Raw genomic sequence first — 115,343 nt, 5'->3', positions numbered from 1 at the left:
TATCATGTGCTAACAAATTCAGAATATGTTGCTGTTTCTGTGGATGAAGCTAAAACAACTGCTGCAAAAAATGAAGAACAACCAGAAACAAAAGCTAAATCTACAGAAGAAGATTCCAAAAATAAGGAAGAAAATGACAAACCGAAAAGTGACCAAGATTCAAAAAAAGATGAAGGTCAAAATGAAGAAAAGGATAAGCAAAAGAAAGATGAAAAGAAAGAAAAGGATAAGAAAACATACACATTAAAAATTGAAGAGGGAAAACCCTCTTCCGATATAAGTGAAAAACTAGAAAAGAATGGAATTATCGATGAAGCATCGAAATTCAATGACTATCTAGAAGATAATGATTACAGTAAAAAGGTACAACTTGGAGAATTTAAAGTATCTAGCGATATGAGTCTGTACGAAATCGCTGAAGCCATTACAAGATAAACGAAGGAGCAGGTAAATCTGCTTCTTCGTTTTTTCTTCTTGTACAGGAAAATATTCATGATGTTCTTGTGGGGAACGAAATAATCAAATAATGGTCCAGTTCTTCGCTCACTTTATCTCCATTCATTCATCCCATTCTCCATGTCGCTAAACCGATCTTACGCATTTGTTCAAACATACTTATTAGTTTAAGTTATAATTTTCCCCTTTAATCAAATATAAAATACTTTCGCCGATATTGGTTATATGATCACCAAATCGCTCTAAATATCTGGAGCATAGAGATATTTGCATAATGTATTGGATCTTATCTGGGTTTGTTGCCGTCTCGCCTAATAATTCACTTAAAATAAGCTTATTTTCTTTATCTACAGCGTCATCCATTTCTGCTAATTGTCCAGCGAGTTTACCATCTTCTTCTGTAAAAGCTGTTATGGCTGTGTGTAGCATGTTCACTAATGTATCTTGCATCGCTTTTAAACGGGTTGGAATAGGTACTTCCCTACTTTCTCCTAACCTAATTGTAGACCTCGCAATATTTCTTGCATTATCTGCCATCCGCTCTAAATCAGCGACAATTTTAATGGCTGTTATTAAACGACGCAAATCTGTTGCAACGGGGTTTTGTTTAGCTATTAACAGCACTACTTTATCATTAATTTCTAAGTCTTTTTTATCAATTACTTTATCGCCTTCAATAACTTGTTCAGCCAAGCCAATATCTTGATTGAATAACGCCCTAACAGCATTATCCAATGCTTTCTCGGTTAAATTAGCTAATTCAACAATTTCTTGATCTATTTCTCTCAGTTCTTTGTCAAACTGCCCTCTCGTCTGCATACAATACCTCCTTTTTATTCACGTGCTACCATCATAGCAAAACAGTATGTACTTAATATTGACGCACCGTTAATTTTTTGTAAATTTTAAGTTAATACGTTCCCTTCACCAATCGTTCCATATAAAATGAATTTATAATTGGCGGGCGTATTCTTCATCCCCCCTGATTGTTAGTAGCCCAAGGGTAATAACTAGGGTCCTCTGAACGAATTGGGATTTAAGTGCTGTTATCTTCCAAATTGTTCAGACCACATCTCTTATTCATAAAATGGAAGAATCTAACAGAACTTTATATTCGAGATAAAATACCTTTGCACAAGTAGATAACGCCAGTCTACTAAATACGAGCCTTTTTTAGCTCACAAAAAAACGTACAGAAATATATCTGTACGTTTTTTTCTATTCATCTTCTTGTTCTTTGTCATCATTGTTGTTACCTTTTTGCGCATTAAAATATGCATCCATTATTTTAAAGCCAATTTCATAGTTAATTCGATAATCGTTTCCTAGTCCTACATTCGGAACCATTACCGCAAAAGCAATTTCTGGATCATCATAAGGTGCATAACCTATTAAGGAAAGGTTCTCTGTTTCAGCAACCAACTCACCATCTTCATAGATCTCATTTTGTGCTGTACCTGATTTCCCTGCCGGTTTATAATCCTTGGTCCCCCCCATCGCCACCGTTCCACCACCTTGGAAAGCTTGACGAAATCCTTCTTGTACACGTTCAATGTAGGACTGTTTCATTTCAATTTGGTTTAATACTTTTGTATTTTCGCTACGATATACGCTGCCTAATTGCTTACCTGATCTACTCGGCTCACGTATTTCCTTTAAGAAATGTGGTTTGGTCCGGTAGCCGTTATTAGCAATTGTGGAGACATATTGCGCTAGCTGCATCGTTGTATACGTATCATACTGCCCAATAGCCTGGTCCATTAAAAGACCTGCACTAGATATTCCAGGGCCCTCATATCCGATACTTTCATACGGGAAATCAATACCCGTGCTGACCCCTAGTCCAAACTGTTGAAAGTAATTGCGCATTTCTTGCCAAGCTGCTGGGTCAAACGAAGCCTTTGAATTGTTAGGGAATGGGTATCGATTTTCGCCTCCCATTTTTAACGCAATGTAAAACATATACACGTTGGATGATTTTTTCAACGCATCGATATCATTAACTGAACCTAACCTTTTATAAGACCCCTTTTGTGGTGTCCCTTTAATTTTTAACGGTGAATCATTAAAACGCTGTCCTGGAGATATGACACCTGACTCTAAACCAGCTAGTACTGTCGCTCCTTTTACAACTGATCCTGGACGGTGTGCATCATAAAGTGTTTTAATCGTTGCATCCTTATAGTCATTACCATCTCTTGTTTGACCGCTTATAGCCAATATTTCCCCCGTTTTAGGGTTCATCGCTACTGCTAGCGCATCTTTTAAATACCTGTTCTCATAAGGATGTTTTTGAACTGCAGTTTTCAACTCTTCTCGTACAATTTTATCGACTTTTTCTTGAAAATCGATATCCATAGTTAACACTAGATCTTTTCCACGTCTACCTTCCACTACGGTATTGCTATCCACTACATCCCCAGACTTTGTGGTTGTATATTGAATTTGTTCTTTACGACCACGAAGTACATCTTCATAATATTCTTCTAAACCGCTTTTACCTACACGATCATTCCTGCTGTATCCTTTCGTTAGAAAGTTCTCTTTTTTATCCGCAGGTATCCCTTGTTCTTGCGATGTTATCGATCCAAGCAAACTTCTCATTGTATCATTAAATGGGTAGTCTCTATTCCAATCTGTAGTCGCATTAATACCAGGAAGTTCCGCTAAATGCTCAGAAACTTGAGCATATTCTTCCGCAGTGACATCTTCGTTTTTTACAATTTGCGGCGTTAGTGAATAAGCTTTATCTAACTCCGTTTTAATTGCAATTACTTCTAATTCTTGTTTAGAAAAACCGGATATTTCCTCTTCTGTAATTCTGTCTAAAATAGTGTTGTATTGTTCCGCGTTGTCTAATTCAGCAGCTTCTTCTTTTTTTAAACGTTTATCTGCCGCTTTTTTATTTTTTAAGTACCAGTATTCCTTTTTATTGCGCTCTGTTACACCATCACTATCCATAGAAATGTACTTAGCAAGATCTTCTGCTACTTCTAAGCGATCTTCCGCTTGTACACCTTTGGGCGGGGTGTACGTAATGGAATAGAGTGGTTTATTATCGACAATGACTTGATGGTTGCTATCATAAATCTTTCCCCTAGGGACAGGAACCTTCGTTGTATCTTTTACCGTACGCTCAATTTCTTCTTGAAATTCCTCTCCGTTTAATATTTGCACAACTCCCAACTGCAATATTAGCCCTGCAAACATTAGAAAGACGATAAAAAACAATAAGTTTATACGAAAGGGAAGTTGCGCTTTTTTCTTCTTTTTGTTCATTGTTTCTCCCCCAAAATGTACGTGTTTATTAAGCAATATTCATTATATCATTTTCATGCCATATATTTCACCTATTTTTTAATTTTTAAAGTCACTCATTCAATATTAGAAAACTTGCCTTATTCAGCAAACGTGGTGACAGTGAGAAAAATACTTTTTCAGTACAATTCAATTCACTAACGATTTTTTTCATTTGTAAACTGATCTTTTATAAAAACTTGTTTTTCCATATTACTTTCCAAGTAAATTTTTTTCACAAACAAATAAATAAAAATATGCCCAGCACCAAAAAGAGCCAATAAATATGGAATAATTATTTCAGCTTTTAAAAGGGTTATCGCTAGTAAAAAAACAGAAATGGATGTCACCCGACCAATATTCACGAATAACTCACGTACAACAATGTATTCTACACGATATTCCTTCGCCTTCCAAGCTTTCCCAATAACATCATATGTTAAGGAAACATATGGAATCATAATAATAGGATAGGCAATCCCGATAAATACAGCATAAATTAATAATTGTGCGTAGCTAATGTCAAAAATAATTAAAGCGATGGCAAAGTATAAGATTAGACTGCCAAGTAAGATTGATTTTTTACGCATAGAGGGCTTAATAAATTTTGTTCCAATAAAATAAAATACGAGTGAAAGACCAGAGAAAACTAAATTAAACATCCCTAATGCAAACTCACTTTGGGTAATTAAAAACACCCAAATCGCAATAATAAACGCAAATATTCCTTCGCGAAGCCCTTGAAAGATGTGGGCATTTTGAATTCTTTTCCAGTTTTTGTTATGATAACGCTCGCTTAAGACACGGCGAAAATAAAAATCGCCTTCTGCTTTTCGCGGCTTTAAAAAAAAACTAATGACTACAGCGCAAATGAACATGATAAAAGACATAGTAAATATAATGGTATAGCCAATATTTGCTTCCATTCTAGCGATAATAAAACCTGCTAACAAAGGACCTACCATACCACTAAATGATTGTAATACTCCTAAAAAACCATTAAAAAAATCTCTTGTATCTGGTTCAGTAATTTCAAAAGTCAATACATTAAATGCTAACCAATAGAACCCATACCCTATACCGAGTAAACCACCTAAAAGAAAGTTAAAATAGGAAGCTTTATCACCTATCAAAAGAACATTTAAAAAGAATAAAGATAAAAAAATCACTCCTAGCCGTAACACAATTACTCTGTCTACTTTTTTAGCCAATCTCCCCGCAATAATAAAAGTAATTGGTTGAAAAATGTAAATAGCTAAATTATATACAGCGATTGTTACATAATCTCCCGACTGCTTCCATAGGTAAATGTTTACAAACGTATTGGACAAAAATAGCCCTAATGAATATAAACCGCCAATAACAAGCAAAAAGATAAAATCTTTATTCATATTTGTATTACCAGGATAAAAGAAGCGGCTTTTCTGCATGTCTGATTCCCCTTTTTATTCTTACTACTAGTTTGAGCAAATAAGGGACAGATATACAAATACCCATGGATTACAAAAATAGCAGCCTAACAAGCAAAATAGAAGTATTATTCCAATGGAAAGATTTCGTTGACGTAAACGTGGTTCATTATAATGTGATTTTACTACGGTCGTTAACGGTGGTTATAAGGTCTCCTCCCCCATTTTTTAAATAGCTCATGCCATAGGCTAAATGTCTGTAAGTGCAATTAGAAAAATGTGGCTTTCGTCAAGTCTTATGACGAAAGCTGCTATAGACCTTTAAACTCTTATGCTTTCCTATAGCGATACAAAAGCTAGTTTCCCATTTGGCAACGTAGCGAATGGAACGAGGTAACGGAGATAAAGGAATTACGACGAGGTGACAACATGACCGATGATAACTTATCGCTGGGCTGACAATTCGGTTATTGCGTTTCTACTAGAAACTCATCATGAAAAAAAGCATGTGAATTCACACATGCTTTTTTTACCTATTTTTACTTTGCTTCGTTATAGTTTTTAGCTACTTCATCCCAATTAACAACATTCCAAATGGATGAAAGATATTCAGGGCGTCTGTTTTGATATTTTAGGTAATATGCATGTTCCCAAACATCTACACCAAAAATTGGCATTTTACCTTCCATTAATGGAGAGTCTTGGTTCGGAGTACTCATAATTTCAAGGTTTCCGTTATGGAGGACTAACCAAGCCCAGCCTGATCCAAAGCGGCCAGCTGCCGCGCTCTCAAATTGCTCTTTGAACTTGTCAAAGCTACCAAACGTTTCATCTATTTTTGTAGCAAGTTCACCAGTCGGTTCGCCGCCACCGTTTGGTGAAAGAACCTTCCAGAAAAGACTGTGGTTAGCATGTCCACCACCATTATTTCTAACTGCTGTACGAATACTTTCTGGTACAGCATCTAAATCGCTAATCAAAACTTGTAATGATTTGTTTTGAAGCTCAGCATGTCCTTCCAAAGCACTATTTAATTTAGTAACATACGTGTTATGGTGCTTCGTATGGTGAATGTTCATAGTCTCCTTGTCAATTGTAGGCTCGAGTGCGTCATAAGCATATGGTAGTTCAGGTAATTCAAATGTAGCCATTAATACTTCCTCCTCATATCCATTTTGTTTTAAAAGGATCGAATATTCACCCTTTAATTCAAAGGGTATCAAAGCTTTCAAGTAGTTGCAAATTATATGCATTTATTTACCATATGTACATTATAAGAAAAACTTGATATGCCTATATTAATAAAAAAATCTTTTCTATCGTAAAAAAATAAAACAAAAAAACAAGCCAGTGCTTGTTCAAAGATGGTGGCTCGGGACGGAATCGAACCGCCGACACAGGGATTTTCAGTCCCTTGCTCTACCGACTGAGCTACCGAGCCAACATATTAAATTGTTTTGCTTGCCTATTGGTTATGTATGGAGGAGGTAGAGGGATTCGAACCCCCGCGGGCTGTTACACCCCTGTCGGTTTTCAAGACCGATCCCTTCAGCCAGACTTGGGTATACCTCCAAACCAGTAAATAATGGTGGACCCTGCAGGACTCGAACCTGCGACCGATCGGTTATGAGCCGATAGCTCTAACCAACTGAGCTAAGGGTCCTTTTCTTTCATTATGGGGCGACCGGTGGGGATCGAACCCACGTATGCCGGAGCCACAATCCGGTGCGTTTACCACTTCGCCACGACCGCCGTACGTATTTAAATAAAAGTGGCGGCGGAGGGGATCGAACCCCCGACCTCACGGGTATGAACCGTACGCTCTCGCCAGCTGAGCTACACCGCCAAATTGGCTCCACAGGTAGGATTCGAACCTACGACCGATCGGTTAACAGCCGATTGCTCTACCACTGAGCTACTGTGGAACAGAAAGGCTATAACGTTGTTACTTATTATAGCGACAAGATATAATTTACCACTTTCGACAAGTTTTGTCAATCTTTTTTTTAAGTTTTTTTTATTTCTTTTAAAAACGATGTATATGTAATAATCACATCTCTTAAAACGACAATATTAACTATAGCATTATTTGGATATAAATGCAATACTAAAACCAAAGTTCAAATATTCTATTTTTATGTGTTGAAGTATATACCCTATGGATGAATATACGACATAAAAAGCACTGCCCCCCCTCACTTCAGAAAGTTCGGTGCCTCTGTTTTTGACCAAATGCCAGACAATAAGTATTCATCATTTAAAAATCTTTAAATCACAACATCAGCAATATTAAAACCATGGATGCACATAAGCCTCGATCTTAACTAAGATCAAGGCTGTTTAAAAAAGCTATTCTCCTAAAACGTCTTCTGCGATATTAACTGCATGATCCCCAATTCGTTCTAAATTACTAAGGATATCTACAAACACAATACCACCAGAACCGCTACAGGTACCTTCATTCATACGTATAATATGGCGTTTGCGGAAATTCCTTTCCATCTTATCTATTTGATCTTCTTTTTGTATTACAGAAAGGGCTTCTTCTCGATTCATATTTTCCAACGATTCAACCGCCTGTTTTACGGTAGATATAGTTAATTCAAACATTTCATTTAAATCTTCTTTTGCACCATCTGTTAGGTGTACTTTATTGGAAATTTTATAGTCAATAAGTTCAACAATGTTTTCAAAATGATCGCCAATTCGTTCCACATCTCGTACGGAATCCAATAATGTTGAATGTTTAGCACTTTCCAACTCTGAGAGCGATTCTTTCGACAAACTTATCAAATAATTTGTTATTTTTCGATCTAAATTATTAAGGGCGCCTTCAATTTGCATCGCCATTTCAGCATGTTTTATTAAATGTGTATTTAAATATTTATTGGTTTCTTCCAAACCTTTATAAGCATACTCCCCCATGCGCACAAGCTCTGATTTTGCTTGATCTAATGCTAATGAAGAAGATTGCTGTATAAAAATGGGATCCAAATGTTGCGGTTTATATTCAATAATCGAGTCTTCTCCTGGAACGATTTTTGTCACTAACCAAGCCAAAGCACCAATAAATGGAAATTGAATGATGGTATTCGTTATATTAAAACTTCCATGGGCAAACGCTATGGTCATTTCTGGACTTAGTGCAAATTGATCCTGTAAAAAACTAGCAAAGACTGTAAATAAATCAAGAATGATTAGAAATACGGACGCTCCAATAAGGTTAAAAATAACATGCGTTAACGCAGCACGCTTTGCTGCAACTGTTGCTCCTAGTGAAGCTAAGATAGCAGTAATTGTTGTGCCTAAATTATCTCCAAACAATACAGGAATCGCAGCTTTTAAATCCATAGCTCCTTCAGAAAATAATCCTTGTAATATTCCAATTGTTGCACTAGAGCTTTGGACAATTAAAGTAAATACAGTACCAATAACAACTCCTAGAATCGGGGTATCACTCATGCTTAATGTTAATTCTTGAAAAGCTTCTAAGCTACGTAAAGGTTTCATTCCATTACTCATTAACTCTAAACCAAAGAACAAAGCACCAAAGCCGAACACAGCTTGTCCAACCGCATTTGTTTTTTGGTTTTTAAAGAAAAATATCAGGAAACAACCCACAGCAATAATTGGTAAAGCATAGGCTCCTATGTCAATTCCAATAATGAAGGCCGTCACCGTAGTACCAATATTGGCACCCATTATGACGCCAATAGCTTGTCTTAACGTCATAAAGCCAGCATTTACAAGACCTACCGTTAAGACGGTTGTGCCCGAGCTACTCTGTATTAAAATAGTAACGATAATTCCAGCGAGTACACCCATAAACGGATTGCTAGTGAATTTATCTAAAATATCTCGCAATCGATCACCAGCTGATTTTTGAAGCCCTTCTCCCATATATTTAATACCTAAAAGGAAAATACCTAGCCCACCGATAAATTCAAATATAAGTTTTTGAATATCAATTTCCAAAATCTATACCTACCCTTCCATCTTGTTGAATCTTGTCGCACCATAACAATATTAATTATATATAAAGCTTTTGTAAAGGTGTTATAAGTATTCTTAACAGTAAATTTACAATTAGGGCTAACCACTGCTTTTTCAACATGTATATTAGATAAATTAGCATACTTAAAAACTTGGGTTTAATGGGAAAATTTGTAGAAATATAACGAGCTTTGGTTATTGAAGATATCATATTCAATGGACTTAAATGTTAAATGATATAGATGGAAAAATATATGGTTGAAGTTAACGGTTATTTTAATTATTAATGGAGATCCAGCGCCCTTAGGCACTATAGGTAGGTATAAGATATTTGGATTTATAGTGTAAGAAAAACAATGGATGTCGCCAAAAGACTTGGCGACAAGCCAAGTCTTTCTAATACAAAAGTACTATGAATTAATTTATTTTTTCTACTAGTATACGGGTACCATCAACTTGAACAACTTTAATAGCTGTGTCTTTTTCGATCCATTGCCCGTTTGATATCGCACTGTAATCTTTACGATGAATTCGAATTGTACCAACAGGACGTAAATCAGTAAGTGTAATGCCTTCTTCACCTACCAATCGCTCGTATGTTTCATTCATGGAATTATAGCCGGCTTCCTTTGTTAATTGGTCTTTTAACGTGATTTTGTTCCACATTTCTCTACGTTTAAAAACTTTTAAGAATAAAAGCGACGACCCACCACCTAGCAATACTCCTAATACAGCATATAACCCTGATGTTAAACTTGGTGCAGGAAGCGCAACAGCTGTAAGCATACTCGCTAAACCAATTGTTGCAAGTGTCCCATCATTTAATAGTTTCCCATCGATAATAATAAGTAATAATCCAACAAAGTAAATAATAAGCATAATAATAATCGAACTTGTTTCAACATATGCTCCAAAATATACAGTAATAAACCCTATCCCTAATAGGCCGAACAGTCCTCGCATATTAACTAACACTTCACCAATAAGGAATAAAGTAGCAAAACCAGTAATGAGAATTCCAATCCATTCCATCTCGAATACAGTCAAAAACGTATCCTCCTCTCCAGTACTCATATAAGTATACGTTTGGGAGTAAATAATGGTTTCATGATAAGGAGTTCATACGATGGATTTTTCCAAAAAACTATTTTCCTTATTTATTTGTATAATGGCTGTATACATTATATATCAGGATATCACACAAGAAAGCCCCCATTCTAGAAAAGAGCTTGATGAAAAGCATAGTGATATGATTTCTACAACGATGTTTCATGTCGTCCCAGTTAAGGTGCAAGCAAATGATACGGTGCTTTCTATTGTCGAACAAATCAATCCTTATTCACAAAATGAGTTGAATGTTAAGCGTATTTTAAACGATTTTAAATTAAGTAATCCTAACACGGACCCTTTTTCCCTTACCCCAGGTAAAATATATTATTTCCCAAAATATAGTGAAACATTATTAGATAATGGTTAATCAGTACTTTACATAGATGAAAGGAAGGGGAGCACCCTTCCTTTTAAACAAATGGCAAAATGAATAAAGTGATAAGAATGGAAACTGCGCCAGCTGCAATAGCAATATTTCCTAATGCGTCAGCTCCTCTACTTCTTGACATGAATCCAAGAACAATGCCAGCTACACCAAAGATAATTGGCCAGATAAAGAAAGAAATAATGGATAAAGCAATACCTACCCATCCAAAGGTAGTATTTTCATCCATATCTCCAGTTATTTCTGTATCAGCATCATCTACAGTCATCTCAGCAGCAAATTCCTCATCTCTTGAGCTATCTGGTTCTATACCAACAAAATCTTGGTTTTTACGCTGCTCACCATAATTTGGGGGTTCTTCAACATCCTTCATTCCTCGATTCGGATATTGATCCATTGCATCAGACCTCCTTTTTGTACATTTGAGGTACACGCTTAGCTTATGATTTTTCAGTAATTTTACAGATGTTATTAACTGGAAACATGTGACGAAAAAAATTTGCATGGACGAGTTGAATTTGAAAGAGGTAAAACATATAGTACGGTAGGACATATTGAAAAGGGAGATAGTAGAATGGCAAATTTTATTAAAGATATGGTTCAAAAAAAATTAAAACAATTATCTACTCAAGAATTAATTCATTATGGAAAACAATACGGATTTACACTAAAGCAACAAGAAGCCGAACAGATAACGGCATACTTAAAGCAACATCCTGTAGATCCATTTGATGCAGAAGGACGAAAACAAATGTTTCAACAACTAGCACGCATCACTGACCCCGCAACAGCAAAAAAAGCACAAAAATTATTCAATGAATTAATTCACTCTTATGGATTAGGTTACTTGTTTGAATAGCATCGAAGTTTTGGTTGAAAGTGACAAGGATATAAAAGCAACGTACAAATTCCCTGTAACAATTCTAAAGTCCTGTAGCAAGCAAACGCTATTTCCAGCAACACAGCACATTAAAACCTTTGCTGCACAGGACTATTTGTAATAAAGTTTAGTTCCTAAGCAAGGATAAGAAAATCTAATTAAACTGCACAAATTAGGAATGAGCGCTATTCTTAGAAGCTAACTTGTTTTTCTCTTTTTTTACACTATAAAAAGGTATACCATTTTAAGCTTATCGTCTGATCAAAAGGAAGAATTTTTTTGCCATGGCGACTTGGTGATAAGCTAAGTCTTTCTAAAACTGCTAACCATCAAAGGAGGTAAAAGAGCTCCTCACTAGTACAAGATATATGTCATTGTGCGATAATTTTTTCTTTTAGTTTACTGTCAAATTGATTGGATTTGATCATTTCTATCTCCAAACGATATGGAGGCTTTTTATTTTTTTTGTCTTCTCCTACATACGGTGTCTCTAAAATTTTAGGCAAATCCATCAATTGCGGATGATGAATAATAGATGATAAAGCATCAAAACCAATATAGCCAAAACCAATATTCTCATGCCGATCTTTATGTGCTCCCACTTCATTTTTACTATCATTTATATGCATAACTTTTATACGGTTGACTCCAATTATTTTATCAAATTGATGTAATACGCCATCAAAATCATTTACGATGTCATATCCAGCATCATGTACGTGACACGTATCAAAGCAGACAGATAGTTTTTCATTATGAGTTACTCCATCGATAATTTGAGCTAATTCATCAAAACTTCTTCCTATTTCAGATCCCTTACCCGCCATTGTTTCAAGAGCTATTTGTACATTCTTATCCTTTTCTAGAACTTCATTCAATCCTTTAATTATTTGCTTAATACCTGCATCAGGACCCGCTCCAACATGGGCTCCAGGATGAAGAACAATTTGTCTTGCTCCGATTGCATCTGTTCGATCGATTTCACTTCTTAAAAAATCTACACCTAACTGAAATGTTTGTGGTTTTGTAGAATTGCCTATATTAATAATGTATGGAGCATGAACTACAATCTCTTCTATACCATGCTCTTTCATATGAGCCTTCCCAGCTTCAATATTCAATTCTTCAATTGGTTTCCTTCGCGTATTTTGCGGCGCGCCGGTATAAATCATAAATGTATTAGCCCCATAAGAAACCGCTTCTTCTGAAGAGCCTTGCAACATTTTCTTTCCGCTCATGGACACATGTGACCCTATTTTCAACATGACATTCACCTCTCCAAATGAAATCTATTTCTTTTTATACTTGGTTTTAGATAACCGTTTTTTAATCATCTCTTTTTCCCGTTTCATTTTTTTCTTATATCCAGGCTTTACTTTATGCGCTTTTTTTACCCTTTTCCACGCTTCTTTATCCATATCAGTGCCCTGTTTTGTACGAAGCACACGTTGATTCCAAGGTTTTGCAGACTGCCACTCCCCATTACGAACGTCTACATACATAAAATCTAAACCTTTTTCTTCTAGCTTTTTAATGAGCGGCAAATCATCAGATTGATAAATGCTGATTGCTGTTCCTTCCATACCTGCACGCGCAGTTCTGCCAACACGATGAATATAAAAATCCTCTTCTTTCGGTAGCTGTGCATTAATTACGTGACTAACTCCTTTAATGTCAATGCCACGGGCAGCGAGATCCGTAGCTACAATATATTGGTAGCGTAAGTTTTGAATTTCTTTTAATACACGCTTACGTTCACGAGGAGATAAACCGCCATGAATGAGCCCCACTTCCATCCCCTTCTCTTGTAGAGAGACTGCTAACTCATTCGCTTTTTCTTTTCCATTTGTAAAAATAATCGCTAAATATGGCTGAATAACCTTTGAAATCTCAGCAATAATCGATGCTTCATTTCTATGTTTTAAATAGATTAGTCGATGCTCCATCTTTTCTGGATAAATGTCATCGGAAATTTTTACATGTACTGGCTGTTGCAAATATTTCTTTAAAAAATAAGACAATGGTTGTGGGATTGTTGCGGAAAAAACCAAAATTTGAACCTTAGGATGAGAGCGAACGAGTAACTGATCCACTTCTTGAATAAAACCTAAATCCAACATTAAATCCGCTTCATCGATAACAAAACTATTCGCAGTGTAAATAGATATTGCGTTCTCCTTTATCATATCTAATATTCTTCCAGGTGTTCCAACAACAATTTTAGGAGGTCGCTTTAATTTTTCCATCATTTTCTGTTTATCAGTACCGCCAACCAATAGCTTTGCTGTCCAAATTTCGTTTTTATCCGCATAGCGAGTGATTTGCTTCACTTCATTATATAACTGTGTTGCAAGCTCCCTCGTTGGAGCTGTTATCACAACTTGTACCTGCTGTTTGTTCTCATCGATCGCATTTAGCAACGGCAATAGAAACGCATGCGTTTTGCCTGAACCTGTTTTTGATTGGCCAACTACACTCTTACCCTCTAAAACTGCTGGAATAACCTGTTTTTGAATTGCTGTTGGTTCGTGAAAATCTAAATGTTTAATTACTTGCTCCATAACGGGAGCAAAAGAAAAGTCTTGAAATGTATGATTCATGCATATACTCCTTTCCATTTCTAAATATGATATTATGCATATTGAAATGGATCTGTATTCGTTGTTGATACTATAATTTCAACATTTTCCTCATTAAGGCTAGTTGCCAAGTATTCTTGTACAGAAGCTTTCATCACGCTTTCCGCATAGTGACCGACATCAATTATTGCTAACCCCATTTCCTGAGCGTCTTGTGCTTGATGAAATGTCATGTCGCCTGTTATAAAAACGTCTGCCCCTTTTTTCTTAGCTTGATGAATAAACTTTTCCCCACTTCCGCCAAGAACGGCCACAGTTTTCACTTGCTTATCCATTTTTCCCGTAACGCGTACGCAATCCAATTCTAAATTTGTTTTTACTTGCTCACAGAAATCGGATAATTGCGTAGAATTTATTAGTTCGCCTATCCTGCCAAGACCATATATTTCCCCTTTATTTCTTAATGGATATACATCGTATGCTGGCTCTTCGTATGGATGGGATTGACGAATTGCAGTTAATGCAGAAGATAGCTTGCTTTCTTCCATAATAGATTCTAGTTTCACTTCCTCTACCTTTTCTAATTCGTTCACACTTCCAATATATGGATTTGTTCCGTCTAGCGGCTTAAATGTTCCTTGTCCTTTTGTTTGAAAAGTGCAATGACTGTAATTACCAATATGCCCTACACCAGCATCACTAATCGCATTTCTTACTTCTTCAATATGGGTTTTAGGAACATAAACAACCAGCTTGAGCAATTGTCCTGCTTCTTTCTCAACTAGAACATGTGTATTTTCTATCCCAATTATTTTACATAATACATCGTTAACGCCATTTTGTGCTATATCTAAATTAGTATGTGCTGCATATACGGTAATATCATTGGTCAATAATTTTTGTAAAATACGCCCTATTGATGTGTTTGTATTAATTTTCTGTACAGCTTTAAATAATAAAGGGTGATGAGCAACAATAACATCTACGTTTTTTTCAATTGCCTCATCAACAACTGCTTCTACCACATCTAGCGTAACCATTATTTTACTTACTGATTTGTTGTAACTTCCAACTTGCAAACCAACAGGATCCCAGTCATATGCGAACGTCTTTGGAGCCAGTTGCTCTATAACCTGAAACACATCACGAGTAGTAAGTTCCTGTTTCATTACTTAATACCTCCTTCATCCATCTCCACTCTTTTGTGAATTGCTCTTGCTTCTTTTGGTCTACTTGCTTCGCTTGTTTTAACTGCTGTAACACGTGTTCTAACTTATGAGCTTCTTCGTTCCACTTTTTATAAAATGCATGTGGTTTACTACGCAATAATATGGGACCAAACAATAAATCTTTTTCATCTAATTGTTTATTATCTAGAGTATCTAACCGCTTTGCATGAATAATCTCATAACAATGCCCATTCTCTTCTATTATATCTTCATCAGTAATCGTAAATCCATGATGAACCATCCATTTCCGAACAGCTCTTGCATCTACATTTGGTTGAGCAATAACCTGCTCTACCGAGGCGAGCTTCGTTTTTCCACTCTCCAAAATATCATGAATTAATGAACCTCCCATACCAGCAATCACCAGTTGGTTTACTTCTTCGGCTTCAATAACCTCCAACCCATTACCAAGTCGAACATCAATTTGTTGTTCTAAACCGCATGCCTTTACGGTTTCTACGGCCCTTTGAAATGGACCTACATTTACTTCTCCAGCAACAGCAATTGCTGTTGGATCTTTTTGACAAACATAGCACGGTAAATAAGCATGATCAGATCCAATATCTGCAAATTTAGCTCCTGCAGGCAGAAAAGAAGCTACTAACTTTAGTCGTTTTGAAATCTTAGCCTTCACGTTCTATCCTCCAATTTCCATGTAATACTACAGATTAGAAAACGTAGTCTTTCATATCGTTTTCTTATACTGCAACTCTTAAAACAATGATTTTCTATAACTTCTTTTAAATATAGGCAGTACATATACTTCATTTTACACAACTATAATCACTTTAAAAATAGATAAAGAAAAGCTTTCTGTTTTAAACCAGAAAGCTTTTCCCTAGCTCATTTTATCAAAGGCTATTTCTTTTCAGCTAACCACTCTGCTAACACTTTTGCTTCAGATTCTGTGGCTAAACCTGGAGGCATTTGTCCTTTTCCGTTAATAATTATATTTTGAATCTCATCTTTTGATAATTTGCTACCTACCTGGGTTAAGTCTGGCCCCATTCCCCCAGATAAGTCACCACCATGGCAATTTGCACAGTTTGCTTCGTAAATTGCTTCAGGGTCATCCGTTGTTTCCCCTTCTTGGCTTTCCTCAGCCTTTTCCCCACCGCCTTCTTCGGCTTGTTGGATATCATCTCGTTGGCCTATCCCTACAAATGATATCACAATGATTGTCAGTATCCCTATTATTGCAATTAAAGCAAAAGGGATAACAGGGTTCCTTTTCATTGCGCTTCCTCCTTATGTAATCCCCATTTGTTATTGGTTTTGCTCAAAAAAGATAATCTTTTTTGAACGAATACATAGTAACACTTAAAGACTATATTCATTTTACTTGAAAAATACATTTCTTTAAAGTGTTTCGCTAAGAAATTTTATAAAATCATATATTAATGAGTGAAAATGAGAAGAAAAGAGAAGTCATTTCTAATAAAGGATGAATAGAATCTGCTTACGCATAGAATTTTCTATAATATCTGATGATAACAACCAAAAATAATTTATAAGAAAATCTTGATAAAACAATAGTTATTAAGAAATGAACAAAGCTTTTCTTGGTTACAATTGCTAGCTAATAACTACTTTTAAAAAAGGAAACAAAAGTGCTAGTTGCAAAAATATCTGAAATTGCGTACAATAAAATACAAGAACCGAAAACGGTAACATAATACATTATTTTTACATTTGGTTCTACATTTTTAGATGGACAGCAATAATAAGAAGTCAAAATATTCAGCGGGTAGCGTAATCAGCTAATAATATAGCACGTCATTAGGCAACGAAGATCATTGCCTAATGACCATACTTTATTGGTCTAGAAAATCTTTTAATCGCTTGCTTCTGCTAGGGTGTCTTAATTTACGTAAAGCTTTTGCTTCAATTTGACGAATTCTTTCACGGGTTACCCCAAAAACTTTGCCAACTTCTTCTAAAGTTCTAGTACGACCGTCATCTAAACCGAAGCGTAACCTAAGAACATTTTCTTCTCGGTCTGTTAGTGTGTCTAGTACATCTTCAAGTTGCTCTTTGAGCAGCTCATAGGACGCATGATCAGAAGGCGAGACAGCCTCTTGATCTTCAATAAAATCACCTAAATGTGAGTCATCTTCCTCGCCAATAGGGGTTTCTAATGAGACTGGTTCCTGAGCAATTTTTAAAATATCTCGTACTTTATCTGGAGAAAGTTCCATTTCTTCTCCGATTTCTTCAGGTGTTGGCTCCCTACCTAAGTCTTGTAACAATTGTCTTTGGACGCGAATTAATTTATTAATTGTCTCAACCATATGCACTGGAATTCGAATAGTTCTAGCTTGATCAGCTATCGCTCTTGTAATTGCTTGCCTTATCCACCATGTAGCATAGGTACTAAATTTAAATCCTTTTTCGTGATCAAATTTTTCCACAGCTTTAATAAGTCCCATGTTTCCTTCTTGAATTAAGTCTAAAAACAACATACCGCGTCCTACATAACGCTTTGCGATGCTGACAACTAAACGAAGATTCGCTTCAGCAAGACGTCGCTTAGCTTCTTCGTCTCCTTGTTCTATCCTTGTTGCCAAATCAATTTCTTCAGCTGCTGACAATAAATCAACACGGCCAATTTCCTTCAAATACATACGTACAGGATCATTTATTTTAATACCTAGTGGCACACTAAGGTCGTTTAGATTGAATTCTTCTTCTTTTGCGATTTGTTGCATCGTAGGGTCTTCTTCTGATTCACCAATTACTTCAACCCCCTGATCTCCTAGGTACTCATAAAATTCATCCATATGATCAGACTCTATTGTAAAATTAGATAATTTATCGGCAATTTCTTCGTATGCAAGAACACCACGTTTTTTACCAATTTCAACCAGTTGATCCTTAGCTTGTTCTAAAGTTTGCTCAAGTTCATTTTCCTTCGTTTGCGAAGGTTTATTTTCAGCCATGAGTCCCCCTCCTTCCAGAGTTACAATAAAATCAATTTGTGTGCTTCAACTGATAATTCAATTCAATAATTTGTTTAGCAATTTGCGCTGCCTTTATTGGGTCATTCTGTTTTTCTGCTTCCTTTTGTTGCTCTCGTAATGATTGTATCGTCACTTTATCCGTTTGCTTAGCTATAATCGTACGGACGTAATCATTAAGTTGTTTGTCACTTATATTTTCTTGTAATGGTAACATTGCTATTTCTGTTATTTCCTGTTGCAAATTTGTATCTGTTATTCTTTCTAAAAACAAACTGACATTAGGGGCATTTCCTTCTTCATAAAATGCATATAAATAAGTAGCAATAATTTTATGTGCATCTATATGAAAACTTGCTCCAATTTTTTCTTGTACCTTTTCAGCTATACTTACGTCTTGTAACATATATGCAATTAGCTGTCGTTCCGCATTATGAAATGCTGGCAATAATTTCGATCTCACCTTATTCCATACTGTACTACTAGTATATCTGTTCTTTTGTTGATTATCCTTATTTCTAGCAAACATTTCTCGATATCCTGAAATTTCATCCATGAGAGCTTCCATAGATATTTCAAATTCATTACTCAACTCTTTTAAGTAATATTCCCGTTCTATAGAACTGTCAATCGTTGCAATCTGCTTTAGAACTTTCTCAACATATTGTATGCGGTCAGCTTCTAGATTTAGTTGATAATCTTTTTTTAAAAATCGCATATAAAAAGTCATAAATGTGTCGCTAGCTTTAATGACCTCATCATTAAAAGCTTGTCCTCCGTGCATGCGAATAAAACTGTCAGGATCCATATTTGCTTGTAGGTATGCAACTCTTACTTCGCATCCACATTGGCGTAATATGACAGCAGCTTTATAAGCAGCATCTAGCCCAGCCCGATCTCCATCGTAACAAATAATGACGTTGTTTACATAACGTTTTAACAGCTTAGCTTGGAATTCTGTTAAGGCTGTGCCAAGCGTAGCTACCGCATTATAAACCCCCGCTTGATAGGCAGCTATGACATCCATTTGACCTTCTAATAAAACCACTTCGTTTTCTTTACGAATGTACCTTTTTGCCAGGTCAAAATTATATAATAATTTTCCTTTGTGGAACAATTCACTTTCAGGACTATTTATATATTTAGGTTTATAATCGCCAACTGCACGTCCTCCAAAGGCAACTGTCTTTCCTAAATGATTTCGAATTGGAAAAATAATTCTACCACGAAAACGATCCGAGGTATTCCCAGCTTCATTCATCTGAAGCAAGCCTGCTTTTACAAGTAATTGTTCATGAAAACCTTTCTTTTTCAAGAACTCGACTGTTAGATGATCCGCAATCGGACTAAAGCCTAGCTGGAAAATATCTGCTGCTTTCTCATCTATCCCTCTATCTTTTAAATACGCATAACCTTCCTTTCCTTCTTTTGTAAAGCGTAATAAATGATGATATAGTTTCGTCAACCATTCATGTGCAGATAGCATATCTTGCGTTTCTTTAGATAAATTAGCATCCTTTTGGCTTTGAATACTTTGAGGCAATGAAATTCCGCTACGTTCAGCTAAAAACTGGATAGCTTCATAAAAAGAAAAGCTCTCTATCTCCATTAAAAAAGTGACTACATTGCCACCCTTACCACAGCCAAAACAGTGAAAAATTTGCTTGTCTTGCGTCACAGAAAAAGATGGTGTCTTTTCACCATGAAATGGGCATAATCCAAAATAGTTTCTTCCTTGTTTTTTTAGCTGGACATAATCGCCTATTATATCAACAATATCATTCGCCTTACGAATCTCTTCAATTAATGCTTCAGGAATTTGATTAGCCATAAAATATCACCATGCTATTACATATTCGCTTTTCATGATAAAAATCCTTTTATTTCGACATATATTTTTTTCTTTTCTCAAAAAATCACCTATACAAGCAATATTTAAAAACATATGCATACACATTTCCCATAGAAAGGTAGCAACCAGTTCTGTTATGGACAACATCTACAAAATTACAATATGCTTTTGCTCTTCATTGAAACTATTCTATATTTAAGTTATAAATTCCTGCTTTTAAGGAGATAATTTTAGTACATTCGAATCAAAATATAATTTATATCGTCATACAATATTCTCAAAATTCAACCCAACTTTGATTATCTTCATTCATTTTAAATAAAAAAAACGCTAAACATGTTATATTTTGTCGATCATCAACCTTTATGAAACACATAGGGACCAAAACTTTTTTATGTTCAAAAGTTTTCATACACTTTATGTGCAAGGAGTCCCCCCCTTTACGGAACATGCATTAGAAAGGCTTGGCTATCGCCAAGTCTTCTGGCGATAAAACGCCATTGTTTTGCTTATACAATAAAATCTAAAATTGTATACTTTCCTATAGTACAAAAAAACTGTATACCTATAACACAAATCATAATTATAATATATACCACGAATTAATGCCAGCAAAACACTTCTAAAATTTAATTCTTTCCATTCAAAGTACTTCTTAATCATATATGTCTTGATTTTGTGTTTTACACTTACAAAAGTATCCATATTTGGAACTTAATTTGTCAAACTACGATAGTCCTAACTGTAAAAATCACAATCAGTAGAAACAGAATATCCTACTGATTGGAAAGTTCTTACGGAAGAAATGCGAATTTTGCAAGTCGAAATTTTAAGCTTGTGCTTATGCTCAACTCTGCAATTTAAAAAATTCGTTGTAGTAAAATACGTAAGTGCGTTAGGTTCCCACAGAATGAAAGCTTTTAACAACAATCAGAAAATATGCTTGTTCTTAGAAGGCAATGATGGCATTCATTATGATCTGTTAGCATAAAGGGAGTATGTGCTTCCTCCGTTATTTTTTTACGATTTGTCTAATACTATTAGCCGTTTCCTCAACAGCTTTATTTGATACATCGATGACCTTACAACCAATTTTATCAACTATTGTATCAAAATACGCCAGTTCTTTATGAATACGTTCCATATTCGCATATGTTGCCTGATCTCCTAAACCTAAAGCACGAAGTCTTTCTTTACGTATTTCATACAGCTTATCAGCGCTTATACGTAACCCGATACATTTTGAAGCATCCACTTCAAACAATTCTTCTGGAGGATCTACTTCTGGTACAATTGGTACATTGGCAACTTTTAAGCGTTTATGAGCCAAATATTGTGATAGAGGTGTTTTAGATGTTCTAGATACCCCAATTAGAACAATGTCTGCTCTAGCAATCCCTCTCGAATCACGCCCATCGTCATACTTTACCGCAAATTCAATTGCCTCTACCCGCTTAAAATAGTCTTCATCAAGCTTATGGACTAGCCCTGCTTCCATTCGCGGTGCATGTTCAAAAACACGTTCCATGGATTTCAACACCGGGCCCATGATGTCAATAGCTTCAAGGTTCATTTGTTTGGCACGTTCATTTACATAGTTCCTTAGAATAGGATCAACAAGTGTAAAACCAATGAGTCCTTTACTTTCTACAGCGAGCTGTAAAGCTTCATCGATTGTTTTTTTATCTTCTACATAGGGTATGCGCTGAATTTTATATATTCCGTGATTAAACTGACTTAATCCTGCCTTAATGACTAACTCAGCTGTCTCCCCTACGGAATCGGATAAAACATATACAGGTTGTGTAAACATCAAAATACTCCTCTCTCACTCTTGTTAAATGTGATCTTCCATAACCAATTCAACAAAAGCTTTCGTAATTGTTGTTTTTGTAACTCTTCCAACAACTTCCAATCCAGACTTTGTTTTTTTCACGACAGGAATACCATCAATTTGTTTATTAATTAAGTTTTGAGCAACTTCTACCAACAAATCATCTTTTTGACATACTGTTATATTAGGCATTCTGGTCATAATGATATGTACAGGTACAGCATTTAAATCTTGTTTTCCAATGCTTGCACGAAGTAAATCTTTTCGCGATAGTACACCTGTTAAAAACGACTGATCATCAACTACGAAAAGGGTTCCTACATCTTCTAAGAACATTGTTGAGATCGCATCGTATACCGAAACGCTCTCTTTTACAACAATAGGGACATGTTGATATTCATACACTCTAATTTTTTTAATTTGCTCTGTTAATAATTCATTTCCCGTTTTACCAGTATAAAAATACCCCACACGAGGCCTTGCATCTAAAAAACCTGCCATTGTTAAAATTGCCAAGTCTGGACGTAATGTGGCCCTTGTTAAGTGAAGACGCTCAGCGATATTCTCCCCAGTTATCGGGCCGTTTTCTTTAACAATTTCAATTATTTCTTCTTGTCTACTTGATAATTCCATGACTTCACCACCTAAAGACGATGTAAACCTATGTCCATTATAGTTGAATCGATACAGAATGAGAAATTATCCGGTACTTATCAAGCGAGAGGAATTATAATACTGCGCCCAAAAACCAGAGAAGAAAATCACTGTATCCTTTTATTAAAAGCTTTGTTTCCATTCAATTTTTGTTACATCAGCATAATTATAAATAAGTTGACCGATTTGGTACAAAAGCGCTAACCGATTATTACGGGTTTTTTCTTCATCTACCATTACCATATTCTGGGCAAAAAATTGATGAATCGGATCCGTCAATTGCTCCAAGCGTTTTAATTCTTCTTCAGCATCTCCACTTGAATGTCGAGACGCTTCATGGATAAGACAATATTTATTGTATAAAGTTCTTTCAGATTCTGTGTGCAATACATCTGGATCAATTACTTTAGATGATGCTTTTTTAGCTAAATTTAATACACGAACAAAAGCTTCCTGTGTTAATTTAAATGTATCATCATTTCGTTTGACTGATAATAATTCTGCTTTTTCTAAACTGTGCGTAAAGTTGCCAATATCTTGATGTAATACAGCGTGAATAATATCTGGCTCAATTCCAGCTTCTTTAAAGATATAAGAAGCACGATGTAAAAAGAAGTCGTTAATGATAGTAGCAGCTTCATTTTGATTTTCTAGCTTTACTTTAGATGTAGCATATACTTGCAAAGTAAGTTCGATAAGCTTTTCTACGGTTATGTTCCATTTATTTGAAAGTAGCATCCGTAATACACCAATAGCTTGACGACGTAACCCATAAGGGTCATGAGATCCTGTCGGTAATAATTCTACAGAAATACAACCCGCTATCGTATCTAACTTATCTGCCATACTAACTATTGTTCCTGCGGTAGTTTCGGGCAAAACACCGTTGGCAGATTTCGGCAAGTAATGTTCTCTAATTGCTTGAGCAACAAGTGCGTCTTCGCCATAAAAAACAGCATATTTTTCGCCCATAACCCCTTGCAATTCAGTAAATTCATTTACCATACTAGTAGTTAAATCAAATTTACTTAATTCAGCAGCACGAACAGCTCGATTAATATCTGACTCAGCTAGTTCAAGATGCTGACTAATTAAACGTGTTAATATAATGACACGCTCTACTTTTTCATAAATGGTCCCTAAATCTTCTTGAAATACAACTCTCTCTAACTTTGTTAAAAAGTCGCTCAAAGAACGCTTACGATCTTCCTCGTAGAAAAAAGCAGCATCAGACAAGCGAGCATGCAATACTTTTTCATTTCCTTTAATTACTGTCTCTAATGACGTATCGTCTCCATTACGTATGCCAACGAAATAAGGTAATAACTCCCCTCCAGTATTCGTACGAACAGGGAAATAGCGTTGATGCTCTTTCATGGAAATAATTAATACTTCCTCAGGTATGGATAAAAATGTACGTTCAAATGAGCCTAAAAAAGCTTGAGGATATTCCACCAAATTACGAACTTCATGCAATAGTTCATGATCAATAGGAATATGCACCGAATGCTCTTGCTCTAATTTATGAATTCCTTGTAATACAGCTGCTTCACGTTTTTTTGCATCTGCTATTACAAATTGCTGTAGTAATTTTTCTTCATATTGCTTTGGGTTATTAATGGCTATTTTCGTTCCTAAAAAACGATGGCCATATGTCATATTACTGCTTTTCACATGAGCAACTTCAAAAGGAACCACCGTTGAACCGCATAAGCCGACCAACCAACGTATCGGCCTAGCATAACGCATTGTTTGTGCTCCCCAGCGCATATTCTTGCCAAAGTTAATAGACAAAATGATGTCTTTAAAACCTGGCAGGAGGTCGAATGTATTGTTTCCTTCAATATGCTTCTGCACAAAAATATATGTAGTGCCATTGACAGGTTTTGTATAAATATCATTCGTTGTCTTGCCTTGCCCTTTTGTAAAGCCAATCGCTGCTTTTGTCCAATTACCAGATTCATCTTTAGCAATTTTTTCTGCCGGGCCTTTCACTTCTTCTTTAATCGTTGTTTGTTGTTCACTAAGCCCTTCAATAAGAACTGCCAAACGCCTTGGTGTAGAAAAGGTTGCTAAATTTTCATAAGGAATGCGCAAGCTTTTCAGCCATGCTGCTGTTTTGTCGTTTAATTGTTTTTCCGCATCATCAATGAAGCGAGCCGGCATTTCTTCCAATCCAATTTCAAATAGAGCATCTGTTGCCATATTATTGTTCCTCCCTTTTTAACATCGGAAAGCCAAGTCGTTCTCTTTCAGCCACATACGCTTTAGCAATACCTCTTGCTAAGTTACGAATTCTTGTAATATAGCCGGTACGTTCTGTTACAGAGATGACACCTTTGGCATCCAACAAATTAAATGTATGAGAACATTTAAGAACGTAATCATAAGCAGGAAATACTAACCCTTTTTCCATTGTATCTTTAGCTTCTTGCTCATATTTGGTAAAAAGCTCAAATAACATTTCCGTATTAGATGTTTCAAATGTATACATGGAATGTTCATATTCCGGTTGATAAAAGATGTCTTTAACTGTCACGCCATTTGTCCATTCTAAATCAAATACATTATCTTTATCTTGAATATACGAAGCGAGACGCTCAATTCCATATGTTAATTCTACAGCAACAGGATTTGCCTCTAATCCTCCGATTTGCTGAAAGTACGTAAATTGTGTAATTTCCATCCCATCAAGCCAAACTTCCCAGCCAAGACCAGCTGCACCTAAGGTTGGGTTTTCCCAGTTGTCTTCTACAAATCGTATATCATGAACAAGTGGATCAATCCCTAATTTTCTTAGAGAACCTAAGTATAACTCCTGAATATTATCTGGAGAAGGTTTCATAATAACTTGAAATTGGTGATGTTGGTATAACCTGTTTGGGTTATCACCATAGCGGCCATCTGCAGGGCGTCTTGATGGTTCTACATAAGCAACGTTCCATGGTTCAGGTCCAAGACTACGCAGCAATGTCATTGGTGACATTGTACCCGCTCCCTTTTCCACGTCATATGCTTGCATAAGAATGCAATTTTGCTCTGACCAATAATTTTGCAAAGTTAAGATCATCTCTTGAATATTCATCATCTTTTCCTCCATATACAGTAGTACAATATAAAATCCCCGTCCCTATGTCTATAGTCAAGACATAGGGACGGGGTGTTAAGCCGCGGTTCCACCCTATTTGCTTATGAAAGCCACCTTTATTAGAAATACTCCGAAGTTCCTTTCCTCTTACCCCTATCGCTCAGCTTTCACCATCCTGAGCTCGCTATGGAAAGCGTGCAAAAGTACTCTTCTTCATCCTTGTATTCATTCCATATATGATCATCTATGTATGAATAATAAGCGAAACATTCTTTGCTGTCAACTCATTTCAATAGATCCATCTGTTTTAATAGCTTTCTTGATTTAAGAAGGTAACCACCATAATGGTCATAATAATGGTCTAACAAATCCCTAAGCAACTGTTTATTTTGTTCCTTTACTGAAATGGTTGATACGCGTTGCAAATCAACCGTTGCAAAGATGAATAATAATTTAACCACTCCTTTTGGTAATTCAATAGCTCGCTCATCCATACTTCTACATAATGCACACAGTAAACCAGCTTCTTGAATAGAAAACACAAACGGAGGCGTTACACTTTGACAGCTACTGCAACAATCTACCGTGGGTGCAAATCCGCCTTTTTTATATAATTTCAATTCATACATCATTAAGGGGATATCAGCCTCTTCTTTGCTATTAATCCATTCCATTGTTTGAAAAAATTGTTCATAAATAAATCCATCTGGCTGTTTATCCTCGACTAATTTATCTGTAAGTTCAGCAAGATATGCTGCGTAAGTTGTTTTTTTAATATCTTCACGTATGGGGCGAAAAGAATCAATAATTTCTGCCTGTTGTATCGTGCTTAACCCTTTATTGACATACATAAGAAATTCAGCATAGATGAACGGCTGCGTTACAGCAGCCATTCTACTTTTTGGTTTTTTTGCTCCTTTAGCAATTGCAGAGAGCTTTCCTAATTTCCTACTAAATATTGTAACGATTTTATGACTCTCTCCATAGTCACGTGTTTTCAATACGACACCTTGTATTTTTTCTAACAATTAAGCGTCACCTTTCTCTAAAGAACTGCATTCACTTATCATTTCGTTTTTATCGGAGTTTCATTTTTCTCATCTTGTTGTCCTAATTCTTGAAGGCTTTGTTCATTTTCTAACTCTTTCATGATTAAATAGGTTTCAATGTTTCCCGTTTGACTAAATAACTTCCAGGTTAGATCGATCACAAGAAACCCCACCTTTCTTTTAAATGTTGAAAATGTAACTTACTACTTAGAATGACCACAAGAGCAAAACAAATGAGTATAAATATTTACCATGTATGAGGAATTATAAATAACTCCTCATATTATTTTTTAGCAAAATTACAGCAAAAGGGTACTGAAAACGAATTTTTTAATAATCATCTCTGCTGAAACCATATTCTTGAAGTTGGCTTTGCTTGTTTCTCCAATCTTTTTTAACTTTTACCCATAGTTCTAGGTACACGCTTGTACCAAGCAGATTTTCAATATCTTTACGGGCTGCTTTCCCGATGTTCTTAAGCATCGTTCCCTGTTTCCCAATAAGAATGCCTTTTTGCGTTTTTCTTTCGGTTACAATAGTTGCTTGAATAAGAACTTTACCATGATTGCGTTGTTCCATATTCTCAATAACAACTGCTATCGAATGAGGAACTTCTTCTTTCGTAAATTGCAGTACTTTTTCACGAATTAACTCACTGATAATAAAACGTTCAGGGTGATCTGTAATTTGATCTTCTGGATAATACTGCGGGCCTTCTGCCAATTGATCTTTAAGCACTGCTAACAAATGTTTTACATTATTCCCCTGCAAAGCAGATATAGGAATAATTTCTGTAAAATTATGTTTATCTTTATATTGATCAATTAATGGGAGTAGTTTATCAGGGTGTACAAGATCAATCTTATTTACAATTAAATATACAGGCTTATCTACCTTTTGCAGTCTATCTAAAATGTATTGATCTCCTTTTCCATACCCTTCCTCTGCATTAATCATAAATAAAATGGCATCGACCTCATTTAATGTATTTATAGCGGTTTTCACCATAAAATCGCCGAGCTGATGTTTCGGTTTATGGATACCTGGTGTGTCTATAAATATCATTTGCGCGTCTGACAATGTCAGTACACCTTGGATTTTGTTTCTCGTTGTTTGGGGTTTATCACTCATAATAGCTATTTTTTGCCCGATCACCTGATTCATAAACGTTGATTTTCCAACATTTGGTCTACCGATAATAGCTATAAAACCTGATTTAAATTGTTTTTCCATCTGGTTGCCTCCGAAAAATCTTACATATTTTATTCATATCATACTATAAAACAACTTTCGTTTCATGGTATTCGACAAAAGCTTTAATATTTTTTATGTCACTTTTTTGTTTTTGACAATCTTTTTAAGACCGTTATGTGAAAGTGAAAGGATTTAGGATAAATTTCAAAACAACAAGGATATCCTTGTATACAACTACTTCATTCACTACATAGCATATCATGTAAGAAGTAAATAAATTCATTTATTAACGTATCTATAAACTGACTAAAACAAGAAAAGCCACAGCTAAACTGCGGCAATAAGCATGAACATGATATTCATTTACTATCCCGATGCGATAAAGTGTGACAATCTAAAAGCTAACGCAAACTGTTCTCCTTCGTTTTTACATAAGCCCAGCTACTTTTGGAATAAAAATAAAACAACCTATTATTACAGCAATGATGGCTGCTATAAGAACCGCGCCAGCAGCCACATCTTTTATTTGTTTTGCAGCAGGATGAACATCTGGTTTTACGTAATCAATTATTCTTTCTGCGACCGTATTTAGCATTTCTGTTATAAACACATTCCCAATCAAAAGTAAGATAATACTCCACTCGGTGATATTTATGTTTAAAATGATACCAGCCAATATGACTACAATTGCAGCACATAAGTGCACTCGAAAATTACGTTCATTTTTGACAACAAACTGTATACCTTCCCATGCAAAAGAAAAACCAACCAGTCGTTTTTTATCTTTCAATTCCAAACGCACCTAAGATTTTTTCTTGTTTCGCAAACATTACCTTTTCATCTACTTTCGCTATATGATCATATCCCAATAAGTGAAGGAAGCCATGTAACGCTAGAAAGGCTAATTCTCTTTCCAAAGAATGGTCGTACTCTTTTGCCTGTTCTTTTGCTCTATCCACAGATATCACAATGTCACCTAACAGCACGGGGAGATTTTCGTCTAATATATTTATTTCTTCTTCGCCTTCTCCAAGTTCTTGCATAGGAAACGACAGGACATCTGTAGGACTATTCTTTTGCCTATAGTTTCGATTTAGTTCTTGAATTTCTTTATTCGTAACGAAATTAATGGATACTTCACCTTGTGGCGTTACACCTTCTTCTTTAGCAGCAAATGTAATCAACCGTTGAATTAGATCAATATAATCACTTTCCACTGAATTTGTTTCATCATGAAAGTCAATATACATTTAGTTTGCCTCCTCCATGGGATATTGAATACGCGAATGAAATATCCCTTTCAATGTGCTACAAGTTATTTGTTGAATCTTATTCAACTCTTGTAAAGTAATCGGACATTCATCGAACTGCCCGTCTACTAATTTATCCTGAATAATAGATGTAACAATTTCTTCTATTTTGTGTTCTGTAGGCTCTTGTAATGAACGAACTGCGGCTTCTACTGAATCACATATACTAACAATAGCCGCCTCTTTCGTTTGTGGTTTAGGGCCAGGATAACGATACGTTGCTTCTTCCACTTCCTTATTTTGTTCTTTATCTTTGTAATAAAAATACTTCAGTAAAGAAGTGCCATGATGCTGTTTAGCAATATCAATAATTTCTTGTGGTAGCCGATGTTTTTTCAACATTTCAGCTCCATCATAGGGATGACTAATTATTATTTTAGCACTTTCATTTGGCTCAATAAAGTCATGAGGGTTTTGAATTGCCAATTGATTTTCAATAAAAAAATGAGGTTGTACCGTCTTACCTAGGTCATGATAATAAGCACCAACCCTTGCAAGTAACCCATTTGCTCCAACTGCTTCGCAAGCAGCTTCACTTAAGTTAGCCACCATCACGGAGTGGTGATATGTACCAGGAGCTTCCGTTAATAATTTCTTTAGTAATGGATGATTTGGGCTTGATAATTGTAGTAATTTAATATCTGATAAAATCCCTAAAGCAGCCTCAAAATAAGGTAACAATCCAATGGTAAGTACAGCTGACAGGAATGCAGATGCTGCTGCGAAAGATGATTGTAGTAACATATCTCCCCATGCATATTTCTCAAAAGAGAGAAATATAAATAATAATACAACCATAATATTAATAACCGCGATCCCTAATCCAGCCTTCATAACTGCAAGTCTATCTTTGACATTTCTCAGGAAGAAGACGGCTGCCAATTGGGAGAGCAAAAAGTATATACCTGCTTCCACATTTAAAGAACCAGGAATTTGATGATTGAAAATAACACTTCCTAAAATCGCAAACAGCGTACTAAAAATGATTGCAGAACGTTCATGTGTTAATTGTTTTAGTAACAAAGCCCCCATAGCTATAGGCATTACGTAAAAGAGTTGGTTTATTTGCGTTGTATAAATGCTTACTATTTTCATTAAAGCAACTGCCATGATACTAATAACAACAATTGCAGTAACTTTTGCAGTATTTAAGCGCTCTTTTCTATCAAGCCAATTCATTTCATGAGCTATTGCACTTCCTAGTAGCAAGACAAGTATAGCCAATCCAATTCCTGGAAAGAAATTCCGCTCTTTATCAAGAACTCCAACCAAGTCTAGTTTTTTATAAACTTCATTCGTAATCGTTTGTCCTTCGCGAACAATGATTTCTCCCGCTCTAATTACAACAGGCTCAACATTGCTAGCCGCTTCCTTTCGAGCAGTAGATGTTTTATCCACATCAAAGAATGAATTTTCGACCACCGCAAACTCACTTAACCGAGTCAGAACTTCTCTCATGTCAGCATCTAAATCTGAATACTTAATTTCTTGTTGCATATTTGAAATAGCGCTTTGTGTATTTTCTGTTCGCACACCATTATTCAATGTTTTAGACAAAATTTCCAAGAAAAATTTCTCACCTTTTTCCCGTTCCTCTTTAGGTACTTGAATAAGCTGAGACAGCGAGTCATCACTGACTCCTTTTTGTATTTCTTCAGACAAAATTTGCTTTAATTGTTGCACTTTTTCTTGCTCAGAAATAGGAGCCGTATCGGAGGCTTCCTTATTTTGTTGCGTGTCTTTAAGTTCTTCTTCCAAATTAGTGATTGCGTCAAAAATTTCTTTCGTATACGCCATACGCTCATCTGTAATTTCTTGATCAATATTGTATCTATCCTCTACAGCTTGGACCGTTTCTCGTATTTTACGCTCTGTTTCTTGCTCATTTTCTATCGTAACTGGAGAACGAATCGTTTCTTTAGCTCTACTAAACCTCTCTATCTCATAGGTTTCCGTCTGTATATTGTCAATCATGATTAGAAAGAAAAACACACTTAGTAAAAGAGAAGCAGCTATAATCATGCCCCATTTATTGAAACGTTTTGTAAATGAAAACCAAGTACGCGGATTGTATTTGTTCTTATCCACTGCTCTCTCTTCCTTTCTAATGGACAAAATTAAAAATGCCTATATGCTTTGCTATCTACCAAATCTGTCGTAACTATTAAAAAAAATGGCTTTTTATACGAGATAAAGTGTGCTGCAACACTCCCACTTCAAGTATGGAAGTGGGAGGTCACAGTTTTCTTAAGAGATCTTTAGATCATACTCTTGAGTTACTAAGTATGAGACAATCCCTCACTAATTGAAGGTTCACTTTATGCTTTCCTAAAGTGAAAACAAAAAGTTAGCTTTATTTTCATTTTCTTATTCACTACGATGATGGCTATTTTTATCATACGCATCAATGATCCGTTGCACAAGAGGATGTCGAACGACGTCTGTTTGCTCTAAATAAACAAAATCCATTCCTTTTATCCCATTTAATAAATGACTTGCGACCCTTAAACCTGACTGCACACCTTTTGGTAAGTCAATCTGCGTTATGTCCCCAGTAATCACCATTTTTGATCCAAAACCAAGTCTAGTTAAAAACATTTTCATTTGCTCAGGGGTCGTATTTTGTGCTTCGTCCAAAATAACAAAGGCATCATCGAGCGTTCTCCCTCGCATATAGGCCAACGGGGCTATTTCAATCGTTTCCCTTTCAATCAGCCGCATCGTATGCTCTGTCCCTAAAACATCATGCAAAGCATCATATAGCGGTCGCAAATAAGGATCTACCTTTTCTTTTAAATCACCAGGAAGAAAACCCAGACTTTCTCCTGCCTCTACAGCTGGTCTAGTTAATATAATCCTTTTCACATAGCCATTCTTAAGTGCATGAACAGCCATTACGACAGCTAGATACGTTTTTCCCGTACCAGCTGGGCCGATTCCGAAGACGAGATCATTTGCTTTAATTGCAGAGATATATTTTTTTTGCCCTAGTGTTTTAACACGAATGGATTTTCCTTTTACATTTTTGGTAATCTCATCTTCAAATAAAGTTTCGAATTGATTTATTTTTCCTTTTTTTCCAAGTTCAACCGCATAAACGACATCTCTTTCTGTAATGGTCAACCCTTTACGAATAACGGAGAGCAGTGCTTGTAAGACATCCTGAACGAGGTTAAGCGTATCTGTAACACCAGATACATGAATCTGCTCTCCTCTCGTTATAATAGAAACTTGAAGCATTTCTTCTAATTGATGCAAGTATTTATCGTTATTACCAAATAGTGCTAAAGCTTCTTTTGGACTATTTAATTGTAAGTCGACTGCTGTTAAATTTTCCGGCATATTCAATCTCCTTGACGTAAAGGTTGTGTATCAATAATATTTTCTTCTACACTCATATATAAGTTTAGTTTAACTTTACCATTCTCTGTAGATTGATGCAAAATTTTTTCAGATAAGACCTCCGCTTCTCCAAGTTCTAGTTTTAATTGTTCTTTCGCTTGTTTAATACCTACCTCAATTGCTTCTTTTTTTGTTCTCTCTACTGCTTTATACGTTTTTTCATGGATGTTAGTTTCAATTATTTTTATAGGTAATTTCCACTTTAAAAAGCGAAGGTTTGATTCTTCCTGTTCCTGTTGCGTATTTTCAAAGTCCGATGAGCCAAAGCCCCAAATTGGCAGTTTGAAATTTCCAAAACTTAGATGGTATTTATTTTCTTGTTCTCCTGTTAATTGTTCTGTATTTGCCTTTAATGGCACACTTACTTTAACTTCATACCAAGTTAACGCCGTGATTTCCCCAGCCGCTGCAACATGTTTTACTTCTTTCTTCCCTTCTTCCTTTGCTTCTTCTCCATCATCCATTTTTCCCGATACTAATAGGTCGCCTTTCTCCACATAATCATGAATATTTACTTTTGGAACTCCTTGTGAAACATACATTTTCTTAATAATTCCTTTTTTAGCAGCAATTAAGTTTCTTGGTTCTGGGTTTTCTTCTTCTTTTACGACTATTTTTTCTACACCTTCTAAGTGGAAGGTTGTCCCCTTTTGATCTATGCCAACCCATAGTAATTCAGGTACATCATGTAATAATTGTTGTTGTATACGTTTTGGGGAGTCAATAGAAAATATCCATGATCCTGGGTGGATACCATATTGTTCTAATTGTCTATCTATCTTTTCTTCAATATCTTTCGGTACACCAGTTATTTCCACATCCCATATAATATTAGATAGTGTAAAAAGAAGCAAGGTGCTTAGAATAAAAGCAAGTATTAATTCTTTTTTCCTTAAATAGCGACGAAAGAAAAATGGAAATCCTTTACGGTCAATAAATTTAATTTTATAATTCGTATTCTTCCGTAATTTTTTTATATACTTAACGTCCTTAAGGCCTATCGTTCCCTTGCATGACTGTTGATTTAATTTTACTACGTCCCATATTTGAATGCCATAACTAGCACAATGCTGAAAAAACATTTCCGGTCTATCACCTGTTACAATAATACTCACAGCACCAGCCATATGTAATTTATTCTTTTGCGTCATATCCTGTACCTCCATCTGGAATAAAGGTTATATCTCTAATCATACCTTCTAACAAAATTTCTTCGGGTAGCATTCTTTTTAAAACAAAACCTGAACCAGAAATGCGAACATATCCTTTATTCGACTTTAGTTTTAACTCTGTATCTGAATAGATTTCCAAACCCTTATGATTTTCAATATAAACATGTAATTGTCCAACTACTGTAATTCTTGGTAGTTCCAATAACACATCTGAAGGAAGTGCAAAATACTTCGTTAACCATGGTCTAAATTGTTGTTGCCATTTTTTCACAATGCAGCCCCCTCTCACCTATATATTTATGTTTCTTTCATTTGATTAAGAACATGGAAAAGAAACCTTTTTAAAACGAACCGATGATGACTTAGCGTAAGGCAATGGAGTGAAGTCGCCTAGTTGCTGGGCGCTTGCGCCGGACGTGGCTAAAAAAATTAGTTAGTTTATCCATAGCTGCAAAATTTTATAATTTCCTAGACAAAGAAAAAACCAATTGCACTTATTCAAAAGTACAATTGGCTCTTATCATTGCAAACCGTCATGTTACGTCTACATTTTTCTTTTGTTATAATGCATTTAGACTTACAGCATATATTTATCGTTTTCATTCATTTATCTGCTTCATTTTTATTTGCTCCGAAACAACACTACGATATGGTTTTTTGGCTCTAGGTTTCCCTAGTACTTCGGACATAATAATGCCATTAATCAGCCCTTCTCGTGTAAAGTTATTTGCAACTTGCCGCTTCATTTTTTGCTTCTGCAAATGCCCTTCTGTCACTTGCCTCTGGCTTTGAACAGATTGTACTTGTCGGACTAGGTCTTCTATCGGCTCTTGCAAATCAGCTCCCATTTGCTCAGCTAATTGGTCCATTTGGCGTTGTTTTTGCTCAGAAGCCGATGCTGTTGATATAGACCCTCCTTCTCGTTCAGGACGTTTAGTAGGCTGGCTGCCTACCTTTGTAGCTCCTCCACCGAAAGGAGGAACGGGCTTATTCGGTTTCGTTCTTCGTTCATTTTCCTTATCTGTATCTTTATTAAAGGAATCTTTAAAAAAACCGATGATTCCAGCGATTGCTGCCAAAATAATAAACCCATTGCTAAAAATAGCTTCGAAGAGTCCTTCCATATAGTAACTCCTCCTTTACTGCTTGCAATTAATTTTGCTCATGATCATCGTTCCCATTTTCAGATAACTTGCCAATAGAATCACGCATATCTGTGTCAGCATCAATGTTCTTATAGTTCATATAATCCATCACACCAAGGTTACCTGAACGTAAAGCTTCAGCTAAAGCAAGTGGTACATCTGCTTCTGCTTCAACTACTTTTGCACGCATCTCTTGCACTCGAGCAAGCATTTCTTGTTCTTGAGCAACTGCCATTGCTCGACGCTCTTCGGCTTTTGCTTGGGCAATGTTTTTATCCGCTTCAGCTTGATCCGTTTGTAAAATGGCACCAATGTTCTTGCCAATATCAACATCTGCAATATCAATGGATAGTATTTCAAAAGCCGTACCAGCATCTAAGCCTCGATTTAGTACATTATGTGAAATGGAATCTGGGTTTTCTAATACTTCGGTATGAGCATGTGAGCTACCAATGGTACTTACAACTCCTTCTCCCACACGAGCTATTACCGTTTCCTCACCAGCACCACCTACTAAGCGATCTATATTAGCACGAACGGTTATTCTAGCTTTTGCTTTCACTTCAATTCCATCCATAGCAATACCAGCAATAAACGGGGTTTCAATTACCTTTGGATTAACACTCATTTGAACTGCTTCTAATACATCACGTCCCGCTAAATCAATCGCTGCTCCTCGTTCAAATGGCAGTTCAATGTTCGCACGATGCGCTGCAATTAATGCATTTACCACTCTATCGACATTACCACCAGCTAAATAATGGCTCTCCAGTTGATTTGTTTTAACATTTAACCCAGCCTTATGTGCTTTAATAAGTGGATTAATCACTCGATTTGGAACTACGCGACGAAGTCTCATTCCAACTAATTGAAAGATACCTACTTTCACTCCTGCTGCTAAAGCACTAATCCATAGCATAACTGGAATAAAAGTAAATAAAATAGCTACTGCAATTAAAATAACTGCGATAATTATTAACGGCATTAAGCTCTCTAAATCCATGTATTTTCCTCCTCATTACTATAATTAAATTATATAGTTAAACTAACCATTCGCCTGAATGTTTCTTTCCACACGAATAGAAGTTAAACCTCCTTTATTTCGCGTACTACTATACGTACACCTTCTACTTTTACAACTTTAACTTTTTTATTTCCATCAATAAATCGACCTTCTGAAATTACATCCAGACGTTCTTGATCAAATACAGCTGTACCAGAAGGGCGAAGTGGAGTAACGGTAATGCCTTCTAAACCGATTAATTCTAAGCGATTTACTGAAGATACGTATCCTTGCTCCGTTGTTGTTTGATCTTTAAGTATAATATGTCTGAAAATCCCTTTATCCATACCCATTCTTCTGAAAAGAATAATAGAAACAATTAATGATAATAAGAATGCAATTCCTATACTTAACGACATATGACCTATATCATATCCTGACATAAATAACGAGCCAATAATCGCACCTGCACCAATTAAACCTAATATACCACCAGGCACAAAAAACTCTGCGATAATGAGTCCAATGCCTAATATAAGTAAGATAACTGCTTCCATACCAGCTAAACCAGCCACAATATGTCCATAGAAAAATAATACAAGCGAAATAAGTCCCATAATTCCAGCTACACCGAATCCAGGTGAATACAGTTCTACAACAAGCCCTAAACTAGCAATAGATAGTAAAATTGGAATTACTACGGGATTTGTTAAAAATCTAGCTACTTCTTCTGCTAATGTTGGCTCTTTTTCCATAACTGTTGCGTTCTCTAAACTCAATTGTTGCAATAACTCTTCCCTATTATCAACAGTACCTTCTGAATACCCTACTTCTAATGCCTGTGATGGACCTAAAGTTAGAAACTTACCCTTCCCTGCATCTAGTTCCGGAAGATCAATAGACTCATCAGCCATAGCCATCGCATATTGAGGATCCCTTCCTTTTGATTCAGCCGCACTCTTCATGGAGGCTATCCAAGCAGATTGGGCTTTTTTATTAGCTGCATTACCATCTGATGTGATGACACCACTAGCTCCCATAGTTGCTTGGGGACGCATATATATTGTATCTGTATTTAAAGCAATGTAAGAGCCCGCTGATAAAGCACGATTCACAATAAATGAAGTAGTGGGAACATCTAAGTCCTGTAAAATCGTAGCAATTTCTCCAGCCGAGTCTACTCTTCCTCCTGGTGTATTAATCTCAAAAATAATATGATCAGTGCCTTCTTCTAATGCTTCTTCGGTCGCTCTATCTAAAAATGCCTGCAGGCCTCTTTCTACTTCTTTTTCTATTGGGATAATATGGACTGTTTTATGACTGGCGGTATTAGCATCTACGCCAGCACCAACATTGAATATAGTGACTAAAAACACGCATAAAACAAAAATATATGTATACACTTTTTTAGCAGTCATGTTCGTTCACCTCCTTCAATGATGTATCATGTCTATACGGAATTTGAAGTGCAAAGGTTTCAATTCACCCAAATTTATTAAAATATATCATAAATAAACGTTCTATACTATCTATTATGTAAGTTACATTCCATTGCTATTCCAACCGAATTTCCTATAATAAGAGTATACGTGCAAGAATGGAAAAATCATATTACAAAGACATGTGGATAATAATAGGAATAAGCGTTAATTTGCACAAGTATAAAGCGGTACTTATATGATGAAAAAAAGGCTGTTTCCTAAACGATTACAAAAGAAGATGAGAGGAAGGTCATGAGCTAAAAGCACATCGTTATTTCATTACGTTCAATTAAAATAGGCTGTTTTAGTAACAAAAGACCCTAATCAATCTTTTGACTAGGGTCTTTTTTTTAGTTACTTAACTGTTTTTGTACAAGTTTGTTAATTTGTGAGCCATCTGCTCTACCTTTAACCTTTGGCATAATTGCACTCATTACTTTTCCCATATCTTTTTTGGAAGTTGCGTTCACTTCTTCAATTGTTAATTTAACTATTGCCTCCAGCTCTTCATCCGTAAGCTGTTTTGGCATATATGTTTGCAGAATATCTAATTCTAATTCAACTTGTTGAACAAGATCATCGCGACTCGCTGATTTGAATTCTTGGAGGGAATCTTTTCTTTGCTTTACTTCTCTCGACAAGATCGAAATTTCTTCGTCTTCTGATAATGAGTCTTTTCCAAGTTTAATGGTTTCATTTTGAATAGAAGCTTTTACCATGCGAATCACACTAAGGGTTTGTTTATCTTTGTTCTTCATCGCCTGCTTCATATCTTGGTTTAATGTTTCGAGTAATGTCACTGATTACACCCTCTTTAGAATTTACGCTTTCTAGCAGCTTCAGATTTCTTTTTGCGACGCACACTTGGTTTTTCGTAGTGTTCACGCTTACGATATTCTTGCAATGTACCACTTTTGGATACACTACGCTTAAAGCGACGAAGAGCATCTTCAAGAGACTCGTTTTTACGAACGCGAGTTGTATTTGACATGCTAATTTCCCTCCCTCCGAAGCACAAAACAGATTGTACTAGCATATGACTTTCAATTCACATGCTTTTTAAAGTATAATATAATACTTTATTTTGGTCAACTGATTGTTTCCAAATAACCATTAATTTATGCATATTAATATGTGCTATCTCCTTGTTCATCGTTTAAAATAGCCACACCAGCGCTTGCGCCAATTCTTGTTGCACCTGCTTCTATCATTGCTTTCGTTGTTGCTAAATCTCGAACTCCACCAGAAGCCTTTACTCCCATATCTGGCCCTACAGTTTCTCGCATTAAACGAATATCTTCCACAGTTGCTCCGCCACCAGAAAAACCTGTCGATGTTTTAACAAAATCAGCCTTTGCTTGTTTGGCTAGTTGACAAGCAATTACCTTTTCCTCATCTGTTAACAAAGATGTTTCAATAATAACCTTCGTAAGGGCTTTGCCACTTGCTGCTTGCACAACTGCTTCTATGTCATTTAGAACTGTTTGCTTATCTCCTGATTTTAAAGCACCAATATTGATAACCATGTCTACTTCTGTAGCTCCATCTTCAATCGCTTTATTTGTCTCTGCCACTTTAGAAAATGTAGTAGTTGCTCCTAACGGGAAGCCAATGACGGTGCAAACTTTAACTTGTGTTGCTTTTAACTCATTATAACAGTAAGCAACCCAATATGGATTTACACAGACAGATGCAAAATGATGCTCCTTCGCTTCTTTTACAATTTGAGCTATTTTTTCTTTTGTAGTGTCAGGCTTTAATTGCGTATGGTCAATGTATGTTGCTAAATTTTCCAATTAAAATCTTCCCTTCTTCACTTAGTTGTACGTACCTCTTCACTAATATAGCATTATTTATGCAAGAAATCTATTAATGACTTGAAACTGCTTTCTCTTTTCATATTTTTGTTATATTTAATATGTTATATACTTTATTCCTAAACATTTACTAAATAAAACAAAAACCAGCAACAAGAACAAAAACTTTCAAAGTTTTGTTCTTGTTGCTGAAATGTTGCAATTAATATGTGACTACTTTATCATATGCCGTTTCATCTAACACTTTGACAAATGTTGCTTGATTAAGCGGGTAGCCTGCTTTTATAATTTTCACACGCACAAGTTTTCCAATCATATCTGGTGTACCAGAAAAAGCGACCTTTAAATAGTTATCTGTATAGCCGATTAATTGATTAGGGTGTTCTTCATCATGTGAATGTTCTTCTGGTATTACTTCTAATACTTCATTTTCATAATTTGTCGCATATGCTTTAGCCAGCTGATTCGATAATTCGATTAATTGATGAACGCGGTTGTTTTTTACTTCATCATCAACTTGATTTTCCATTCTTGCTGCTGGTGTCCCTGTTCTTCGAGAATAAGGAAAAACATGCAATTCGGAAAAACCAATTTCTTTAATAAAATCATAAGTCTCTTGAAATTCTTCATTTGTTTCCCCTGGAAAACCGACAATAACATCCGACGTTATCGCTAAACCAGGCAGAGCCTTCTTTAAGTTCAATACTTTTTCTTTATAGTAAGAACTTGAATATTTTCTACGCATTCTTGCTAAGACAGAGTCCGAGCCTGATTGTAATGGAATATGCAAATGGCTAACGACTTTCTCAGATTTATCCAACACTTCTATCACTTCATCCGTGATTTGACTAGCTTCAATGGATGAAATACGAATTCGTTTTAATCCATCAACTTTTGTTTCTAAATCACGTAGGAGCATGGCAAAATTATAGTCTTTCATATCTTCTCCATATCCTGCCGTATGAATACCAGTTAATACAATTTCTTTATATCCTGCATTTACAAGCTTTTGCGCTTGTTCAAGTACATTTTGTGGATCCCTTGAGCGTAAGAGCCCACGTGACCACGGAATAATACAGAAAGTACAGAAATTATTACATCCTTCTTGAATTTTCAAAGAAGCCCTAGTACGATCAGAAAAGTCAGGTACATCCATTTCTTCAAAGACTCTATTCTTCATTATATTAGAAACGCCATTTACTGGTTCTTTTGATTTTTTATGCTGTTCAATATAATGGATCATATGTTTTCGATCCTGCGTACCCACAACTACATCCACCCCAGGAATTTCCATGATTTCTCCTGGAGAAGTTTGTGCATAACAACCAGTAACGCACACAACAGCGTCTGGGTTTTTTCGAATCGCTCTACGTATAACCTGTCTACTTTTCTTATCTCCTGTATTTGTAACCGTGCATGTATTAATCACATATACATCAGAATTACGATCAAAATCAACTCTCTCATAACCCTGTTCCTTAAACATGTTCCATATACCTTCTGTTTCATAATGGTTTACTTTACAACCCAATGTATGAAAAGCTACGGTTGGCATCATGAACACCTCATTTCTTCAAAGTGGTACGAAATACTTGCTAATGTATATAAAGCAGCAGTTTCTGCTCTTAAAATTCTTGGTCCAAGTCGAACTGGTTTAAATTTATTTTCTTTTAGCATGTTCGCTTCTTCATTTGAAAAACCGCCTTCAGGACCAATGCAAATAAGTATACTTTGTCTATTTTGAATTCTTTGCAACACAGACCCTAAGGATTGATAGTGGTCAGCCTTAGCCTCTTCTTCATAAGCAAATAACATGACATCAAAATTCTTTCCAACTTCAATTACTTCTTTAAGCCCCCTACAAGGTTCAACAGTAGGGATCTTGTTCCGGTGACTTTGTTCACTTGCCTCTTTAACAATTTTATGCCATCGCTTTAATTTCTTATCTTTCCGCTTCTCATCCCATTTTACAATGGAACGAGCTGCTTGAAAAGGTAAAAAACAATTTGCCCCTAGTTCCGTCCCTTTTTGCAAAACCCATTCCAGCTTATCACTTTTTGGCAATGCTTGAGCAATTGCGACATTTACTGGTAATTCCGTATGATCATTTAACCAACTGACAATGTCAGCAAAAACTACCTGATTATCTAAGATTGTAATCTTACAAATAGCCGCTTGTCCATCAGGATGATTACAAATAATTTCATCTCCTACTTGGAATCGCATAACACGCATAATATGGTGCGCATCATCTCCAGTAATCTTAATGGTTTTATCAGCCCATGTATGTGCAGGTACAAAATATCGCTGCAATAGTTTCACCTTCTTCTACTCATAACTAGGTTTACGTGCAACAAGCGAAACCCAATCTTCTAATTCATTGCTCTGAATTATTTCAAACCCTTGTTGTTCCAAATGTTGCTTGACGAATTGTTTTTTAGCCTGCGTTATACCTGAGGTAATGAAATGACCTCCAGGTTTTAGTTGGCTCCATGCTTTTTCAACAAATCGAACAATTATTTCCGCTAAAATATTAGAAACGATCAAATCTGCTTCTACTGTAACATGGTCTAATAAATTTTTTTGTTTAGCAGTAATTTTCATTTCTACATTGTTTACTTTAGCGTTTAACACCGTACTGTTTACGGCAACATCATCTAGATCGTACGCATAGACATGATTAGCACCTAGTAAAGCCGCTGTAATACTTAAAACACCTGACCCTGAACCGACATCTATTACTGTATCATTTTCCTTTAGGAACTGTTCTAACGCTTGAATACTTAGTACTGTAGTCGGATGAGTCCCTGTACCAAAAGCCATACCTGGATCCAATTCAATAATCATTTCATCTGTATCTACAGGTTGATATGCTTCCCACGTCGGTTTTATCGTAATTTTTTTTGATATTTTCACAGGCTTATAATACTTTTTCCAAGCAGTTGCCCATTCTTCTTCATGAACTTCACTTAATGTGATTTGGTTTCTGCCTAAATCAATATCGTATAACATTAAATTATTTATGGCCTGTTTAATTTCTTCTACCGTCTCACCGAGAAAACTATTCATAGGAAGATAAGCTTTTATATAAACCCCTTCGTCAGGATATTGTTCTGGATCTAATTCATATACTTCTCCAAATGTGGAGGTGTGCTCCCTTACTAAATCCATCGCATCTTCAATCACCAGACCGCTAGCTCCGTTTTCATGTAAAATGTTCGATATTGGTTCAATCGCTTCATTTGTCGTATGGATACAAAGCTCTGACCACTTCATATGGATACACCCTTTTCTTATTAGAAAAACGAAGGCATGTCATCAAGTCTTTATGACGATAAAAACCGTCGTTTTGTTTATATGATTACCTTAAAAAATTTATCCTTTTTTATAGTGTTAAAAGGAAACTCGGCTTTTGCCTCGTTTCCTATGGAAATAATGGTATTGCCTACACCTTTTGCTAACCATTTATGATAGTATTTTGCTTAATTATACATTGGACATCATTTGAACTGTTTCACTGCTACAATGTAACTTTTATATAGCTGTGTGGAAGCACACAGCTATTCACTTTTAAATGCTTTTTTAAAACGTTCAAATAAGGAACTATCTTGTTCATCTGCCGCTTCGTTACCACCAATTTGATTAAATTCACGCAATAATTCCTTTTGGCGATCTGTCAATTTCGTAGGTGTTATTACTTTCACTTTAATATGCTGATCTCCATGACCGTAACCTCTCACATTTGGTGCACCTTTGCCTTTTAAACGAAAAATTTTGCCCGATTGGGTTCCAGCAGGTATCTTAAGCTTCACTTTTCCATGCACAGTTGGTACTTCTACTTCATCACCAAGAGCAGCTTGTGCAAAAGTTAAAGGTAGCTCGCAATATATATCGTCGCCTTCTCTGCTGAAGAAATCATGTGGTTTAATTTGTACAACAACAAATAAGTCGCCTGGAGGGCCACCATTAACTCCCGCTTCTCCTTTACCTGACACGCGAATTTGTTGCCCCTCATCTATTCCAGCTGGTATCGAAATATGAATGGTACGACGTTTCTTCACTCTTCCAGTACCGCCACATGTAGTACACTTGTCTGGAATAATTTTACCTGATCCATTGCAATGATGACACACTCTGCGATTAACTACCTTACCGAACGGCGTATTCTGTTCCATATTCAATTGACCTGATCCATTACAATGTGAACAAGTTTTTGCCTTTGTTCCAGGCTTAGCTCCTGTACCTGTACAAGTATCGCATGTTTCCTCTTTTGGAATGGTGATATCTGCTTCTTTTCCAAAAATAGCTTCTTCAAAACCTAATTGCATCGTATATTGCAAATCCGCTCCTTGTTGAGGAGCATTTGGGTCTCTTCTTCGACCTCCACCTCCGAAAAACATGTCAAATATATCACCAAAACCACCACCGAAATCTTGCGCACCACCAAATCCTCCAAAACCTTGGCTTTGTGGTCCAGCATGGCCAAATTGATCATATTGAGATCTTTTTTGGTCATCACTTAATACTTCATAAGCTTCTTTTGCTTCTTTAAACTTATCAGCAGCACCTGCTTCTTTATTAACATCTGGATGGTATTTTCTTGCTAATTTACGATACGCTTTTTTTATCTCATCCTTAGACGCTCCCTTTTCAACTCCAAGGACTTCATAATAGTCTCGTTTACTCACTTGATCACTCTCCCCGTTACACACTTTTGCATAGCTTTTATCTTACCACCATCTATAAGCGTGTGCAAATATACGCATATAGATCAACGTGTAAAAAGTCAAAGCCAAGAGAATCCTGACTTTGACTTTTATAGTACCGAATAGATGTAGAGAAAACATCTACTCTTTCATTCATTTTTCCGTTCTTCGTACTTATTTTTTATCTTTGTCTTCTTTATCATCTACTTCTTGATATTCTGCATCCACAACATCATCATCGTCACTATTTGACTCTTGTGAATCTTGTTGAGCTTGTTGTTCTTGTGCCATTTGCTCATACAATTTAACAGAAAGCTGTTGCACTTGTTCTTGTAATGCTTCTTTCTTTTCTTTGATCTTATCCATATCATCTGCTTCAAGTGCAGATTTCAACTCTTCTTTAGCAGCTTCTGCTTTTTGTTTTTCTTCATCAGAGACTTTATCTCCAAGATCTTTAATTGTTTTATCCGTTGTAAAGATTAGTTGATCAGCTTCATTACGCAATTCAATTTCTTCACGACGTTTCTTATCTGCTTCTGCATTTTCTTCCGCTTCTTTTACCATTTTTTCTACTTCTTCATCAGAAAGACCAGAAGAAGATTTAATGGTAATAGACTGCTCCTTATTTGTACCTAAATCTTTAGCGCGGACGTTGACAATACCATTTGCATCAATATCAAAAGTTACTTCTATTTGTGGAACTCCACGTGGTGCTGGTGGAATGTCAGTTAATTGGAAACGACCCAATGTCTTGTTATCAGCTGCCATCTCACGTTCACCTTGCAATACATGAATATCAACGGCTGTTTGGTTATCAGCTGCTGTTGAAAAGATTTGTGAGTGACTTGTTGGAATGGTTGTATTTCGTTCAATAAGTTTGGTTGTTACACCACCCATTGTTTCAATACCTAAAGAAAGTGGCGTTACGTCTAATAATACAACATCTTTTACATCACCTTGCAGAACACCACCTTGAATAGCTGCGCCAAGCGCAACAACTTCATCTGGGTTTACCCCTTTAGATGGTTCTTTACCGATGACACGTTTAATAGCTTCTTGAACAGCTGGAATTCTTGTAGAACCGCCAACTAAAATAACTTTGTCAATATCATTAGCTGTGTAATCTGCATCTGATAATGCTTTGCGAGTAGGGACCATCGTACGCTCAACAAGATCAGAAGAGAGTTCTTCAAATTTCGCTCTTGTTAAAGTCATTTCTAAGTGTAGAGGACCCGCCTCACCCGCTGTAATAAACGGTAAAGAGATTTGTGTTTGTGATACTCCAGATAGTTCTTTTTTCGCTTTTTCAGCGGCATCTTTCAAACGTTGTGTAGCCATTTTATCCTTGGATAAATCAATGCCATTTTCTTTCTTAAATTCTTGTACCATATGGTCAATGATAACCTGGTCAAAATCGTCACCACCTAGACGATTATCTCCAGCTGTAGAAACAACTTCAAATGTACCGTCGCCAATATCTAAAATAGAAACGTCAAATGTTCCTCCACCTAGATCATATACTAAAATTGTTTGATCTTCATTTTCTTTATCGATTCCATATGCTAACGCTGCTGCTGTAGGTTCATTAATAATCCGTTCAACTTCCAAACCTGCAATCTTACCGGCATCTTTCGTAGCTTGACGTTCTGCATCATTAAAATATGCTGGAACTGTAATAACAGCCTTTTCTACTTTTTCTCCAATATAGTCTTCTGCATAAGACTTAAGGTGTTGAAGTATAATAGCTGACACTTCTTGTGGTGTATATTCTTTATCTTCAATTTTTACCTTGTAATCTGTGCCCATATGACGTTTAATAGATTGGATCGTATTTGGGTTGGTAATTGCTTGACGCTTTGCCACTTCCCCAACTTGTCTTTCCCCATTTTTAAACGCTACAACAGAAGGCGTTGTCCGGTTCCCTTCAGGGTTTGGGATAACAACAGATTCGCCACCTTCCATTACTGCGACACAAGAGTTTGTTGTACCTAAGTCAATACCAATTATTTTACTCATTGTCATTTCCTCCTTAGCTAGCAAGACGATTATTTATTTACTTTTACCATTGCTGGTCGAATAACACGATCTTTTAATTTATAGCCTTTTTGCAATTCTTCTACAACGATATTTGATGGCTTATCTTCAGCTTCTATTTGCATAACAGCATGATGTACATTTGGATCAAATTCTTCCCCAACAGCTGTAATTTCTTCAGCGCCTTGAGAAGCTAACGCATCTTTTATTTGCTTATAAACCATCGATATACCATCAATTATACTTGCAGTGGCTTCTGTTTTTTCAACTTGTAAGGCACGCTCGAAGTTATCTAAAGCAGGTAGTAATTCTTGAATTAAATCCTGTGATTGATATTTAAGAGCTGCTTCACGCTCTTTGACCGTGCGCTTTTTGAAATTATCATATTCAGCTTGAACACGAAGTAACTTTTGATAAAGTTCCTCTTTTTCTGCTTGAAGTGCTTTTATTTTTGATTGTAGTTCTGAATCTGCGTCACTGTCATTCGCTTCGTCTGTATCATCTTTATCTAATACTTCTACAGATTCCGCTGCTTCTTCCACTACTTCTTCCTGTTTATCATCATTTTCAGTAGCGGTATTTGTGTTTTTTTCCTGTTCCTCCACGCCTGACACCTCCATTTTAAACTAACCATCATACACTATAACACGTTCTAGACTGAGAACGAAACAATAGGGGCTCATTATTTTTTCTTTCCTAACGCACGTTTTATTAGTACAACGTAGCTTATTGATGACGAAGAAACTGCTACAGAGGACGCAGAGCCATCAAAGCTTCCTAACGTATAAGTTAATCTTCATCTTTATATCTCGTATATAATACGTCTGTCATTTCATTCGAAAGGATACTTAATAATGAAATTACTTTGCGATATTCCATTCTCGTGGGACCAAGTAATGCGATTGTCCCCATTTGCCCTTCTCCTAAATGATAAGCGGCAGTAATTAAACTCAAATCTTTTATCGCTGCAACATCATTTTCTTGACCGATAGATACTTTAATGCCTTCGCTAGATTGCTTTAATAAATTCACTATCTCATCTTCATTTTCAATCATGGTGTAAAATGCTCGTATCTTATCAACATCATTGAACTCTGGTTGCATTAACATATTGGATTTTCCGCCTATATATAATTTGACAGGATGATCTTGTAAGAATGCTCCTTTTAAATGTTGATAGGAGTTATTTAAATCGGAAACATACTTCTGCATCATCGCTTCAATTCCCGCATTAAATTTTTCAGCCAACTGCAAAATTGGAACACCATGCAACTGATCATTTAAAATATTTACCATTTTCTCTAGGTCTGAACTATCTATTTCTTCTGGAATAGAAAATGCACGATGTTCTACATGACCTGTATTTGTAACGAGTATCGCTACGGCAGTACTGACTGACAAAGGTATAATTTGAATTTGTTTCAGTTTTGTTTCAAAGATTTCAGGCCCCAGTATGATGGAAGTGTAGTTGGTCAACTTTGATAATACTTCTGCAGACATTTGTACAATTTGTTCAAATTCAAAAAAACCATCTTGAATCATGTGTTTAATTACATTGCCTTCTTGGTGTAGGATATTTGGTGAAATGAGGTGGTCCACATAATAACGATATCCTTTTTCAGAAGGAATGCGTCCTGATGAAGAATGAGTTTTCTCAAGAAATCCCAGGTCTTCTAAATCTGCCATTTCATTACGAATGGTAGCAGCACTATATGGAATCACTTCTTTCTTGGCAATAGCACGTGAGCCAACTGGATGTGCCGACTCGATGAAATCATCAATTATGACTTGTAGAATTAATAACTGCCTTTCTGTTAACATGATGATCACCTCTGTTAGCACTCATTGCTTTCGAGTGCTAATGCTAATAATAAATTATCAAATCCACATTTTTTTGTCAATAAAATGGCATGAAAGCAATTAGAAATCTTTTTAATGAAGCAGCCAAAAGATTATCCTATTTGTAATAAAAATTACATGTTTAGTAGGAGATTACTGTCTTTCTACTGTTCATACAAACAAACAACAGCGCCAATACACAACGCATTATTTTAGCTATAACGTATCTTCATCAATTTTACTTCAATGTCATTTTTATCATAAATAATCGGTGTATATACATCTACTACACAAGCTATTTTGTATCTATCCAAATACCAGATCGTCTAACAAAAACCTTTCAAATACTTCATTAGCTACTATTTTACCTTCTTCTGATAATGCTATTTGGTCTTCTCGCTCTAGTAACCATCCACGTTGCACAAGTTCATCTATAGATGGACGATATAATTTATCCATAGATACACCAAATTTATGTGTAAACTGACGTTTGCTTACCCCTTCCATTCTACGTAAACCGAGAAACATTTCTTCTTCTATTTGCTCTTTTTTCCCAATTGTATCTACATGTAAAACAGGTTTTCCATCTTTGTTAACTTGTTTAATATAAGCCGGTAAAGGTCGAATATTACCATATCGTTTGCCAGGTAGATAACCGTACGCTCCTGCCCCAAACCCATAATAAAAATTGTTATTCCAATATGTCAAATTATGTTTGCTTTCAAAACCTCGCTTAGCAAAATTACTAATTTCATACTGATTTAAGCCGTTTTTCGCCGCAGTTGTTTTTAAAATATCATACATTCTTACCTCATCTTCTTGAGGTGGTCGAGGGAGATTTCCTTTTTTATAACGCTGATAAAAAACGGTTTTAGGTTCAATTTGCAAAGCATATGTTGAAAGATGTGGCAAATCCAAGTTCATAGCCTTTGTTAATGAGTCTTTAAAATGAGTAACTGTTTGATTCGGAAGGGCATATATCAAGTCAGTACTGATGTTATGAATTCCATAATCTTGTAATAATGAAACGGTATCATACACATCTTTTACAGTGTGAATTCTTCCAAGTGTCTTTAACATCTCATTATCAAACACTTGTACACCAAGTGAAACTCGATTCACCCCATAGGCTCTTAGCAAAGCAACCTTCTCTTTGCTGAAATCTCCAGGGTTTGCTTCAATGGTAAATTCTTCACATTCATGAAGATCGAATATTTCTGCAATATGACGGAGAACAGCCTCTAACTGCGGAACGGTTAAAGCAGTAGGCGTTCCACCTCCGATAAAAATCGTCTTTACTTTCTTTTCCTTTTCAGGTACGTAGGTAGACATTTCTTTTTTTAACGCATCAACATAATCATTTGCCAATTGTTCATTATAAAAAAACTTCGTAAAATCACAGTAATGACATATTTGTTGGCAAAATGGGATATGAATATAGACAGAATGTATTGGTATCATAAAATGCTCCTTCTTTAAAATCAAATTAGCAATGCTTATATAAAACTTGAGCTAAATACGCGCTACTATGATTTTATTTCTAACATAGTGCAATTCTTCAATCAAACTAGCAATAAAAACGATAAAAAACGTTCTACCGCCAACACTTCACAATAATTACAATATGGCAGTAGAACGTTAAATTTATTTAATTATCATCCATTTCCAAAACAGCCATAAATGCTTCTTGAGGTACTTCAACAGAACCAACCATCTTCATCCGTCTTTTTCCTTCTTTTTGTTTCTCCAATAGTTTCCTCTTTCTTGAAATATCCCCACCATAACACTTGGATAAAACATTTTTTCGCATTGCTTTAATAGTAGATCTAGCAATGATTTTGTTACCAATTGCCGCTTGTACCGGGACTTCAAATTGCTGTCTAGGGATAAGATCTTTTAATTTGTCTACAATATGCTTACCGCGTTCATAAGCAAAGTCCCTGTGAACAATAAACGATAGTGCATCAATTGTATCCCCATTTAATAAAATATCCATTTTAACTAGCTTGGATGCCTGATAACCAATTAAGTCATAGTCAAATGAAGCATAGCCTTTCGTTTGCGACTTTAATTGGTCAAAGAAATCATACACAATCTCTGACAACGGAATATGGTAAATAACATTAACACGAATATCATCTAAATATTCCATATCCATAAATTGACCGCGCTTTTTTTGAGCAATTTCCATAACAGAACCGACATATTCGTTTGGAACCATTATCGTTGCTTTCACATAAGGCTCTCTTACTTCTTTAATCTGTTGTGGGTCCGGCATAAATGCTGGATTATCAACGTTGATTGTTGTCCCATCCGTTTGCTCTACTTCATAAATAACACTTGGAGCCGTAGTAATTAGACTAATGTTAAATTCTCTTTCAATGCGCTCTTGAATGATTTCCATATGCAATAGCCCTAAAAATCCGCAACGAAAACCAAAACCTAGCGCTTGCGATGTTTCAGCTTCATATTGTAGGGATGAGTCGTTTAATTCTAAACGTTCTAAAGCTTCTCGTAAATCATTATAGTTCTTGGAATCTACAGGATACAATCCACAAAAGACCATTGGATTTAAACGTTTATATCCAGGCAATGGTTCTTTAGCTGGGCGTTCTACTAATGTAACCGTATCACCAACTCTTGAATCCCCAACATTTTTTATGGAAGCAGTTAAGTATCCTACATCTCCAACAATCAATTCGTCTTTATTTACTGGTTTTGGTCTAAAAACACCTAATTCATTCACTTCGAATTCCTTTCCAGTGGCCATCATCTTGATTTTATCGCCAACCTTCAAAGAGCCTTCTTTAATACAAACATAAGCTATAACTCCGCGATACGGGTCGTACATAGAATCAAAAATCAATGCTTTAAGGGGTTCTTCTGAATCGCCTTCAGGTGCAGGGATCGCCTCAATAACACGTTCTAAGATTTCATCAATTCCTATATTCGCTTTCGCAGAAGCTAAAATAACATCATCTTTATCGATACCGATGACATCTTCAAGTTCCTGTTTCACCCGTTCTGGATCTGCGCTTGGTAAATCAATTTTATTAATTACGGGTATGATTTCCAAATCGTTATCCAATGCCAAATATACGTTAGCTAGTGTTTGTGCTTCAATTCCTTGTGCTGCATCCACAACTAGAATAGCACCTTCACAAGCAGCAAGACTTCTGGATACTTCATATGTAAAATCAACATGACCAGGTGTGTCAATTAAATGAAAAAGGTATTCTTCTCCAGCATTACTTTGATAATTCAGTTGTACAGCATTTAATTTAATGGTAATACCACGTTCTCTCTCTAAATCCATTGCATCTAAAAGCTGATCTTTCATTTCTCGTTGCGTAATAGCTTTTGTACGCTCTAAAATACGGTCAGCTAACGTTGACTTTCCATGGTCAATATGAGCGATAATTGAAAAATTACGCACATTTCTTTGAATTTCTGCCATTAATGATGTTCACTCCTACTTTTTCTACCAGCCTCTTTACTTGTAGAAAACCTTAATTATCGACGAGAATGACTAGGTTAGATTATAGCAATAGAAACAATGATATTCAAGAACAATGATGCGCTTAAGCTGTCAACTAATTACCATACCAAAAATCCTCTCACTTTTAGAACTCTTACATAAATCAATTATATTCTTTGGATGTAATAAAAAACATAGCTTTTTACGAGTTTAAAAAGGAACAACGTATTTCTATTTCACTTCGAGTAAAAAATTGCGAGATTTATTTCCCTTTTCCCAGTATTTGTATTCTAAACAAAGCTTATTGTCATGTATTTATGACAATAAGCTTTGTTTTGTTTTACGATAAACCGTAAATTTCTACAAAAAATGTAACAACTGAGTTATAATAGCATCATACTTTTCTAGTAGTGCTAAAAAAACAACTCTGCTATTTGATACAATATTGTTACTACTGCTTCAAAAAAGCCAGTAATACTAGCTTCTAAAACAGAAGCCGTTTTTTCAGTAGATGGCGCTGGCACATCAGGTTGGACTTGTTGCTCAGGATTCCTTTCTGCAACTGACTTTATATTTTTTTCATTATCTAGTTCATCTGAACCTATTACATCCTGCGCCTGAAAAACAGAATCTGCTTCTTCATGACCAACCCCATTATTCCCGTGAACAACACCCGCTAAAAAACAAACTGCTAATAAAAGTAGTACAATCATAGCACGAGCCATTTTTTACACCTCCTAGGATGACGTATCAACCTTCTCTGCGTCCCAAAACATTTCACTAAATACATCGGCGAGTGCATCAGCAGAACGATAAAGCTCGTCCAAGTTATTCTCAACGCCACCAAATTCAAATAATAGTGCATTATTCGATAAATCCTGATTAAAAACCCCATTTGTACCTGCGCCCTTTTTGGTATAAACTCCTCTACTTAACCCTGGGTAATGTTGTTCTAATAGGTAGTGTAACTTTGTTGCTAGCTTCTGATTTTTTTCATATTCAGCATGTTCTGCGCCAATTACTATCATAAGACGGGCAAAAGGTTTTCCATTTATTTTTGCAGTCGTTTTATCTCTACCAATGGAATCCCGATGTAAATCAAATGCATATTGCATGTCCTTATTATTTGCCATTGCTTCCTCTACAACTTGTCTAGAAGCTTGATACGATTTTCCGTAACCCCACCCTTTATCGTTTAATTCATTCATAATATCCTTGTTTTCGACTATCGTCCCAATGCCGTTTTCTTCTAGTGATTTTGCTAGGTGATCGCTCACTTTTGTTATATTTACTTCTTTATGATGTGCTTCATTCGGATCTTCTACACCAGGTAAATGCGGTAAAAACGATTCTCTGTTATGTGAATTGTATAAGTAAACCACTTGTCTATCTCCAGTAGACGGTGTAGCTTCATTACGCTCTTGATTTTTTTTCGCTTCTTTTTTTCCTTCTTCTTCACTACCCTCTATTATAGCTTGCCTTTCTTTTAAAACTTCTTTCAAAGGAGGCGATGATTCTATAGGGAAATTTGTAAAGTCAGTCCCTTGACCAGCTACAATCATTCGATTATCAAAATGAGAAAAACCCGGCACTTCATTTCTTAATAGACTTCTCGGATCATTCGGCTTTAAACTAGTAACCATTTGAAATAAGGTATTGATTACATCAGGCTCCCCTTTCTCAGCAAGAAAACCTTCATCAAATGCACGATTTTCTTTGCTCAGTAAATAATAAAAGAAAGAGCTATCTAAATCACTTGTCCATTCTGTTATCATTTCTGATGATAACCTGTATGCGGGTTTTATCGCTGTCATCGCTGCAATAAATAAAAATAAAAATATAAAGCCAATAATATACACGCTACTCTTAGGTAAAAAAACACGTACAGCCTTTGCTCTCATGCTTTCATCCTTTCTTTTACATGCTATCTATGTTAACAAGTATACGCAGCCCCTTTTAATAGATCGACCTCTTAAACTATTAACTCTTCTAAATTACTCTATGTTGGATTTTCAAAAACTAGAACCACCAATTCCACTTCTATAAAGTAAATTCTTCATAAGTTGGGATTTCCTCTCTAGCAGTTTCTAACTTAGAATTAGAAAGACTTGGCACTAATTAAAAAACAGTATGTATACTCTTTTTCTTCGTGCGAGACAGAAAATCTCAATGGGATTCTTTTACAACACAAAACAATCCGAACTTTAATCCGTACCATTAAAGTTCGGATCTACTATCTCTATGCTTATTTACATCGAATATTATTCATTAGAATTATGTCAATGTATTCGATTTATTCGCTTTTCTATCTGCTATAAGCACTAACATTATCTACGTCGATCTTCTCATGAAGTGCTGCGTTTATTCCATTAGCAAGAACAGTTGCCATATCTTTCATAAATCCATCTACTTCTTTTGGTGTAACCATTAAATTATGCCCTAAAGGAGTAAGCACTTCTGAAATAAGCTGTCTTTTTTCTTCATCTTCAAGACCACCTACTACTCCAAGAAATGTCTCACGCTTTTCTTTTTCCGGCATATCATCAGCACTTAAACTACGGTCCCCAAATGCTAGACCAGCCGGAGTTAAAGCTTTTGAAGGTGCATCTTTTTCTCGCCATTCCCTACCAAAATGTTTTAAGATAAAATCGATCGTATCACTGGCAATCGTTACTGCATCAACGACTGTAGGAACGCCGATTGCCATAACAGGTATTCCTAATGTTTCATAGCTAATTTCTTTCCGCTTATTTCCTACACCAGATCCTGGGTGTATGCCTGTATTAGACAATTGAATGGTCTCATTCACTCTTTCTATTGATCGTGAAGCAAGTGCATCCACACAAATAACAAAATCTGGTTCAAACTTTTCCACAATACCGAAAATAATATTGCTTGTTTCAATTCCTGTTACTCCCATAACCCCTGGTGTAACTGCTGCCGTTGATCGATACCCACTTGAAACTGTCTCGTGCTCTAGACGAAACAAATGACTGGTAACCAAAACTTTCTCTACTGTCATTGGACCAAGTGCATCAGGAGTTACATTCCAATTGCCTAGACCAACAATAAGTCCTTTAGCATCCGGGGGAATTCCATTTGCACTTAGAAGTTCCTCTAGTTCCTCTGCTAAAACTTGAGCTGCCAAGTGTTGCCTATCTGTATCTTGACGTTTTACCCCATCTGCATAAATTGTGATATACGTTCCAGGTTTTTTTTGCAGCATTTTAGCGCCCGTTTGATCAATATTTACATAAGAAACTTTTACACCGTCTTTCTCTTTTTCTTTAATATTCACACCTTTTAATGATTTTTCCGATTGCTCTTGCTTCTCTACATACATATCTTTCGCTTCTACTGCTAAATCAGTCCTTACTTGGTAAGGTACTATGTGCTTATTCCGTTGCCCCAAGACAATCACCCTTTTTCCATTTTGCTTTTAGTGTAAACAATAAGATAAAACTCATACATGTCGCAATATCATAATGATTTAGGTAAATTGACTTAGAAAATGAAAAAAACAGCACTTTTTAAACATTAAAATCGTACTCAAGTATAGAGGTTACTTGAAAACATGCGCTTGCTTTGGTAAAATGACTTTTGTCGATAGACAAAAACATAGAGTCACATAACGATTTGTTTTTGGATTATAACCGAGATATAATCGATGAAGGTGAAGTTTTAGGAGGTGAAGTCAATGGCAAATATTAAATCTGCAATTAAACGTGTTGATACAAATAGAAAAAAGCGTTCAAATAACAATACACAAAAATCAGCTATGCGTTCTCATATCAAACATGTTGAAAAGTTAATTGAAGCAAATGATAAAGAAAATGCAAGCATTGCTTATAACGTAGCTAAAAAAGCAATCGATAAAGCTGTACAAAAAGGCGTCGTTCATCAAAATTTCGGGAACCGTCAAAAATCACGTCTAGCTAACAAAATTAACCAGCTTGGCGCATAAGCACAAAGGCTCAGGGCGCCCGGTTAGCAACGTAGCGACTGGAACGAATCAACGAAAGTTTTAGGAATTATACTCCTGCAACAGGAGTATGCCGACGCCCCCCCGGCAAGCCCGTCTTTAGTTGGCCTTCCTAATTAGAACGAACCAATGATGACTTAGCGTAGGGTTATTTCGTGAGTCGCCTAGTTGCTGGGCGCTTGCGCCAGACGTGGCTAAATAACTTAGTTAGTTTATCCACAGCTGCAAAATTTTATAATTTTCTAGATAATAAAAAACGATCCGCTATGGATCGTTTTTAATTTACAATATAGGAAAGTTTATGGATTACAGCATCGTAATGATAGGTATATAGCTGAGAAAAATCACCAAGTCGTTAAGGAGATAGTGATAGTATTGATGTTTTAAGCACCATTTCGTTTCACTAATTGATATAAAAGCATTTCAAATGCTACATCTTTTTCCATACCACCTTGCTTCATTATACTATCTGCTTCTGCAAGCTGATTCATAAAATAGTGTAGCGCCCTCACTGTAAATTTCGCTTCACGCTCTAAAGCTAATTTAATTACATATGGATGGGCACCAAGTTGTTTGACCATCTGTCCCTGCGTATAGCCTTTCTGTTTTAAAAGCTTCACTCTTAACAAGATACGAAACTGAAATGCAAGCAAACCTACCAAAGCGATTGGTTCTTCTTTTTGTTTTTCTAAATCTTTATAAATTTCAATTGCCTGAGTTAAATCCCTTTTCATAACTGCATCCGCCAGTCGAAGCGATGAGCTTGTAGCAGTATGAGACAATAATTGATTCGCGATTTCTTTCGTTACCACACCACCTTCTCCGACATACAAAGAAAATTTATGTAATTCGCTTTCCAAAAGATGCAGATTAGTTGAAATTTCTGCTTCGAGCATATCATATACTTCATCTGTTATCTCAATTTTCAGTTGATCTGCCAGTTGTTTCATCCATTTTCGTAATTCATACTCTTTTACTTCTCTACAATGGGCAACTGTAGCCTGTTTTTTTAATGATTTTGTTATTTTTTTCCTTTCATCTAACTTCTCATATGGAGCAATAATTAGTAAAATAGAATAATCTACAGGATTTGATACGTATGTTTCCAGAATTTCCAACTGATGCTCTACTGCATTTTTTCCCTGTTTTGCTGTTAAAAATGAAGCGTTATTCGCAATAATTAGTTTACGTTCACCAAAAAATGGAAAGGTCTCCACATCAGAAATGACATCTTCAATCGGAGTTTCCTCTAAATCATACACGGTTAAATTATCTATATCATCGTTAATTGTAACTCGTTTTAATTTATTTTTTAATTGTTGTATAAAAAAGGATTCAGTTCCATAAACTAAATATAGAGGTGCTAGCTGTTTCTTATTTAATTGTTTGACTACTTCTATGTAATCCATATTTTCACTCCATTTTTTAAACCTATCTTCTTACACCATGGTAAATCGTCTGAGTGAGAATGGCAAGACTAAACATAGAAAAACGCTATTCGTGTACCACAAACTAGCATAAACTATAGCGATTTTTTTCGTTTGCATACTTTACAACAATAAGGATTCTCTTCATCTACATTCATTGCTAGCACAAGCCGTAATTACGGCAAAACTCAAATCTCATATGACTTTTCCAACTTGTAGCTTCCAATTCTTAAACGTTCGGATATCAGCTTATGTGGAGCATAAAAAACAACAGAGAGGGATGCTTACAAATAAACAAAGGCATTCCCTCCCTAATCTATATAAACGCTTAGCGAAAAGCCCTAGGAACTATTCACTAAACGATATTTGACTTATTTCTATCATGTCCTTTCTGTTATAAATTATGGATGTTAAGTCTTTCTAGTTTTGGTATGAAAACGTTTATATGTTACAATAAATGAAAACTGGATTTTTTAAATGATTTGGCTTATACTATTGGTGATATGGGAGGGGTTAACATGAACGAATTTGAAAAAGACATTCAGTCTAAAACAAATGACGTCGTTGATAACATTAAAGGCTTTACATTTTCATTTGTATTCTTTTTGTTAATTTTTGCAATCGGGGTAACCATTAGTGTGCTTGGATCTTAATGTAATAAGTAGCTTACATAAAGAGAGACTGTTTACAGTCTCTTTTTTATTGGTCTAGGAATTTATAAAATTTTGCAGCTGTGGATAAACTTACTAAGTTATTTAGCCACGTCCGGCTCCAGCGCCCAGCAACTAGGCGACTTCACTCCATTGCCTTAAGCTAAGTCATCATCGGTTCGTTCTAAATAAGAAGGCCGACTAAAGACGGGCTTGCCGGAGGGCGCCGGCATACTCCTGTTGCAGGAGCATAACTCCTAAAACTTTCGTTGATTCGTTCCAGTCGCTACGTTGCTAACCGGGCGCCCTGAGCCTTTGTTCTTTACTATAGGAGAGTGTTTTATCGTACATAAAAGCTGTAGAACGATTTTAACAATAAGCCGAGCTTTTCTCATTGCATGGTGACAATAAATGGCTTGCTTCTAATCAAACACTTTTGCTAACCTAATAAAGTATATGCTCTTGCATGTTATTTCGTTCTTCATACCTAATATTTTGATGGAAGGTAAGGGTGAATTGAAGCACGAAACTAAAAAATTTGTTTACTTCAAGATTTACGTTATTTTCTAATTATAAAATGACCTTCCTTCCCTTTGAATCGATATTGAACAGCGCCATGTAAATCTGTACGCAATATTGTTACTCCTTGTTCTTTAAGTCTTTGCATCACGTCTTGATGAGGGTGTCCGTAAAGATTGTCCCTTCCTACAGAAATCAAACCAATCTCTGGTGAAAGTTGTGAAAGAACTTGTCTATCCGTGGATGTGTCACTGCCATGATGAGCAATTTTTAAAACATCTACAGACAAATTTGGATATTGTTTCACTATCTTCTTTTCTTCTTTTTTTGAAATATCACCAGTAAATAACCATTCTTTTCCTCCCAACGTTGTATGCAATACAATGGAGTTTCCATTTGTATCATTGTTATCTTGAATTGGGGCAAGAACATTAAACCAATGACCAGCGATAGTCACTTTTGAATTCCCTTTTATGGTGGCTAGTTCCACGTCCTCTGTGAGTTGCAGCAAATACAACGCCTTGGTACTAAAAAAAGGGCTAACTACAACCGTATTTACTGCAAAATCTTCCAGTAGGTAAGATACACTTCCAATATGATCTGTATCCTCGTGGGTTAAGATGATAGCATCTAAGTGCTGAATTCCTCGAGAATATAAATATGGCTTTATAATTTGATCATGTACCCGGTCTGAAGGTGCTTGTTCTTGAAATGAAAAAGACGACCCAGCATCAATAAATATCGTTCCTTTACGATAAGGCAATTCAACAACAAATGCATCACCTTGCCCAATATCTAGCATCGTAATTGTCCCATATGGTGATAAATAAGGACGTAAACCATTTAGCGTTAATAACAAAACAAGCATGACCGCAAAACTAAAAGCTTGTTTTAATTTTGCTTTCTCCCATAATTGCATAAAACAAAATAGCAAGACGTAATAGGTAAGTACTATTATCCAAGGTAATGGACCGCTCACCATAGGGTAATGTACATATTCATCAAACCAATAAACTATTTGCATCGCTATTTTGTGAATGTTTAAAAACCAAGTATCCAACAAAGAAATCCAAGGGAAAGGTAGCAAAATAAGCATGAAAAACATGATAGGAATTACAAAAGCGGAGTAATACGGAACCATAAGCAAATTTACAAATATGGAAGCAGGCTGAAATAAAGAGAAGTAATAAAATTGAATTGGTAAAATGGCAATTTGAGCAATAAAGCTAATAGATAACACTTGAGCAAAGCGGCTCTTCGACTGTAATAATATTTGTTTGGACAATAGCAAAGCAAATGTTACTGCAAAGGATAGCTGAAAGCCAACTTGATACATCATATATTTATCTGTAACAAGCAAAAACAAAAATATCAAACTTAAAATATCTGTAACATTCCATTTCCAGCCTGTTTTATGTAGGATAATACCCACACAAGCCATTAAACTCGCCCGTAAAACGGAGGGCTCCCCACCAGCAAGAATAGCATACAAAGGCAAAGATATAAGGATAACCCACTGCGCCCACTCCTTTGTGAGTAGGTTTAATTTAATTAACAAAAAATATACTAGCCCAACTACAATCCCCACATGTAAACCAGAAATAGCAAGTAGGTGACTCAACCCCCAACGTTCAAACAATGCTACGGTGTCTTCACTTATATAGGAATCATCTCCAAACACAAGTGCTCGCATCCATCCAGCCGTTTCATTAGTTAAACGCCTATCTATATATCCGAGCACCTTATGTCTAACTCCTTTAAGAACCTGCATTAAACCTGTTTTACTTATACATTTTAATGAATCAATGTCGGTTAACTTTGCTTCATACTTTATTTTTTGTGATAATAAATACTTACGATAGTCAAATTGTCCCGGATTTGTAGCAGCGTCTGGTACGTTCCATTCTGCAGTAAATGAACATACAGAGCCATACCGTATAGCTTCGTTATAATCGATCTCCTCGTCTGAAAAATAGGCGACTGCGATTTTTTCATCTGTTTGTTTATCAAGGATCGTAAAAGTAAGGCGGGAAGAAGACTTTTCAACAGAACTTATAATCGTGCCAGATATTGTTGTTGGATCATTAGGAGGAGAGAGTGTGTTATGATTAGGGAGTTCCGGAAGATAAAAGTGGAAAAAGAGAAGAGATAGAATGGATAGCATCACAGTAAGGATGGCTATCCACTTCTTGTAGAATAAATAACATATCCATACCATAAATAGAATGAAAGCAAGACTGTGCAAATTCGTTAACTTAGCCAGCATACTTATCAAAGCAGCAGATGCAACAAAATGCCAATGCCCACTCACATTTAATCTCCTTGGACATCTAATTGAAACAGACGTATAGCATCTTCGCTTAAGTTTCTTAACTCATCCGCTTCTAGCACTCCTTCTTCCATTTTTTGAAGAAGTTGTTTTACAAATACTTGTTTTTCCATGTAATTCGTATCAACCTTAACATCATCAAGTTCTACTTTTTTTGTTTTTACGCCCGCTTCCGAAAATAGAGAAACAGCGTATGGATGATTATGATAATCCTCTGCATAAATTACTGTTTGTATACCCGATTGTATCAACTGTTTACAGCATTGTAAACACGGAAAATGAGTGACATAAATATCAGCACCATCTGTAGGAACACCAAACTTTGCACATTGTAGTAATGCATTTGCCTCAGCATGAATCGTTCTCACACAATGTCCATCAATGACGTAACAACCGTCATCAATACAATGGACACTCCCTGACACACTGCCATTATAACCACCAGCTATTATTCGTTTATCTCTTACAATAGTGGCACCGACCATCAGTCTTGTACACGTACTACGAAGAGCCAATAAATGGCTTTGTGCCATAAAATATTGATCCCATGAAATGCGTTCCATTCCTATCTCCCCCTTTAATTTCTGTTTTAAAGAATTTCTACTACATGCTAATTTAGCATAGGATTATTTTGATAGTTACTATGGTACTTGAATATCGTCTTCAAGTGACTCTAATGTTTTCTCGCCAATCCCAGAGACTTCTAATAAATCTTCAATTTGTTGGAAAGGACCATTTTCGTCTCGGTATTGCACAATTGCTTCTGCTTTTGCTGGCCCAATTCCATTTAAGGCTTCAATCTCCTCAACAGTAGCTTGATTAATTCTAATTTTAGAAATATCCGTATGTTGCCCATTCGTTAAAGCTGGTGTTCCATTGGCGCCAACGGGCAATACATCAATAACCATTTCATCATGAACTTTTTGGGCTAAATTCACGAGAGACTCATTTGCATTGTTTGTAAATCCGCCAGCAGTTTCAATCGCATCAATGACACGTTCTTCCGTATCCATCTCATACACTCCCGGGTTCTTTACTTCTCCCTTAATATCAACATATATGGAAGAAGTAACATCTTTTTCTTGCCCAGTAGATGAAGGCAGGCTAGGATCTATTGGTTGATCATTCACATCAACCTTCCTTTCCGCTTCATCCTCATCTTTTTCGCCACTCGTTATGAGGAGAACCACAATGATTGCTATAGGAATAGCAATGATAAAAAGAATACGTTTTACTTTATTTGTGTACAAGGGGAATCACTCCTTTTTCTTGCACATAAGCATAGAATCTCAGCGTTTTTTAGCATAAGCTAAACGACAGCTTTTTTCGCCATAGAGATTTGGCCATAAGCAAATTTTTATAAAAAACTAGAGCAAATAACTGCTGTATAATTTACTTCCACAGCAGTTATAAAAACTCCTCTTTGCTTAAAAAAAGCATTTTTATTCACTCTTTTCAGCAAAAAAGAAAATTCGAGCTGTGTTTTCATCAACACTATTAGCTTTTATAGAAAAATCACCATACACTTTTATATTTTGGAAGCCTTTTTGCTGTAATAATTTTTTATAAAAATCTACAGAAAAAGTGCGTTGATGATGAACTTCATCAAATCGCGAGTAAGTACCCTTTCCGTTTTTTGAAAAAAAAGTTAGCTCATGATACATCTCACCAATGTGTTCCCCCGCTAAACAAAACCAAATATAACTAGCTTCTTCAGTAACATCAGCAAACGTTTCGTTTATATAGTTTTCCATGACAAACGATAATGCGTGGACATCAAATAAAAAAACTCCTTTTTCACTAAGCGCATCATAAATGTTCTGAAACGTGCGTGCTAACTCCTGTTCAGTTGTTATATAGTTAATTACATCACAAAAACTAACAACGGCATCGAGACCAGTTATGCCGTTTAGTGACCTTACATCTTGACAAACCCATTGAATAGATGTGCCCGTATCTCTACACTTTCTTTCTGCCTTTGACAACATATCTACTGCGTAGTCCACCCCAACTACATGCGGATAAACTTGCGCAAGTCGCCGAGTAATCTCCCCTGTACCGCAACCTACATCTGCTATACATTGAACTTCTCTTCCTTTTAAGAGTTGCTCTGTCCATTGCAACCATTTATCATATGGAGCGTTTTCCATAAATAGGTCATAGCTGTCAGCCATTCTTTCATATACCATCTTTATTTATCCTGATCCATTTCAATGGAATATGTTACAGCATCGCCCCACAGGCGCTCCAAATTGTAGTAGCTTCTTTCATCTTTATGAAAAACATGACAAACTACGTCACCTACATCTACAAGAATCCACCTAGCTTGTTCAAATCCTTCCAGCCGGTGAACAGGGATATTATGTTCTTCCATTTTTTCTTTAATTCCCCTCGCAATTGCTTGCACTTGCCGTTCGTTATTGCCATGACAGATTAAAAAATAATCTGCTATTAAAGAAACACCGTTCATATCCAATGCTATAATATTTTCCGCTCGCTTATCGTCACATGCGCGCGCTGCTAATTGTACAACTCGTTCATTTTGCATTAAACAATACCTCCATAACCCAATCTCGTTAAGTAATTATACGCATAAAATGTATCTGGATATACTGTAGCTCCTTTTCCAACTAGAAAATGAATTGTATTGGATAAGGCCATCCAGCATGCTTGTTGTAGATTATTTTCTGCTACTTTCCTCACTTCATTCACTCCTGGAAAGCTTCTTCCTGGTTCTATGTAATCCGCTAAGAAAATAATCATTTCAAACTTGTTCATATTTGCCGCTCCAGTAGTATGATACCTTATAGCTCCTTGTATTACTTTATCCTTTATTCCTAGCTCTTTTTCAATTAAGAGTGCACCAACTGGTCCATGCCAAAGCTCATGATGAAATGCAAGCAAATCTTTCGGTAATGTAGATGACTTAATCCAGCGTGCTAATTCTTCTTGAGGACGATACTTTGCATAATCATGCAATACACCTGCTAACTCCAACTTACGTACATCTTCACCAGATCGATCCGCTAACATTTTAGCTGTTTCAGCAACTCGTAAAGAATGTTCATATCGTTCTTTTGTTAAGTGGGGTTTTACTTTCTCTTTCGCTAATTCAATGTCCATATAAATGATGCTCCTTTATATACTGATGAACAGAATGTGGCAACCAATATTGTACGGAAGTTCCTTCTATACACCTTTTACGTAGGACAGTTGAAGAAATTTCTATTAACGGAATATCTACGATGTAAATCGGAAACGCACTTTCCGTTGAATAATTAGAGCGTTTAACTCCAACAAAAGTTACCAGATTTTTTAATTCCTCTATTTGATACCAATTAGGTAAATATTCAACCATATCTCCACCAATAATAAAATAAAATTTCTTATCAGAGTGACGTTTTCTTAGCTCTTTTATCGTATCAATGGTATAAGATTTTCCAGTCCGTTCTAACTCAATTGTATCCACTTTAAAATAAGGATTGCCTTGTATAGCAAGTCTGATCATTTTCAGTCGATGTTCTGGCTTCGTTTTTACATTGCTTTTATGAGGTGGCGTATAAGAAGGGATAAACCAAACCTCCTCTAAATCTAAAGCGAGGCGCACCTCTTCTGCAATGATTAAATGACCCATATGAGGTGGATCAAATGTACCTCCTAATATTCCTATGCGCTTCATAATCTCATCCTTTATGGTAATACAATGTGCTTGTTTTCTGTTGACTCTTTATAAAGGACAATATTATTTCCAATAATTTGCACAACCTCAGCACCTGTTCCTTCTGCTAATTGTTCGGCAACAATTGTTTTGTCCTCTAAACAGTTTTGTAAAATACTTACTTTTAATAGTTCCCTTTTTTCTAAAGCATCTGTTATTTGTGTAACCATATTTTCATTTACGCCTGTCTTACCAACCTGAAAAATAGGTTTTATTTGATTTGCTCTTGCTCGTAAGAATCGTTTTTGTTTTCCTGTTAGCATGTTATCTTCCTTTCAAAATCTGTTTTAATTCTTCATCCATTTGCCCTATATTTGGTTTTCGACCTGTCCATAATTCAAAAGCATATTGCGCTTGGTAGAGAAGCATGGTGTGTCCATAATGAATTTGTGCGCCACTTTGTTCTGCTCTCTGTAAAAAATTCGTTCTGATCGGTTGATATACGATATCACTGTAAATGGGTACAGGCGAAAAGTTTGTATCATCTGATAAAACAGATTGATCAACTTGCGGTTTCATTCCTACAGAAGTTGTTTGAATGACAATATCATAGTCATGCAAACGCTGTTCCACATCCTTAAAGGAATATACTTGTGACTGATGTTTGTGACGCCCACAAATCATTACCGCTTTTTCTTTCGTTCGATTAGCTATATCTACTCTTTTAAAGCCCACCTCTTCAAGCGCTGCAAAAATCCCTTTAGCAGCACCACCAGCACCAAGAATAAGCGCTCGTTTAGTGGCTTTTTTCAATAAGTTAGGAAACTTGGAATTTAACGAACGAACGTATCCCTTGCCGTCCGTATTATAACCAATCCACTTACCATTCCTATTCACCACCGTATTGACTGCTCCAATTTTTAAAGCTACAGGATCAATATCATCTAAATAAGAGATAATCTTCTCCTTGTAAGGTACTGTTATATTAAAACCATCTACCCTAGACGATTTAAGCTGTCCTATAAATGCCTCAAAAGAATCTTCTGGAGTTACTTCATAGATACAGTAATCCCCTTCCATTCCCGTTGTTTTCATAAATTGCTTATGAATCCATGGCGAAAGCGAGTGTTTAATAGGATAACCAATTAACCCAAACATATATGCCACAACCTACCCCCCCTAGTTGAATGATTGCCTAATAGAAACAGCAACACCTTTTGGTCGATGCGCAGTTACTGTAGCACCATCACCTAAGATGCTGACCCAGCCTAAACCAGGAAAAACAATATCATACTTTCCCGCATCTATTCGAAATGTGTCCGAAATCATAGGTGGTATTTGATCGATGGACTCCATGGATGGAGGCGTCAATAGTTCACCGAGATGATTTTCAAATAGTTCATCTGCTTTTTCTAATTTTGTACGATGTATCGAAACTTGATTAGAAAAATAACAGACAAAGGACTGTTTGTCTCCTTTTATAAAATCTAATCGAGCTAATCCGCCAAAAAACAAAGTTTGTCCATCATTCAATTGGTAAACTCTAGGTTTTATCTCTTTGTTTGGTGTAATCAGTTTTAAGTCTTTAGCAGAAATATAATGAGCCATTTGCTCCTTATTTACAATACCTGGTGTATCGATGAGAGCTGAATGGTTATCTAAAGGAATTTCAATAAAACCCAATGTCGTTCCTGGAAAATAAGAAGTAGTAATTACATCACGATAGCCTGTCGATTCTTTAATTAATCGGTTAATAAACGTGGACTTTCCAACATTTGTTGTACCCACAATATAAACGTTATCACCATTTCTAAATTGTTCCATTGTCTCTGCAAGTTCACTTATCCCGTGCCCTTTTGTTGAGGAGATTAAACAAGCATCAGCTACATTTACCCCCACTTGTTTAGCTTGCGCGCGTAACCACTGTAGTAATTTTCTTGTATTTACTGATTTAGGAAGCAAATCGACTTTATTACCTACTAACAAAATCGATTTATTTCCAACTATTCTCGGTAAAGCTTTAATTAAACTTCCAGCTACATCAAAGATATCGACTACATGTACTACTAACCCAGATGTATCCCTAATAGAACTTACCATTTTTAAAAAATCATCATCGGTAATTGCAACATCTTGAATTTCATTATAGTGCTTTAAACGAAAGCACCTCTGACATAGAATATTTTCCTTTGTCATGGATGAGGCAGGCGTATAACCTGGTTGGTTCTTTGCAGTTGTTTGAATGCGTATACCACAACCTTGACAATATATTGTTTCCATCGTTGCTTATTCCTCCCAGCTTATTTTCCCCTTTTTTCGCATATATGCAAGAATACGGCGCTCAATTTTACGATTAAATCTTGTTATCTTCCCGTCTGATTGCACAATGGGGACGACTAGAATTGTATAAAAACCAGCCATATTTCCTCCGAGTACATCCGTTAAAATTTGATCCCCGATAACGGCAATTTCTTCTTCTTTTAAATTCATTTTTTTAGCTGTTGTTTTAAACGCCTTGCTTAACGGTTTGCGAGCACTGAATACAAAAGGGGTATCGAGCGGCTCAGAAAACACGCTTACTCGCTCTCGATTATTGTTAGAAATTATGGTTACGCTAATGTCATGTTCTTTCATTAACTTAAACCATTCTACCACTTCAGAAGTAGCTTCTTTAACGTCCCAGGCAACCAAAGTATTATCTAAATCAGTAATAATACCTTTTATCCCTTTTCCCTTCAATAATTCAGGATGAATCTCAAATATACTTTTCACATGCTCATTCGGTAAAAACTTTTTCAACACACTTTCACACCTCATTACAGTCAGTTGATCCATAGGAATACATATAAAAACAGATGAATCGTCATTTCATCATATATTCTGCAATATAATGCTTGTTTTAAAATGTTTTGCTAGTCCAACAAGCAAATTACTCATTCCTACATACATACAAGAAAACAATTATACCCTAATCCTATAACAACTCGCTACAATAATAAAGAAATTTTATTTTCCAAGCAAAAATTAATAAAAGCAAATGGATTCGTTTCAGAACGTTGTATAAAGAGATTGTTAACAAATATTTTTCTTTTCCAAGAATACCCTTATATTGTAGCCATCTCATTTATCTCTTTTTAAACTTGTATTCACAAGATCTTTGTTCTTCTTTAGTCACTTATTTTTAACAATTTTGCTTATACATTGATTTTCGACATCTCAACAAAATGTATATGAACAAATTTCAGCAAAATAGGTTTTGGTGATTAGAGACTATGCATAAATACCTACTTTATATACATAAATCGTTCGACAAATACTTTCATTTTCTGCATTGTGGATAACTTTATTAACAATTTTCGAGTTGATTTAACTGCATTTATTACACTTTTCTACCATTTATACACAAGTTATATACAGACCATTGTAGATAACTTACACCTTGTCCGGCTGCTAGGTTCATGATAAATTATTAGTAACTTTATTACAGAAGATTTCCACTTCTAAGGGGGCTGTATTTATGGAACATTTGTCGGATGAATTATTACTCGAATCATATATTACAGCAAATGAATTAAATTTAAGCCCTGATTTTCTCTTGTTAATTGAAGAAGAGATTCATAGAAGGCATTTGTCACATAAAATAAAAGATACAAAATCAGGTTAATGAATTACCCACTATATTAAATATGAAGAAACTCGAAAACCCTTGAAGAATTTGTGATTTCTAAGGGTTTTTTATTTTTATCAACCCTTTATTGTGTTAAAATATTTCTTGGATGAAGCTTGATATACAATGGTATACAAACTCGCACAAATACCATTTTGTTTGGCTAAACCATTTGTTGCACGTAAAAAGAATTTAATCCCCATTTGAAAGTTGTACCGCAATGCTCATTCGTTATAAGGAATTATCAGAGGTGGGCTTTCTTTCATCTTGGCTGTTTGTTTGCTAAACATATACCAAGCATATCGTTGCTAACCACTCTTTTTGGCATTATCGATTCTCCAACCTTTGAAGTGGGGTTCTAACAGCTCCTTATATGTGAAATAAATAAAGAGACCCATTTAGTATAAAAATAACAACAAATGATTAAATATCCGACTTTGGAGAAGGATATTTACATGTACCACTTATAGGGAATAGGTGGTTTAGCCCTTTTGTCATATCAAGTAATGAAAAACATAATAGAAAACCGTTTTAGTTGGTGAAGGAGGAATTCCGGTCAAATGATATTTGCAGTTCTTATTCCACTGCTTATTGCATGCTTTATTCCTGCATTAAGTAAATTGAAAGAAAAAATACATACAGGGATCTTCGTTTTTTTTATACCCTTTTTGATTTTCCTATACTTTGTTACTTTTATAGGCAATGACTTTACTCCAACCATGGAACAATATAACTGGATTCCATCTTTAGGCATTAACTTTGATTTATATTTAGATGGTCTAAGTTTATTATTCGTTCTATTGATTAGCGGAATTGGTTCCCTAGTCGTCCTTTACTCCATCTATTATCTTGACAAGTCTGAACGCCTTGGACATTTTTATGTGTATTTGCTCATGTTTATGAGCGCAATGCTTGGCGTAGTGCTATCGGATAATATATTTGTGCTTTATACGTTTTGGGAATTAACGTCGATATCCTCGTTCTTATTAATTGGGTACTGGCATTTTAAAGAGCGTTCTCGCTATGGTGCATTAAAATCCATGCTCATAACTGTATTTGGCGGGTTAAGTATGCTCGGCGGCTTTATTCTGCTGTACGTCGTTACAGGTACAACAAGCATACAACAAATGATTACCCAAGTGGATTTTATTTTAAATAGCAATTATTTGCCACTTATTCTAGGCTTCATACTATTAGGTGCATTTACAAAGTCTGCCCAATTTCCATTTCACATTTGGCTACCTGACGCAATGGAAGCACCAACACCTGTTAGTGCTTATTTACATTCAGCCACCATGGTAAAAGCAGGGCTTTTTCTTGTAGCTCGTTTTTCGCCGATTTTCTCAGGGTATGAAGCGTTTTTTATTATTGTAAGTGTATTTGGAATCGCAACATTGTGTTGGGGCGCTTATATGTCTGTAAGACAAACAGACTTAAAGGCTATTTTAGCTTTCTCTACCATTAGTCAGCTTGGAATGATTATGGCGATGCTAGGTTTTGGCACAAAAGCAGCCGTTTTTGCAGCTGTTTTCCATATATTAAATCATGCGACATTCAAGGGTAGTCTATTTATGGTAGCTGGGATTGTTGATCATGAAACTGGAACTCGAGATATTCGAAAACTTGGCGGACTGGCTACTTTAATGCCCATTACTGCTACATTAGCCATGTTTGGAACATTTTCTATGGCGGGAGTCCCATTACCATTTCTAAATGGTTATTATAGTAAAGAACTGTTTTTTGAAGCCTCACTAGAATTAGGTGCTGACTTTTGGAGTCAAACTATCCCATTTTTAGCAGTTCTAGGCAGTATTTTTACATTTGTCTATTCCATGTATTTGTTCTTCGGGACATTTACTGGAAAAAAACATTTGGATAAACTACCAAAGAAACCACACGAAGCACCTATCGGCATGCTTATATCACCGATCATTCTTGTAGTTGGCGTCATTACAATTGGTTTGTTTCCAAATATGGTTAACTCATCCTTTTTACAACATGCAGCGGCTGCGATCAACAGTTCTGTAACCTATAAAGACGTTACTTTTTGGCATGGATTTATTCCACCTTTTAAAATGTCGTTAGCAGTTGTTGGAATAGGTACAGTGTTATTTTTAACTCGGAAAAAATGGCAAGGAATTTATCAATTTTTGCCTGGTAAAGTAAGCTTTAATCGTATATATGACGGGATTTTAAATCAGATCGGTCAAGTTTCTAATCGCATTACGAATTACTATATGACTGGTTCATTAAGAACATATATGTCTTTAATTCTTGGCACAATGCTCATTGTTTCGTTCCTATTTATGTTTTTAACAGACGGTTTTGCATTTAGCACAAACGAGTTAGCTAATATTTCATTTATCGAGGTTGCTGTTGTAGGAATTATGATTATTGCAGCAATCGCTACTATCTATATGAATCATAATGTAGCTGCCATCTTAGTAGTCGGAGTAGTTGGTTTCGGCGTGGCTATCCTATTTGTTATTTATCGCGCACCAGATATTGCTCTAACGCAATTAGTTATTGAAACAATTACTGTGGCACTCTTTTTACTTTGCTTTTACCATTTACCGAAGTTGCGCAAATCATCTGACACACCAAGAACAAAACTGATGAATGCAATTATTTCTATCGGATTTGGAACGTTAATTACTTTAGTGGCAATATCTAGTCATAGTAGTAGGTGGTTCGAATCAATAGCAAATTACTTTGTAGAAAACTCAAAACCATTGGGCGGCGGATATAATATTGTTAACGTAATTTTGGTTGATTTTCGTGGGTTAGATACCTTATTCGAAATCGCTGTGTTAGGCATTGCTGCATTAGCTATCGTCGGCCTTATTAAATATAAAAAGAATAAGGAGGCAGAATAACCATGGAGATTATTACATCTATATTAGCCGGAGTTTTGTTTGCAACCGCCATCTATAATATGTTGCAAAAGCAATTGCTTCGCATCGTTATAGGTACAGCATTACTTTCCCACGGCGCCCATATCCTTATTTTTACAATGGGGAAATTAAAAACTGGCCAGCCCCCTATTTTCACAGATGGGATCGAAAATTATACCGATCCGCTACCTCAGGCTTTAATCCTAACGTCTATTGTGATTAGCTTTGGGGTAACCAGTTTACTTTTAGTGTTAGCTTATAGATCGACTCAAGAAAACGGTACGGACAATATGGAAGAATTAAGGGGTAACGAAAATGAGTAATTTAGTAATACTACCAATTATCATCCCAATGATAGCAGCTATCGTTCTTATCTTTTTTAATAAAAGTGTTCGCATATCCAGAGCACTAACGAAGCTGTTTTCAATCATTAGTTTAGCAACAGCTGGTTATATTACTTGGTACGTACTTGAACATGGCACAATTATATTGCAAACAGGAGATTGGATGGCTCCTTATGGAATTGTTTTAGTCATGGATGGCTTAGCTGCCATACTAGTTTTAACAACGAATGTAATTAGTACTGCCTGTGCATTCTACGCTCCCTATGCTGGTTTAGAAAAAAGAGAACGGTTTTATTTCTATCCATTTTTCTTTTTTCTTATTACTGGTGTGTCTGGCGCATTTATAACCGGTGATTTATTTAACCTATTTGTATTCTTTGAAGTGTTATTAATGGCTTCTTACGGTTTAATTGTATTAGGAGGCGGAAAAGTTCAATTAAGAGAATCGCTGAAATATCTATTAATTAACTTATTTTCATCGATGTTATTTGTTACCACTGTTGCACTTTTATATGCCGTTGTTGGAACAGTGAATATGGCACAAATTGCCGAACGCGTACAAGAAGTGGAACAACAAGGTATTATTACAACGATTGGGATATTACTGTTTTTTGTTTTTGCTACGAAAGCAGCATTATTCCCACTTTATTACTGGCTACCGAAGTCATACATTGTACCGAATCCTGTTATATCGGCTTTATTCGGCGCGTTGCTAACAAAAGTTGGGATTTACTCTATCTTACGAGTATTTACACTTATTTTTGTTTATCAAACAGATTTAACCCATGAAATGTTTATTTGGATAGCTGGTCTATCGATGATTTTTGGCATCATTGGTGCATTGTCTACTTCAAATATTAAATTGATTATCGCTTATAACATTATTCCTGCCATTGGATTTATCCTTTTAGGAATTGGGGTTCTGAACGAATCTGGAATTAGTGGCTCCATATACTATCTTATCAACGATATGATCATTAAAACTGCACTATTTTTACTAGTAGGTATCATAGCCTATGTAGCTGGAACATCCGATTTACGCAAAATGGGTGGGCTTATTCATTACTATCCTTCTTTAGGTTGGCTATTGTTTTTATCTGCTGCCGTATTAGCTGGACTCCCACCTTTTAGCGGGTTTATCGGCAAATTGTTATTACTGAAGGGTGCCTTTGAAGAGGGAGAAATCGCTATCGTTATTATCGGTTTGCTAACGAGTCTGCTCATCCTTTATTCCGTTGTAAAAATATTTATTAACGGATTTTGGGGAGATAAAGAAACAATGGGTACTATTATTAAGAAGCCTATTAACGGCTTAATGGCTCCCGTTGTCGCTTTATTAACGATATCTGTATTGCTTGGAGTTGGAGCAGAATTGTTTTATCCGAGTATTGAGTCAATAGCTGCTTATTTACTTGATCCGGAAATTTATATTGATTCTGTGCTAAAGGAGTAATGAATTATGGCTTTTCAAATTGTAATTAATTTAATTATCGCCTTTATGTGGATGTTCTTAAGTGAATCTTATTCTGTTCCAAGCTTTATTGCTGGATATCTATTAGGGATTTTACTCTTGTTTCTTTTACGTCGCTTTATACCAGACACGTTCTATTTTCGAAGAGTGGTAAAGATCGTTAGCTTGATCTTCCTGTTTATAAAAGAGTTACTCTCTTCAAACATTGAAATTGTAAAACTTGTTTATTCACCGAAACCAAATTTTGAACCAGCAATATTTGAGCTGCCAACAGAGTTGAAAAGTAATTGGGAAATTACTTTGTTGGCGAATTTAATTTCTCTCACTCCAGGTACGTTATCCGTTGCTGTATCGCGTGATAACACAAAATTGTTCATTCATGGAATGGATATTGCCGATAACAATGTGGCTATCAGTTCCATAAAGAACACATTTGAAAAAGCAATCATGGAGGTGACAAGATGACGAATATATTAACAACGACAGACAATATATTACAAGTAGCAATCGTGATCTCGTTTATTGGTATATCACTATCATTAGCTCTTCTTTTATATCGTGTTATATCTGGTCCTACACTACCTGATCGAGCGGTTGCATTAGATGCCATTGGTATTAACTTAATGGGGCTAGCAGGCTTAATGTCAATCTACTTGATAACAACAAAGTTAAATGACGTCATTTTGCTCATTGGGATCCTTGCATTCCTTTCAACACTTGCCATTGCAAAATACCTAGAAAAGGGTGTTATCATTGATAGAGACGTGGATTAATATTATTTTAAACCTTATCGTTGCTTTATTCATTTTAGCGGGCACCTTTTTTATACTATCTGCTTCAATTGGCGTCGTTCGCTTTCCTGATGTTTATACAAAATTACACGCAGCAACAAAAGCATCTACATTAGGAATCGCTTTTATTCTTATTGGAGCTTTTACGTATTTATATTTAGAGCATTCTATTGTTAGTGGTAAGTTGCTATTAGCAATCGTATTTATCATGTTAACAGCTCCCGTAGGTGCACATATGATGGGGAGAGCTGCACACTCATCAGGAGTAAAGCCATATTTAAAAAACCAAAAAGATGCATATGAAGAAGCTGTAGAAGAGTATAAAAAAAGAAATATGTATTAGAAAGCCGTCGTTTTTCTTTCAAACTATAAACCAAAAAATATTAAATTGCCTATAGTGAAAAAGCAATGGATTCCTTCATGGATTCTCATTGCTTTTTCTATGAGTAGCCTCCTTGTTTAACTGCTAATCGTTTGAAACCAGTTTAATGGTAAACCTTTGTCCTCCAGCGATCCATTTTAACAACACCCTATCTTGGGGGACTACTCTTCCAATCACATTTACTCGTCTATCTTTAGGCAAATCGCGTGTAGTTATTTGCACTTCACCCTGGTACCTTTGATAATGCTCATTATCAATTGTTATTGAACCTATACAACGTTCTACACAATTAACAGGAACAATGTTCATAGCTCCTATTGAGGCATATTGTCTCGACTCAACAGAACGAATACAGTCGCGTGCGCGATCAACGCGGTTTGTATGCGTCCCTTTTACCAAATCTACACCTAATTGAGGTATTGCTGGATTTGGTGTTACATGAAGAAGGATTTCATTTTTTTGGTAGCCAGAAAACTGTTCGAACGTACGATCACTAACACCTCTATCTCCAATCAAAATTTTATCAACCATTCCTTTATGACTAAGCTCTAAATATGCAGCAAAAGGAGACGTCGATCTGTGAGCTTCTAACGTTGGTAATGTTGCAAAAATGGGACCTCTTAACTTTTCATCTCCTGGTATAAACGCCATGATAGATAAGCCTTCTTGTTTTAACCATCTATTTTTTTTAATAAAATCATCCCAGCCAATGCCAGTTTCCGGGCGTGGATAAAAATTATGCCATGCTTCAACCATAGAAATATCTAGCCCTTTTTGTTTTAATGTTTCCAAAACATGCGGCGTTAATGTACTTGCATTAAGAGCGACCTTCATCTCTTTTGAGAGATATACAATCGTATCCTCGTCAATTCCATAATCAACGCGCAGACCAGTTAGTCCCCAATTTACTAACTCAGAAGCTGTCTCCCAGTCAAACCCTAAAGCAATAAGTGAAGTTGGAGAAATATCAACCATTAGTTCCATATTTAATTGCTTTGCTATCTTTCCTAATGCTTGTAACTGGTGTTTATACATAGCTGGATCCTCTTCTGGTATATGCAGAGAGGTAAAAATAGACGTAAACCCTTTTTCATTCATTTTCTTTATGTAAGTGGACTGTTCTTCCACACTTTGTTCACCAATATATACAGAAATGCCTAGCATGAATATCACCCTTTTTTATTATCGCTATTTACCAAGGGGCTTTAATAAACTTGCCCCTTGGTAACAGTCAAATAACTTTATATTTTATATATCTTTAGCCATATCTTCTTTAAAGCCGAACAAATAAGTGAAAATAAAACCTCCAACATATGAAATTACTAAACCTAAGAAATATAATATATACTTTCCATCATCAATAAGTGGAATCAATGACAAACCTGAAACACCGATACCTTTAGCTGCAGTTTGCATGACAGCTTGAAATCCGCCCCCAATTGCCGCTCCCATACATGCAGTTAAAAACGGCCGTCCTAAAGGCAATGTCACGCCATAAAGCAAAGGTTCGCCAATTCCTAAAAATCCTACTGGAAGACCACCTTTAATAATATTTCGTAAGCGTTTATTTTTGGTTTTCACATAAATAGCCATTGCTGCTCCCACTTGCCCTGCTCCGGCCATCGCTAAAATAGTAAGTAATGCCGTATTATCAAATGTATTAATCAGCTCTAAATGAATGGGGGTTAATCCATGGTGTAATCCAACCATTACTAACGGAAGGAAGAAACCTGCTAATACTGCACCAGCAATAAATCCCCCCATATCGATTAAGGATGTTAATCCATCTGTTATGCCATCAGATAAGACTCCGGCAACTGGCATAACTACATATAAAGAAGCAAAACCAACAATTAAAACCGTAATTAAAGGAGTGAAAATAATATCTACGGCTGCTGGAATAATTTTTCGAACTCGTTTTTCTAAAAATGTCATTAACCAAGCTGCAAAGATGACTCCGAATAAGCCCCCCCTGCCAGGAACTAACGCTTCTCCATATATGGTAATATCAGCAAGCACCGGATTAAATAAAATCATACCAGCAATGGCACCTAATACAGGTGTGCCTCCAAACTCTTTTGCGGTATTCCATCCTACTAATACAGCTAAATACGTAAAAATAGCGCCTCCAAAAACAAGCAAGATTTGCATCCATGTCGTTTCTGGATCAACACCCGCATTTTTTGCAAAGTTAGCACCGCCATTAATAATACCTGAGGCAACTAACCCAGGAATTAATGGAATAAAAATATTACCTAATCGACGTAGAAAATTTTTAAAAGGCGTTTTATTTCTTTGCTTTATTTCCTGCTTTTGTAATGCTGCTTTTTCTTCAAACGTCAAGTTTTCATCATCTGGACCTTGCTCCTCGCCAATGCCTAATTTAGTTATTTCACTAACTTTCTCCGCAACACGATTAACAGTTCCTGGTCCAATCACTATCTGTAATGTTTCGTCCACAACAACTCCCATGACACCGTTTACATTTTTTAAAGCACCGATGTCAGCTTTTCCATCATCTTTAAGCTTAAGCCTTAGTCTTGTCATACAATGGCTAACTTGTTTTATGTTTTCTTTTCCACCAATAAATTGTAAAATATCCTGCGTTAGTTTTTCTTCCTTTTTCATTATCTCTTCTCCCCTTTCATTAACGCTTTTTGTACAAAAACGCTTGGAGAACATTCTCTTTTGCTTTGTCATAGGAGCGTTGTAGTAATATCATTATGATAACAATCTTGAAATTAATTTTGGACTTACGTAAATAATCTTTTGCTTCTTTGTGATCTATTCCTATAGCATCCATCATGAGGCATATTGATCTCGCTACTAATTTCTCGTTATCAATCATTAAATCTTGATATACTCTACCAACACCTACCATTGAAGCTGTGGAGATTATATTTAACACCATCTTCTGCGGCCGTACCTACTTCTAAATGTTTTGCTCATTACCGCCCCCTTGTTACTAGAAACACGAACCTTTTTTGCGTTTATTTTCATATGCTAAAAGCCCCTATAACATAAGGCGTTCTCCCACTAACTACAACCCCTATCAACGCATCTGCCTGTGTGAGGTTTCTCCTTTGTAAATCATTTCATCTTACCCTTCGTCATCTTACTCTCCTTCCACCTTTTTGAAAAGATGTAATTACAAGCTGAACAGCTCGTTCTATTATTAAAAGTTGCGTATCTATAACATTTGCAACCTGTTTATCTTCTTTATTCATATTACTAAAAATTTTAAATGGCATCGAGCCAACGTTGTAAGTGTATTCATTTCTTATTCTATCGTTAGTTTTTCCAACATATGATTCATTCCCTTCTTTTACTATTAGTATAACATAATTTAAAAGAATAAATTAATTTATATTATTTATTTATAAAATTATATTTCATCATTTGTGTTTTTACTGTAAAAATGATTACGACCCTCTTTCTTTTTCACCTGTAACGTCTAAGTATTATATAATACAACCTCTACTATTTTTCCCGTCCATTTAAAGAATATATGTCGTAATTGCTTGGGCAAATACCTATATACATCTATGTATACATACAAGACGGTAAAACGCATTAAGAATTTACTTTAATGATGCGAACCTTCAACCATCTTCATATATTTATTGCATGAACATAGCAAAACCTATTTAGGACAGACACTTTATTCCTCCAAGCTTCATAGTATAAACATATGGGCTAATGACTACTGAGTAAGTACATCAAGGAGGAGGATATATTTGTCCGGCATTTTAAGTGCGCTCGCTTTACTTATTAAAGAAGCGATGTTCTTTGTTTCTTATGTTAAAAATCACGCTTTTCCCCAACCTCTACCACCTGACGAAGAAAAAAAATACATCCAGCGAATGCAGGACGGATGCGAAACAGCGCGAAACAAACTCATTGAACATAATCTTCGGCTCGTAGCACATATTGTAAAAAAATTTGAAAATACGGGAGAAGATGCTGAAGATCTTATCTCTATTGGAACCATTGGTTTGATTAAAGGGGTGGAAAGTTATTCGCCTGGAAAAGGTACAAAACTTGCTACTTATGCAGCCCGGTGTATTGAGAATGAAATATCAATTACAATAGGGATAGTCAAAGCATAACTACCCATTAAAATGTGTGTATATGGATGTTTTCCAAATCAATGACTTCCACTTCTTGAACAATCATCCGCAATACCCTCTGTTTTTCTTTAGTATCTAAATTTGATCCTTTCACTTGCATGTAATACTTCACTGCTTCTTCCAAAGCTAAAGTAGCTTTCTTGGAATCATCATCTGCGATTATTTGCTGCAGATCATCCAATTTTAATTGCAAAGTGTTTTCCTGTACTCGCAACTCTTTCATTTTATCCTTAATTTCTTCCAAATCCATTTCTTCATCTTCACTAATACTGATTAAATTTAATAATCGTTTCCTTCCATTTTTCTTTTTCTGAATCTGTTCCTTAATGTGGTCAATTTCCTCATGAATGTAGCTCTTTTTTTGTATGTAGGTATGTTGTTTGATTTTAGTGGGATTATTAAGGATGTCTACCACTTGAGACCAAACAAAATTATTTAACTTATTCTCACTCATCATTCGCCCACAACCTTTATTCTTTGCACCAGCATAGTTTTTTCTACATTCATAAACATAGAAATCCTTTCCATGTGATTTTCTTTTTTTACCGGTCATTGTCTGCCCACAACGTCCACACCGAACCAACCCCGAAAGTAAATAATGGTGTCTATTATATCCTGCATACCTTCTCCTAGCTTGTTTCAACAAAACTTGAGCGTATTCATACTTCTCTTTAGTTATAATTTGCGGTATCTCTGTCTTCACCCACTCCTCTTTTGGTCGGATTCTTCCAGACTTAAATTTCTCCCCTGCCTGCCTTTTTACATAATCTCCTACTGTATCATATTTATTTTGATAATAAACCCCCGTATACGATTCGTTCATTAGAATCTGTCTTACAACTTGTCGATGCCATACTTTACCTCCCTTTTTTGTAGGTATACCAAGCTCCGTTAAATGTAAAGCAATGCCATTTATGCCTTTGAATACTGTATTTGGATCTGTAAAGTAATCAAAAATCATTTGCACTACTTTCGCTTCTTGTTGATTAATGCAGTAGGTTTCGTTTTTTTTATCATAATTATAACCATACATACCAGCATCTTTTACAACGAGGCCTTTTTTAGCTTTTCGGTATCTTCCTGTCATCGTATTATGCTTGATTTTCGCTTTATCAAACTCGGAAAAAGCACCGCGTACCTGAAAATACAATTGCCCTTCTGCATCATTTTTATAATCACTTTTTACAAACTCCAAACCAACTTGATGCTTCTCCAGCTTTTCTGTAATCAAAAGTTGATTTAATAATTTACGAGAAAGACGATCTGGATCATAACAAATAACTTTTTCTATTACTCCCTTTTCCACATCATCTAGTAATTTTGTTAATTCAGGACGATTAAGTATCTCACCAGTGTAACCATCATCAATATATTTTAAAACATTTTTTGTTCGCGCGAGTTCCATGCAGTCATTCATCTGCCCTTCGACGCTGTATCCCTTTAACTGTTCTTCCGTTGACACCCTTACATACACTGCTATCATCGTTTCGATTTTTCTCCCTTCTGTATACCTCAAATAAATATTGATAACATTCCTGAATAACTTTATCATAGTGAGGTCCTTTAATAACTTTTATCTTCAAGCTGCACCACCCCTTCAACAGAAGATATGCGGCAACAGCTTGTACAAATGCTTATATGGATTATTATAAATGCAGAGGAGTGCAACGTCCAGTTTTACGCAAACATTTGTTCTTTTCAAAGAAACAATCCTTTAAAAACTTAATTTCTAAAGGTTATGTCGCAAACTCTATGCATCAAAAATTATATACTACTGGATATAAATAATTAAATTTAACCTTATTTATCACTTCAAATATATACTGAGGTATGTTTTATTCCTTTTATATATTGCAATATGTTTTTAAATATATTATAATATATATAAACAATAAATGACATGGGAGGAATTTATATGTTAGCTTTTTCGTTTGATGTGGGGAATGGTTTTGTAAAGGCAAGAAATAATAAAAGGAGTATGATTGCTCCAAGTTCTATTGCTAAAAAAGAAAGCATGGGAAGTTCAAGCATTACAGGCATGTCTTCGAGCTTTGACGCCTCATTTGGTTACCGTGAATTTGAATCTAGCTTAGATGACGGAACAATATATATTTGGGGAGAAGAAATTGCTGATGTCGTGGATCCAAGTTCATTACTTCCTACATATACACATAACCACCGTTATACGCAAAAGCGTTTCAAACTTCTGTGCTCTTTCATTCTTGCTGAGCTTGCTAGCGATTATGAAGAAGATGAACTACGTGATGTCATTGTTGTAACGGGGCTTCCGTCACAAGAAGTAGGAACAACAGAGGCCGAAGACTTTAAGCGCTTTTTACAACAAAAACACATTGTGAAGATTAATGGCAAACAGTTATTCATCCATGTTACTGATGTACGTATTATTGAGCAGCCCTTAGGCACTCTACTTCACCAATACATGAATGAATCTGGACAAGTTCATAAGGAATTTTTAAACAACACATTAACCGTCATTGACTTCGGCGCAGGCACAACCATCATGGACACCTTTAAAAATGTAAAGCGCCTAGAAGATAAATCTGAAACATATTATGAGGGTATGAACGATATTCATAAACGAATTGCTAAACGAATCGAGCGTGAACATGGCATTAAAGGTTTAGATGCAAGCTTTGTAGAAGAAGGCTTTCGCAATAACACAATCGTTGCCACCGTATCCGAGCGAAAAAAATACTCTTTTGAAGACATAGCAAAAGACATCATTACAAACTTTATCGAGAAGCTTATCTCTGATATGGACGCTGTACTAACGAATCGAGATAGTATTGATAAATTCATATTAACCGGAGGCGGTGTTCACATCGTATCCACTTATTTTCAGGACACATTTGGTGAGGATTCCGTTCTTATAGTTGAAAACTCTCAAGAAGCAAATCTAAGTGGCTTTTACAAGTTAGCTTCTACCATTAGTCGTAAAGAAAAAGCTAGTTAAAATAGGGGGGGATCTCTCCCCTATTTTGCTTTAGGATGAACTATAGTATATACTATTAAACGTATTACATATTAAAATGAAAGGGGTAAACGCATGACTACACATCGGAAATTATTCTCCTATGACAGCTTAGAAGATGCTGATATTCATGAATTCTTTCAATCTTTACCCGATCGCCAAGCTTCCAAATATATTCGCATCGCTATTAGGAAACTAATGAAGGAGATGGAGGAAAAAGGGGAAATCAGCCCCATTTCAAAATCCTCTAGCTCTTCTACAGAAAGCAAAGAAGAGAATACAAATACGAAACACCAGGAATCAAGTAATGATACCTTTATAGACAACGACGATATTCTTAATTTAGGAAAATAGGTAATAGTTATATTGTGCTACTCGTTATAAATAGCAGTAGCACAATTTACTTTTAAGCTTCCATAGAAAGAGCTGCTTCTTTTTGTTTGTTGCTTTCTTTTGTTTTCTTTTTTGCATAAGGTTGCATCCCAAACTCAGCTAATTCATCAGCTGTTAGCTTTCGCTCATAAGCTACAATACCATGCTTTCCTTCACCTTCTTTCCAATCCACAAATCCTTTGGGTTGAGAGTTGTCCCCTATCGGCCTTTCTTTCATTTCATACCAGAATAAGTTGTTCATTGTGTCCTTATTTTCTTCAAATTCATGCTGCATAGTTTTTTGCTTATTTAACCCTTCTTCCATTGCTCCAATAAATTCTGTCGCTGTTTCTCTTACTTCTTGTAAAAGTTTTTCCTTGTCGTGTAAATCCTTGCCCTGAGTCCAATTTGCTAAATAACTAAGGGAGTAGTCACTTGTATCCATACCAAAGTAACTTGCTACAGTATAAGCAGTCATTTCTGTTTGGAATTCCTTTTCAGCAGTAGAAAGCTTCTGGTGATTTTTACGATTTACGTGATGTAATTTTGCATGTGCTAATTCATGTAGCAATGTTTTAACATTCTGCAATTCACTATTCCGAGGATTTAAACCAATGTGCCCATTTTTTTTACCAGAATTGTCATAGTAAAAAGCTCCTTTTGCAGCATCTAGTTCCTCAAAAGGTTCTCCGACTGATATATTCATTTCATTGGCCATATTTTTGAGACTTTCCAGGGTAGCTTTATAGTTTTCCACCTGTCCGTCTAACCGTTTATTTGGAAAGATATGAGGTAAATCACTTGATGTAGCTTCGGTTTGACTAATATCAAATACATGTCCCACTGAAAAAGAAAGACGGCTTCTTTTCTTCTCCAATTGATTTGCTTCTAATTTTTCTCTTTCTTCATCTGTTGCATCCTCTATACGTTTCCATTTCCCATCCTCTGTTTTAAACTTGGGATCCGTTTTATTTGGCACGAGGATTTGAATTCCTTTTTCCCCTTTCTTTACCGGAAAACCATTATCCTTCCAAAACTTAGCACTGGCTACTGCTGTTGCTCCCTGAAATTGGCTGTGAATCAATGCTGTGTTTTTAAAGGAATATTGATGAAAATTTCCTATAAATGATAAATATTCTTTGAGACGTTCAGGAGTTGCAAAATAATCTTCAATATCCTGTTCTATTTCATTCGTCAAATTTTCAACTTGTTGCTTTTTATCTATTTTATTATTACGCGTATAATCATTTTCAACTCCAGTTAAAAACTCGCTCTGCTTGTAGCGAGCTTCCATCGTTCTATTATTAGTCCTTTGAGTACTTGCTTCTTTTTTGCTGTTTTTTTGCGTTTCCACTAATTCTTGGTGCATATTTCTTTCTTTTTCTAATTCTGTTTCTATCTGCTGAAGTTTTTCCCGTTGAGCTGGCGTTAAATCCATTTCTTTGATTTCATCCAATACTTCTCTCTTAAGCGCATAAACAACGTCATAACCATATTTTTGTTCGAATTCCTTCGCTTTGGCTTCATACTGCTGCTTATTAAATGGAGTCGCTTCTTTTTGCTGATTTGGTTCAGGCTCACTTAACTCTTCCAAAACTTTTTGCATAAACAGCTTTTTAAAAGCTTCTCTGTCTTTATCACTGTCTAAATCATTCTCCACATTTTGCTTGTACAAGCCAGCAAATTCTTCAAGCTCATTGATCACCTGTTTTTCCATTGCTTCTAACTGCTCTTTTGGTAACTTCGATTTAAGTACGGCATCCCAATACTGCCTTTCTATTTTCTCACGCTCTTTTACATAGCCTTTTTGTTCTGGATACCTCTGTTCGTTTTGCTTGGCAAATAAAAGATCGCTGTACTTTCTTTTTAAATCTTTTTCTGTGTTCATCTCCTTAGTCTCCCTTTCATTTGTTATATTTGTTTTAGTTTGGCCTTAAAACATAACCTCTGCATTTTGCAAAAAAAGAAAAAAGCTTTGAACAAGAAAAACTTGCTCAAAGCTTTTTTAGGGGGATAACCTATATTATTACTGTACCATGTATATCATTGATTTTCGTATAGAATTCGTATTCAAAAAGTATATCTACTTACTTATTCCTCCATAAGAAATTCTAGGTTTGATTTCTACAGATGCGTTAATTCTTTACTTACATTGTAGTACCTAGTATTTAGTTTTCTTTCATGGTAAAATTTACCTGAAAGGAGTTAATAGGATGAAAATAAAATTTGAGGAATGGCTACATAACCAAAATATAGACAATGAATCAAACGACCTGTTTAATGAGAGTGTAATTTGTTACAAGGCAGGAGCATATCGGGCTGCTCTTTTGTTCTCTTTTATTGGATTTCAAACAATATTGAAGCAAAGAATTATTTACTCCAAACCCGCAAAAAATTATGTTGAAAAAGAATGGGGACAATTAAAGAAAGAATTAATAGACGATGATAAGTGGGATAAAGTAATGATTACAAAAGTGGAACAAAAAAAGAAACCTATTTTTAACATTACAGAAGATTTAAGAGAGCAATATATGTTTTGGAAGAATCGTAGAAATGATTGCGCCCACGGTAAAGGTAACATTATTAGTTACCCCCACGTGGAAGGGTTTTGGCTTTTTATACAGTCAAATCTAGGGAAGTTTGTAGTGAATGGCGGCATGGAATCTTTATTAAACGAAATAAAAAACTATTTTAATCCATCTGTTACACCCCCAGATGCGTTGATTTCAACTATTATTGAACGAATACCTTTAACCTTAGAACAAAACGAATATCATGATTTTTTCTTAGAACTTAAATCATTTTCAACTCAGACATTCTCATCTTCACCTTTACTAACAGAAGATGAAAAAATTGGTTTACTTTGGCATAAATTATTACTCTCGTCCGAATCTATTCAAGATAAGTTAATTGACTTTCTACTTGAAGAGCAAACTTTTACTTTAGAAATTATAAAAAGAAATAACAAAATAGTGAAATTCTTAAGTCAAGATTCAACTTTTATAAGAAAATTATGGAAAGAGCATTTAACAGAAAGTAATGATTATCTGACGTTTATGGAGTTAATAAGAAATGACTTAATCCCTAAAAATCAATTAAATGAATCTTATCAAGAAATTTTAAATAAATTAAACACAGCTTTTTTTGATCCAAATAATATTTTTGAAATTCGCAATAATATAGAAGAAGTAGATAAACACATTTTAAAGTATAAAGGATTTTTTAAATTAGTTTATAATTTAGCATTTGAAGAAGAGTATATTTCATTTGATTTTAACTGGGCTAATCGAAATAAGTCACTTATTATCTATTACATTGAACATTTTGGATTAGACAAATCTATTGTCAAAGCCTTAAATAAATCATTAAATGGAACATACCCCCCTTTTAGACTAGCTGAAGAAATTAATTTTTATTATCAAAATGAAACTAAAAAACTAAAAGAACATGTAGAGATAAGTAAACAGATTGAGATGAGATTACCTAAAGTAATAGAAGATTTACAATTTAGTATAAATCCTTTTGCATCTCAACCCTAATCCAACTAAGGATAAGCCACTCGATAAAGGTAATATTCAATGTCATCTCCCATCTTAGAGCAATTATCTTAATCTATGGACTTTGCTAGAAGAAATGTGTTGATGGAAATGAAAAGATTAAAAGACAATCCTCTTTAACACCAAAAGCCTATCCCAAAAAGGAATAGGCTTTTAACTACCTTTTTTTCATTGCCCTCTTCGGGAATTCAAAGGTTATTTTCCCTTCTAAATCCAACGTTAAATACGCATCGAACTTCTTCCCTTTCTTACTTTTAAATCCCTTAATCAAATTCGTTCGCTTTCCTTTTAAAAGAGATTGAACAGCTGTTTGCGGCAACTTCTTCGTTAACATTGTTTTAGGCAGACTAAATGTACAGCCCTCTTGGTAGCCACTACATCCGTAAAATTCCCCCTTATCTTGCAGTTTACCGGTTTGACACATGGGACAATCACCAACATAGGATTGCTCTGATACCTGGTTGATTTCACTTTTTAGCGTTGCTACTTGATGAGGTGCTTGTTCCAATAAATAAGTAACGAATTTCTTTATATTAGCTACAAATTTATCTTGAGAGCCTTCCTTTCTCCCTATTTTCGCTAGATAAGTTTCCCATTTTGCTGTCATTTCTGGACTAGCTAGCAATGTCCCATCTACAGCTTGGCAAAGGATTTTCCCTTTTGATGTTACGTACACCACATTTTTCTTTATTTCAATATACTGCTGGTGTTTTAACGTTTCAATAATACTTGCCCTAGTAGCCTCTGTTCCAATGCCTTCCTTTTGTTTTAAAATATGCTTTGCTTCTTCATCCTCAACGTCCTTTCCCGCATGTTTCATCACCTGAATTAAATTACCCTCCGTATACGGTTTAGGAGGTTGCGTTTTTCCTTCTTTTATAAATACATCGACCATGCAAGCATCGCCTTGCTTCATGGCAGGAAGCTGCGCTGGTTGTTCCTTTTGCTTCTGTTGTTTTTCCTGTGCAAATAATACCTTCCATCCTCGATTCTTTTCTACTTTTCCGGTTTTATAAAAGCTCAACCCTCGCACATCAATGATTACTTTTGTTTCTTCATATTCATAATCGGGTGCAAACATGGCCAAGGTTGTTGCTAAGATTTCTCGATACACATCCCTTTCTTTTTCTGTCAAACGTTCCAGATGTGGAACTTGTTTGGTTGGAATGATGGCGTAGTGCTCTTGTACCTTCGAGCTATCCACGTACGCTTTTCTTGCTGCTGGATACTTCACAGAAAAAGAAATACCTAAAGACTCTTGATAGGCAGTCAAGTTTTGCTTCACATAAGCAAATTCATTCTCTGTAATAAAGTGACAGTCCGTTCGAGGATAAGTGACCAATTTCTTTTCATACAACCCTTGAACAATCTTCAGTACCATAGATGGACTATACTTCCGTTGTTTGTTCATCTTTGTTTGTAACGTAGATAAAGAGTGCAGCTTCGGAGCTCTCGTTTTCTTTTGTGCCTTGTCTAGTTCTTTTACTTTCCCATCCTGCTCACCTTCTTGAATACCATGGGACTGTAAAATATCCATCGCTTTTTGTTTGGTATCATAGCGCTGATTATGTTTAGCTTCAAAGCTTTGCTCATGCACCGTCACATTTCCTGCGAGCTCAAAAAATGGCTGGGACGTAAAGTTTGCAATTTCTTCTTGACGTTTATAAATCAAATAGAGCGTTGGTGTTTGTACGCGCCCAACACTAAATACCCCTTGTAACCCTTTCTTTTGTAAAAGCAACGTGTATAAACGAGAAGCATTCATGCCAACTAACCAATCACTATACTGTCTTGTTTGTGCTTCTTTATACAAAGCAATGTAGTTATTGCCATCTTGTAAGCGTTGCAATCCTTTTTCAATCTCTTCGACTTCCAAAGAATTGATCCACAATCGTTTTATCGGTTTATGGTTTGCACCAGCTTGTTGCAAAATACTTCTTGCAATATTTTCTCCTTCCCTGTCACTATCTGTAGCGATAATAATTCCTTTCACTTGGTTGCATAAACGCTTCACCACTTGAAATTGTTTCTGCTTATCTTTAGCTACTTGAAACTGAAACGTCTCAGGCATAATAGGCAACTTATTCAAATCCCATTTCTTCCAACTCTGATTATATGCTTCAGGAGGCACAAGCTCCACTAAGTGACCAAATCCCCAAGTAATATATGCTTTTTCTCCATTAAAAAAACGACTATCTTGCACTTCCAGATACCCGTCTCGTTTGCTTACATTTTGAAACACATCGCCATAAGCTTTTCCTTGACTTGGTTTTTCAGCTAAGATTAATACGCATCCCATTTAGATATTTCTCCCTCTTTCTTGCTCAAAATTCCAGCTCAAATGCCATTTGTTTACCTCTTTTTATCTTAGCCTGTTTTTGAACAAAACTGCTATAATCTTCATTTCTACATACATATTCAGGAATATATTTTGCAAATGAATAAACACTTTCTTTTCCGACAATAAAATGATCTAAAAACTGTATATTCAGTTTTTCCGATACCTCTTTCAGACCTTTGGTAATTTGTTTATCTTCAGGACTTGGTTCAGGTATGCCTGAAGGATGATTATGAAAAACAGCAACCTTTGAAACATCGTCTTTTGACAATAACGCCTTTGTAAACACCTTTCTATCTACAATACTTGCATTCGGTGACCCTTTAAAAAGTTCATTTACAAACACTACCTTATAATTGGAATCGCAAGCAATAATCCCAAAGGATTCTTGCCAATCATATTGATAACCAACTTTTAAGCTTTTCTTCACCTTTGCATTGTCTTTTAACAAGTTACATCCTACAATCTCTTGATTAGCAAAAAAAGAGCTGAATTCATCAAATCCATGGAAAGTAGTGATAGCGTTTTTCATTTCATAAGCCGTCCCCCTACCACCAGCTCTTTCGGCAACATCACTAATAGGCGGGGCATATTTACTAAGACGATACGGGATCATTTCCCTATTAGATGTAATTGTATCACTAATTTCGTTATAACTAAATCCATCAATCACATCTATACCAAACGTCTTAAAATAATTCCCCATTTCTACCTCATTATCCGTGGACATAGTATCGTTTGATAGATAAAACAGGGATACGCCACCAGCATTTAAACCTTCTTTTAACACCCTTTTTAAATCAATTTGATCGTGCTTTTGATACCGAGTTAAATATAATGGTTTATTTTTAGTTGAACAAAAAACAAGTGTTCTTTCACTCTGAGAAGGCATTTTACTCTTTGCTACAAATTCGATAAAATCCTGTGGAGAAGTGATTGCTTTTTCTTTACTATTCATTTGCCCCTTTGAGAAATCGATAAAATCTACTAAACTTCTTACAGAATCATCACCTTTTGTTACCTTTTGATAAAGTTCTTCTTTGGAAGAACAACCAAAGTACTCATACAAGTTATTCATCCGTATTACCCCCATATTGCATACGAATAAGCAGTTCCTTTAACAAAAGAACATCTTTATTTTCTGGATGCTCTTGCATAAACTCCAGTAATTCCTTATGATTTTGCACACCAAAATAATCTAAAATACTCTGTTCTTTGTTTCTCACTCCAACCATTCCTTTCCCATTTTTTTATGAAACCAATTCGAGGCATTTATATTTATCTTTTATGATTTGCTTTATTTAATAAACGCTTTTTTTCTTAGTACTTCCTTTGGAGATTGTTCAGGATTAATCTTGATAATAAACTGTTCTAGCTCGTATCTATTCAATAGTTTTACTCCACACGCTTTAGCAAGCTCTATCGCTTGCTTCGTAAAAAAGGAATTGGTTATCACCCAAGCCTCATCTGCTTGATAAAACGCTTGTGCTGCATACACTTCTCTTACAGCATCCATACTAACACGATTCTTATAGCCATATCGTTTTGCTTGAATAACAACTTTATTCTTCCCTTTCAAAATGACATCCGCCCCATAATCTCCAGATTTTTTCGTAACAACAGGACGATAACCCAGCTTTTTAAACAATATTTTGAGATACGCTTCAAATTGAAATCCATCCATACGATCAATATCTTTTATTCCTGACTGAGCCATTCGTTTCTGTGCTTTCCACTTTAAAAATTGTTTATAGAAGAATGAACTACACTTTACAGCAAGTATAGTTAAAATAAAAAAAAGAACCATCATTATAGCAAGTACTTCATTTTGCTGAAACCATTCTAACATATTCTATTCCTCCTTGTATTTTCATCACATGGTAATATGTTTATATTATTTCTTTGCCCCTTTTCACCTCCCCTAGTAGTGTCATAAAAAGAAAAAGCTTTGAACAAGAAACACCTTGCTCAAAGCTTTATCAGAAATTAGAATATGCAACTTTATGTTATAACTGTATCATGCATATTAATGATTTTCGTATAAACATCAAATTCAAAAAGTATTTATTTTCTTCTCTCCGAGCATAAAAATGCAGTATTCGCTTTTATTTAGCCGATCACCTGTTGGCTTGATTTTAATTCTCTGTATCCTCTTTCTTTAATGAGTAAGCTACATTTTTAAAAACTCAACATACAGATAACAAAAATACAAGCTCTTTTCCTGATAAAGTACAAGAAAAGAGCTTGTATTAATATTTATTTACTTATTACACTATTAATCTTTATTCTTCCACTTTTCTCTATTAAATATCCAAAGTGAGAAAAAACTTATAACCGCTGTTCCAACTGATACTATTAAACTATTATCAACTAATAAAACTAACAAGGTCATTAAAATTATAGTTAAAATAATTGATGATATTATTCTTTGAAGATTGCTCAAAACTTTTTTGACCTCCTTATCTAAATGCTACTGTTCCCTTATATCCCAAGTAAGGAATGGAGGGAGAAGTGAGATTTTAAAATAAATTGCTTTAGCTACGGAACCAGCAAAAAATTCACTAATGCTTCCCCCAACAATTGAACCTGCTATAGCATTAGCTAGTTTTCCACCAATACCGCCAAGAGCTGTTCCAAGGGCCCCAGCACCAACTTTAACTATTTTCTCGCTAGTTGATTTAGATATCCATACCTCGGCATATGTCCAATGAAATTTAATGTCATCTTTACCTTCTTTTTTAGCCAAAGGTTGAATACCATTTGAAGTTGTTGTAAATTCCACATTGACATGAACAGTGTTACCATTCACAGTTGCGTTGGACAAGTCCATGCTAGCCATTTGCTGATTAGTAAAATTAACTTGTTCTTCAACAGCTTTCATTTGCGCTTGGCCTACTTTTGCCAGTAATTCTTTTTTTTCTTTAATAACATAATGGTCATTTTGAAATTTAATGTAAGAATCAGCTATTTTTTTGGTTTGTTCTAGCATAATTTCTTGACTGTGTCCTGATTGGCTTTGTGCAGATATGCTTTGCACAGGAATAGCTATCAAACCTAGCAACAGTGTTCCGATTAAAGCTAACTTCAAAATTTTTTTCAACTAAATCACTCCATTTCTGTAAGTTAATTCCATGCTAACATGGATAAGGATTGATTTAAAGAGTATTTTTTATTTTTTGTCAAATTAACCAATCAATAAAGTGTCAATTTTCATGTGATGAAAACAGAATTAAGTCTGCGGTTATAATCCCAAAAATTCTTGCTGTAAAATTTTCACATGTTCTCTCTTCAATTGTCAGTGTGCAACAAGCAAGCCAATTCCATTAACATTAAATAAAAGAAATATTGTTTATTTACACTAAAATTCTAACAAAGATGAAGAGATTTGAGCAATTGGTGATTAAATTTTTATAATTTTTTCACTAAAAAGAATATCAAAATTAACTATAGTTACAATCAACATGTTGTTTCCCCCTTAGTTATTTTTCTTCCATCATCCGGTCAAATTCTTCAATGTTTCGTTCACGTTTATAGTCATGATAGGTTTTCCTTAGACTGTTATTTAACCTCATCAAAGAATAGTTAATATTTAACTTTCGTTCCCAAGCATACGGGATATACGTAAAATTAGAATATGGACGACCTTGCTTTTGTTGATAAAAACGCTTAGCACGATCTTCTTTTATCTGTTCTCTCATTTCTGTTAAAACAGCATTTCCCATGCGCTTTTTTAAATCGTTTAATTTTGTCTGTTTATATGCTTCATGCTTGCTATCTTCTCCGTATAGTCGTTTAGAAATTTCCACTTGCTCATCTAATAGTTGGTTCAATTCCTGCATTTCTGTTGCATGATTCGTTTCTAAATAAATGGAAACCATCTCATCAATGTATGGCCTTGCATCATTAACAGACTCATAGCCATACCTCCATTGCCGTAAATCTTTCGGCAAATGAGTCAATGCTTGCATGTACAATTTCTTTGTGCGTTTAAAGGTTGTTAGATTCATTCGCTGTTCTTTTTTGGAATGAACAGCACCACGAATTAACGCATCGATTCGATTGTATTCTTTACTTCGATCTAACATTTGGTTGGCAACCTTGGATTTCATTTTGTTTAAAGAATTTTGCTTTCTGTTGCCACGAAACTGTTCTACCCACATATCATTTTCCTCATCATAAAAGCGCACAGTTTCTCTCGTTGGCTTCGGCTCAATCATTGCAATATGCACGTGAATATTATCAGTATTATGATGAATGGCAGCTGCCCAGACAGTTGTATCATTCATCTTTTCGGCCTGGAGCATTTCCTTTACTGCACCTCTGACAATATTCTTCATACGCCGTTCATCTAACTGTTTTGTTTTTGAATTATACAAGCCTTGTTCTTCTAAAAAAGCATTATCAAACGAAAGGACATCCTGCCACATAGGAGAGCCCCTTTTCTGACCCAGTTGAAACTGTTGCTTCATTTCTTTTTTTTGTTTATCATCTAATTTATTATGATGCTGCGTAAACAGTTCTCCTTGCTTTTCTTCATCTCCCATGTATTCCATGTAGTGGTGAAATATCTGAAAGTCATCCTCATGATCACGCTTAAAGTTCAATTGCTGTTTTACTTTCGCTTCATCTCTATCAATATAATTAATATAATCTTGATACTCTTTGGAGTCAGCCATCACGAATTTACTGACTAAAACAATACCTGGTCTGGACATACAATCACCTCAAAAAAAGAGACTTCCACACATTAAGTGTAGAAACCTCTTTTTCAATTTAGCAGTTTAACCACGCTATTTAAACAGAAATATCACCTTTATTTTTTGTTGATTTTATTAATTCTATTAGCACAAGCAAAGAAATAATCCCCATAAATGTGGCGCCCACATAATCGTCAGCATTAACATTTAAAAAGGTTACAATAACAGATAGAATAAGCGATATGGTTAGTGCTACTCGTTCATCATAACACCTCTTTCATTCATAAAACAGTTCTCATATACTAGTATTATGATAACATATTAACTTATACATACAGTGAAACTTACTGTTTAGCTTGCTTTTTTTGCTCCCACTCTAGCCTCCGTTGTCTATGTTTTGATATGCGATCTTTAATTAATGTTTCAGCTTCTTTTACTTCATCCGTTTTAAACTTCTCTGTAGAAATAAAGTTCTGAAACTTATTTACGACAAAATAATGATTCCAGAATTCCAGAATCATTTTTGTGTCTCTATCAATTACATTGCCAGTCACTTGTAATCGGTGAAGACTCTCTTTTAGCTCTCCTAATTTTTCATCCATTAATTGAGATACAGCATCTAAAAGAACACTTTGCTGTTCTTCCTTTTGTTGTATATAAATATCAATAACCCTTGTGATAGCATTGACTTCTGAGCACTTATTTTCTTCAGCAATTTGCTTTATTTTATTTTTTGTATCACGAGTAAAAAGGTAATAAGATGGCACTTTTTCTGGCATCATACATGTTCCTTTCTTTGTGAGTATTTTTGAACAAAATACAAGAGGAAAGAACAGATTTTATATTCTAATAGCAGGAACAGAAGAATATAAAAAACTCCAATAAATTGACAATTGAAAGAGCATCCCTCTTGATAAATTATCTTTAAATACTTTAATATATTGTAAACACCCATACAATTTAGGCTTAAATATAAACAGTAAATGACTATTTTCGTAATACTATTATATTTTTTTTGTTTAACTAATTTGGATATTGTTATCAAAGGAAGTAACAGTAAAAAAAATAAGGAATAAATTAGAGTTTCTACTATATCTAACACTTTAAGTCACCTCAATAATTTTAGAAGGATTTGTTAAACTTGTTGAACCAATTAGCTCAAATCTCAAATTAATTATCCTATTTATTGTCATTTGGTTTATAAATTCCTCCAAAAAATACAAGCCTATTATTTCTAGCTAATAGGCTTTTATCTAACTACCGACATATCAAAACCTTCTTCGGTTACATAATCCTTAACACTCCATATGTTGATTTCTTGTTCTTTTGCCTCTTGTTCTGCTTCTCGAAATGCGTCTAGATATTTCGTATTTGGCTCATAAACATAAGCAACTCGTGCATATCCTTTTTCGATCAACAGCTGATTAAAATTCACATCATCTACCCATATGTAAGCAAGTAGACGACCATATTTATCTGTTTCAGGATCTCCCAATTCTATTTGCACAGTCTCCCCTTCTAACTGCTCTTTCACAAAATTACTTGCTTCTTTTCCGAAAGGTTGTACTGGTTTACGTGGATGCACACTCTCTGGTGTATCCAGTAACAAAAAACGAACCCTTTCTTCCTCTCCTTTGGCATTTTGAATAACAATGGTATCTCCGTCCACCACTCGTTTTACAACTACTTCTTCTGCTTGTAATTCTTGTTCCGTAAAATAATGTTTAATGTCTACAAGCAACTCATCTCCATCAAAAAAGAAAAAAGAAAAAATGAGTACCACGATTGTAGCTATAACTTTAATTAGATGTCGCATTTAATTTCTCCTTATCTTCATTCTTTTGCAAGCATATTTACTGCATTTAGAACTTCCTCCGTTTTCTTCTCTAAATTCGCAGTATGAAAATGAATATAATTTAAAGCCTCTGTTACTTTATTAAGTGCTAATTCGTAGCGTTCATATTCGTTTTTCATACCATTAAATAGCGTAATATGTTGCAACTGAATACGCAAAAATTCTTCCCTGGACAATCCCCTTTTTCTTGCTTCCTGGTCTAATTTTTTAACAGCCATGTCGTCCACATTACGAACCAATACATCCATCATTCTACCCCCTTTTTTACATTACTGTCTCCCTAAAAATGCATTGACGTCTTCCATATCCACGTTGGTTATTAAAGATAAAAGAAACAGCATCCTCTCGTGCTGCTTTTCTAATTGTTCTAGGCGATAGTAATTTGATTCCAGAACTTCCCTCACTTGGCGAAGCACTTCTTCAAACCAAACACGATCATTTTTTACTCCATTTATAATTGCAAAACTTTCGAGTTGCTGTTTTAAATACGCGTTTCTAGATAATCCTTTGTCCTTTGCATTTTGATCGATTCTTTTAACGATTGTAGGGTCTACATCTCGTATTTTAATCTCCATTCGAACAACCTCCTTCCTGTAGCATAAAGGCGCAAGCGCAGGCATCTACCCGTTATACATACGGGGAGATGTGAAGAGCATAAGGGGAAAATGCCCCCACATGAGGTGGGGGACTAGGCAGAGCCTAGTTTTCCGTTGTTATCAGATTTTCGCAAGAATATATAACTTTTATATATGTTTTTTGCATAGAAATAGTGGGTTTTATTCATCATTATTGTATATTTATACGTTTTTCGTATAAATATATTATTTTTATATATGAAAAAAGCCTAAAAAAATAGCAAGTAAAACCCTTAACAGGGTCTGTTACTCACTATTTGTTTTACGTAAACGTTTATTTTTCTTCCTTATTTTTCACTTCTTTTTTTGGTCGTTCATCCTCCTTCTGTTCGTTCTTTTTTTCATTTGAATCATCATGTTTAGCTGTCTTTTTTCCGTTTTCATCTTCCAGGCCTTTTAATTTTTTCTGTAACATGGCGTGTTTTTCGGCATGCTTTTCAGCTAATTTTTCTAACTCTTTTTTCTCCTCTCTTGTTTGTTTGATAGACGCTTCCTTCTGTTCAATAGACGTTTTTGTTGCTTCTTTTTCTTCCTCCGTTTGATATTCTAAATCAGCTTTTAAGGAGTCTATTTCCTTTTTTAATTTGGTTGCTAATTGATCTTGCAACGGAATTTGTTCTTCTAAAATATACGTTCTTTTCTTCTCTAACTGCTGCATTTCTAACTGGATATTATCCTTTTGATAATCCATGGCATCTTTCGTTTTTAATGCGTTATTAATTGTAATTTCACGGTAATCACCAACGATAATTTTTTCCGATGGTTCGGGTAATTTGACCTCATTTAATGCTTCGTTATCTACACTTTCTTGTTCTAGTAACTGATCTTTATATTCCGTTAATAACATTTCTTTGTCTCTTTTTTCTCGTACAAACAAACCAATGACTTGATAATCTTCAGGCACGTTTTTAATTTGAACGATGATATTGGAGTCATCTTTGTACACGACTTTGACAGGATATTCTTCTTTCGATTCACGCTCTTTAGCTGCAAAAGAGAACGTTGGTTTTACCACATCGGAACCAGAATGAATGGTTTCAATGTTCACTTCCATTAACTTTTTCTTCGGATTATATTCCCAATCCATGAGCTTTAAATCCGTCTGATCTAGTCCAGAAATAGTTTCATGGAAAGGGGTTTGCATAATTGGACTATCATCATACATCCACCATTTAGACGTAAAAAAAACACCAAATAGAATGGCTACTACGATTAACAAAATAATATAAAATTTGTTTTCTCTTGCTTTAGATATTTTCCCCAAAGAGCATCAGCCCTCCTTTCCATTTTTCGTTAAAAACGGTTTTAAGAATGGAAGTGGATCTACTTTTTTCCCGTTAATAATGATTTCAAAGTGTAAATGGGCAGCTGTAGAAGCTCCCGTAGAACCGACTTTTCCAATGACATCACCTGCTTTTACTTTTGTCCCTTTTGCTATTCCTTTTTCGTCAAGATGCAAATATCTTGTTTGCAAACCGTCTCCATGATCAATGACAACATACCATCCAGCTCCTGAACCCATGTTGCCACTTGTGGAGTGATGTAGCGTCCCGTTTGATGTACTTGTCGTTACTGTACCCGAAGCAAAAGCGACAATTGGCTTTCCTCTTACACCGTTTGCAGCAATATCGATACCAAAATGATTGGCACTACAACCTGCACAATTTCGTCGTCCGAACTTTGAAGTAATACGTTTTGTATACGGAACCACCCAAGCTTTATCTCCTTTAAATTCGACATCTACACCTTCTATTGGATCACAATTCATCGTAAGTCCACCAAGCTTTGCAGCAATCCGTTTTGTATTCGGAGCCCAGTGTACATTTAAGTTATTTGGATCGTTATCTGCACCAATGGGAGCATAAACACTACCTAACTTTTCAATCGTTACTAATCCGTCAACAATAATACGATTATAAAGTGTATTCGCCATGGCACTTAACCCTTCATCCAAGTTACTAAAACGATATAATCCACTACCATTAGGGTTCATTAACCCCCCTGGATTGTTTTTATTTACGACAGCCTGTGACTTACCGTAAGCTGTTTCATGTAAAGCAATAGCGCCAAATAAAACCGGATCAATCCCTTTTTCTTTTGCCAACTCAATAATCGTGTCGCCATGTCCTTTGAATGCACCTGACTTGTTCGTTTCAAAATAAGCATTCCAAGCTTCCATATTCATTTCTCCCGTTTGCGAACAACTATACATTCCTCCAGTTCCACTTGAATCATTCTTTTCTGCTGAGCCTCCAGCTACTCCAAATATGACTAATAGTAGAATAAAAAACAGAAAAATAACAAGGACTCCTGATACACCCAGAAGTCCAATTAAAGCAATACCTATTTTTTTCGTGATAACCGTTTTGGCCATCTTCATGAAGTTTTTCACTGTCCTCCACCTTCCATGGAAGCACCAGTAGCGTCTACGTGACTCACCAACCATTCATCTTCATGTTGCTTTACTGTGACATACATCATGTCCATTTGTTCATTTACTTTCTCATCATTAGCTATTACATCCCAAGATACGAACACACCCAAGACCATTTCATTGTTTGATATTTCTTCTGCTGGTGCGACACTTAATTCTTTAATTTCTCTTTGGACATCATCCCCCGATGGCTTCTTCTTTTTAATCGATTTTAAGTATTTCGGAGTAACCAACGCTTTCCAATTATCTATTGTAAAATCTTCTTGAACCCATAGCGTGGCTACTTCCTCTGCCATCGTTTTAGCCTTTTTTAACACATCTTCCCCATATGTTTTTTGGAAAAGAGTATCCATATCTCTTTCTTCAAGCTCTACTTCTTCTGCCTCCTCCTGAGGTGCTTCTCTTTCTTCTTCCACTGTTTGTTCCATTTGTTTGTCTAATTCTTCTATATAGGCTTCATCAACTTCCTTATTGTCTTTACGCTCTGGTTCTGTATCCTGGAACATTTCTTCCACGTCTTTTTCTTGATCATCTGAACCGAAATAATTAAAAAGCATAACCGTTAAAACACCAAACGTAATGACCAATAAAAACACAAACTTCGCAATCGTTTGCCGTTCCAATGTTACATCCCTCCTCGGAAGAGTGCTAACTCTTCTTCAGAAGCTTCTATGTTTAGCATCAAATTTCCAACACCATTAATGGATAATAAGCAGTCTCCTTGTTGAAATTGCGGAATTTGTGCTAGCTCCGATTCACTCATCTCTCCTTCAAAGATGGCTCGCAATGAATCCAACGTGTTTGTATCTTGTTGCATAATAAATTTGTATTGGGTAAGCTCAAACAAAGTTCTAATTTTTGTTACGGTTGCACTATCCGAATGGTCAGGAACAAAATCTCGAATTGATTGGCTAGCCAGCACTAAGCCCCCGAAATACTTTCTAGCCTCCCGTGCAAACTCCGTTAAAAAGGAAACAGCTAACATGTTATCTGCGTTAATAAACCGGTGCGACTCATCAATAAAAACCAATAATCGAATAACTTCATCAAAATCAAATGCATCATCTTCATACATTTGACTTAACTGCGGTGCGCCAATTTGAATTAAATTATCCCAAATTAAACTCAAAGCATTATGCATTTGTGCGTTAAAGACGCTTTTTTCTAAACCCGTTAAATTTCGAACGGAGAAGAAAATAACTTGTTCATTCGTAAAGTCTGGAATCGTTGTATGTCCATTAAAAAGGTAGCCATAGCTATGCACTAAGTTATCAATAACAAGCTCAATTTTTTCTAAGCGATTCACACGCGAAAGGGAAAGTTCAGAACGAATAATTCGTTTCTCTATATTTTCATAAAGTTGATCTTGAATAAAGTTTAATAAGTCACTAAAAACAGGGTACTCGTCGTTTGGAAGCGTTGTAATCCCTGTTGTTTGCATTTTTTCTTCAAACCCTAAAGAATTATAAAACAAACGTAAAAGCTTTTTAAACTCCTCTAATTCTTCTGAAGACGGATCATTGGCAAGATAATTATAGAAATCTGCCATCTTAGATAAATGTTGCATATAGCTCAATTCTTCTGCCTTTCTTTCATTGTTTTCTTCACCTTCTGTACGGTAGATTTGCAATGGGTTAATAATACCGTCGCCACCATCTAAACGGATACTATATCCATTAAACTCACTAACAATGGTTTCAAATTCACCTGTTACATCAAACCCTCGAATGAAATTTCCTCGAATAGTGTTGTCTGACATTATTTTTTTTAATGTCGTCGACTTTCCAGCGCCCATTGTACCGACAACAACAGCATTATAATATCTCCGCCTTGTGTCTTTATGGAACAGATCAAACAATACATTTCCCCCTGTGAATGACATGCCTAAATAAGATCCATTTGGATCATTTAATTCCGCAAAGTGATACGGTAAACCTGAAGCTAACGTCATCGCTGGCATTCCCTTGCCTTCTCGTTTATTTGGTAGTAACTGTTGCTGTGAAAATGGTAGAAACATCGAACGCCATTCCCAGCTCGTTTCATTTAAAAAGATTTGCCCTTTAAAACCATAAGAGGTTAAATCTGTTTGTACATTCTGAACTTTTCTTTCGAGTTCAAACATAGTTGGGGCATGGATAAATAAACGCAAATGAATAAGTTTAATGACTTCTCCCATTTTACTAATTTGTTCATATAAATTCCCCATTTCTTGGTAGCTTGTTTCTGCATCCCTGCGAGCCGATTCTTGTTTGGCTTCTCGGAATCGTACGTCTTGTTCGACCATCGATTTATTAATCGAACTAATCGTTTCATCTTTATCCATGGTGGCCACATCTTTTACTACAATGACATCTCGCATAGAGGACAAGTTTTCTAACCAGAGCATATTCACCGATGAAGGATAATCCCATATATGAATACACGCTTCGTAACCATCCCCTTTTTGCACATATTTATCTTTAAAATTAATGCCACCTTGTGGTTGAATTTTAGCTAAAAAATGTTTATCCGCTTTTATCTTGTTCTTTTTTTTCGCTTCTTCTACTCGCTGTTGCTCATTTTTTTTACGTTTTAACAACACCATATGTCCACCTCAGTCCTTATAATTTTGTGTTTTGATTGTTTAACAAGAATAGAATATCTTCCTTTTTCTCTTGGCTAATTTTCTTTATTGGAAAGGATTGTTTCATCCCTCTAATAACTACATCTTTTCGCTCATCTAGTTGCTGTTTGTTATCTGCATATAAAAAAAGAAAGAACTCCCGATTCGTTCTCTCTTTCTCTAAAAAATCAAACTCGAATAACTTGCGATCAATAAACCTTAACCGCAATGGATCAGTGGTCTTTTTTCGTTTTTTTAGCCAATACCTTTTCTGCCTTTCCATATTAGCTGGAAAGTTAAGCGTTACTTCTTTATAATCGTAAAAATAACTTCTAAGAAATCGTGTTTGTGCCAAAAGCAATATATTTAAATCTGTATCGTTTAACGATTGCAAATCGCTTGGTTCAATTTGAAGAATGTCCATAACGCCTTCCTTTAAGTAAATGACATCCTCCTGTATTTGTAAAAAGGGAACAACATATGGGGTTTGACTCAACACTTTACCTTCCCTTTTTCGTTTCACTTCTTCTCGCTGGTCTTCCTTTGTCTTTTTTCTTTTCCATTTACGAATAGCTTTTCCTAAAACAGCAGGCTTTTGTTTTTTCTTTTTGTCCTCCTGTTCTAGATAGGAAGGTACAACAATAGGTTCTATATCTTGATTTTCAATTTCTTGTTGGCTCATTCTGTTCCTCCCTTTCCTGTTCGTTTAATATGCCCTGGTAATCCAGGGCGTGGTACGTATTTCTATCCTGTTTAAAAAATAAAATAATAGACATATAGTTTTTCAAGTTTGGATTACTCGCAGAAGGCATAACCATGTAAAATAAAAACGAAATGGAAACAATAAAATAAGGTATCACGAATACTTTGTGTACCATATCTTTAAGTACAGTGAAAATAAAAAAGAGACTAACAAATATAATGATTAGCTCTCGAATTTCCAAGCCCAAAAGTTTGGGCTTGGCTTTAATCTCTTTTGGTATTTCGTATTTCATTGTTTCTTAATCCCTCCTTCTGGTTTTTTGCTAGGGAAATCTTACTTTCTCTCTCCTTATTCCCTCTTTGGGAAATATCTGTTTTACTATTTAAACGTTCTTGAGATTGATGATTTGTTTGTATTGTTCTTCTACTGTCAGTTGACTGGATAGGTTGCTTCCCCCCCGAAACAAAAGATCCTCCATGAATTGGAGAAGGTGTGCTCACTGGTGTTCCTCCTTGTGTCCTAGATGTATGCATGCTATGGTTACGTCCTATTCCTAATTGCTTCGGCGTTGATTGGCCAAGTGGTGTTTTTATTTGCTGTGTCACTTGTCGCATACCACCAACTGTTTTAGACATACCAGAACGGGCTCCTGAACGAACACTTCCAATTGTTTGTTTCACTTTTGCATGGCTGGAACGACCAATATATTTTGCTCCCTCAATCGGATGTGCAGCTGCTCTAGCTGTTTGCATTGCTCCCTTACCTGTTATTTTGCCAGCTCGACGTATTTTCTGACCAACATCAAATCCTGTATTTTCCGCTCTTGTTGCAAAAGATTTCATGCGTCGCACTGCAGGCATACCACCGATAAGCGTGTTTTTAAACTGTGGCTCTTTATGACCATAAGGCAATCCTTGATTTTCCGTTTGTGATGGACGTTCTGAAGTAGATGCGCCCATTTCTTGTTGCTGTAATTTTTGCCCTACTGCTGTATCCATTGCTCTTTGAACAGAATCGTTTGTAGTTTGCCCTTCCCCTACACCAATAGACTGGTTCACTGGTGATGATGAGATTGCCTGCATTCCTTGTCCTAACCCTTCATGTTCAGAAGGTTGATCTTTATTTGCTGATGTGCTGAATGATCTTGATAAGTTAGCTAGTCTAGGTTTTTCTATTCCAGCATTTGGAGAACCTTTAGCGTTTGGTGCGTGCTTTCCTTTAATATTTTCTGCTCTATCTGGTGAATGAGGTACAAGCAATCCTCCAGGTGTTTTCATATATCCATCTTCACTACTTCCATTATTATCTGGAGTCATACTTAGTTCGCCATTGCCAAAGCTGGATTCACTTCCGAATGAAGGAATTGGCTCTCTATCTAATCCTTGGTTTGGCGTTTTCCCCATTGCTGGTATTTCACTAGTATTTTCTCGTTGACCGTTTCCTCTATTTGTATCAGGTATTGGCTTCACTTGATCGTTATCTTTGCTCATTCCGCCTTGTTGTTGGTTTTCTTTTGGCGTTTTTGTACGCATACCTCGAAACATGCCTTTTGCTCCAGAACCAATTCCAGCAGTAGCTTTACCGACACCACCAGCTACTTTTCCTGCTCCTTTAGCAGCGCCTCCTGCTAGTTTCGTACCAGCGTATGCACCCATCATCGCTTGCCAACCAGAACGTAGACCAGCGTCAATCCCCATTAATCGCTGTACGATATCTGGCGCATCTATTAATGCCCACGCACCAGCAACAAGCATGAGGACTACCCCAATGCTACCAATATCAGGCTTTAGCGTATTTACCCAATTGCTGTAGATAATGAACATTTTTAATAGAATAACCATGATAAACATAACAGCAAATGTATTTGTGATTTCCACAAGCACTTTTTTGGTTCGTTGACCACCTGTTAAATCTGTTGTTGCCACAAACATCCCAAAAATTTGATGAAATGCCAAATCAAATACAGCTCTTCCGACTTTTATTACGGTGATAGCCAAAGCCACCGATGTTACGATTAGAGAAAAGAACAAAACGCCCCAATTAACATGATAACGATAGTATGATTCTTTACCTAGATCTGTTAAAGGTATTTGATTATCCCTTAATTTTTCTACTTTATCCTCATCGCCATAACCTGTTGGAACAGCCTTTTTTTTAAGTAAGCTATTATTAGAGTCCATTTTTTCAATAATATATAGAGAGGGGTTATTCGTTGATAATTTATTACCATACGTATAATCACTTGTTCCAACAGTTGATTTATCTTTGTCAATTGGTCGGGGTGGAGTGGATTCATCTCCTATATAGTCACTGCCTTTTCCTGCAACTCGAAAACCCTTTTCTTCATAATACTTCAAATCAGCTACATTACTTTTAATAATGCCACCAGCAAGTGTTTTATCCCCTGTTTGTTGCATCCATCCCAAACCGTAACCAACCATCTTGTTCATTTCTGTCATTAGTACAGGAATAACTACTATAATCCCTACAGCTAATAACACATTCATAAGCACTTCATGGCGTTTTTCAATCTTGTTTAACATAAATAAGATGCCTAAAACCAATACTGAGATAACAAATACACCAAATACTAGAGGCTTAATGACATCCATAACCTTTTCCATTCCTGGTGATTCATAAAAGTCATTAAATATAATGACTTTATGTACAATATTTTCCATTATATTGTTAACAAAAACGAGCATTTTAACTAATCCCCATAAAAACCCACGAACTAAATCGTTCCAAAGCCAACCGTCACTAATATTTAAAATAGATTCTAGTTGTTCGTATTTGGGTAATAAATCCTCTTTATCATCAGCATGAATAACTATTGGTTTTAAATAAAGAAAGTGAGCTATTACAACTAATATTAAACTAATCAGTTTCCAACATTTATATTTCAATTTAGATTGTGCCTCCCTTCTAGCCAAAAAAAGAACCTACCCATAAAGAGTAGATTCTTGTTTAAACGTTTTGTATTTATTCTACTGCTATATTATGAAACTCAACATAGTCAATGACTTCACCAATTTCATCATACAAATCTTCTTTATTATACTGATCTCCTTCACTAGACAGCATATTTTCAAAATCTATCTCAACGCCTATATCTGTAATACCTTGTTTATAAACTATCGTAAACAAGTTAAGCAAACCCTCTCCATCACGCTTTAAATCTGGATGCTTATAACTTTCCATAATTTGAACGACTTCTTCCTTTTCTCCTTCTTGCACGATAACATAATAAGCTTTCTGATTTGATTCTTTTACGTACTTATCCATCTCCTCTATTATATTTGATTTTTCTATGTCCGATTTATCGGCGTCAATGGTATAAAGTAAAAATGTATCTCCGTTGTCTAACTTTTTCTCCAGGTCTTTTAAACTTAACTCGTTCATTCCTTCTTCAGGCTTTCCACAAGCTGATAATAGAAACAGCAAAATCAAAAAAATACTAACCCCAATATACTTCTTCCTCAATGTATAACCCCTCACTTTATAATGTTTTCCGACACTATTATAGCAAATTTATAACCTTACAGATATATCCAATTTCTTTTTTTGGAGAAAATATAAGTTTAGTTGCACGAATAGGTAGGTCATCCCAATTAGTCCTAAGCTTATAAGTTGAAACTCTAGGAAAATATCCCATAAGTATGGAACAAAAACTCGTAAAACAACCATCATACCTACCACCAAGGAAAGTAGAATGTATACATTAAAGGCAAAACCTTTCTTTTTTCGGTATAGTTCATCTCGTTTCTTCAGTTCAAAGAGCATATTGCTTTGAATCTGTGAAAATAAATCGTTTGCATCTCCACCACGACTATATTTAATAAGTAAATTGTGGTGAAACTGATCCAGGGAAGGAAAATTATATTTTTTAAAGTGAGAAGTATCTAATACCGCATCTTTCTCCAACTGTTCTATCGTCTTATCTATATCTTTTTGAATCTCTCTACTGACGGTTTCTCTAGTATGCTTTAAAGCATGAAGCACATTCTCTCCTGTCTTTAAGAAAAAGTTCATGTTGGTCATATATTTTAATAGCTCGTGCAACTGTTGCTGATACGTTTTTAAACGCTTATTCGGTATGGTGAACACATAGATAAAAAAGACCATGCCCCAAAATCCAGTTACCATACCGAAAATGGCATTTTTAGAGATAAAGTAGAAGAAACCAAAATTGACTATAAACCAAAAGACAATATGCAAAAAGAGCTCCCAACCTACAAAGAGAGCTCGCAAATCTTTCCATGCTATTTTTTTCACAACAACAAACCTCCTATCAATTCATCTACATTGCTTGAAATAAATATTTATATATTTATGTTCTAACGTTTTTTAATTTACTAAGATAAATAAGGTTCAAATGTCTCAATTTTTTTCCACTTCTTATTTTCTACAAAGACAGAAGGCAATAAATGATACAGACGTTTATTCTTCAGGTATTGCAACGCTTTTTCTGACAAAGGGTTGATGACTTCCCTTGTCTGGTACGATCCATTATAGTTTTTTTCTTCTCTATATAAATAAGTTCCTACAGCACCTTTTTTTGTAAAATCGGTAAACTCCACCATTTCTTTAATTCTTCTTTCTATTTTTCCGTTCTCTTCATCCATTTCTAGATGAATACCGAACGGAAATAGTTCCGTAACCTCTCGTCCGATAAATTGTTCACTCATACCCTGATAAGCTGGTGATTGGCGTATCATTGGAATAAAACGAGAAGGGATACTCATTGCTCCCTTCGCATGAAGTGTCGTAATAATATTGTGATCCGTTTTAGCTGCATCTAACATATCAGCAGCTTCCACCCCACGAGTTTCTGCAACATTAACCCAATCAGGGTTATTTCTCAGTGCAGCTTTCACCAAATCTTGAATGGTTATATTATTTTCCATTTGATCAGACTCCACCGTTTGCCAACTGGTTATATCTTTTTTGGGATATAAGGTTTTTATATGGCTGTCTCTAGTATCTTCAATTAAAATAATAATGTCCTTTTCAGGAATATAAGATACGAGTAGTTTTTGTAATTCTGTTTTTCCAGAACCAGTACGCCCACTAATCACCAAATTGGAACCAGCCATAACTAAGATTCTTAACAGTTCCTCTACATCCTGCCGTTTATTTACCGTTAAATCTTGAATATTCGTAACCGCAAGTCTTGGTCGTGATATACGAATTGCCATCGTCATTCCATCCGGACTGACGCGATCATGCATGACATTAATTCGCATATAGCCAAACTCTGTATTTAGTTCTGGTTGACTATTATTTATTTCTTTGCCTTGCACATCAGCAATTTGTTTTGCTAAACGCTGTACTTCTTTCAATGTTGGTTGCTGTTCTGCTCTATAACGCCCATTTTGATTATGTTGCAGTCGCAACTCCGTACCATTAAAGCGAATATCTGTTATTCCTTCATCTTTTAAAAACGGACGTAAAAAAGACTTTTCAATAATATCTTGAATGCGTTTTTCTTGTTCTGTATTCACTAATTGTTTGCTCCTTTCATACTTCTAATTGTTGTGGCAATGTTGCAATAACTTTTTCCAGTAGGGCAATTTCATCTTGTGTTAACGTCAACCCTTTGCCCACATATTTTTTATCTGGCGACCACCAACGTACATCAAATTTTGGTTTTTGTCCGTTCCAACTAATATAATTAAGTTCTTTTGTCCACCCATTTTGGCCTGTTCGTAAAACAGCAATTTCCTTAATAATTTCCCAATCTGTTTTATATTGCTTCACCTTTCATTCCTCACTTCCTCCAATCTTATTTTCTTATCCGAAAATATTCATCGCATCCATAACATCTTCCATGTAGTACATAAAAATAACTACCGCAAAGCTACCCACAATAAACAAAGAAATTAAAATAGGGGGAATAGCTAAGTTTTCCATGGCGGTCATTCTAGAATCAATTAATTCGTTCGTTTTATTTTCATGGATACTTTGAATATAATTTTGTAATTCTCGTAGTGCATCTGCCTTTACACCAAATTCGCTAAACTGGTAAATCTTATCCATAATCATATAAGCTTCTGCTGAACCGATATATTTCGCAAAATCTATATAAGCTTCACGGTTATTATCTTGCTCAATCCGCTTGACTAGCTTCTTTAATTCCTTTTTTAATGGCTCATTCGTATAATTTACCGTCTCTTTCAAAGTTTGATATATATTTCCTGATGAGGATTGTAGCGCCATAAAACTTTGCAAAAACTGCGGAAATAGAAAAGACATAAGCAAGTCATTTTTCTTTTTGTTTAGCATTAAATCAAGATATGGCAATTTATAGCCAATAAAAAAAGCAACAGGAGATCCAATAAGCCACATTGGCTTTTGGAGAATCAACACTCCTATTGCAAATAAAAGAAATAAAACAATACCTAAAATCCAACGCATTTGGCTAAACTTCTTCTGGCTTCGATTAAAATAAGCCAAGTACGCCTCTCTTTGTTCTTCTCGAATGAGTTCCATCAATTATCAACACCTCCATGCAGTGCATATTCTTTATATTTTTCCCTTTCATCTCCATCATCTTCATCAGTTGGGAATATCTGCAATTCACCTTTTGGTGTATCTCGTTCTCTACCTTTCCATTCTTCTAAGAATTCCTCAGATACATAATGAGCAATTCTTTCTTTGATCTTCTCGATGATAAAAGGTTTTACTTCTAATTCAAAAATGAGATAACTTAACAAGTGTACAAATGACCAGTTGTCCATTTCTTCTAAATAACCAAATTCTTTATCCGATGCAAAAGCAATCTTAATTAGGTCTGTTTTCAATTGGGCAAAGTTATTAGCTCCCATTGCATCTTTCATAAATACATGCGCATCTTCTTTTGTTTTAGAAGTAAATACAATGTTTTCCAACTTCGTGTTATGGTACGTTTTTGACATAATCGGTAATGTTAGCACAGATTTACTATTGTCAAAATCATCACTCAAGTAATCCCAACGAGGTTTTAAAGATGTGACCCCCGTATTAAAAATGGGCTTTGGCGTAATTTTTCTGCGCTTTTTATCTTGTCGTTTATTTGTACGAATTATAACGGATTGCCCTTCTCTCAGTTGCATGAGCTGATCTGGCATTAATAATGGTTGCTCTCTCACAGATTCACTATGAGATTTATCCGTTGATAATAAATGACCACTGCGACTAATATCTGTAACTGTTTGTTTTCCAATAAGGGAACTGAATCTTTCAGCTGTATCTAATTCGTTTGTTAAAATATAAATCTGGTTAGAGCAGTTCCCCATAATCGTTTTAGATCCGTCTTCTCCATATTGTTCTTTGAGTTGTGAATAGTTTTGAACAACTAAGTGAAAACGAAAACCTCTCCCAGCACCTACAGTAATCATGCTTGATACCCCTTCAACAGGAGGCATATTCCCAAACTCGTCTAACAAACAATGAACATGGCGCTTCATCTTTCCATTTGGACTCATTGTGGCTTTTTCCGCATTCACACGGTACAACTGACTAATAAAAATACTTGCTAAAACATGATTAGATGAATCGAAGTCTGGTATTACCATAAAAATGGCTACTGGTTTATCACCAAAACCTACTTCTGTTAAATCAATACTATTATAGCTTGTAAGCTTTGCATTAGGCTCTAATGTAAAAATTTGCAGCTTGTCCATGGCCACACTGAAAATACTGGCTCTGGTGTTACCAGCAGCAAAGTTACTCGTTGCATACATCATGCGTGCAGGATTATTCTCTCCTCGAGATTGGAAAAATTGATCCAATGCGTTATTCCCTTCCTCATCTTCTTCACTTCCTAATGTAGCGAGAAAGTTAGCGACGGAATACATATTAACTGTTTCTTCTTTTCCAGTAGCAATCGCATCTTCTGTTAATGCCAAAATAATAGCATTTACTAATGATTTTGCCGAATTAGACCAGAACGGATCTTTTGCATTTGGTTCATGGTATAGGCTATGAGATACACTGTTTGCATACTGTTGTGCTAAACTTTTATTTCCTTCCTTCCATGCTTTAACCACTAAGTATAAGGGGTTAAACCCCATTCCCATAGCTTGTTGCATGAGGTTAAAAATATAGATGTCATATCCTCTTTCCTTTAATGTTTCATAGGAAGCGCCAGCTAGTTCCCCTTTCATATCATTTATGATCAACGAAGGTTTGTTTTTAGCACGAGATAAAACATCAATGGTTGGAAAAACGTACGTTTCCCCTTTCCCAGAACGAGTAATTCCTATAATAAGATTGTGTGAAGGAGAGTTATCAATTAATAAACGGTAAGGTTTATGCTTTTCTTTCAATCCTGAAATAACTATACCAGCATCACCTTTGTATTCTTTTTTTGTTGCAGGAACAATGTTATATTGTTTTTTCAATTGCTTCACTTCTTCAAAAGAACTTGTACCATACTGTCCCTTATTAAGGGTTTTATAATTCATCTGCACATTATAGATCAGCTTTAATATTCCGATTCCTGTTAAAATGTAAAAACCAATGTAATACGCCTTCATGTTGCTTTGAAACTGAAACATACTCTGCCAATCAAATGAGAATGTTACTTTATTCGGATCATCTGCGAATAATTGGATGGCCGTCATTAACTCCTGAAGAAAAGCAAGTAACATGTTGGCAATAAAAAAGGATGCGACTAAAACAAACAAAATGATTAGCGCAACCACTTTTGTATTGAATAACTTTTCATACAGCTGCATAATATCCCCCTTTCTTTAGACATAAAAAAACACCCTATTTACATAGCGCGTGAACTTATTTGCCATATTCATTTTCTAATTTCCTGTCCTTAGCTAATTGTTTCGAATTAAGTTTCCCTAAAGATACATAGTTATCAGGATGAGGCAATGGATCTGGTACTATTCTTTGATCAATATTTTTTGATAGCGCCCAGAATTTTTGATCTTGTTTTAACCAGTATACAGCTGGTTTTATATCATTCCAATCTTGCTTTATTTCCTTAACACTTTTTGTTGTTGCTATCGAATACGAAAAAGAATCACGGCGACCTTGTAGCTTTAAAGCGTAAATGTCAAGTCTATTATGATTCCCAACATGTTGAATTTCATCAACAAACAAAGGGCTTTTCCTCATTACATCATATTTGTTTTCTCCTGACTCTGTTACTAGAAAATTCAACTTTTCAGCAATTACAGACTCTTTAAATTGTCTCATAGCTTGTTCATGTCCTGGTGAATGTTCATCTAGTTTGTTTTTGAAGTACGGATTTTTTAATATATAATTATACCTTTCCAACATGTCAATTTTTGTACGTAAAGGAACATTTGTAAGTGGTACTGTCATTTCATCAGCACCAAATATCTCAATACGTTCCATTTTAATTACACCATATAGACCCTTCCTGTCACCATGTTTATTCATAAAATGTGTATTTTGCGGTACTCTAATTTCGTCATCCCTTAACTTGTAACCATTCTCTTCTGTTTTACCATCATGAGACATAACTTGCACTACAGGAATTGCTACTATTGCTCCAGCGCCCGCTCCAATGACTATACCGTACCTTGGTTTTCCCTCGTAAAAAAGAGGATGCCCATTTTCTGCACCCTCTTTTCCTAATCTTTCTTTTTCTGCTTTAGATATATACGGGTAATGATGTACTCGAACTACATCACCCGATTTAAACAAACCCACCTAGTACTCATTCCTTTCTATATACAATACTTCATCTGGATCAAAGTCATCTTCAGGAGCGTTTTTATCTATAAGATACAAAATCATTCTATCTAACTCTACCCCTAAATGCTCATTTAGTATATCGCAATTCTTCATTGCTTCATCGAGATGTTCTTGTTCGTAATTAGGTAGCGCCATATCATATATGATTTGATCTCTTGACTTTCCTTTCCAAACATACTGACACAAAAAATCACCAGACTTCGTGTATTTTCTATATTCGTCTTCATTTTGAAAGTCTTTTCTTGTTTTCAACATTCTACCACTCCTTATCGAAGTAATATTTAAGCATATTATATTAATTTTATTTTGTCAATGAATTACCTCCTGTTTATAAACACCGTATCAAACGCATCCAATGTTCTGTCACCTCTTACGTCTTGATACGTATAGTTATACGTTATTTGAATTTCGTCTCCATAATCTTGCTTGGTACTTATTGTTGTCCCATCTTTATTCTTAAATGTGATGGCATACCCTCTATCTTTTAAGTTTTCTACCACTTCTTGGACATGATGCGTTACTCCACCTTCCTCTTTCACTAGTTCCCCTACTTCTGTGGTGACTTTTAGAAAAGCATGTTGATGAATGCTGCCAATGCCTATTGTTAAAAAAACAGGGACAACGAAACCGATAAATATAGCCATTGAAAAAATAGCGCCTTTTAGTTCTGCCAAAAGATCACCCCATTTCTAAACAACATCGCCATTTTTCAAAAGCTCATGGATATTATTTAACTGTACTTCATAAGAATAGAATCCTTTCTCATGATCATGGAGTACAGTCACTACAGATGCACCCATAGAAATAAATCCTGGTGCAACTTCTTCTAAGAATTCCTCTCTAGTTAATGGGTCAGGCTCATATTTTTTCCAATGAGGAAATGCTTCCTGCTCATGAAAATCAACGCTTGTCCCATGATTATTAAAAGTAAAATTTGCTATTGTAGCCATCTTACCTTTCTCCTTCCTACAATTGGTTAATACTTAAACGCCTTTCTGCTGTTCCCTTTACTTCTCCTTCCTTGTTTACATATTGCACTCTGAACTGAATACCAGTAATGGACGATTCCTCTTTAGTTACCTTTCCGTTTCTATCTAAAAAGAGATAATCCAGTGTAATATCATATGGATGTGTCTTTTGAACGGAAACAACTTCCGCCGTTAAATTAGCAATTAACTCGTCTTTATCTACATATGATCCTTTTGTTTCCCCTTCCTCATCTGTCTTTGCTCTTAGTACGCCTGCACTTACAGTATCAGCTAGTATTTCAATATCAGCTGTAGTGCGTGTTGTTTGGTTTTGCATAGACGAAGCATAAGCTACTGAAAGGACTAAAACAATCACTGCTACAGAACCAAGCAACCATTTAACTGGACTTGCCATGAATTCCCTCCTCTCCTGTAAAAGCATCATAGCTCCATTTCTAATGCAGCCTCTCTTTTACGTTGATGTGTTTTAAACGGCGCAATAGATTTTATATACTGCTTTTTAAAGCGTTCACGATCTGCTTGTAAAAACTCATTTGGATCTTTTATACCTTCATGGTAAGAAAACACATTCCAATCTCGACCTACCCGCGCGTTTTCTAAAATGCCTGCCACCTTTTGATTTGCTTCCCATCCTGCTTCATCATCATCCATGGCCAGGAGAAAAGATTTATCTCGCAAAGCTTCTTTATACTTTTCTAGGTAGTCCATTACTTTTCTTGTTTTGGAAGCTCCTGTTAAGGCAATGAATCCAACACTTGCATCCATTTCTCTAAAACTCAACCCATCTAGGATAGATTCTGTAACCACTACCGTTTTGGCATTTTTAGGGATGTCCATAAAAAAATCCCTCGTATCTTTGGAGGGATTCGTAATAAGCTGTATTTCTTTTGGTTCCAAGTCAGGATTGATACTCGACCGTAAAAAAATGCGATCTAACGTGTTATCTTCTCCATATAGTGGAAACACTAAATTCCGTTGACACATCCATTCATTGTTTGCATATGCTTTTCCAAGTAAAGGTTCTGTTTTTTGAAACATGAATTGAACTAACCCTTCGTGTTGCAAATCCACCATAAAATCTCTAGCTACTTCTTTAGATAAACCTCTATACCCACTGTCCAAAGTTTTGCTCGGAAAATACCGTTGCATGTGATTATACGCTTTTTTCGCCCAATCTAATGCTTGTACTTGTTCTTTGTTTAAGGACGGATAGGCTTGTTTCAGTTTAAACTGTTGTAATTCCTTCGGCGTTTGCTTCTTATGATATTGAAGGATCATACGCTCTCCACAGTGATTCTCCCTATTACATTGGATATAGTTCAAATTATTTTTATACATAAAAGCTTCATGTTGCTGACATTCAGGACAATTACAAATATAATAATGCCCTTTATCTTCAGCATTAAGCTTTTCTAATGCTTCTTCTACACTACGAAAGGTGATTTGCTGATGCTTGTTCATCGGCATTCACTTCTTCCTGCATTTTTGCCTTCACTTCTTGCATGACTGGGTATAATACAAGAGATTGCACCATATCATCATTTTTTAATACAAAACCTTCGAACAAAATGGCGTGATATTTTTCGTACATGGATTCCATCACATTTAAATGTTGTGTAAAAGCCCATTCAAACCCCATTACTTTTGCAACCTCTTGAAATAAATATTTCTCATACTCTTGATAAAGCTTAAACCTTGGTAACAATGCCCGTAGACGGTTTTCGGGAACAGATTGATATGCTGCAGCAACATATTGAATAAAACAATTCAAGTTTTCTTGTTTTGAAAACCATTCTTCTACTAGCGCTTGATCTAGCATGTGGTGTCTTAACTTATTATGAATAATAGCTTGGTAAGAGCGTTTTATAGATAAAACGACATCTTCTAACTCCGAATAAAATCCACTTGTCACATGAGGGTATACTTCAAGAAATAGTTTATGAATTTGCTTTAGACTTAATATTAACGGTACTGGTGTTGTGTGTTTGTGACCTAGTAACTCGTCAAAGCGAATAGCAAAAGCTTTAAACTCAGGACTAACTAACAGCTGTCTTTCTTTCTCTGCGTATGATTTAAATTGATTAATGTATTTATGTCGTTTCTCTTCTTCCCAAGCACCATGTTTTAACATTGTTTCTTGGAGTTGTTCTTCCAGCGACTCTTTTCGTTCAAATGATACATAGGTAACGACCAATTTCTTACTGTCTAGCCAAAGCTCAAACGACTTAGGTGGAGATTCTCTTTTTTCTTTTCGAAGTCTTTCCCTTATCTGTTTTACAATTTCCTCGGCTTCTGAAAAGAAATAGTTACGCTCCCCGTCGATTTCACGAAACATTCCGCCTTCTTCACGAAAACGAATCATTAATTCTCGCAACACATTCCCTCCCATCTTCGTTTTTTACAGTTAAAAAAGGACTTCTCTTTAGAAGCCCTTTATTGGTTTGGTTCTTCTCGCAACAGATCAAAAGCCAGTAGGACAAATTCTGATTCCTTATTGCTTTGTTCTTGTTGGAGAAAAGTTTCAATGCCTCGCACGAAATCAAGACTATTAATTTTTTCTTCCGAATAGATTTCATCTTTCTGGTAAGTTCTATTATCTGTATTAATCACGATATATTTCACTAGATAAAAATAGCGTACGTGAGATGGAGAATGAGTCGCTTCATTCTCCTCATTTGTACGCCTTAAGTAACGGTAATCGATGATTTGAATATCTTGTCCTCCCAATATTTCAGGAAGTTTTTGTTCTATTTCTTGCAATTGACCAATGGTATTAATTGGTGTTGTCATTTCCACTTCTGCATTGGCATAACCGTCCTGATGTTTGTAACTAATAAAATACACATAACTATTATCCTCCATGTTCTACCCTACCTTCTTTTAGAATCCAACAACTTGGTTGCTTAACCAAGAAACTAAAGATGTGCCTAGATATACAATTCCAAATCCTATTGCCACATTCACCATCCAACCTGTATACATTTCTTTCTTGTTCGGGTCTTTTGCCGTTGTCCATAGCAACCCAATAACTACTAAAATCAATCCTGCCAATACCGGAGCTACAGGTTTAATACTATCGGCAACATTTCCAAACGTACTAATAACGGATTCCATATGCTATTCTTCCTCCCTTGCTAGTTCAGCGATTTCCTTTTGATTTGATAGATTGAAATTTAAAATGATTTCCTGGTGCTTTTCATGCAGCCATTCAAAGTAAGAAACCCCTTCTGCCTCCAAAATTTCTTTAGCCAATGTTTCAAATTCCTTATATCCTTGAGGCTTTGTTACGGTTCGCTTACTCTTTCTTTTTGGCCTAGACTTAGCTTGTTGTTGCACCGTTTCTTGTTTTTCTGTTTGTTCCAACGTTGTCACCTCCAAAAAATAAAGAGAGAATGACTGACATTCCCTCCTACTTCGGCATTCCTTCCCCACCAAAAACGTTATCTACCATCGTATTAAAACCACTACCGATCTTCTCGATCATTGGGTCTAACACGCCCGTTGATAACGCTACAAAACTACCAAATATTATTAATACAACAATGATTAATGTAATCGTCGCTTTATAGACACTCATGTGCTCACCTCCTTCTTTTTGTATTCACATACATTATCTGGTTACTTCGGCATTCCTTCACCGCCAAAAACGTTATCTACCATTGTATTAAAACCACTACCGATTTTCTCGATCATTGGGTCTAACACACCTGTTGATAAAGCTACAAAACTACCAAATAGGATTAATGCAACAATGATCAATGTGATCGTCGCTTTATAGACACTCATGCGCTCACCTCCTACTCATCTCCTGTTGTAGTATTAAAAGGTGGGAATTATAGGAGTCGAACCTATTTACAGCCACTATTCCCAAAGAAAAAGCCACATGACTGATTCATGTGACCGAATATAAAAGTATATTTATTGTTCCAACCCTTGCTCTTGTTCCTTTTCTTTTGCTCGGATTTTCTCTGCCATTGCATCATGTGATTGCACAAGTTTTTCTAAGTCTTTTCGACTGACCGTAATCATGGCTTGTTCTTCGCCGAATAAATCCAAATCATCTTTAATTCGTTTTACATAATCAGCCAAGCTGTTCACCTCCTTCTTTGTGCAAAGAAAAAAGCCACACAACATATAGTTATGTGACTTCGGTTCCTAACTTCGCAAATTTCGTATCATATTTTATTTTCATTAGGAACTTGTTTTCATTTTTAAAAAAATCGTGTATAATATAGATAGATATTCATATAATAAAAATACCGCTAGTGCTGGTAACACTAACGGTACGCAATAGATAAGTTCCCTACAAGGGAGATCGACAATTAAAGGTAATTACAGAATAATCCACCCTAAATGAGTCGCAAGCTCAAGGGTGGATTTATTTTTTTTGGTTAAATGACAGTACCGCAACGATCAGACTAGAAAACGCTACAGTGAACATAAGAGTTTCAAAAACTGTCATACAGCCACCCCCCTTCTATTGGGAGTGTGCCGACCACCCTTGAGAAATCTTATACTATTGCTTCCTCAAGTATAGCATAATTAGTAGTGAATCTTCATAGCATTAGGAACATTTTTTGCTTCCTGTTGATATTGATGCTTTATCTTCGCCATTTCATAAAGAACAGCGATGCGAAAATCAACCACTTTTATAAAATCACCACCATCCCAAAATGTTAATCTTTCATTCGTATGAGCATTTATCCAATATTCACCATCAGTTGATATATGTTCAAACAGTTGCTCTATTTCATATGAATCGACTTCTATATATCCTGATTTTTGTACAATGCCAGAAGCAATAGAATGATTACCACTTGTTATATAGCAAAGATCTATTTCCTTAAAGTAA

General features: G+C 35.6%; 114 protein-coding genes, 6 tRNA genes and 1 pseudogene (2 of these 121 running past the window's edge). 16 read left to right on the top strand and 105 right to left on the bottom strand.

Annotated elements, in window-relative coordinates; translation table 11 throughout:
• On the top strand, window positions 1–435 hold the 3' portion of the coding sequence (locus D9780_RS07205) for an endolytic transglycosylase MltG (RefSeq protein ID WP_121639737.1). It extends 147 nt beyond the left edge of the window; only the last 435 of its 582 coding nucleotides appear in the window; its start codon lies beyond the left edge, outside the window; its stop codon occupies window positions 433–435.
• Between the two features lie 183 nt (window positions 436–618).
• Here D9780_RS07205 and phoU read toward each other — a convergent pair whose 3' ends face one another.
• The 12 genes from phoU to D9780_RS07145 form a co-directional block, all read right to left on the bottom strand.
• Window positions 619–1,275, bottom strand: a complete 657-nt coding sequence (gene phoU, locus D9780_RS07200; protein WP_073004422.1) for a phosphate signaling complex protein PhoU — start codon at window positions 1,273–1,275, stop codon at window positions 619–621.
• Between the two features lie 399 nt (window positions 1,276–1,674).
• Window positions 1,675–3,735: a peptidoglycan D,D-transpeptidase FtsI family protein gene (locus tag D9780_RS07195; RefSeq protein WP_121639736.1), complete on the bottom strand. Its 2,061-nt coding sequence runs from the start codon at window positions 3,733–3,735 to the stop codon at window positions 1,675–1,677.
• A gap of 176 nt (window positions 3,736–3,911) precedes the next feature.
• A complete protein-coding gene (locus D9780_RS07190) occupies window positions 3,912–5,183 on the bottom strand; it encodes an MFS transporter (RefSeq protein WP_073004434.1) in 1,272 nt (423 codons plus the stop codon).
• A gap of 518 nt (window positions 5,184–5,701) precedes the next feature.
• Complete coding sequence (locus D9780_RS07185) at window positions 5,702–6,313, bottom strand: superoxide dismutase (protein WP_073004436.1); 612 nt, start codon at window positions 6,311–6,313, stop codon at window positions 5,702–5,704.
• A 214-nt stretch (window positions 6,314–6,527) separates the two neighbouring features.
• Window positions 6,528–6,603, bottom strand: a tRNA-Phe gene (locus D9780_RS07180).
• Window positions 6,604–6,641: 38 nt separating this feature from the next.
• A tRNA-Ser gene (locus D9780_RS07175) sits at window positions 6,642–6,734 on the bottom strand.
• 14 nt (window positions 6,735–6,748) lie between these two features.
• Window positions 6,749–6,825: transfer RNA gene (locus D9780_RS07170), tRNA-Ile, on the bottom strand.
• A gap of 13 nt (window positions 6,826–6,838) precedes the next feature.
• Window positions 6,839–6,914 (bottom strand) — tRNA-His (locus D9780_RS07165).
• A 20-nt stretch (window positions 6,915–6,934) separates the two neighbouring features.
• Window positions 6,935–7,008, bottom strand: a tRNA-Met gene (locus D9780_RS07160).
• A 4-nt stretch (window positions 7,009–7,012) separates the two neighbouring features.
• A tRNA-Asn gene (locus D9780_RS07155) sits at window positions 7,013–7,087 on the bottom strand.
• A 424-nt stretch (window positions 7,088–7,511) separates the two neighbouring features.
• Window positions 7,512–9,137 (bottom strand): Na/Pi cotransporter family protein, encoded by a 1,626-nt coding sequence (locus D9780_RS07150; protein ID WP_116277528.1) that lies wholly within the window; start codon window positions 9,135–9,137, stop codon window positions 7,512–7,514.
• Between the two features lie 435 nt (window positions 9,138–9,572).
• Window positions 9,573–10,202 (bottom strand): NfeD family protein, encoded by a 630-nt coding sequence (locus tag D9780_RS07145; RefSeq protein ID WP_073004440.1) that lies wholly within the window; start codon window positions 10,200–10,202, stop codon window positions 9,573–9,575.
• A gap of 79 nt (window positions 10,203–10,281) precedes the next feature.
• Here D9780_RS07145 and D9780_RS07140 point away from each other — a divergent pair, with 79 nt between their 5' ends.
• Window positions 10,282–10,632, top strand: coding sequence for a hypothetical protein (locus D9780_RS07140; protein ID WP_121639735.1), 351 nt, complete (start codon window positions 10,282–10,284; stop codon window positions 10,630–10,632).
• Window positions 10,633–10,675: 43 nt separating this feature from the next.
• Here D9780_RS07140 and D9780_RS07135 read toward each other — a convergent pair whose 3' ends face one another.
• Window positions 10,676–11,047 (bottom strand): hypothetical protein, encoded by a 372-nt coding sequence (locus D9780_RS07135; protein WP_073004443.1) that lies wholly within the window; start codon window positions 11,045–11,047, stop codon window positions 10,676–10,678.
• Window positions 11,048–11,224: 177 nt separating this feature from the next.
• Here D9780_RS07135 and D9780_RS07130 point away from each other — a divergent pair, with 177 nt between their 5' ends.
• Complete coding sequence (locus tag D9780_RS07130) at window positions 11,225–11,509, top strand: DUF2624 domain-containing protein (protein ID WP_073004445.1); 285 nt, start codon at window positions 11,225–11,227, stop codon at window positions 11,507–11,509.
• 392 nt (window positions 11,510–11,901) lie between these two features.
• Here D9780_RS07130 and D9780_RS07125 read toward each other — a convergent pair whose 3' ends face one another.
• From D9780_RS07125 to gpr, 38 genes are all read right to left on the bottom strand, one after another.
• A complete protein-coding gene (locus D9780_RS07125; protein WP_121639734.1) occupies window positions 11,902–12,795 on the bottom strand; it encodes a deoxyribonuclease IV in 894 nt (297 codons plus the stop codon).
• A 24-nt stretch (window positions 12,796–12,819) separates the two neighbouring features.
• Window positions 12,820–14,130 (bottom strand): DEAD/DEAH box helicase, encoded by a 1,311-nt coding sequence (locus D9780_RS07120; RefSeq protein WP_121639733.1) that lies wholly within the window; start codon window positions 14,128–14,130, stop codon window positions 12,820–12,822.
• Between the two features lie 32 nt (window positions 14,131–14,162).
• On the bottom strand, window positions 14,163–15,278 hold the full coding sequence (locus D9780_RS07115; RefSeq protein WP_121639732.1) for a Nif3-like dinuclear metal center hexameric protein: 1,116 nt from the start codon (window positions 15,276–15,278) through the stop codon (window positions 14,163–14,165).
• Window positions 15,253–15,972, bottom strand: a complete 720-nt coding sequence (locus D9780_RS07110; protein ID WP_121639731.1) for a tRNA (adenine(22)-N(1))-methyltransferase — start codon at window positions 15,970–15,972, stop codon at window positions 15,253–15,255. The genes D9780_RS07115 and D9780_RS07110 overlap by 26 nt, the downstream gene beginning before the upstream one ends.
• A gap of 224 nt (window positions 15,973–16,196) precedes the next feature.
• Complete coding sequence (gene cccA / locus D9780_RS07105) at window positions 16,197–16,574, bottom strand: cytochrome c550 (RefSeq protein WP_073004454.1); 378 nt, start codon at window positions 16,572–16,574, stop codon at window positions 16,197–16,199.
• Between the two features lie 578 nt (window positions 16,575–17,152).
• Complete coding sequence (rpoD, locus tag D9780_RS07100; RefSeq protein WP_073004455.1) at window positions 17,153–18,277, bottom strand: RNA polymerase sigma factor RpoD; 1,125 nt, start codon at window positions 18,275–18,277, stop codon at window positions 17,153–17,155.
• 31 nt (window positions 18,278–18,308) lie between these two features.
• The gene (gene dnaG / locus D9780_RS07095) at window positions 18,309–20,126 is read right to left on the bottom strand and encodes a DNA primase (RefSeq protein WP_121639730.1); all 1,818 of its coding nucleotides are present in this window, start codon (window positions 20,124–20,126) and stop codon (window positions 18,309–18,311) included.
• 1,033 nt (window positions 20,127–21,159) lie between these two features.
• Window positions 21,160–21,960 carry a pyruvate, water dikinase regulatory protein gene (locus D9780_RS07090; RefSeq protein WP_121639729.1) on the bottom strand — a complete coding sequence of 267 codons (801 nt, stop codon included), beginning with the start codon at window positions 21,958–21,960 and terminating at the stop codon, window positions 21,160–21,162.
• 24 nt (window positions 21,961–21,984) lie between these two features.
• Window positions 21,985–22,614 (bottom strand): transcriptional regulator CcpN, encoded by a 630-nt coding sequence (locus D9780_RS07085; protein WP_121639728.1) that lies wholly within the window; start codon window positions 22,612–22,614, stop codon window positions 21,985–21,987.
• Between the two features lie 144 nt (window positions 22,615–22,758).
• On the bottom strand, window positions 22,759–24,840 hold the full coding sequence (glyS, locus tag D9780_RS07080) for a glycine--tRNA ligase subunit beta (protein ID WP_121639727.1): 2,082 nt from the start codon (window positions 24,838–24,840) through the stop codon (window positions 22,759–22,761).
• Between the two features lies 1 nt (window position 24,841).
• The gene (gene glyQ / locus D9780_RS07075; protein WP_116277519.1) at window positions 24,842–25,720 is read right to left on the bottom strand and encodes a glycine--tRNA ligase subunit alpha; all 879 of its coding nucleotides are present in this window, start codon (window positions 25,718–25,720) and stop codon (window positions 24,842–24,844) included.
• 287 nt (window positions 25,721–26,007) lie between these two features.
• Entirely contained in the window at window positions 26,008–26,751 is a 744-nt protein-coding gene (gene recO / locus D9780_RS07070; RefSeq protein WP_073004466.1) for a DNA repair protein RecO, read from the bottom strand.
• A gap of 38 nt (window positions 26,752–26,789) precedes the next feature.
• Window positions 26,790–26,933, bottom strand: a complete 144-nt coding sequence (locus D9780_RS07065) for a YqzL family protein (protein ID WP_121639726.1) — start codon at window positions 26,931–26,933, stop codon at window positions 26,790–26,792.
• Window positions 26,934–27,102: 169 nt separating this feature from the next.
• Complete coding sequence (era, locus tag D9780_RS07060) at window positions 27,103–28,005, bottom strand: GTPase Era (RefSeq protein ID WP_121639725.1); 903 nt, start codon at window positions 28,003–28,005, stop codon at window positions 27,103–27,105.
• A 388-nt stretch (window positions 28,006–28,393) separates the two neighbouring features.
• A complete protein-coding gene (locus D9780_RS07055; protein WP_181917175.1) occupies window positions 28,394–28,756 on the bottom strand; it encodes a diacylglycerol kinase family protein in 363 nt (120 codons plus the stop codon).
• Window positions 28,746–29,216 (bottom strand): rRNA maturation RNase YbeY, encoded by a 471-nt coding sequence (ybeY, locus tag D9780_RS07050; protein ID WP_073004473.1) that lies wholly within the window; start codon window positions 29,214–29,216, stop codon window positions 28,746–28,748. Before ybeY ends, D9780_RS07055 begins: the two co-directional genes overlap by 11 nt.
• Window positions 29,217–31,364, bottom strand: coding sequence for an HD family phosphohydrolase (locus D9780_RS07045; RefSeq protein ID WP_371413710.1), 2,148 nt, complete (start codon window positions 31,362–31,364; stop codon window positions 29,217–29,219).
• Window positions 31,365–31,643: 279 nt separating this feature from the next.
• Window positions 31,644–32,618, bottom strand: a complete 975-nt coding sequence (locus tag D9780_RS07040) for a PhoH family protein (RefSeq protein ID WP_073004475.1) — start codon at window positions 32,616–32,618, stop codon at window positions 31,644–31,646.
• A 2-nt stretch (window positions 32,619–32,620) separates the two neighbouring features.
• A complete protein-coding gene (gene yqfD / locus D9780_RS07035; RefSeq protein ID WP_121639724.1) occupies window positions 32,621–33,829 on the bottom strand; it encodes a sporulation protein YqfD in 1,209 nt (402 codons plus the stop codon).
• Window positions 33,813–34,121, bottom strand: coding sequence for a sporulation protein YqfC (gene yqfC, locus D9780_RS07030; RefSeq protein ID WP_170861686.1), 309 nt, complete (start codon window positions 34,119–34,121; stop codon window positions 33,813–33,815). Before yqfC ends, yqfD begins: the two co-directional genes overlap by 17 nt.
• A gap of 328 nt (window positions 34,122–34,449) precedes the next feature.
• A complete protein-coding gene (locus D9780_RS07025) occupies window positions 34,450–34,974 on the bottom strand; it encodes a hypothetical protein (protein ID WP_121639723.1) in 525 nt (174 codons plus the stop codon).
• 28 nt (window positions 34,975–35,002) lie between these two features.
• On the bottom strand, window positions 35,003–35,998 hold the full coding sequence (gene floA, locus D9780_RS07020; protein ID WP_073004480.1) for a flotillin-like protein FloA: 996 nt from the start codon (window positions 35,996–35,998) through the stop codon (window positions 35,003–35,005).
• An 83-nt stretch (window positions 35,999–36,081) separates the two neighbouring features.
• Entirely contained in the window at window positions 36,082–37,416 is a 1,335-nt protein-coding gene (locus D9780_RS07015) for an NfeD family protein (protein ID WP_073004482.1), read from the bottom strand.
• 413 nt (window positions 37,417–37,829) lie between these two features.
• Entirely contained in the window at window positions 37,830–38,279 is a 450-nt protein-coding gene (locus D9780_RS07010; RefSeq protein ID WP_073004484.1) for a GatB/YqeY domain-containing protein, read from the bottom strand.
• 14 nt (window positions 38,280–38,293) lie between these two features.
• Entirely contained in the window at window positions 38,294–38,470 is a 177-nt protein-coding gene (rpsU, locus tag D9780_RS07005) for a 30S ribosomal protein S21 (protein ID WP_019377991.1), read from the bottom strand.
• Between the two features lie 136 nt (window positions 38,471–38,606).
• Window positions 38,607–39,275, bottom strand: a complete 669-nt coding sequence (gene deoC, locus D9780_RS07000) for a deoxyribose-phosphate aldolase (RefSeq protein ID WP_073004485.1) — start codon at window positions 39,273–39,275, stop codon at window positions 38,607–38,609.
• Between the two features lie 223 nt (window positions 39,276–39,498).
• Window positions 39,499–40,851, bottom strand: coding sequence for a tRNA (N(6)-L-threonylcarbamoyladenosine(37)-C(2))-methylthiotransferase MtaB (mtaB, locus tag D9780_RS06995; protein WP_073004487.1), 1,353 nt, complete (start codon window positions 40,849–40,851; stop codon window positions 39,499–39,501).
• Window positions 40,851–41,609 (bottom strand): 16S rRNA (uracil(1498)-N(3))-methyltransferase, encoded by a 759-nt coding sequence (locus D9780_RS06990; protein ID WP_121639722.1) that lies wholly within the window; start codon window positions 41,607–41,609, stop codon window positions 40,851–40,853. Before D9780_RS06990 ends, mtaB begins: the two co-directional genes overlap by 1 nt.
• A 15-nt stretch (window positions 41,610–41,624) precedes the next feature.
• Entirely contained in the window at window positions 41,625–42,572 is a 948-nt protein-coding gene (prmA, locus tag D9780_RS06985; protein ID WP_121639721.1) for a 50S ribosomal protein L11 methyltransferase, read from the bottom strand.
• A gap of 284 nt (window positions 42,573–42,856) precedes the next feature.
• The gene (gene dnaJ / locus D9780_RS06980) at window positions 42,857–43,984 is read right to left on the bottom strand and encodes a molecular chaperone DnaJ (RefSeq protein ID WP_116277513.1); all 1,128 of its coding nucleotides are present in this window, start codon (window positions 43,982–43,984) and stop codon (window positions 42,857–42,859) included.
• Between the two features lie 192 nt (window positions 43,985–44,176).
• The gene (gene dnaK / locus D9780_RS06975) at window positions 44,177–46,018 is read right to left on the bottom strand and encodes a molecular chaperone DnaK (protein ID WP_073004493.1); all 1,842 of its coding nucleotides are present in this window, start codon (window positions 46,016–46,018) and stop codon (window positions 44,177–44,179) included.
• Window positions 46,019–46,047: 29 nt separating this feature from the next.
• Window positions 46,048–46,656, bottom strand: a complete 609-nt coding sequence (grpE, locus tag D9780_RS06970) for a nucleotide exchange factor GrpE (protein ID WP_121639720.1) — start codon at window positions 46,654–46,656, stop codon at window positions 46,048–46,050.
• A gap of 169 nt (window positions 46,657–46,825) precedes the next feature.
• Window positions 46,826–47,857 carry a heat-inducible transcriptional repressor HrcA gene (gene hrcA / locus D9780_RS06965; RefSeq protein WP_073004496.1) on the bottom strand — a complete coding sequence of 344 codons (1,032 nt, stop codon included), beginning with the start codon at window positions 47,855–47,857 and terminating at the stop codon, window positions 46,826–46,828.
• A gap of 324 nt (window positions 47,858–48,181) precedes the next feature.
• On the bottom strand, window positions 48,182–49,336 hold the full coding sequence (gene hemW / locus D9780_RS06960) for a radical SAM family heme chaperone HemW (RefSeq protein ID WP_121639719.1): 1,155 nt from the start codon (window positions 49,334–49,336) through the stop codon (window positions 48,182–48,184).
• Between the two features lie 187 nt (window positions 49,337–49,523).
• Window positions 49,524–51,332 (bottom strand): translation elongation factor 4, encoded by a 1,809-nt coding sequence (lepA, locus tag D9780_RS06955; protein ID WP_073004507.1) that lies wholly within the window; start codon window positions 51,330–51,332, stop codon window positions 49,524–49,526.
• 434 nt (window positions 51,333–51,766) lie between these two features.
• On the bottom strand, window positions 51,767–52,078 hold the full coding sequence (locus tag D9780_RS06950; protein WP_073004509.1) for a hypothetical protein: 312 nt from the start codon (window positions 52,076–52,078) through the stop codon (window positions 51,767–51,769).
• A 12-nt stretch (window positions 52,079–52,090) separates the two neighbouring features.
• Window positions 52,091–53,254, bottom strand: a complete 1,164-nt coding sequence (spoIIP, locus tag D9780_RS06945; protein WP_121639718.1) for a stage II sporulation protein P — start codon at window positions 53,252–53,254, stop codon at window positions 52,091–52,093.
• A 404-nt stretch (window positions 53,255–53,658) separates the two neighbouring features.
• Window positions 53,659–54,765, bottom strand: coding sequence for a GPR endopeptidase (gene gpr / locus D9780_RS06940; protein WP_256359891.1), 1,107 nt, complete (start codon window positions 54,763–54,765; stop codon window positions 53,659–53,661).
• A gap of 285 nt (window positions 54,766–55,050) precedes the next feature.
• Between gpr and rpsT the strand changes: the two genes are divergently transcribed.
• On the top strand, window positions 55,051–55,317 hold the full coding sequence (rpsT, locus tag D9780_RS06935; protein ID WP_073004513.1) for a 30S ribosomal protein S20: 267 nt from the start codon (window positions 55,051–55,053) through the stop codon (window positions 55,315–55,317).
• 401 nt (window positions 55,318–55,718) lie between these two features.
• Here rpsT and holA read toward each other — a convergent pair whose 3' ends face one another.
• On the bottom strand, window positions 55,719–56,744 hold the full coding sequence (gene holA, locus D9780_RS06930; RefSeq protein WP_121639717.1) for a DNA polymerase III subunit delta: 1,026 nt from the start codon (window positions 56,742–56,744) through the stop codon (window positions 55,719–55,721).
• Window positions 56,745–57,280: 536 nt separating this feature from the next.
• Between holA and D9780_RS06925 the strand changes: the two genes are divergently transcribed.
• Window positions 57,281–57,415: a YqzM family protein gene (locus tag D9780_RS06925; RefSeq protein ID WP_072740890.1), complete on the top strand. Its 135-nt coding sequence runs from the start codon at window positions 57,281–57,283 to the stop codon at window positions 57,413–57,415.
• 556 nt (window positions 57,416–57,971) lie between these two features.
• On the opposite strand, the gene D9780_RS06920 is transcribed toward D9780_RS06925, so the two are convergent.
• From D9780_RS06920 to D9780_RS06870, 11 genes are all read right to left on the bottom strand, one after another.
• Window positions 57,972–60,242: a DNA internalization-related competence protein ComEC/Rec2 gene (locus tag D9780_RS06920; RefSeq protein ID WP_121639716.1), complete on the bottom strand. Its 2,271-nt coding sequence runs from the start codon at window positions 60,240–60,242 to the stop codon at window positions 57,972–57,974.
• 2 nt (window positions 60,243–60,244) lie between these two features.
• A complete protein-coding gene (locus D9780_RS06915; protein ID WP_073004518.1) occupies window positions 60,245–60,823 on the bottom strand; it encodes a ComE operon protein 2 in 579 nt (192 codons plus the stop codon).
• 78 nt (window positions 60,824–60,901) lie between these two features.
• Window positions 60,902–61,510: a ComEA family DNA-binding protein gene (locus D9780_RS06910; RefSeq protein WP_073004520.1), complete on the bottom strand. Its 609-nt coding sequence runs from the start codon at window positions 61,508–61,510 to the stop codon at window positions 60,902–60,904.
• Window positions 61,511–61,702: 192 nt separating this feature from the next.
• Window positions 61,703–62,449, bottom strand: coding sequence for a class I SAM-dependent DNA methyltransferase (locus D9780_RS06905; RefSeq protein WP_121639715.1), 747 nt, complete (start codon window positions 62,447–62,449; stop codon window positions 61,703–61,705).
• 2 nt (window positions 62,450–62,451) lie between these two features.
• Window positions 62,452–62,808 carry a ribosome silencing factor gene (rsfS, locus tag D9780_RS06900; protein ID WP_121639714.1) on the bottom strand — a complete coding sequence of 119 codons (357 nt, stop codon included), beginning with the start codon at window positions 62,806–62,808 and terminating at the stop codon, window positions 62,452–62,454.
• Window positions 62,808–63,383: a bis(5'-nucleosyl)-tetraphosphatase (symmetrical) YqeK gene (yqeK, locus tag D9780_RS06895; RefSeq protein ID WP_073004524.1), complete on the bottom strand. Its 576-nt coding sequence runs from the start codon at window positions 63,381–63,383 to the stop codon at window positions 62,808–62,810. Before yqeK ends, rsfS begins: the two co-directional genes overlap by 1 nt.
• Entirely contained in the window at window positions 63,373–63,939 is a 567-nt protein-coding gene (locus tag D9780_RS06890; protein ID WP_073004526.1) for a nicotinate-nucleotide adenylyltransferase, read from the bottom strand. Before D9780_RS06890 ends, yqeK begins: the two co-directional genes overlap by 11 nt.
• Before the next feature lie 11 nt (window positions 63,940–63,950).
• Window positions 63,951–64,241, bottom strand: coding sequence for a ribosome assembly RNA-binding protein YhbY (gene yhbY / locus D9780_RS06885; RefSeq protein WP_116277500.1), 291 nt, complete (start codon window positions 64,239–64,241; stop codon window positions 63,951–63,953).
• Window position 64,242: 1 nt separating this feature from the next.
• A complete protein-coding gene (gene aroE / locus D9780_RS06880; protein ID WP_371413709.1) occupies window positions 64,243–65,085 on the bottom strand; it encodes a shikimate dehydrogenase in 843 nt (280 codons plus the stop codon).
• Between the two features lie 12 nt (window positions 65,086–65,097).
• Window positions 65,098–66,198, bottom strand: coding sequence for a ribosome biogenesis GTPase YqeH (gene yqeH, locus D9780_RS06875; RefSeq protein ID WP_121639713.1), 1,101 nt, complete (start codon window positions 66,196–66,198; stop codon window positions 65,098–65,100).
• Between the two features lie 6 nt (window positions 66,199–66,204).
• Window positions 66,205–66,720, bottom strand: coding sequence for a YqeG family HAD IIIA-type phosphatase (locus D9780_RS06870; RefSeq protein ID WP_073004531.1), 516 nt, complete (start codon window positions 66,718–66,720; stop codon window positions 66,205–66,207).
• A 715-nt stretch (window positions 66,721–67,435) separates the two neighbouring features.
• Here D9780_RS06870 and D9780_RS06865 point away from each other — a divergent pair.
• From D9780_RS06865 to mnhG, 7 genes are all read left to right on the top strand, one after another.
• Window positions 67,436–67,582: a sporulation histidine kinase inhibitor Sda gene (locus D9780_RS06865; RefSeq protein WP_073004533.1), complete on the top strand. Its 147-nt coding sequence runs from the start codon at window positions 67,436–67,438 to the stop codon at window positions 67,580–67,582.
• Between the two features lie 563 nt (window positions 67,583–68,145).
• Window positions 68,146–70,461: a Na+/H+ antiporter subunit A gene (locus tag D9780_RS06860; protein ID WP_121639712.1), complete on the top strand. Its 2,316-nt coding sequence runs from the start codon at window positions 68,146–68,148 to the stop codon at window positions 70,459–70,461.
• Window positions 70,462–70,463: 2 nt separating this feature from the next.
• On the top strand, window positions 70,464–70,802 hold the full coding sequence (locus tag D9780_RS06855; protein WP_121639711.1) for a Na(+)/H(+) antiporter subunit C: 339 nt from the start codon (window positions 70,464–70,466) through the stop codon (window positions 70,800–70,802).
• Window positions 70,795–72,276 carry a Na+/H+ antiporter subunit D gene (locus D9780_RS06850; protein WP_116277496.1) on the top strand — a complete coding sequence of 494 codons (1,482 nt, stop codon included), beginning with the start codon at window positions 70,795–70,797 and terminating at the stop codon, window positions 72,274–72,276. The genes D9780_RS06855 and D9780_RS06850 overlap by 8 nt, the downstream gene beginning before the upstream one ends.
• A 6-nt stretch (window positions 72,277–72,282) precedes the next feature.
• Entirely contained in the window at window positions 72,283–72,759 is a 477-nt protein-coding gene (locus tag D9780_RS06845) for a Na+/H+ antiporter subunit E (RefSeq protein WP_121639710.1), read from the top strand.
• Window positions 72,756–73,067 carry a Na(+)/H(+) antiporter subunit F1 gene (locus tag D9780_RS06840; protein ID WP_073004541.1) on the top strand — a complete coding sequence of 104 codons (312 nt, stop codon included), beginning with the start codon at window positions 72,756–72,758 and terminating at the stop codon, window positions 73,065–73,067. The genes D9780_RS06845 and D9780_RS06840 overlap by 4 nt, the downstream gene beginning before the upstream one ends.
• On the top strand, window positions 73,048–73,428 hold the full coding sequence (gene mnhG / locus D9780_RS06835; RefSeq protein ID WP_073004543.1) for a monovalent cation/H(+) antiporter subunit G: 381 nt from the start codon (window positions 73,048–73,050) through the stop codon (window positions 73,426–73,428). The genes D9780_RS06840 and mnhG overlap by 20 nt, the downstream gene beginning before the upstream one ends.
• A 123-nt stretch (window positions 73,429–73,551) precedes the next feature.
• Here the strand turns inward: mnhG and D9780_RS06830 are convergent, their stop codons facing one another.
• Together D9780_RS06830 and D9780_RS06825 are read right to left on the bottom strand one after the other, a co-directional pair.
• Window positions 73,552–74,631 (bottom strand): DUF871 domain-containing protein, encoded by a 1,080-nt coding sequence (locus tag D9780_RS06830; protein ID WP_121639709.1) that lies wholly within the window; start codon window positions 74,629–74,631, stop codon window positions 73,552–73,554.
• Window positions 74,632–74,715: 84 nt separating this feature from the next.
• The gene (locus D9780_RS06825) at window positions 74,716–76,095 is read right to left on the bottom strand and encodes a PTS transporter subunit EIIC (RefSeq protein WP_121639708.1); all 1,380 of its coding nucleotides are present in this window, start codon (window positions 76,093–76,095) and stop codon (window positions 74,716–74,718) included.
• 1,109 nt (window positions 76,096–77,204) lie between these two features.
• On the opposite strand from D9780_RS06825, the pseudogene D9780_RS06815 reads away from it, so the two are divergent.
• Window positions 77,205–77,570, top strand: a pseudogene (locus D9780_RS06815) (sigma-70 family RNA polymerase sigma factor); the annotation flags it as partial.
• A 13-nt stretch (window positions 77,571–77,583) separates the two neighbouring features.
• Here D9780_RS06815 and D9780_RS06810 read toward each other — a convergent pair.
• Window positions 77,584–79,080: a recombinase family protein gene (locus D9780_RS06810; RefSeq protein WP_121639705.1), complete on the bottom strand. Its 1,497-nt coding sequence runs from the start codon at window positions 79,078–79,080 to the stop codon at window positions 77,584–77,586.
• A 432-nt stretch (window positions 79,081–79,512) separates the two neighbouring features.
• On the opposite strand from D9780_RS06810, the gene D9780_RS06805 reads away from it, so the two are divergent.
• Both D9780_RS06805 and D9780_RS06800 read left to right on the top strand, forming a co-directional pair.
• A complete protein-coding gene (locus D9780_RS06805) occupies window positions 79,513–80,571 on the top strand; it encodes a ParM/StbA family protein (RefSeq protein ID WP_121639704.1) in 1,059 nt (352 codons plus the stop codon).
• Window positions 80,572–80,664: 93 nt separating this feature from the next.
• Window positions 80,665–80,943 carry a hypothetical protein gene (locus D9780_RS06800; protein ID WP_121639703.1) on the top strand — a complete coding sequence of 93 codons (279 nt, stop codon included), beginning with the start codon at window positions 80,665–80,667 and terminating at the stop codon, window positions 80,941–80,943.
• 52 nt (window positions 80,944–80,995) lie between these two features.
• Here the strand turns inward: D9780_RS06800 and D9780_RS06795 are convergent, their stop codons facing one another.
• Window positions 80,996–82,849 (bottom strand): ArdC-like ssDNA-binding domain-containing protein, encoded by a 1,854-nt coding sequence (locus tag D9780_RS06795; protein ID WP_240458795.1) that lies wholly within the window; start codon window positions 82,847–82,849, stop codon window positions 80,996–80,998.
• 325 nt (window positions 82,850–83,174) lie between these two features.
• On the opposite strand from D9780_RS06795, the gene D9780_RS06790 reads away from it, so the two are divergent.
• Window positions 83,175–84,500 (top strand): hypothetical protein, encoded by a 1,326-nt coding sequence (locus D9780_RS06790; RefSeq protein ID WP_121639702.1) that lies wholly within the window; start codon window positions 83,175–83,177, stop codon window positions 84,498–84,500.
• Between the two features lie 175 nt (window positions 84,501–84,675).
• Here D9780_RS06790 and D9780_RS06785 read toward each other — a convergent pair whose 3' ends face one another.
• The 38 genes from D9780_RS06785 to D9780_RS06625 form a co-directional block, all read right to left on the bottom strand.
• Window positions 84,676–86,817, bottom strand: coding sequence for a type IA DNA topoisomerase (locus D9780_RS06785; protein ID WP_121639701.1), 2,142 nt, complete (start codon window positions 86,815–86,817; stop codon window positions 84,676–84,678).
• A 25-nt stretch (window positions 86,818–86,842) separates the two neighbouring features.
• Window positions 86,843–87,934 (bottom strand): JAB domain-containing protein, encoded by a 1,092-nt coding sequence (locus tag D9780_RS06780; protein WP_162985823.1) that lies wholly within the window; start codon window positions 87,932–87,934, stop codon window positions 86,843–86,845.
• Window positions 87,927–88,082, bottom strand: coding sequence for a hypothetical protein (locus D9780_RS21080; protein WP_162985822.1), 156 nt, complete (start codon window positions 88,080–88,082; stop codon window positions 87,927–87,929). The genes D9780_RS06780 and D9780_RS21080 overlap by 8 nt, the downstream gene beginning before the upstream one ends.
• Before the next feature lie 71 nt (window positions 88,083–88,153).
• Complete coding sequence (locus tag D9780_RS06775; protein ID WP_240458820.1) at window positions 88,154–88,573, bottom strand: restriction endonuclease; 420 nt, start codon at window positions 88,571–88,573, stop codon at window positions 88,154–88,156.
• Between the two features lie 753 nt (window positions 88,574–89,326).
• Window positions 89,327–89,956, bottom strand: a complete 630-nt coding sequence (locus D9780_RS06770; protein ID WP_121639699.1) for a hypothetical protein — start codon at window positions 89,954–89,956, stop codon at window positions 89,327–89,329.
• A gap of 379 nt (window positions 89,957–90,335) precedes the next feature.
• Entirely contained in the window at window positions 90,336–91,571 is a 1,236-nt protein-coding gene (mobP2, locus tag D9780_RS06765) for a MobP2 family relaxase (protein WP_121639698.1), read from the bottom strand.
• A gap of 326 nt (window positions 91,572–91,897) precedes the next feature.
• Window positions 91,898–92,335, bottom strand: a complete 438-nt coding sequence (locus tag D9780_RS06760; RefSeq protein WP_121639557.1) for a hypothetical protein — start codon at window positions 92,333–92,335, stop codon at window positions 91,898–91,900.
• A 467-nt stretch (window positions 92,336–92,802) separates the two neighbouring features.
• A complete protein-coding gene (locus tag D9780_RS06755; RefSeq protein ID WP_121639697.1) occupies window positions 92,803–93,369 on the bottom strand; it encodes a thermonuclease family protein in 567 nt (188 codons plus the stop codon).
• A gap of 17 nt (window positions 93,370–93,386) precedes the next feature.
• Window positions 93,387–93,659: a ribbon-helix-helix protein, CopG family gene (locus D9780_RS06750; RefSeq protein ID WP_121639696.1), complete on the bottom strand. Its 273-nt coding sequence runs from the start codon at window positions 93,657–93,659 to the stop codon at window positions 93,387–93,389.
• A gap of 18 nt (window positions 93,660–93,677) precedes the next feature.
• Window positions 93,678–93,983, bottom strand: coding sequence for a hypothetical protein (locus tag D9780_RS06745; protein WP_121639695.1), 306 nt, complete (start codon window positions 93,981–93,983; stop codon window positions 93,678–93,680).
• A gap of 334 nt (window positions 93,984–94,317) precedes the next feature.
• Window positions 94,318–95,307: a hypothetical protein gene (locus D9780_RS06740; RefSeq protein ID WP_121639694.1), complete on the bottom strand. Its 990-nt coding sequence runs from the start codon at window positions 95,305–95,307 to the stop codon at window positions 94,318–94,320.
• Between the two features lie 6 nt (window positions 95,308–95,313).
• Window positions 95,314–96,435: a peptidoglycan DD-metalloendopeptidase family protein gene (locus tag D9780_RS06735; protein ID WP_240458794.1), complete on the bottom strand. Its 1,122-nt coding sequence runs from the start codon at window positions 96,433–96,435 to the stop codon at window positions 95,314–95,316.
• Window positions 96,432–97,100 carry a hypothetical protein gene (locus D9780_RS06730; RefSeq protein WP_121639693.1) on the bottom strand — a complete coding sequence of 223 codons (669 nt, stop codon included), beginning with the start codon at window positions 97,098–97,100 and terminating at the stop codon, window positions 96,432–96,434. Before D9780_RS06730 ends, D9780_RS06735 begins: the two co-directional genes overlap by 4 nt.
• A 2-nt stretch (window positions 97,101–97,102) precedes the next feature.
• Window positions 97,103–99,061: a VirB4 family type IV secretion system protein gene (locus D9780_RS06725; protein ID WP_162985821.1), complete on the bottom strand. Its 1,959-nt coding sequence runs from the start codon at window positions 99,059–99,061 to the stop codon at window positions 97,103–97,105.
• A 16-nt stretch (window positions 99,062–99,077) separates the two neighbouring features.
• A complete protein-coding gene (locus tag D9780_RS06720) occupies window positions 99,078–99,761 on the bottom strand; it encodes a hypothetical protein (RefSeq protein WP_240458793.1) in 684 nt (227 codons plus the stop codon).
• On the bottom strand, window positions 99,742–100,074 hold the full coding sequence (locus D9780_RS06715; RefSeq protein ID WP_116278792.1) for a DUF5592 family protein: 333 nt from the start codon (window positions 100,072–100,074) through the stop codon (window positions 99,742–99,744). The genes D9780_RS06720 and D9780_RS06715 overlap by 20 nt, the downstream gene beginning before the upstream one ends.
• Window positions 100,046–102,688 carry a pLS20_p028 family conjugation system transmembrane protein gene (locus D9780_RS06710; RefSeq protein WP_121639692.1) on the bottom strand — a complete coding sequence of 881 codons (2,643 nt, stop codon included), beginning with the start codon at window positions 102,686–102,688 and terminating at the stop codon, window positions 100,046–100,048. The genes D9780_RS06715 and D9780_RS06710 overlap by 29 nt, the downstream gene beginning before the upstream one ends.
• A 76-nt stretch (window positions 102,689–102,764) precedes the next feature.
• On the bottom strand, window positions 102,765–103,265 hold the full coding sequence (locus D9780_RS06705; protein WP_121639691.1) for a hypothetical protein: 501 nt from the start codon (window positions 103,263–103,265) through the stop codon (window positions 102,765–102,767).
• Between the two features lie 48 nt (window positions 103,266–103,313).
• Complete coding sequence (locus tag D9780_RS06700) at window positions 103,314–104,057, bottom strand: type II secretion system F family protein (RefSeq protein WP_121639690.1); 744 nt, start codon at window positions 104,055–104,057, stop codon at window positions 103,314–103,316.
• 80 nt (window positions 104,058–104,137) lie between these two features.
• Window positions 104,138–105,286, bottom strand: coding sequence for a CpaF/VirB11 family protein (locus tag D9780_RS06695; RefSeq protein ID WP_121639689.1), 1,149 nt, complete (start codon window positions 105,284–105,286; stop codon window positions 104,138–104,140).
• A 16-nt stretch (window positions 105,287–105,302) separates the two neighbouring features.
• Entirely contained in the window at window positions 105,303–105,542 is a 240-nt protein-coding gene (locus tag D9780_RS06690; RefSeq protein WP_116278797.1) for a YdbC family protein, read from the bottom strand.
• 33 nt (window positions 105,543–105,575) lie between these two features.
• Window positions 105,576–106,277, bottom strand: coding sequence for a flagellar assembly protein FlaJ (locus tag D9780_RS06685; RefSeq protein WP_121639688.1), 702 nt, complete (start codon window positions 106,275–106,277; stop codon window positions 105,576–105,578).
• Entirely contained in the window at window positions 106,274–108,502 is a 2,229-nt protein-coding gene (locus D9780_RS06680; protein ID WP_121639687.1) for a VirD4-like conjugal transfer protein, CD1115 family, read from the bottom strand. Before D9780_RS06680 ends, D9780_RS06685 begins: the two co-directional genes overlap by 4 nt.
• 55 nt (window positions 108,503–108,557) lie before the next feature.
• Window positions 108,558–109,457, bottom strand: a complete 900-nt coding sequence (locus D9780_RS06675) for a hypothetical protein (protein WP_121639686.1) — start codon at window positions 109,455–109,457, stop codon at window positions 108,558–108,560.
• The gene (locus D9780_RS06670; protein WP_121639685.1) at window positions 109,458–109,757 is read right to left on the bottom strand and encodes a hypothetical protein; all 300 of its coding nucleotides are present in this window, start codon (window positions 109,755–109,757) and stop codon (window positions 109,458–109,460) included. It lies immediately after the preceding gene.
• Window positions 109,758–109,819: 62 nt separating this feature from the next.
• Entirely contained in the window at window positions 109,820–110,176 is a 357-nt protein-coding gene (locus D9780_RS06665; RefSeq protein ID WP_121639684.1) for a hypothetical protein, read from the bottom strand.
• A 15-nt stretch (window positions 110,177–110,191) separates the two neighbouring features.
• Entirely contained in the window at window positions 110,192–110,452 is a 261-nt protein-coding gene (locus D9780_RS06660; RefSeq protein ID WP_121639683.1) for a hypothetical protein, read from the bottom strand.
• 16 nt (window positions 110,453–110,468) lie between these two features.
• Window positions 110,469–110,885 carry a hypothetical protein gene (locus tag D9780_RS06655; RefSeq protein ID WP_121639537.1) on the bottom strand — a complete coding sequence of 139 codons (417 nt, stop codon included), beginning with the start codon at window positions 110,883–110,885 and terminating at the stop codon, window positions 110,469–110,471.
• A gap of 26 nt (window positions 110,886–110,911) precedes the next feature.
• Entirely contained in the window at window positions 110,912–111,952 is a 1,041-nt protein-coding gene (locus D9780_RS06650; protein WP_240458792.1) for a toprim domain-containing protein, read from the bottom strand.
• Window positions 111,921–112,865, bottom strand: a complete 945-nt coding sequence (locus D9780_RS06645; RefSeq protein ID WP_121639681.1) for a hypothetical protein — start codon at window positions 112,863–112,865, stop codon at window positions 111,921–111,923. The genes D9780_RS06650 and D9780_RS06645 overlap by 32 nt, the downstream gene beginning before the upstream one ends.
• Before the next feature lie 59 nt (window positions 112,866–112,924).
• On the bottom strand, window positions 112,925–113,353 hold the full coding sequence (locus D9780_RS06640; RefSeq protein WP_121639680.1) for a hypothetical protein: 429 nt from the start codon (window positions 113,351–113,353) through the stop codon (window positions 112,925–112,927).
• An 18-nt stretch (window positions 113,354–113,371) separates the two neighbouring features.
• Entirely contained in the window at window positions 113,372–113,605 is a 234-nt protein-coding gene (locus tag D9780_RS06635; RefSeq protein ID WP_121639679.1) for a pilin, read from the bottom strand.
• A 3-nt stretch (window positions 113,606–113,608) separates the two neighbouring features.
• Entirely contained in the window at window positions 113,609–113,854 is a 246-nt protein-coding gene (locus tag D9780_RS06630; RefSeq protein WP_258871884.1) for a hypothetical protein, read from the bottom strand.
• Between the two features lie 46 nt (window positions 113,855–113,900).
• Entirely contained in the window at window positions 113,901–114,068 is a 168-nt protein-coding gene (locus D9780_RS21075; RefSeq protein WP_162985820.1) for a hypothetical protein, read from the bottom strand.
• Between the two features lie 41 nt (window positions 114,069–114,109).
• Window positions 114,110–114,277 (bottom strand): hypothetical protein, encoded by a 168-nt coding sequence (locus tag D9780_RS21070; protein WP_162985795.1) that lies wholly within the window; start codon window positions 114,275–114,277, stop codon window positions 114,110–114,112.
• A gap of 132 nt (window positions 114,278–114,409) precedes the next feature.
• The gene (locus tag D9780_RS21065; protein WP_162985819.1) at window positions 114,410–114,580 is read right to left on the bottom strand and encodes a hypothetical protein; all 171 of its coding nucleotides are present in this window, start codon (window positions 114,578–114,580) and stop codon (window positions 114,410–114,412) included.
• A gap of 289 nt (window positions 114,581–114,869) precedes the next feature.
• Window positions 114,870–114,932 (bottom strand): hypothetical protein, encoded by a 63-nt coding sequence (locus D9780_RS21630; protein ID WP_371413734.1) that lies wholly within the window; start codon window positions 114,930–114,932, stop codon window positions 114,870–114,872.
• 101 nt (window positions 114,933–115,033) lie between these two features.
• Window positions 115,034–115,343 carry the 3' portion of a DUF6710 family protein gene (locus tag D9780_RS06625; RefSeq protein ID WP_121639678.1) on the bottom strand. It continues 479 nt past the right edge of the window, so only the last 310 of its 789 coding nucleotides appear in the window; the start codon falls outside the window, past its right edge; the stop codon is at window positions 115,034–115,036.

Source organism: Virgibacillus sp. Bac330, assembly GCF_003667845.1.
GTDB lineage: Bacteria > Bacillota > Bacilli > Bacillales > Amphibacillaceae > Virgibacillus > Virgibacillus chiguensis.
Note: the sequence above shows the minus strand (reverse complement) of the source record. Positions and strands in the feature narration are given on the sequence as shown.

Coding starts and splice junctions, on each gene's coding strand:
- D9780_RS06795 (WP_240458795.1), bottom strand. CDS start 82,849: ATGAACACAGAAAAAGATTTAAAAAGAAAGTACAGCGATCTTTTATTT.
- D9780_RS07135 (WP_073004443.1), bottom strand. CDS start 11,047: ATGGATCAATATCCGAATCGAGGAATGAAGGATGTTGAAGAACCCCCA.
- glyS (WP_121639727.1), bottom strand. CDS start 24,840: ATGGCAACAGATGCTCTATTTGAAATTGGATTGGAAGAAATGCCGGCT.
- D9780_RS06905 (WP_121639715.1), bottom strand. CDS start 62,449: ATGGTATATGAAAGAATGGCTGACAGCTATGACCTATTTATGGAAAAC.
- grpE (WP_121639720.1), bottom strand. CDS start 46,656: ATGGAGGTGTCAGGCGTGGAGGAACAGGAAAAAAACACAAATACCGCT.
- D9780_RS06805 (WP_121639704.1), top strand. CDS start 79,513: ATGTTAGCTTTTTCGTTTGATGTGGGGAATGGTTTTGTAAAGGCAAGA.
- rpsU (WP_019377991.1), bottom strand. CDS start 38,470: ATGTCAAATACAACTCGCGTTCGTAAAAACGAGTCTCTTGAAGATGCT.
- D9780_RS06860 (WP_121639712.1), top strand. CDS start 68,146: ATGATATTTGCAGTTCTTATTCCACTGCTTATTGCATGCTTTATTCCT.
- D9780_RS06800 (WP_121639703.1), top strand. CDS start 80,665: ATGACTACACATCGGAAATTATTCTCCTATGACAGCTTAGAAGATGCT.
- ybeY (WP_073004473.1), bottom strand. CDS start 29,216: ATGTATATTGACTTTCATGATGAAACAAATTCAGTGGAAAGTGATTAT.
- D9780_RS06840 (WP_073004541.1), top strand. CDS start 72,756: ATGACGAATATATTAACAACGACAGACAATATATTACAAGTAGCAATC.
- D9780_RS06760 (WP_121639557.1), bottom strand. CDS start 92,335: ATGATGCCAGAAAAAGTGCCATCTTATTACCTTTTTACTCGTGATACA.
- rpsT (WP_073004513.1), top strand. CDS start 55,051: ATGGCAAATATTAAATCTGCAATTAAACGTGTTGATACAAATAGAAAA.
- yqfD (WP_121639724.1), bottom strand. CDS start 33,829: ATGACGCAAAAGAATAAATTACATATGGCTGGTGCTGTGAGTATTATT.
- prmA (WP_121639721.1), bottom strand. CDS start 42,572: ATGAAGTGGTCAGAGCTTTGTATCCATACGACAAATGAAGCGATTGAA.
- spoIIP (WP_121639718.1), bottom strand. CDS start 53,254: ATGAGAGCAAAGGCTGTACGTGTTTTTTTACCTAAGAGTAGCGTGTAT.
- yqeH (WP_121639713.1), bottom strand. CDS start 66,198: ATGGAAACAATATATTGTCAAGGTTGTGGTATACGCATTCAAACAACT.
- mtaB (WP_073004487.1), bottom strand. CDS start 40,851: ATGCCAACCGTAGCTTTTCATACATTGGGTTGTAAAGTAAACCATTAT.
- mobP2 (WP_121639698.1), bottom strand. CDS start 91,571: ATGTCCAGACCAGGTATTGTTTTAGTCAGTAAATTCGTGATGGCTGAC.
- era (WP_121639725.1), bottom strand. CDS start 28,005: ATGGAAAAACAATTTAAATCAGGTTTTATAGCTATTATCGGTAGACCA.
- D9780_RS06750 (WP_121639696.1), bottom strand. CDS start 93,659: ATGATGGATGTATTGGTTCGTAATGTGGACGACATGGCTGTTAAAAAA.
- yqeK (WP_073004524.1), bottom strand. CDS start 63,383: ATGGACATTGAATTAGCGAAAGAGAAAGTAAAACCCCACTTAACAAAA.
- D9780_RS06855 (WP_121639711.1), top strand. CDS start 70,464: ATGGAGATTATTACATCTATATTAGCCGGAGTTTTGTTTGCAACCGCC.
- D9780_RS07015 (WP_073004482.1), bottom strand. CDS start 37,416: ATGACTGCTAAAAAAGTGTATACATATATTTTTGTTTTATGCGTGTTT.
- D9780_RS06725 (WP_162985821.1), bottom strand. CDS start 99,061: ATGGTGTTGTTAAAACGTAAAAAAAATGAGCAACAGCGAGTAGAAGAA.
- D9780_RS07090 (WP_121639729.1), bottom strand. CDS start 21,960: ATGTTTACACAACCTGTATATGTTTTATCCGATTCCGTAGGGGAGACA.
- D9780_RS06865 (WP_073004533.1), top strand. CDS start 67,436: ATGGAACATTTGTCGGATGAATTATTACTCGAATCATATATTACAGCA.
- D9780_RS06755 (WP_121639697.1), bottom strand. CDS start 93,369: ATGCGACATCTAATTAAAGTTATAGCTACAATCGTGGTACTCATTTTT.
- D9780_RS07190 (WP_073004434.1), bottom strand. CDS start 5,183: ATGCAGAAAAGCCGCTTCTTTTATCCTGGTAATACAAATATGAATAAA.
- D9780_RS06780 (WP_162985823.1), bottom strand. CDS start 87,934: ATGAATAACTTGTATGAGTACTTTGGTTGTTCTTCCAAAGAAGAACTT.
- D9780_RS07115 (WP_121639732.1), bottom strand. CDS start 15,278: ATGAAACAGGAACTTACTACTCGTGATGTGTTTCAGGTTATAGAGCAA.
- phoU (WP_073004422.1), bottom strand. CDS start 1,275: ATGCAGACGAGAGGGCAGTTTGACAAAGAACTGAGAGAAATAGATCAA.
- D9780_RS06830 (WP_121639709.1), bottom strand. CDS start 74,631: ATGCTAGGCATTTCTGTATATATTGGTGAACAAAGTGTGGAAGAACAG.
- glyQ (WP_116277519.1), bottom strand. CDS start 25,720: ATGAATATTCAAGAGATGATCTTAACTTTGCAAAATTATTGGTCAGAG.
- D9780_RS07125 (WP_121639734.1), bottom strand. CDS start 12,795: ATGTTGAAAATAGGGTCACATGTGTCCATGAGCGGAAAGAAAATGTTG.
- D9780_RS06660 (WP_121639683.1), bottom strand. CDS start 110,452: ATGGCTACAATAGCAAATTTTACTTTTAATAATCATGGGACAAGCGTT.
- D9780_RS21075 (WP_162985820.1), bottom strand. CDS start 114,068: ATGAGTGTCTATAAAGCGACGATTACATTAATCATTGTTGTATTAATA.
- D9780_RS07085 (WP_121639728.1), bottom strand. CDS start 22,614: ATGGAATTATCAAGTAGACAAGAAGAAATAATTGAAATTGTTAAAGAA.
- D9780_RS06670 (WP_121639685.1), bottom strand. CDS start 109,757: ATGTTGAAAACAAGAAAAGACTTTCAAAATGAAGACGAATATAGAAAA.
- D9780_RS07185 (WP_073004436.1), bottom strand. CDS start 6,313: ATGGCTACATTTGAATTACCTGAACTACCATATGCTTATGACGCACTC.
- rpoD (WP_073004455.1), bottom strand. CDS start 18,277: ATGGCTGAAAATAAACCTTCGCAAACGAAGGAAAATGAACTTGAGCAA.
- D9780_RS06790 (WP_121639702.1), top strand. CDS start 83,175: ATGAAAATAAAATTTGAGGAATGGCTACATAACCAAAATATAGACAAT.
- D9780_RS06655 (WP_121639537.1), bottom strand. CDS start 110,885: ATGGCAAGTCCAGTTAAATGGTTGCTTGGTTCTGTAGCAGTGATTGTT.
- D9780_RS07195 (WP_121639736.1), bottom strand. CDS start 3,735: ATGAACAAAAAGAAGAAAAAAGCGCAACTTCCCTTTCGTATAAACTTA.
- D9780_RS06950 (WP_073004509.1), bottom strand. CDS start 52,078: ATGGCTCGTGCTATGATTGTACTACTTTTATTAGCAGTTTGTTTTTTA.
- D9780_RS06890 (WP_073004526.1), bottom strand. CDS start 63,939: ATGAAGCGCATAGGAATATTAGGAGGTACATTTGATCCACCTCATATG.
- D9780_RS06680 (WP_121639687.1), bottom strand. CDS start 108,502: ATGCAGCTGTATGAAAAGTTATTCAATACAAAAGTGGTTGCGCTAATC.
- D9780_RS06810 (WP_121639705.1), bottom strand. CDS start 79,080: ATGATAGCAGTGTATGTAAGGGTGTCAACGGAAGAACAGTTAAAGGGA.
- D9780_RS21070 (WP_162985795.1), bottom strand. CDS start 114,277: ATGAGTGTCTATAAAGCGACGATCACATTGATCATTGTTGCATTAATC.
- D9780_RS06640 (WP_121639680.1), bottom strand. CDS start 113,353: ATGGAGGATAATAGTTATGTGTATTTTATTAGTTACAAACATCAGGAC.
- hrcA (WP_073004496.1), bottom strand. CDS start 47,857: ATGTTAACAGAAAGGCAGTTATTAATTCTACAAGTCATAATTGATGAT.
- D9780_RS07130 (WP_073004445.1), top strand. CDS start 11,225: ATGGCAAATTTTATTAAAGATATGGTTCAAAAAAAATTAAAACAATTA.
- D9780_RS07120 (WP_121639733.1), bottom strand. CDS start 14,130: ATGAATCATACATTTCAAGACTTTTCTTTTGCTCCCGTTATGGAGCAA.
- D9780_RS06745 (WP_121639695.1), bottom strand. CDS start 93,983: ATGGAGATTAAAATACGAGATGTAGACCCTACAATCGTTAAAAGAATC.
- lepA (WP_073004507.1), bottom strand. CDS start 51,332: ATGGCAGAAATTCAAAGAAATGTGCGTAATTTTTCAATTATCGCTCAT.
- D9780_RS06845 (WP_121639710.1), top strand. CDS start 72,283: ATGGCTTTTCAAATTGTAATTAATTTAATTATCGCCTTTATGTGGATG.
- D9780_RS06785 (WP_121639701.1), bottom strand. CDS start 86,817: ATGGGATGCGTATTAATCTTAGCTGAAAAACCAAGTCAAGGAAAAGCT.
- rsfS (WP_121639714.1), bottom strand. CDS start 62,808: ATGCAAAATGAACGAGTTGTACAATTAGCAGCGCGCGCATGTGACGAT.
- D9780_RS06825 (WP_121639708.1), bottom strand. CDS start 76,095: ATGAAAAAGGAAGAAAAACTAACGCAGGATATTTTACAATTTATTGGT.
- floA (WP_073004480.1), bottom strand. CDS start 35,998: ATGGATTTAGAGAGCTTAATGCCGTTAATAATTATCGCAGTTATTTTA.
- D9780_RS07040 (WP_073004475.1), bottom strand. CDS start 32,618: ATGCCGGAAAATTTAACAGCAGTCGACTTACAATTAAATAGTCCAAAA.
- D9780_RS06715 (WP_116278792.1), bottom strand. CDS start 100,074: ATGAAATACGAAATACCAAAAGAGATTAAAGCCAAGCCCAAACTTTTG.
- hemW (WP_121639719.1), bottom strand. CDS start 49,336: ATGATACCAATACATTCTGTCTATATTCATATCCCATTTTGCCAACAA.
- cccA (WP_073004454.1), bottom strand. CDS start 16,574: ATGAAAAGGAACCCTGTTATCCCTTTTGCTTTAATTGCAATAATAGGG.
- yhbY (WP_116277500.1), bottom strand. CDS start 64,241: ATGCTAACAGGAAAACAAAAACGATTCTTACGAGCAAGAGCAAATCAA.
- D9780_RS06850 (WP_116277496.1), top strand. CDS start 70,795: ATGAGTAATTTAGTAATACTACCAATTATCATCCCAATGATAGCAGCT.
- D9780_RS07025 (WP_121639723.1), bottom strand. CDS start 34,974: ATGGAAGGACTCTTCGAAGCTATTTTTAGCAATGGGTTTATTATTTTG.
- dnaK (WP_073004493.1), bottom strand. CDS start 46,018: ATGAGTAAAATAATTGGTATTGACTTAGGTACAACAAACTCTTGTGTC.
- dnaG (WP_121639730.1), bottom strand. CDS start 20,126: ATGGCTAATCAAATTCCTGAAGCATTAATTGAAGAGATTCGTAAGGCG.
- D9780_RS06650 (WP_240458792.1), bottom strand. CDS start 111,952: ATGAACAAGCATCAGCAAATCACCTTTCGTAGTGTAGAAGAAGCATTA.
- D9780_RS07140 (WP_121639735.1), top strand. CDS start 10,282: ATGGATTTTTCCAAAAAACTATTTTCCTTATTTATTTGTATAATGGCT.
- holA (WP_121639717.1), bottom strand. CDS start 56,744: ATGGATTACATAGAAGTAGTCAAACAATTAAATAAGAAACAGCTAGCA.
- D9780_RS06915 (WP_073004518.1), bottom strand. CDS start 60,823: ATGGAACGCATTTCATGGGATCAATATTTTATGGCACAAAGCCATTTA.
- D9780_RS06775 (WP_240458820.1), bottom strand. CDS start 88,573: ATGGCTCAGTCAGGAATAAAAGATATTGATCGTATGGATGGATTTCAA.
- D9780_RS06925 (WP_072740890.1), top strand. CDS start 57,281: ATGAACGAATTTGAAAAAGACATTCAGTCTAAAACAAATGACGTCGTT.
- D9780_RS06720 (WP_240458793.1), bottom strand. CDS start 99,761: ATGAGCCAACAAGAAATTGAAAATCAAGATATAGAACCTATTGTTGTA.
- D9780_RS06635 (WP_121639679.1), bottom strand. CDS start 113,605: ATGGAATCCGTTATTAGTACGTTTGGAAATGTTGCCGATAGTATTAAA.